Raw genomic sequence first — 114118 nt, forward strand, 5'->3', positions numbered from 1 at the left:
CACCCGGAACGGCCGGAGCGCCTGGACGCGGTGACGACCGCACTGCGCGAGGCGTTTCCCGCGCTGGAATGGCGCGAAGCGCCGCTGGCCAAGCTCGGCGACCTGGCCCGGGTGCATGAGCGCGACCTGATCGATCGCGTCCTGGCCGACCTCGACGGCCCGCAGATGCTCGACGTGGACACGGTGATCTCGCCCGGTTCGCGCGCCGCCGCACTGCGCGCCGCCGGTGCCGGCGTCGCCGCGGTGGACGCGGTGATGCACGGCGCCAGCGACACCGCGTTCTGCGCGGTGCGCCCGCCCGGCCACCACGCCACCGCCGACACCGCGATGGGCTTCTGCCTGTTCAACAACGTGGCCGTGGCCGCCGCCCACGCCCGCGACGCGCACGGCCTGGAGCGGATCGCCATCGTCGATTTCGACGTGCATCACGGCAACGGCACCCAGGCGATCTTCGAGCGCGAGCCGAAGGTGCAGTACCTCAGCACCCACCAGTCCGGGCTGTTCCCGCACACCGGCGGGGTCCACGACCGCGGCGTCGGCAACCTGCACAACGCACTGCTGCCGCCGGGCAGCGGCGGCTTCCGCTTCCGCAACACCTGGGCCGACCAGATGCTGCCGCTGCTGGACGCGTTCAAGCCGCAGCTGCTGCTGATCTCGGCCGGCTTCGACGCGCACATGCATGACCCGCTGGCCGATCTGATGCTGGAGACCGAAGACTTCGCCTGGCTCACAGCAGAATTGCGCGCAGTGGCACAGCGGCATGCCCGTGGCCGGATAGTGTCGCTCCTGGAAGGCGGCTACAATTTGGGCGCGCTTGCAGAATGCAGCGTGGCTCATGTCAGATCATTAATCTCTTAAACGTTGAAGGAAAAACGATGAGAACCATGAAATTTATTTTCGGAGCATTTGCAATTGCATCCGCTTTTGCAGCCAATGCTCAGTCAGCGAGCGTGCCGCTTATACGACCGATTTTCCCCGGCCAGCTTAATCAAGGGAAAGTAATGGTCCCAGAAGAGACAATCAATTCCCCATCCGGAACTTACTCGCTAAGATTCAATTCAGACGGCTCGCTAGGACTTTACCAGAATAGTAACAATTCAAGAGTCTGGATTGCCAAGGGAGACAGTGGCACATCATTCGGCGACACGGTTTCTTTTCTGCAAGACACCCCTCAATACGGCAAAAAATGGACTCAATGCTTCGGCATGGGTAAAAACGGCAGCTATGTCAACAAACTCTTCAAGAGCTGCCAAACTTCATCAGTCCGCGGACTAGCCGGTGGAGAGGCTTACCTCGCTGTACAGGATGATGGAAATTTAGTTGTTTATGCAATGAGTCAAGCATGGAAAGCTGACGGAAAATACATTAACGGCTATGAAGGCATAGCATTTCCTATGGGCACAACCTTTTCCAAAGGCAGCAGCTTCTCTACCTCCAATGGAGCAGCCAGACTCGATTTCAGCACAACTGGAAATTTAGAAGTCTATACCAATGGCGCACTGACTTGGCAATCCGGAACTGGTGGCTCCGGAGAATCTGCCGTCATGCAGGGTGACGGAAACTTCGTCATTTATAATGCTGCAGGAAATGCAATTTGGAATACGAACACAAGCGGACGAAAAGACGCTTATCTGGCCTTAGCATCAAATGGAGCTCTAAATGTCATTGCCAGAGTCGAAGGTAGCCAAGGAGTTCTTTGGCACCGATAGCTGTGACAAGCCGGCAAGGCAACCTCTAAGCCCTACATAGCATCTTGGCATTCGATGCTAAAAATGACTCCCAGTCCGCCACTCCTTCGACTCTGTTCAGGCATGGCGGGCTGGGCGCCATTCTTCACGAACAACTTATTGCTCCTATGGGCATGATGCTGCAAGCTACTTGCTGCTTCTAACAAGATACTGCGCGTGCATCGAGTTCTTCGCCTACTGCCGTTGCCATTCAGCATCGCCCTGTGCCTGCCGGCCGTGGCGGCTGAAAAGCCGCCGAACTGGGGCCTGTGCCCAACCCCGGACGTCCTGCCCAAGTTCGACGACGCGCAGCAGCCGGACCCCAAGCTCGCGCAGAACCGCGACCAGCAGCCGACCAATATCGAAGGCGACCAGCTGTCGGGCACCACCACCATCCCGAACTACACCGGTAACGTCGCGCTCAAGCGCGGCGACCAGTTCATGGGCACCGACAGCCTGCGGGTGGACACCGAGACCGGCAACTACATCGCCGAGGGCCACGTGCGCTACCAGGATTCGTCGATCCGCATGATCGCCGACCGCGCCGAGGGCAATCAGGACACCGATACCCACAAGATCACCAACATCCGTTACCAGCTGCTGGCCCGCCGCGGCAACGGCAAGGCCGACTCGGTCGACCTGCAGGGCGCGCTGGGACAGATGCACCGCTCCACCTACACCACCTGCGACCCCTCGCAGCGGGTGTGGGAGCTTCACGCGCCTGAGATCGACGTCGACAACGACGAAGGCTTCGGCACCGCGCGCAACGCGATCCTGAAGATCTACAACTTCCCGATCCTGTACGCGCCCTGGTTCAAGTTCCCGATCGACGATCGCCGCACCAGCGGCTTCCTGTTCCCGGCGATCGGCATGTCCAGCCGCAACGGCTTCGACTACCTGCAACCGTACTACCTGAATCTGGCGCCGAATTACGACGCCACCCTGTATCCGCGCTTCATGGCCCGGCGTGGCCTGATGCTGGGCAGCGAATTCCGCTATCTCTACGACGGCGGCAAGGGCGAACTGCAGGCTGCCTACCTGCCCGACGACAAGCTGCGCGACAAGGATCGCGGCCGTTTCGGCTACCAGGGCTACCACAACATCAATTCGCAGTGGCAGGCGCGCGCCTCGCTGGCCTGGGTCAGTGACGAGCGCTACACGGAGGACTTCTCCAACCGCCTGCTCGGCAATGCGGTATCCAACATCCAGAGCCAGATCGGCATCTACGGCACCGGCGACACCTGGACCGCAGGCCTGATGGCCGACCGCTGGCAACTGACCGACTACACCCTGACCGAGGACGCGCTGCCGTACAACCGCCAGCCGCGCGCCTTCTTCAATTGGGACCAATCGTTCGGCAACTATTTCGAAGCCGGCCTGTACAGCGAGGCAGTGCGCTTCGTGCACGACGACATCCATGAGAAGACCACGGACGGTACTTATGAACGTACCGGCAATGTCATCGAGAAGCCCGGCGGCTCCCGCCTGGACCTCAAGCCCTACATTTCGATGCCACTGGCCGGCGCCGCCTGGTTCCTCAAGCCGACCCTGGCCTGGCGCTACACCGCCTATCAGTTGGACAAGGACCTGGCGGCCACGCTCGGCGGCGACACCACGCCCTCGCGCAGCCTGCCGATCGCCACGGTCGATGCGGGCCTGTACTTCGACCGCGATACCAAGTGGGGCAACACCAATTATCTGCAGACCTTGGAACCGCGGCTGTTCTACCTGTACACGCCGTACCGCGACCAGAACGACCTGCCGATCTTCGACACCCGCGAGTTCACCTTCAGCTGGGGCCAGTTGTTCCGCGATTCGCGCTACACCGGCGCCGACCGCCAGAACGACGCCAACCAGCTGACCATGGCGCTGAGCTCGCGCCTGCTGCGCCAGGACGACGGCAAGGAGAAGCTCTCCGTCAGCCTCGGCCAGATCCTGTATTTCAGCGATTCGCGGGTCAGCCTGCCCAACAGCAACACCAGCATCGAGCAGGGCAAGTCGGCCTGGATCGCTGACGCCAACTACATGCTCAACGACCGCTGGACCATGGGCGCAACCTACCAGTGGGATCCCAAGTACCGCCGCAAGGACCTGGCCAGCTTCCGCACCCGCTACCTGCTGCCGGGCGACGGCATCGTCAACTTCAGCTACCGCTTCCGCCGCGACCTGCTGGAACAGGCCGATGTGTCGTTCCTGTACCCGATCAATCCGACCTGGAGCGTGGTGGGCCGGCATTACTACTCGCTGATGGACAAGAAGCCGCTGGAAAGCATCCTCGGCGTGCAGTGGGACAGCTGCTGTCTGGCGGTGCGAGCGCTGGCGCGGCGCTATGTGCGCAACCGCACCGGCGCGTTGGATACCGCGTTCCAGATCGAGTTCGTGCTCAAGGGCCTGTCGTCCCTGGGCCAGGACACGGACCGCGTTCTGCGCCGTGCTATCCTCGGCTACAACCGCGACGACCTGTACTTGGTCCCGCCCAGCAACACCACGACCGATCCGGACGCTTACGATCCGAACCAGATTCCATGACCAAGACCCTTTCTGCTTTCCTCGCCGCTCTGCTGGCGATCGCCGGCGTGTCCGCTCCGGCCGCCGCGCAACAAACCCAACCGCTGGACCGCATCGCCGCGGTGGTCGACGAGGATGTCGTCCTGCAGAGCGAGCTGGATCGTGCCGTGCGCAACGTCAAGGCGCAGTATGTCGGCCGCGAGGCGCAGCTGCCGCCGGATAACGTGCTGCAGCGGCAGGTGCTCGAGCGCCTGGTGCTGGTCAAGCTGCAGGTCGCGCGTGCCAACAGCACCGGCATCCGTGTCGGCGACGACGAGCTGAACCGTGCCATCGCCAGCATCGCCCAGCAGAACGGCACCGACGTGGACGGCCTGCGCAAGAAGCTGGCTGCCGACGGCATGTCGTACACCGACTTCCGCAACTCGGTGCGCGACGAAATCACCGTGCAGCGCCTGCGCCAGAGCTTCGCGCAGAGCCGCATCAACGTCAGCGAGAGCGAAGTGGACGCGGCGCTGGCGCAGCAGGCCACCACCGGCACCCAGTACCATCTGGCGCACATCCTGGTCGGCCTGCCGGAAGGCGCCACCGCCGAGCAGATCAAGACCGCCCAGGGCAAGATCGACGGGGTCAAGACCTTGATCGACAAGGGCGAGATCGACTTCAACGCCGCGGCGGTGCGCTACTCCGACAGCCCCAACGCGCTGGAAGGCGGCGACCTGGGCTGGCGCAGCCTGGACGAGATTCCCAACGCGTTCGCGCAGATGATCCGCGACATGAAGCCGGGACAGGTCGCCGGCCCGCTGCGCGGCCCCAGCGGCTTCCAGTTGCTGAAGCTGGTCGAAGTGCGCGACGCCTCGGCCAACCCGGAAAAGAAGACGGTCACCGAGTACCACGCCCGCCACATCCTGATCCGGGTCAACGATGCGCAGCCCGACGCGGCCGCCAAGGCCAAGATCGAGACCCTGCGTGCCCGCATCGCCGGCGGCGCCGACTTCCAGGCCGTGGCCAAGGAAGCGTCGGAAGACACCAACAGTCGCAGCCAGGGCGGCGATCTGGGCTGGTTCCCGGTCGACGCGTTCGGCCCGGACTTCGGCCACCAGGTCGCGAGCCTGCAGGACGGCCAGGTGTCGCAGCCGTTCCGCACCGAGGCCGGCTGGCACATCGTGCAGCGCGTCGGCGAGCGTCAGACCGACGTGACCAGCGACACCCAGCGCGCCCAGGTCCGCGAGACCATCGGCCGCCGCAAGCTGGAAGAGGAATACAACCGCTTCCTGCAGGAAATGCGCGGCGAAGCCTACGTCGACCTGCGCGTGGGCAACACCGACGCGGCCACTGCGCCGGCGACCACGCCCGCGCCGGCACCCGCCGCCAAGCCCTGACCCATGCGCCCCTCGCTCGCGCTGGTGCCGGGCGAGCCGGGCGGGATCGGCCCGGAGCTGTGCGTGCGGCTGGCGCAACAGCCGCGCCACGATTGCCAGCTCCTGGCCTTCGCCGATCCCGAGACCTTGCGCGCCGCCGCCGCGGCGCTGTCGCTGCCGCTGCAGCTGCTGCCCGAATCCAGCCCCGCCCTCGCCCCTGGCGACCTGCGCCTGCGCACGGTCGCCAATGCCGTGCCCAGCCGCTTCGGCGCGACCCAGCCGGCCAACGCCAGCGCAGTGATCGCCGCACTGACCCAGGCCGCCGACGCCTGCCTGAGCGGCGAGCTGGCCGGGATGGTGACCGGCCCGGTGCACAAGGCCGCGATCAATGCCGGCGGCATTGCCTACACCGGCACCACCGAACTGCTGGCCCAACACGCCGGCCGCGAGGTGGTGATGATGCTGGCCAACGCCATCGTGCGGGTGGCCCTGGTCACCACCCACCTGCCGCTGCGCGCGGTCGCCGATGCGCTCACCCCGACCCTGCTGGAACGCAGCCTGCGCATCACCGAGGCCGCGCTGCGTCATGAGTTCGGCATCGCCGCGCCGACCATCGCCGTACTGGGGCTGAACCCGCATGCCGGCGAGGACGGCCATCTGGGCGTTGAAGAGATCCAGGTGATGCAGCCGGTGCTGGACGTCCTGCGCGCGGAAGGCATGCGCCTGCTCGGCCCGTTGCCGGCCGATACCGCCTTTCTGCCGCAAAAGTTGGCGGCCGTGGACGCGGTGCTGGCGATGTACCACGACCAGGGCCTGCCGGTTCTCAAGTACAGCGGCTTCGAGCAGGCGGTGAACCTGACCCTGGGCCTGCCCTATCCGCGCGTGGCGGTCGACCACGGCACCGCACTGGAGCTCGCCGGCCGCGGCGTGGCCGATCCATCCAGCCTGTTCGCCGCCACCGCGCTGTGCGCGCAACTGGCTGCGCGCCGCACGCAGGCTTAGCTGCCGGTCCGAGCGGCGCTCGGCGCGCTGCCGCAACCAGGCTCACGATCATGCCGGTCGCGGCTGAAACCGCTCCTATGCCGCTGCAGCGCGCGCCGCCCCACGCATGCCGATAAAATGCCCGTCATGACTTCCTCTTCCGGCTTCGGCGCCCCGGCCAAGAAATCCCTCGGCCAACACTTCCTCAGCGACCGCCACTACATCGACAGCATCGTCCGCGCGGTCGACCCCAAGCCGGGCGACCGGCTGGTCGAGATCGGCCCCGGCCAGGGCGCGATCACCTTCCCGCTGCTGCGCCGGCACGGCCAGCTGACCGTGATCGAGTTCGACCGCGACCTGATCGCGCCGCTGACCGCGGCGGCGGCCGGCGTCGGCGAACTGACCATCCTCAACCGCGACGTGCTGTCGGTGGATTTCACCGCCCTGGCCGAGGGCGCGCGCATCCGCCTGGTCGGCAACCTGCCCTACAACATTTCCTCGCCGATCCTGTTCCATGCGCTGGACCACGCCGCGGCGGTCGCCGACATGCACTTCATGCTGCAGAAGGAAGTGGTCGACCGCATGGCCGCCGACCCCGGCAGCAAGGTCTACGGCCGGCTCAGCGTGATGTTGCAGGCGTACTGCGAGGTGACCTCGCTGTTCGTGGTGCCACCGGGCGCGTTCCGGCCGCCGCCGAAGGTGGATTCGGCGGTGGTGCGGCTGGTGCCGCGACCGCCGCAGACGGTGGGCATCGCCGATCCGAAACGCTTCGCCGACGTGGTCCGCGCCGCGTTCGGCCAGCGCCGCAAAACCCTGCGCAACGCCTTGAACGGCGTCTGCGATGCCGCGCAGTTCGAGGCCGCGGGCGTGCGCCCGGACGCGCGCGCCGAGCAGCTCGAGGTCGCCGACTTCGTGCGTCTGGCCAACCTGCCCCTGGCCTGACGCTCGTGGGTGCGCCCCGCGCGTGCTCGCGGGGCGCACCCACGAGCGTGATGGGATGGCACACATGCCGGCACCGGCCCGGCCAACGCAGGCCTCGACGTGGCGACGACACACGTCTGCCTGTCCCCCTTGGTGGCAAGACGCACGACGCAGACCCTGCACGTCACGATCCGCGTTCCCGCAGGCCGCCCGCCCGCGGCACGACGCCGGCCATCACGGCACGCCCGGGCCGCGAACAAGGCCGCCACGGCGCGCCACCCGCCTCGCAGCGCGAACCGCTCACGCATCTGCCTCAAACGGCAAAACACGCTCTAAACTGTGGGGATGAACGATGACGCCCCCTATCGGATCGAGGTCGAAGTGTCGCCCCGATTCCTCGACGACCAATCGGCGCCGGAGGACGGACGCTACACGTTCGCCTACACGATCCGCATCCACAACCGCGGCCGCGTCGCCGCGCGACTGATCGCCCGGCACTGGGAGATCACCGACGGCAACGGCCGCATCGAACGCGTGGACGGCGACGGCGTGGTCGGCGAACAGCCGCGGCTGCGCCCGGGCGAGGATTTCCGCTACACCTCCGGGCTGGTGCTGGAAACCGAGCACGGCACGATGCGCGGCCACTACGACATGGAGGCCGACGACGGCACCCACTTCATCGCCGCGATCGCGCCATTCGTGCTGTCCGTGCCGCGGACCCTGCACTGATGGCGGTCTGGGCCATTGGCGACCTGCAGGGTTGCTACGACATCACCCAGCAGTTGCTGGAGAAGATCCGTTTCGATCCGGCGGTGGACCGGCTGTGGTTCTGCGGCGACCTGGTCAACCGCGGCGGGCAGTCGCTGGAGACCCTGCGTTTGGTGCACTCGCTGCGCGAACACAGCGTGGTGGTGCTGGGCAACCACGACCTGTCGCTGCTGGCGATCGGCGAGCGCAGCCCGGACGAACAGCGCAAGGTCAATCCGGACCTGCAGCGCATCGTGCTGGCCGAGGACCGCGACGAACTGCTGACCTGGCTGCGCATGCAGAAGCTGCTGCACGCCGACCGCCAACTCGGCTGGATGATGATCCACGCCGGCCTGGCGCCGAAGTGGACCACCGCGCTGGCCGAGAAGCATGCGCGCGAGGTCGAGCAGCAACTGCACGGCAACGGCTACCGCAAGCTGTTCCGCAACATGTACGGCGATCGCCCGGCCTGGTCGCCGGGCCTGACCGGCTACGACCGCTCGCGCGCGATCATCAACCTGTTCACCCGCGCCCGTTACTGCACCCCGCGCGGACGCATCGCGATCGAGGAAAAGGGCACCCCCGGCACCCAGGCGCAGGGCCTGTACCCGTGGTTCGAAGTGCCGGGACGGGTCGAGCGCGACCTGAAGATCGTCTGCGGGCACTGGTCGACGCTGGGCCTGACCATCACCCAGGGCGTGCACGCGATCGACACCGGCGCGGTCTGGGGCGGCAAGCTCACCGCCCTGCGCCTGGACAGCGAGGACCTGCAGGTGGTGCAGGTCCCCGGCCGGCCGGTGCAGGGGCCGCCGCCAGCGGCGCGCAGCGGCCCCCCGCGACGGCGCAGCGCGCCGCACCGTGGACAACAGGCGCCCGCTGCCTCTGCGCCCGAGCAGGAGTGAGGTCTCAGGCGATACGTGTAATGTCGTAGGAGCGGCTTTAGCCGCGATGGGCTTTCCCGGTAACGCCCGTCGCGGCTAAAGCCGCTCCTACGACAGCACCGGCATCCGCCAGCGGATCCCTACGCCGCGCCAGGCCGGCGCCGGTAATCCACGAAATCGAAGGCCAGCGGGTGCCGCGCATCGGCCGGATGCGCCTGCCGCGCCACCACCTCCCACTGCGCCGGATCGAACGCGGGAAAATACGCATCGGCGCCGTCGACCACGGTGTCGACATGGGTCAGGTACAGCACCTCGGCCAACGGCAGGGCCAGGGCGAAGATGTCGCCGCCACCGATCACTGCCAGCTCCGTGGCGCCGGCCTCGCGCGCGGCGTCGATCGCCGCCTGCAGCGACACCACCGCCTGCATGTCCGCGAACGGCACCTGCCCCGAACGCGTCATCACCAGGTTCAGGCGCCCCGGCAGCGCGCGCCCCAGCGACTGCGCGGTCTTGCGCCCCATCAGCACCGGCTTGCCCAGGGTCAGCGCCTTGAACCGCTTCAGATCGTCCGGCAAGCGCCACGGCAAATCGTTGTCGCGACCGATCGCATTGGCCAGATCCAGCGCCGCGATGAGGCTCAGCTGCAGAGGATGGCGCGTAAGCGGCGCCGCATCCGTCCCCGTCGCGACGGCGGCGCTCGCCGATTCCCGATTCCCCACTCCCGATTCCCAACTACTGTTCACACCGCCACCGGCGCCTTGATCGCCGGATGCGGGTCGTAGCCCTCGATGGCGATATCGTCGTAGGTGAAGGCGAACAGATCGGTGACCGCCGGGTTCAGCCGCAACCGCGGCAGCGGCCGCGGCGCGCGCGCCAGTTGCTCGCGCGCCTGCGCGAAGTGATTGGAATACAGGTGCGCATCGCCGAGCGTGTGCACGAAATCGCCCACGCCCAGGCCGGTGGCCTGCGCCACCATGTGGGTCAGCAGCGCGTAGCTGGCGATGTTGAACGGCACGCCGAGGAAGATGTCGCCGCTGCGCTGGTACAGCTGGCAGCTGAGCTTGCCGTCGACCACGTAGAACTGGAACAGGCTGTGGCACGGCATCAGCGCCATCTGCGGCAATTCGGCCACGTTCCAGGCGCTGATCACCAGCCGCCGCGAATCCGGGTTGCGCTTGATCTCGTCCACCAGCCACTGCATCTGGTCGATCTCGCGGCCGTCGGCGCCGGTCCAGCGCCGCCACTGCTTGCCGTACACCGGGCCGAGTTCGCCCTGCCCATCGGCCCACTCGTCCCAGATGCTGACCTTGTTGTCCTTGAGGTAGGCGATGTTGGTCTCGCCCTTCAGGAACCACAGCAGCTCGTGCACGATCGAGCGCAGGTGCAGCTTCTTGGTGGTGACCAGGGGAAAGCCGTCGTTGAGGTCGAAGCGCATCTGCCAGCCGAACACGCTGCGCGTGCCGGTGCCGGTGCGGTCGGCTTTCTCCGCGCCGCGCTCCAGCACGTGCTGCAGCAATTCCAGGTACGGCTTCACTTGGTCACCTCCGGCGGCGGCACCGGCTGCAGTACCGGCGCGCTGCGCGAGCGCCACAGCAGGAACAGGCCGAGCAGGACCAGCGGAATGCTCAACTGCTGGCCGCGGGTCAGCCAATGGAATGCCAGGTAGCCGAGCTGCGCATCCGGTACCCGCACGAACTCCACCGCGAAGCGGAACACGCCGTACAGCAGCGCGAACAGGCCGGACACCGCATAGCGCGCGCGCGGCTTCATCGAGAACGTCCACAACACCACGAACATCACCAGCCCTTCCAGCGCCGCTTCGTACAACTGCGACGGATGGCGGGCGTAGCGGTCCAGCAGGCCCGCGGCGTATTGCTGCTGCAGTTGCGCGGCGCTCTTCAGGCTCTCCAGCGCCGGCGCGTTGGCCACCCCGTCCTGTATCGGCGCGTGGGGGAAGATCACGCCCCAGCCGGCGTGGGTCAACTTGCCCCACAACTCGCCGCCGACGAAATTGCCGATCCGGCCGAAGCCCAGGCCCAGCGGCACCAGCGGCGCGACGAAATCGACGGTGTCGAAGAAATGCAGGCGCGCCTTGCGCGTCCACCACAGGCAGGCGGCCAGCACGCCCAACAGGCCACCGTGGAAGCTCATGCCGCCGTCCCACACCTTGAAGATCAGCAGCGGGTCGGCCAGGAAATCGGACAGCGCGTAGAACAGCATGTAGCCGATGCGCCCACCCAGCACCACGCCGAGCATCGCGTAGAAAAGAAGGTCGGAGAAACCATCCTCGTTCACCCCGGGCAGGCGACCGGCGCGGATGCGACGACGGCCCAGCCACCAGGCCGAGAGGAAGCCGGCCAGATACATCAGCCCGTACCAATGCACCTTCACCGGCCCGAACGAGAAGGCGATGGGATCGATCTGGTGGAGATAGGTCATGCGCAAGCGTCGGCCGGGGGGCAAAGAGTGCCTATTCTGCCACTGACTCCGCTGCTTGCCGCGATTTGCGGACGGTACAGCGGGGTGGCGCTTCATCTGCTGGCAGGCGCACGCGTCTGCCACCGACTCCGCTGCTTGCCGCGATTTGCGGACGGTACAGCGGGGTGGCGCTCATCTGCTGGCAGGCGCACGAACCCGCCGCCGACCGACCTCAAGACACATGCGCAGCCCAGACGCCACGTGCCCCCTCCTTCCTTGCGCGAGCGGCCCATGTGGCCCCGAGCCATCGCCTCGACGAGCAGAGCCATCTTGGTTCACTTCGGCACTGTCGCGTCGGGACTGAAGTCCCTCCCACAACATCACCGGATCGCACTGATGTGGGAGCGGCTTCAGCCGCGACGGGCACAGCCGTCAGGCTCCAACCCGGCACCGACGCTGCATCTCATCTGCTGGCCGGGCAAGCCCACTGCCGCAGCACACTCAGTCCAGCACCCGCGGCAGATTCGGCAATTCGTTCTCGCCCTGCTGACCCGGCTGCGCCGGGAAGTGCGCGGCCAGCAGCGCGGACACCGCACCGACGCCGGCGAGCACCGCCTGTTCGGGCTGGCCCGCGCGCATGTCGCGCTCGATCAGCGCGCAGACCTGGCGCCACTGCGCCGCATCCACCCGCCCGCGCAGGCCGCGGTCGGCGACGATCTCGATGTGGTGATCGGCCAGCAGCAGGTAGATCAGCACGCCGTTGTTGGCGTCGGTATCCCAGGTGCGCAACTGCGCGAAGGCCTGCTCGGCGCGCAGCCTTGGGGTCATGCCGCGCAGCACCTGCGCCGGCGCCAGGCTCGACTCCACCGCGAACATCACCTGCCCGCGATGCAAGCGCTCGCCCTCGGCGATCGCCGCGCCGATGCGTTCCAGGCTGGCCGCCGGGAACAGACGCTGGGCGGACGGCGCGAACAGGTGCCGGAGCAGGCGCATCACCAGCTCCCCGAGGCGCCACCGCCTCCGGAACTGCCACCGCCACCACCCCAGCCGCCTCCGCCGCCGCCCCAACTTCCACCGCCACCGCCGCCGCCACCGCCGCCCCAGCCACCGCCGAAGCCGCCGCCTCCCCAACCTCCGTCGCCCCAGCCGCCCCAACCGCCGCCGCCAGCCGAGCGGCCCGGCGCGATCCCGACAAACAGGCCCAGCAGCAGGCCGATCCCGCCGGTCAGCGCACCGATGAACAGCGACAGGCTCAGCAACAGGCCGACGCCACCGCCGACCACGCCGCTCAGCACGCCACGCACGGGACGCGACAACCGCGCGAACAGCACCTGCGCGACCAGCGCCGCGAACAGGCCGGCGAAGAAACCGAATCCCAGGCCGCCCCCGCGCGAGGCCGAGGCATGCGCACTGACCGGCGCCGGCAACGCTTCGCCGTCGATCAGCTTGACCAGCATCGCGGTGGCCTCGGCGATGCCACCGCTGTAGTCGCCGGCGCGGAAGCGCGGCGCCAGGTACTCCTGGATGATGCGGTTGGCGGTGGCGTCGGGAATCGCGCCTTCCAGGCCGTAGCCGGGCTGGATGCGCACGCGCCGGTCGTTCTTGGCCACCACCAGCAGGACGCCGTCGTCCACGCCCTTGCGGCCGAGTTTCCACTGGTCGAACACGCGCTGGGTGTATTGCTCGATGGTCTCGGGCGCGGTGCTCGGCACTACCAGCACCTGCAATTGGCTGCCCTTGCGCTGCTGCAACTGCACCGCCTGCCGGTCCAGCTCCAGACGCTGGTTCGCCGTCAGCGTGCCGGTGGTGTCGACCACCGGCGCGTCCAGTGGCGGGATCGGCGCCTCGGCCTGCGCCCAGGCCAGCCAGGGCAGCAGCGCCAACAGCAGCACCAGCCAGACGCCGGCGTGCCGGCGAGATACACGGCGAGCCGCACTGCGCGACGCCGCCGATGCGGTAGCGCGCTCAGCCGTCACGGATGTGGAACGCACGCCCGGGCCCGCCCGCGGCGGCGCTTAGTGCGCCGGCGCCGGTTGCTGCTGCGGCTGCGGTTGCTGCGGCGGCGCGGACGCCGGCTGGCCGCCGAAGTTCACCGCCGGCGCCTCGGAGATCTGCGCCTCGTTCTCCACCGAGAAGTTGGGCTTTTCCTTGTAGCCGAACAGCTTGGCGGTGAGCACCTGCGGGAAGGACAGGATGTAGGTGTTGTAGTCCTGCACTGCCTGGATGTAGCGGCCGCGCGCCACGGTGATGCGGTTCTCGGTGCCTTCCAGCTGCGCCTGCAGGTCGCGGAAGGCCTGGTCGGATTTCAGGTTCGGATAGTTCTCGCTGACCACCAGCAGCCGCGACAGCGCGCTGGACAGCTGGCCCTGCGCCTGCTGGAACTGCTGCAGCGAGGCGGCGTCGTCGGCGTTGACCTGCACCTGGCCGACCCGGGCGCGGGCATTGGTCACGTCGGTCAGCACCTGCCGCTCCTGGTCGGCATAGCCCTTGACCGTGTTGACCAGGTTCGGCACCAGATCGGCGCGGCGCTTGTACTGGTTCAGCACTTCCGACCAGCCGGCCTTGACCGCCTGATCCTTCTGCTGGATCGCGTTGTAGCCGCAGCCGGACAGCAACACCGCCAGCGCGGCCAGGAACAGGGAGCGGGACAACAGGCGCATGCGAGGACTCCGGCGAATGACTGCGCGCAGCTTGCCACGCGCCCGGTGAAAACGCAGCCTGCGCCGCTCAGCCGCTCACCACTTGCCGGCGCCGGGCACCTGGTGCGCGGCGGCGCGCCGGCGCATCAGCAGATTCAGCCACTCCACCAGCACCGAGAACCCCATCGCCGCGTAGATGTAGGGCTTGGGCACGTGCACGTCCAGCCCGTCCAGGATCAGCACCACGCCGATCATCAGGATGAAGGCCAGCGCCAGCATCTTCACCGTCGGGTTGGCGTCGATGAAGCGGCCCAGCGGGTTGGCCGCCAGCAGCATCACCGCCACCGCCAGCAGCACCGCGGCGATCATCACCGGGATATGCTGGGCCATGCCCACCGCGGTGATCACCGAATCCAGCGAGAACACGATGTCGATCACCGCGATCTGCGCGATCACCATCCAGAACACGCCCGAGGCCTTGCTGGTGGTGGGGTCTTCGTCCTCGCCGCCGGTGATCAGTTCGCGGATCTCCATGGTGCCCTTCACCAGCAGGAACAGGCCGCCGACGATCAGCACCAGGTCGCGGATCGAGATGCCCATGCCGGCCACGCTGAACAGCTCGCCCTGCATGCGCGCCAGGAACGCCAGCGACACCAGCAGCGCGATGCGGGTCAGGCAGGCCACGGCGATGCCGAACTTGCGCGCGGCCGGGCGCTGCGCTTCCGGCAGCTTGCCCACCGCGATGGAAATGAACACCAGGTTGTCGATGCCCAGCACGATCTCCAACGCACTCAGCGTCAACAGCGTCAGCCAGGTGTTGGGGTCGGCGAGAAACTCGAGGGCCATGGCGTCGGATCCTTTAACAGAAGAAGAAACGGGCGGCGATCACAGCAGGCGCGGCAGCAGGATCAGGCCCCAGCACAGCACCACGTTGGCCAGCATCACGAAGACCGCGGCCGAGCCCATGTCCTTGGCGCGGCCGGCCAGCTCGTGATGCTCGGGGCCGTAGCGCTCGATCACCGCTTCGATCGCCGAATTGAGCAGTTCCACCGCCAGCACCAGCAGCAGCGAGCCGATCATCAGCACCTGCTGTACCGGCCCCTGCCCCAACCACAGCGCCAGCGGCGCCAGGATCAGGAACAGGCACACCTCCAGGCGGAACGAGGACTCGTGCAGCCAGGCCGCGCGCAGTCCCTGCCACGACCAGCGCGCCGCCATCAGCATGCGGCGCGGCCCGCGCGGCAGATGCCCGAACTGGTCGGCCATGGCTCAGCCCCGTCCCAGGCAACGGGGACGCGACGACGACGGCCGGAAGGAATCGGTCATGGGCAAGGGCGCAGCGGGATAGGCCGCAATTTTGCCACAAGCCCCGCGGCGGCGCCGGCATCGCCGCGGATTTGCCTGCATGCGGCGCCTGCGGCACCATCGCCGCTCCCTTGCTTCGAGGAGGCGTCATGCCCCGTTCGCCGCTGCGCGCACCGCTGCTCGCCCTGAGTCTGTTCAGCCTGTCCCTGCTGGGCGTGTCGCCGGCACGCGCACTCACCCCAGCCGCGGCGCCCAGCGTGCCCGACCAGGTCTCCAATGCGGCCTGGGAAGAGGACATGGCGCGCTTCGCCAAGGACGATGCCGCGCATCCGGTCAAACCCGGCGGCGTGCTGTTCGTCGGCAGTTCCTCGATCCGCTTCTGGACCTCGCTGGCCACGGATTTTCCGGGCGTGCAGACCCTCAACCGCGGCTTCGGCGGCTCGGAGATCCGCGACAGCACCTGGTACGCCGACCGCATCGTGGTACCATACAAGCCGCGCCTGATCGTGTTCTACGCCGGCGACAACGACCTCAACAGCGGCCGCAGCCCGCAGCAGGTGCGCGACGACTTCGTGGCGTTCGTGACCCGCGTGCACCGCGACCTGCCCAAGACCCGCATCGTCTACCTGTCGATCAAGCCCAGCCCCTCGCGTGCGGCGCTGATGCCGAAGATGGCCGAGGCCAACGCGCTGATCCGCAAGGCCGCCGCCGGCCTCAAGCAGGTCCAGTTCGTCGACGTGTACACGCCGATGCTCGGTGCCGACGGGCAGCCGCGCGCCGAGCTGTTCGGCCCGGACAAGTTGCATATGAACGCGGCCGGCTACGCGCTGTGGCGCGACACGCTGCGGCCGTATCTGAGCCCCTGACACGACGATGAGCGGCGTGGCGCGCATGCACGAAGGCCGGGGCCCCGCCGGTGCGGCCAGCACGCGCCGGCGATCGCGCTCTGCCGCCTCCGGCAGGGAGTAAGCCAGGATGCCCAGGGCACTGGTCATCGAAGACGACGAAGTGACCGCCCGCGACATCGTCGCGGAACTCGGCGCGCACGGCTTCAGCGCCGACTGGATCGCCGACGGACGCGACGGCCTGCAGCGCGCGCTGGCCGATGGTTACGACATCATCACCCTCGACCGCATGCTGCCCGGCATGGACGGCATCGACGTGGTCTCCGAGCTGCGCAAGCGCTCGGTGCAGACGCCGGTGCTGATGATCAGCGCACTGTCCGAGGTGGACGAGCGCGTGCGCGGCCTGCGCGCGGGCGGCGACGACTACCTGACCAAGCCGTTCTCGCCCGATGAGCTGGTCGCGCGTGCCGAAGTGCTGGTGCGCCGCCATCGCAGCACGACCGCGACCGAAACCCGCCTGCACGTGGCGGACCTGGAACTCGACCTGGTCCGCCACAACGCCTTGCGCAACGGCCAGCCGCTGACCCTGCTGCCCACCGAGTTCCGCCTGCTCGAATTCCTGATGCGCAACGCCGGCCAGGTGGTGACGCGACAGATGATCTTCGAGCATGTCTGGGGCTTCCATTTCGACCCGGGCACCAACGTGATCGACGTCCACATCGGCCGCCTTCGCCGCAAGATCGACGGCAACGGCCAGCCGCCGCTGATCCGCACGATGCGCGGCTCGGGATATGTCCTTGCCCCCGCTGAGTGACGCCTGGCGGTCGGCCACCTCGCGGCTGATCCTGATCTACGGGTCGCTGTTCGCGATCTGGTGCATCGTGCTGCTGGGCATCGTGCAGTGGGAGTCCACCCGCTATCTTTCGCACGTGATCGACCAGATGCTGGTCGCGCGCATCCATTACCTGGAACACACCGACCCCGCGCGCCTGGCCGAGACGGTAGGCCAGGCCAACGCCATCGACATCCAGGGCTTCATGTGGGTTGGCCTGTTCGACGCGCAGGGACGCCGCATCGCCGGCAACATCGCCGAGGCGCCCAAGGGCATGGCCGCCGATGGCACCGTCGGCGTGGTCAGCGCCCGGCTGATCGACAGCGGGCGCAGCGGCCAGACCCGGGCGCGCGGCATCGCCCGGCACCTCCCGGACGGCCGCCGCCTGGTCGTGGTCAAGGCCAGCACCGTCATCGACGGACTGACCGCGATCATCTACCGCGGACTGCTGTGGGGACTGTCGTTGACCCTGCTGCCGGGCCTGCTCGGCGGCCTGCTCATCGCGCGCGGCCCGGCCCGGCGCATCCGCGCCATTCAGCAGGCCATGCAACCCATCCACGGTGGGGATCTCAGCGTGCGCCTGCCGGTGTCCCGGCGCGGCGACGAGGTGGACCTGCTGGCGGCCACGGTGAACCGGACGCTGGGCGAGGTCGAACGCCTGCTCGGCGAGGTGAAGGGCGTCACCGACAACATCGCCCACGACCTGCGCACCCCGCTGACGCGCATGCGCACGCGCCTGCACCGGCTGCAGCAGCAGTTCGCCGGCCGCCCGGAGGGCGAGCAGCTGGACGCATGCGTGAGCGAGATCGACACCGTGCTGACCCGCTTCCGCGCGCTGCTGCGCGTGTCGGAACTGGAAGACCGCCAGCGCAGCGCCTGCTTCTCGACCATCGACCTCGCCCCGCTGCTGCATGAGGTCCACGCGTTCTACGCGCCCGTGGCCGAGGACCGCGGCCAGGCTTTCGACCTTGTACTGGAGCCGCTGCCGGCCGTGCACGGCGATCGGCAGCTGCTGTTCGAGGCGCTGGCCAACCTGGTCAGCAATGCCATCAAGTTCACGCCCGACGGCGGGACGATCCGCCTGTCGGCAGGCGCCGACCAGGGCGGCAACGCGCGCATCGAGATCGCCGATAGCGGCCCCGGCATCGCCCCCGACGAGCGCCAGACGATCTTCCGCCGCTTCTACCGCGTCGACCAGACGCGTGCCAAGCCCGGCTGCGGACTGGGCTTGGCGATCGTCAGCGCCATCGTCCGCCTGCACGGCTATACGCTGCAGGTGGGCGGCGACGCGCGCGGGGCGGTGTTCTCGGTCCTCTGCCCGCCCGCCGCGGCCGCGCCGTCCGCGGGCCGTGCACCCTGCCCTGCCTGACACGGCCCGCACCCGGTGCGCGGTCGCGCGCATTCGCCCACGTCTCGCCGCGCGTGGAGTGGCAGCGCCGGACAGGCGGCGTGCGGCTTACGGCCCGGTCAGTACACAAGTCGTTGAACCATCGAGCATTTGCGGCGCCGGGGCGGATGTCTAAATAAATCTTAATGAAGCCCGGGAACACCCCCCAGGCAAAATCCGCCGCGACGCAACATTCGCGCACGGAACCGCTCCTCCATGATTGGCCTCGTCCGGATCGCACTGACGCGACCGTATACCTTCGTCGTCCTGGCCCTGCTGATCCTGATCGTGGGTCCGCTCGCCGCATTGCGCACGCCCACCGACATCTTCCCGGACATCCGCATCCCGGTGATCGCCGTGGTCTGGCAGTACAACGGCCTGCCGCCCGAGCAGATGGCCGGCCGCGTCAGTTCGCCGTTCGAGCGCGTGCTCACCACCACCGTGAACGATGTCGAGCACACCGAGGCCACGTCGATCCAGGGCTTCGGCATCATCAAGATCTTCTTCCAGCCCAACGTCGACATCCGCACCGCCAACGCGCAGGTCACCGCCGTGGCGCAGACCATGCTGCGGCAGCTGCCGCAAGGCACCACGCCGCCGCTGATCCTCAACTACAACGCCTCCACGGTGCCGATCATCCAGTTGGCGCTGTCCGGCAAAGGGCTCACCGAGCAGAACCTGGCCGACCTCGGCCTCAACATCATCCGTCCGCAGCTCACCTCGGTGGCCGGCGCAGCGATCCCGTATCCGTTCGGCGGCAAGACCCGCCAGGTGCAGATCGACATCGATCCGCCGGCGCTGCAGGCGCGCGGCCTCTCGGCGCAGGACGTGGCCAACGCGCTGGCGGCGCAGAACCTCATCACCCCGGTGGGCACGCAGAAGATCGGCAAGTACGAATACACGCTGCAGCTCAACAACGCGCCATCGGACATCGAGGAGCTGGGCAACCTGCCGGTGAAGACGGTCGACGGCGCCACGGTGTTCATCCGCGACGTGGCGCATGTCCGCGACGGCGCGCCGCCGCAGACCAACATCGTGCACGTCAACGGCGACCGCTCGGTGCTGATGACGGTGATGAAGAACGGCTCGGCCTCGACGCTGGCGATCATCGCCGGCATCAAGGACCGGGTCGCGGCGATGAAGGAGGCACTGCCGCCGGACCTGCGGATCGTTCCCATCGGCGACCAGTCGCTGTTCGTGAGCGGCGCGATCGCCGGCGTGGCGCGCGAAGGCGTGATCGCCGCGGCGCTGACCAGCCTGATGATCCTGCTGTTCCTCGGCAGCTGGCGCTCGACGCTGATCATCGCCATCTCGATCCCGCTGGCGATCCTCGGCTCGATCGCCGCGCTGTCAGCGATCGGCGAGACGCTGAACATCATGACCCTGGGCGGCCTGGCGCTGGCCGTAGGCATCCTGGTGGACGACGCCACGGTGACCATCGAGAACATCAACTGGCACCTGGAGCAGGGCAAGTCCGTGGAGACGGCGATCCTGGACGGCGCCTCGCAGATCGTGACGCCCGCCTTCGTCTCGCTGCTGTGCATCTGCATCGTATTCGTGCCGATGTTCTTCCTGGAAGGCGTGGCACGCTTCCTGTTCGTACCGATGGCCGAAGCGGTGATGTTCGCGATGATCGCGTCCTTCCTGCTGTCGCGCACGTTGGTGCCGACCATGGCCAAGTACCTGTTGCATCCGCATGCGCCGCATACCGACATGCACGGCGACGGCCATGGCCAGCCGCCGTCGCGCAATCCGCTGGTGCGCTTCCAGCGCGGTTTCGAAAAGCGCTTCGAGCGGCTGCGCGCCGGCTACTACGCCCTGCTCGAGACCGCGCTGCTGCGCCGCAGGGCCTTCGTGCCCGGCTTCATGCTGTGCGTGGCGCTGTCGTTCCTGCTGCTGCCGATGCTCGGCCGCAACTTCTTCCCGTCGGTGGACTCGGGCCAGATCCTGATGCACGTGCGCGCACCGGTCGGCACCCGCGTCGAGGAAACCGCGCACCTGTTCGCCGACGTGACCGGCGCCGTGCGCAGGCTCATTCCGCCGCACGACCTGGCCGGCGTCGTCGACAACATCGGCCTGTCATCCTCGGGCATCAACAACGCCTACAACAACACCGGCACCATCGGCTCGCAGGACGGCGACATCCAGATCGCGCTGAGCGAAGGCCACGCGCCCACCGCCGACTACGTGCGCACGCTGCGCCAGACCTTGCCGCGGCAGTTCCCGTCGGTGGTGTTCTCGTTTCCGCCGGCCGACATCATCAGCCAGATCCTGAACTTCGGCGCGCCGGCGCCGGTGGACCTGCAGATCCGCGGCCCGAACCTCGCCGCCAACTTCGCCTATGCCAACCGCCTGCTGCGCGAGATCCGCCGCGTCCCGGGCGTGGCGGACGCGCGCATCCAGCAATCGCAGGCCAGCCCCGGCTTCGCGGTGAACGTGGACCGCAGCCTCGCCCAACAGGTGGGCATTACCGAGCGCGACGTCACCAGCAGCCTGGGCGTGAACCTGGCCGGCTCCAGCCAGATCGCGCCGACGTTCTGGCTGAACCCGCAGAACGGCGTGTCGTATCCGATCGTGATGCAGACGCCGCAGTACAGCCTCGACAGCCTGCCCGACCTGCAGAACGTGCCGATCAGCCCCAGCGCCGGCCAGGGCGGCGCGCAGAGCCTGGGCGGGCTGGCGACGCTGTCGCGGACCGCGACCAATGCCGTGGTCAGCCAGTACAACATCAATGCGACGGTGGACATCTTCGCCTCCCCGCAGGACCGCGACCTGGGCGCGGTCGCCGCCGACATCCAGAAGATCCTCGACGCCAACCAGAAATTCCTGCCCAAGGGATCCAGCACGGCGCTGCTCGGCCAGGTGCAGACGATGAACAAGGCGTTCGCCGGCCTGATCTTCGGCCTGCTCGGCGCGATCGTGCTGATCTACCTGTTGATCGTGGTCAACTTCCAGTCGTGGAGCGATCCGTTCGTGATCGTGACCGCTTTGCCCGCGGCGATCGCCGGCATCGTCTGGATGCTGTTCGCCACGCACACCACCCTGTCGGTCCCCGCGCTGACCGGCGCCATCATGTGCATGGGCGTGGCCACGGCCAACTCGATCCTGGTGGTGAGCTTCTGCCGCGAGCGCCTCGCCGAGCACGGCGACGCGGCGAAGGCGGCATTGGAGGGCGGCTTCGTGCGCTTCCGCCCGGTGCTCATGACCGCGCTGGCGATGATCATCGGCATGGCGCCGATGGCGCTGGGCCTGGGCGAAGGTGGCGAGCAGAACGCGCCGCTGGGCCGGGCCGTCATCGGCGGCCTGATCTTCGCCACCGTCAGCACGCTGTTCTTCGTGCCGATCGTCTTCAGCCTCATCCACCGCCGTGGTTCCCAGCCGTCCTCGCCGACGGCGCACGCCTCCGGAGCGTCCCCGCATGTCGCCTGATCTGTCGCCCCCCGTTTCGCCACGCCGTCTCCGCCTGGCCGGCGTCATCGCCTCGATCGTGGTCCTGGCCATCGTCGTCGCCGGCATCGCCACGCGCGCCGGCGACGCGCGCCGGCTGCGTGCATGGACCGACGACCAGGCGGTGCCGACGGTCACCGTGGTGGCCCCGGAGACCGACCAGGGCACCGGCGTGCTCAACCTGCCCGGTCGCCTGGAGGCGTATGCCCGCGCGCCGATCTTCGCCCGGACCAGCGGCTACCTGAAATGGTGGAAAGCCGACATCGGCGCCAGGGTGAAGGCCGGCGACGTGCTTGCCGAGATCGAAACGCCCGACCTGGACCAGCAGTTGCTTCAGGCCAAGGCCGACCTGGCCAACGCCCGGGTCAACGCCGCCCTGGCCCAGACCACCGCCAAGCGCTGGCAGACCATGGGCCAGACCGAGGTGGTGTCGAAGCAGGCGGTGGACGAGAAGACCGGCGACTACGACGCCAAGCGCGCCCTTGCCCAGTCCGCACAGGCCAACCTCGAGCGCCTGGAGGCGATGAAGGGCTTCGCCAGACTGGTGGCGCCGTTCGACGGCACGGTCACCGCGCGCGAGACCGATGTCGGCGCGCTGATCAACGCCGGCGGCGGCGGCCAGGAACTGTTCGTCGTGTCGGACACGCACAAGCTGCGCATGTACGTGAACGTGCCGCAGAGCGATGCGCCGTCGGTGCGCGCCGGCAGCAAGGTGACGCTGACCGTGCCGGAGTACCCGGGGCAGACTTTCAGCGGCGTCGTCGACAGCGCGTCGGGGGCGGTCAACGCGGCCTCGGGCACCACGCTGGTCCAGGTCGCCGTGGACAACCAGGACGGCAGACTGATGCCGGGCGGCTACGCCAGCGTGCGCTTCGATCTTCCGGCCGACGCCGCGCTGGTGCGGGTCCCGGCCAGCGCGCTGGTGTTCGACGACAAAGGGCTGCGCGTGGCGGTGGTCGACGCGCACGACACGGTCGCCTTCAAGCCGGTGACCATCGCGCGCGACTTCGGCAAGACCGTGCAGCTCGGCTCGGGCATCGCCGCCGGCGACCGCCTGATCGAAAGTCCGCCGGACGGCCTGACCGACGGCGACAAGGTGCGCATCAGCGCGCCGAAGGCGGATGGCGGACACGCCAAGGCGTGAACGCGGCTGGCCGACGGTCTTTTCGAAGCACGCCGGCCATTGCAGCGCGCGGAACCGATGCGGGCCAACGCGCGGGCACCGGCCTGCACGGATCCGGAACTGCCGGCGCTCACTTCGCCGGAACGAACCGCACGGTTGCCAGGATGCCGCCGCCCTCGGCGCTTTCCAGCGCGACCTGCCAGCCGAAGCGCTCGCACAGCCGGCGCACGATCGACAGGCCCAGCCCGGCGCCTTGCGGGCGCTCCGGCTCGGCGCGGAAGAACGGCTCGAAGGCGTGTCGCAAGGCCTCCTCGGACATGCCGATGCCGGTATCGCGGATGCGGATGCGGTCGGCCTCGACCTCGACCTCGACGCGCCCTGCATCGGTGTAGCTGCAGGCGTTGCGCAGCAGGTTGCTGACCACCACGTGCAGCACCCGCGGCGGCGCATGCAGCGTCGCCGAGCCCAGCACGCGCACGCTCAGCGTCACCGGCTTGTCGGCCAGCAGCTCGCGCGCGTTCTCGGCCTCGTACGCGACCACGTCGGCGACGTCGAAGAGTTCGCTCTGCGGCACCACGTCCGCCTCGCGCGCCAGGATCAGGAAGGCGTCGATCACTGCCTCCATGTCGCGGCCGGCGCGTTGGATCCGCTGCAGGCTGCGCTGCAGGCGCGGCGGCAGTTCCAGATCGGTCATCGCGATGTCGGTGGCGACCCGGATCACCGTCAGCGGCGTGCGCAGTTCGTGGCTGGCATCGCGGGTGAAGTTGCGTTCGCGGGCGACGTGGTCGGTGACGCGCTGGGCCAGCGTATGCAGGGCGGCGGCCAACTGCCGCGCCTCGCCCTGCACATCGGCCGGCAGGTTTTCCGGAGCCAGTTCGGCGGCGACCGGATGCCGCGGATCCCAGCGCGAGACCCGCCGCGCCAGCCAGTTCATCGGCGACAGCAAGCGCCGCGACACCCGCCAGGTCAGCCAGGCCACCACCAGCACCGCGATCAGGGTCAACAGGGTCGGCACCACGCCGAACCAGAACGCCAGCCGCTGCGCCGGCGCGCGCAGGAACACCAGGTACAGGCGGCCGGACGGGTTCTGGTCGACCAGCACGATCTCGCCGCCGGGGCGGTCCTCGTGCAGGCCGGGCGCCAGCGTGCGCAGGTCGATGGGCACCGCCGCATCGGAGTGTCCGGCCGGCACCAGATAACCGCGCAGGCTGTGAGTATTGGGGGGCGGCTGCTGCGGCTGTTGCGCATGCAGGCGCCAGTAGTAGCGCGCCTCCTGCTTCAGGATCGAGCCGACCAGCGAGTGCTGCACGATCGCCACCACCAGATAACTGGCAAGCGTGACCACACAGCCCGCAAACACGATGCGGGCGATCAGGGCGAGGCGAAGTTTGCGCGGCAACCCGTGCGGCATACAGCATCCGTGATCGTTGCCGCGATTATAGGAAGGCCGATCGTGAGCCTTTCGTGCAAGCGGCCCCGTTTGCGGGGACCGCTGCGGGTTTCACGATCGCGCGCCGCCTCAGCTCATCGGCTGGGCGATGTCGGCGATGCGGTAACCGGCGCTCTGCACGGTGTGCAGCAGCGGGCGGTCGAACGGCTTGTCGATGATCTTGCGCAGGTTGTACAGATGGCTGCGCAGGGTGTCCGAGTCCGGCAGGCCGTTGCCCCAGATCTCGCGCTCGATCTCCTGGCGGGTGACCACGCGCGGCGATTCGCGCATCAGGATGGTCAGCAGGCGCAGGCCGATCGGCGACAGCTGCAGCTCGGTGCCGGCGCGGGTGGCGCGCATGCTCACCGGGTCCAGCACCAGGTCGGCCACCTTCAGCACTTCCGAGCCGACCTGGCGGCGCTCGCGACGGATCAGCGCGCGCAGGCGTGCTTCCAGTTCCTGGATCGCGAACGGCTTGGTCAGGTAGTCGTCGGCGCCAAAGCCCAGGCCGGTGAGCTTGTCGTCGAGCGTGTCGCGCGCGGTCAGCATCAGCACCGGGGTCGACTTGCGCGCGTCGTTGCGCAGGCGGCGGCACACTTCGATGCCGTCCAGGCGCGGCAGCATCAGGTCCAGCACCACCACGTCGTAGCTGTTCTCCGCCGCCAGGCGGTAGCCGTCCAGGCCGTCGCAGGCGTAATCCACTTCGAACCCGCGGCCTTCCAGATACTCACCGATCATCTCGGAAATGTTGCGGTTGTCCTCCACGACCAGCACGAGCCCGGATGTTTCCTTGGTCTGACGCATGATGCTTCCTCAGTCTTCAGCTTTGTGAAACATGCCGGATGTGCAGTGGTGGCGGCGTGAAGACCGCTTCATGTGCCTGAGTCATGAAAAAATTACTGCGCGATCAATGGCTTGAGCTGCGGCCACACGTTGTCCAGCACCTTGGGCTGGGCCGCGGCGGTCGGATGCAGGCCATCGCCCTGCATCAGCGCCGGGTTCAGCGCCACGCCGTCCAGCAGGAACGGCAGCAGGCCGGTCTGGTACTGCTTCGCCAGGTCCGCGTAGACCGCGCGCAGACGCTGCCGGTAGCCCGGTCCGTAGTTCGGCGGCACGTCGATGCCCAGCAACAGCACCTTCGCGCCGGCGTCACGGCTGAGCACGATCATCTTCTCCAGGTTGCCGCGCAGTTCGGCCGGGCTGAGCCCGCGCAATGCATCGTTGCCACCCAGCTCGATGACCACTACCGACGGCTTGTGTTTCTGCAGCAGCGCCGGCAGACGGGTCAGCGCGCCGGAGGAAGTCTCGCCGCTGATGCTGGCATTGACCACCGCCGGTGGCGCCCGCATCTGTTGCTGCAGGCGCTTGTCCAGCAAGGCCACCCAGCCGGACTGCACCGGGATGTTGTGCGCCGCGCTGAGGCTGTCGCCGAGCACCAGCACCGGCCCCGTCGCACCTTTGGCACAGGCGATGGCGGGCAGCAGCACCCACCATGCCAGCAACAGCCAGGCGCGGCGCATCCAGGCCCGCTTGCTTCTCGTCTCGTCGCCACGCATCCGGAGATTCCTCATCGACAGTCAGGCCCCCACTCTTCGCGCCGGTATCGCCATCGACGTACGCGATGTCGGCAAATCCGTCAGCGGACCGGAGGGCACGGTCCACATTCTCGACAAGGTGGGATTGACCATCGGTGAAGGCGACAGCGTCGCCATCGTCGGCGCCTCCGGGTCCGGCAAGACCACCCTGCTCGGGTTGCTGGCAGGCCTCGACCTGCCCACGCGCGGCGAGATCGTGCTGGCCGGGCAATCGCTCAACACGCTGGACGAGGAAGCGCGCGCCGCGCTGCGCGCGCGCGAGGTCGGCTTCGTGTTCCAGAGCTTCCACCTGCTGCCGTCGCTGACCGCGGCGGAGAACGTCGCCCTTCCGCTGGAACTGGCCGGACGCGAGGATCCGGCGCGGGTGCGCGAGGTGCTGGAGGCGGTGGGGCTCAGCGCGCGTGCGCGGCACTATCCGCGGCAACTGTCCGGCGGCGAGCAGCAGCGCGTGGCGCTGGCACGCGCGTTCGTGGCGCGGCCGCGGATCCTGTTCGCCGACGAGCCCACCGGCAGCCTCGACCAGGCCACCGGGCAACAGATCAGCGACCTGCTGTTCGCGCTCAACGAAGGCAGCGACACCACCCTGGTGCTGGTCACCCACGACATGCGCCTGGCGCAGCGCTGCGAACACCGCTACCGGCTCGACGGCGGCCGCCTGCGCGCCGCCGACGCGGCGGACGCCGCATGAACGTGCTGCGCCACGCCGCGCGCGCGCTGCGCCGCGAGCTGTTCGCCGGCGATCTGCTGACCGTGTTCGCGGCACTGGTGCTGGGCGTGGCGGTGATGACCGCGGTCGGCACCCTGGTCGACCGGGTGACCCTGGCGCTGACCGGCAGCGCCGCCGAGGTGATCGGCGGCGACCTCGGCGTCAGCGGACGCCAGGACATCCCCGCCGCCTTCGCCGAGGAGGCGCAGCGGCGCGGCCTGCGCAGCACGCGCCTGGTCAGTTTCCCCAGCGTGCTGTTCCACGGCGACGCCAGCCAGATGGCCAACATCAAGGCGGTGGGCGCCGGTTATCCGCTGCGCGGCGAACTGCTGGTGGCGCGCGACACCGTCGGCGCCGGCAGCGAACGCGCCGGACCGCCGCCGCGCGGCGAGGCCTATGCCGATCCGCGCCTGCTCGAAGCGCTGGGGCTGAAGCTCGGCGATGCGCTGGAGTTCGGTGCCGGCACGCTGCGCGTGACCCGCGTGTTGCGTGCCGAACCGGATGCCTCCGGCGAACTGATGCAGTTGTCGCCGCCGCTGCTGGTCAACCGCGCCGACGTCGATGCCGCCGGCCTGCTCGGCCCTGGCAGCCGCGCCTCCTATCGGTTGATGTTCGCCGGCGCGCCCGGCGAGATCGCCGCCCTGCGCGAATGGCTGGCGCCGCGCGCCAAGGCGTACCGCCTGGTCGGCATCGAGGACACCCAGCGCGGCGTGCGTGGCGCCTTCGACCGCGCCGGGCGCTTCCTGGCGCTGGCCGCGTTGCTGGCGGTGCTGCTGGCCGGCGTCGCCACCGCGCTGGCCGCCAACCGTTTCGCCCTGCGCCGCATCGACCAGGTCGCGGTCTTGCGCTGCCTGGGCGCACGCCAGCGCGACATCCTCGGCGCGCTGGCGCTGCAGTTGCTGCTGCTGGCGATCCCCGCCTGCGCGCTCGGCGTGGGCCTGGGCATGCTGGCCCAGGTGGGCCTGGTCGAAGCGCTGGGCAGCCTGATCCCCAACCGCCTGCCCTTGCCGCAGGCGACCCCGGCGCTGGCCGGCGCCGGCATCGGCCTGTTGCTGCTGCTCGGCTTCGGCCTACCGCCGCTGCTGCGCTTGCGCAACGTCCCGCCGATGCGGGTGCTCAACCGCAGCTTCGCCGCGCTGCCGCCGACCTCGCTGCTGGTCTACGCCGCGGCGCTGGTCGCCACCGTGGTACTGGCGGTCTACGCCACCGGCGACGGCCTGCTGGCGGCCTGGGTGCTGGGCGGCCTGACCCTGCTGGCGGCGCTGGCTGCTGCCGTCGGCGGCGTGCTGCTGGCGGTGTTGCGGCGGCTGCAGGGACGGCTGCGCGGGCCATGGAAGCTGGGCCTGGCGGCGCTGACCCGGCGCCGCGCGCTGAGCGTGGTGCAGCTGGTGGGCCTGTCGCTGTCGCTGTGCGCCCTGCTGTTGCTGGCGGTGATCGGCCCCGGCCTGCTCGGGCAGTGGCGCGACCGGCTGCCGGCGGACACGCCGAACTACTTCCTGATGAACATCCAGCCCGACCAGGCCGACCAGGTGCTCGGCACCTTGCGCACGCTCGGCGTCGCCGACGCGGCGGTGGAGCCGTTCAGCACCGGCAAGCTGGTGGCGATCAACGGCAAGCCGCCGCAGCGCCGCGCGCAGGGTCCGGACGACGAGGGCGACGGTAGCGACCGGCCCATCAACTTCTCCTGGCGGCATGAGTTCCCCGCCGCCAACCGGTTGCTGTCCGGGCGCTTCTGGGCCGCCGACAGCACCGCCGCCGAGGCCTCGGTGGAGGAAGGCTGGGCGCAGCGCTACGGGCTCAAGCTCGGCGACCGCATCACCTTGCTGCTCGGCGACCAGCAGCGCAGCTTCACCGTCACCAATGTGCGCAAGGCCGACTGGGATTCGTTCCGGGTCAACTTCTTCCTGCTGCTCAACGCCGGCGCAGTGCAGGATGCGCCGTACAACCTGATCTCCGCCTTCCATCTGCCGCGCGCCTCGGCCGCGCAGTTGAGCGGGCTCAGCCGCGCCTATCCGAACGTGTCGCTGCTGGACATCGACGCGATCCTGCAGCGCGTGCGCGAGGTCATCGACCGCGTCGCCCAGGCGGTGCAACTGGTGATGGGCTTCAGCCTGCTGGCCGGCGCGCTGGTACTGCTGGCCGCCCTGCAGGCCACCGCCGGGGAGCGTCGCTACGACAGCGCGGTGCTGCGCACCCTGGGCGCGCGCCGCGGGCAACTACGCGGCGCGGTGCTGGTGGAGTTCGGCGCGCTCGGCCTGCTCGCGGCGATCCTCGCGGTCGGGGCCGCGGCGATCATCGGCGTGGTGGTGGCCAAGCAGGCCTTCGACCTCGCGCTGTCGCCACCGTGGCCGGCGCTGCTGCTCGGCGGCCTGGGCGGCGTGGCGCTGAGCCTGCTCGCCGGCTGGTCGGGCACCAGGCGCATCCTGCACACGCCGCCGGCGCTGGCCTTGCGCGAGCCTTGAGTGGAGCCGGGATTGGGGATTGGGGATTGGGGATTCGGGATTCGGGATTGGTAGAGCGCCGCAGGCTGCGCGGACGTGACGCCGTTGGCGCTCGGCGGCGGTCCTTGGCGACGAGGGGCACGATGCGTGCCGCACACGGGTAAGATCGCGGCGCATCGAAAGGAGAAACGCATGAAATGGATTGTCGCCTGTTGCCTGCTGGCCCTCTCCACTGCGGCTGGCGCCGTGGTGGTCAGGGCGGACGTGGAGGAAACGCGCTACCGGATGCCGGCGGCGGCATTCCCGGCCCTGGTCGACCTGCCCGGCGAAGGGCACGGCGTGCTGATCGCGCCACAGTGGGTGGTCACCGCCGCGCACGCGGCACCGATGCAGATGCCGGGCATGGACCAGGACGTGTCCATTGGCGGCGTGGCGTACAGGATCAAGCGCGTCGTTCTCCATCCCGGCTACCGCAAGCCGGCCGATGCGCTGGTGCAGGAGGCACTGACGACGCACGACTTCTCCAGGTTCTATGCGGCGCTCGGCGCCGCCGACGATATCGCGCTGATCGAGCTGGCTGCGCCGGTGCCGGGAGTGGCACCGGTCGCGCTGTACCGCGGCGACGGAGAAGTCGGGATGACCGCCGAATTGATCGGCAAGGGCGCCACCGGCGACGGCAAAGCCGGCCAGGATCCCCACGGCGCCCATCGCGGCGTGCTGCGCCACGCCTTCAACACGATCGTCGGCGCCGACCCGCGCTACCTCTCGTATCGCTTCGACGCGCCTCCCTCCGCCCTGCCGCTGGAAGGCATCACCGGCAGCGGCGACAGTGGCGGCCCCTTGCTGATTGGCGAGGGCGACGCGCGGCAACTGATCGGACTGGCGTCGTGGGGCAACTATCCGCCGGACCATCCGTTCTGGGCGACCTGGACCGCGGGTCGTCCATTCGTGCAGGGTCTTTACGGCCAGATCGTGCACGCCGTGCGCGTGTCGCGCTATCTGCCGTGGATGACGCAGGTGATGGCCACATCCCCAGATGACACGTCGTCGCCAACGACGACGCCCGCACACGCGCACGACGCGGCACGCTGATACGCCTCGCGGCGCCGCGCTGGCGCCGGCCTTGCGTCGGCTTGCCTCCCGTTAGCGCACACCTGCGGCGCTCAGAGCGTGAGCCGTGCTCTGCACGCCATCCAGCGCCGAACAGGTTCTGCGGCGGCGCGACACACGCAAGAAAAAGGGGAAGGCGCCATCCCGGCCGCCTTCCCCACCCTGGCTAGTTGACGCCGCCGTCTCAGCGCGCGGCCGGCGCCGGTGCCGTCCATTGCGCGAACACCGCATCGAGTTGCGCATCGCTGACCGGCTTGCCCTGTTGCACCGCCTCGGCCTGGCCGAACAGCGGCATGATGATCGCCATGCCATCGACCTTGGTCTTCAGGTGCACGCCCGGCGGCTTGCCGAGCAGGCCGTCCCAGCGCGCACGCACCCTGGCCCAGTAGCCCTGGGTCGCGGTCCAGTAGGCGCGAGCCGGGCTGAAATCGATGGTCGTGGTCCTGACATAGTCGTTGAAGCCGAACTCGCGGGCGATGGCCTGCTGGCTGCCATCGGGCTTGCGCAGCACCTTGGTGTTGAACTGCTCGTGGGTCCAGCCGGCCGGAGTCAGCGTGTGCCGGTTGATCACCGCCAGCGCGTTGTAGTCGCTGCGCTTGGTGTACTCGCGGCGCGGCAACGGGCGCCAGCTCAGGTCGCTGGTCCAGGTCGGATGGCCATCGGCGTAGCCCCAGCGCCCGGTGCCGCAGTAGCGCGGCGCGTCGCTGACCTCGTACACGCACTGGGTCCAGGCGCCGCGGGTGGCCGCCGCATCGAGCCGACGCACCTGCCAGGTCTGGTCGGCGCTGAACTCGAAGCGCTGCGGCGCCTCGTAGATCCAGTCCTGGCGCCAGTGCTTGGTCACGTGGCCGCTCTTGGGTTCCACCAGCAGATGCTGCAGCACCACCTTGCGCGGACTGTCCTCGACCACGATCACTACCTCGTCGCCACCGCTGCGCATTGGCGCGGCGCGCGTGTAGCCGGGTTGCAGCAGCACGGTCTCGTCGAAGGCGAATGCCACCGTGTACTCGCCCTGCATCGCCAGGATGCTGGCACGGTCGCGCGCCGGATCGGCGTTCTCGGCGTGGACGGGAAGACTGCCGGCAAGCAGCAAGGCGCAGAACGGGAGTTGGACTTTCATCATCGAGAGGTGTGTGGGTAGTGATAGGAAATGAGGAAACGCAAGCGGCCGCTCACAACCGCAGCAGCGGCCACGGCCGGTCGGGATCGGGGCGCGGCGCAGGGCGTCCGGCGCGGGCGCAGCAGCAGTCGTCGACCAGCACATCGCCCTCGGCCGCTTCCAGGCGTGCGATGCGGCGGGCGATGCTGGCGCCGAGCGGCGACACGCCGGCGACGCTGGCCGCCAGCACGCCATCGGCCGCGTGCAGGCGCAGCGCCCGCGCGTGCCAGCCATCGCCGCGCAAACGGCCGGCGACGCGCCGCCACAGCCGCTCGGCGACGCCGCCGTCGGCGGCATCCTGCGCTGCGGGCAGCGCCGACAGCAGCATGTCCCAGGCGACGAAATCGCTGTCGGGCAGCAGGTACAGGCGCCAGCAGCACTGCTGCTGGCGATCGTAGAAGCGCAGGCTCTCCAGCACGCCATCGCAGTCCACGTCCAGGTGCGCGGCCACGCTGCAGGCGTGTCGCCAGCCGATCAGTTCGGCGCCGGTGCGGGCGCGGTACAGACACAACACGGTGCCCAGTGCGACCAGCTGCGCCGGGCGCGGCAGCGGCGCAGCGGCGATCCGCTCCGGGCCGGTACGCGCTGGCGCGGCCGTGCGCATGCGCGGCTACCAGTCCAGCGCCAGGCTGACCGAGACGTTGCGCCCGGCGCCGGTGTAGCGATCGAGCACGCTGCTGCTGGCCAGGGTCGCGCCAGGCAGCATGTTCCAGTCGATGTAGCGGCGGTCGGCCAGGTTGAACACGCCCACGTCCAGCCGCGCGCCTTCGGTGAAGCGCCAGTGCGCGAGCAGGTCCAGCGTCGCGTAGCCGGCCGGCGTGTAGTAGCTCGGCAGTTCCGGCCGGCGCTTCTTCGCCACCGCGGTGGCGACCAGTTGCGTGCCCCAGGTGCTGCGGTCGTAGCCCAGGCCGAGCACGCCGCGCAGCGGGTCCACCGAGTTGAGCGGCGTGCCGTCGGTGCGGTTGTCGCCACGCGCATAGGCGGCGCTGGCCTGCAACGACCAGCCGCTCCAGCGCGCATCGAGTGCGCCGAAGTCGATGCCGGCCTTGGCCTCCACGCCGCGGATGGTCACCCGGTCGACGTTGCGCGATTGATACAGCATCAAGCCGTCGGCGTTGAAGCCGACGAAGCGATAGGACTCGATGAAATCGCGGTAGGCGTTGCGGTAGGCGCTCAGTCCGGCGTAGACGGCCGGACCGGCGTAGCGCACGCCCAGTTCGGCGCCGCGACTGGTCTCCGGCTTCAGGTCGGGATTGGCGATCGCGGTGTAGCCGATCAACAGATTGGTGAAGCCGATATTGACGTCGTTGTAGGGCGGCGCGCGGAAGCCGTGCGCATAGTTGGCGTACAGCGACCAGGCATCGTCCAGGCGCCAGATCGCGCCGAGCTTGGGCGAGACGTTGCGGTCGCTGATCTTCTTCGCCGCCACGCCGGGATTGTCGGTGGCGAAGATCGCATCGACCTGCGGCGACAGCCGATAGTAGTCGGCACGCAGCGCCGGGATCAGGCTGAAACGGCCGTCGGCCAGTGCGATCTCGTCCTGCAGGTAGGCGCCGGCCTTGACCGTCTCGGTGATCGGGAAGTCGCGGACCGGGAAGGTCTCCATGCCCACGGTCTTGCTGATCGCGCCGGTGCGCAGCGTCAGCGTGTGGCCGTCGCGCTTTTCGTGGGTGTCGGTGTGCGACAGATCGATGCCGTAGCTGATGTCGTGCACGGCGCTGCCCTGCTCCACCCGCTTGTGCAGATTGGCCTGCAGGCCGTACAGGCGCTGGTCGAAGTCGTGCTCCATGTGCCGCAGCGTGCCATTGCTGCGGCGTTCGTCGGTGCGCTGCAGGCTCTGGCTATCCTGACGGTACAACTGCCACTGCAGGTCATCGGCGAGCAGCATGCCGAGTTGGTCGATCTCGTGTCCCAGCGACACGCGGGCACGGGTCTGATGGTCGCGGCCGCGCTGCGACAGGATGCTGGCGGTGACATTGCTCAGCGCGTCGATGCGGGAGTAGTCCTCGTTGCCTTCGACGGTCAACTTCCAACGTTGGTTGGCGCTGGGCGCGTAGACCAGCTTGCTGAGCAGGCTGCGGCCGTCGCTGCTGAGCGGATTGGGCGCGGTGCGGGCGGCGCCGGTGCTGCGGTTGTCGCCCTGGGTCTCGCTTTCCTGGCCCTGGCGATGGCTGACCGCGGCCATGCCGCTCCAGCGGTCGCCGCCGAAGGCGACCAGCGCGCCGGCGAACAGCCCCTTCCACTCGCTCTCGTAGCCGAACTTCAGGCCGACGTAGCGGTCCTTGCCCGGCGCCAGGTAGTCGGCCGGATCCTTGGTGACATAGGCGACCACGCCACCGAGCGCATCCGAGCCGTACAGGGCGCTGGCCGGGCCGCGCACGATCTCCACGCGCTTGAGCGTGTCCATGTCGACGAAGTTGCGGTTGGCATTGAGGTAACTGCCGAAGCTGAAGGTATCCGAGACCGGGATGCCGTCGGTCTGGATCAGCACGCGGTTGCCGTCCAGGCCGCGGATGCGGATGCCGCCGATGCCGCTGAAGCGGCCGCTGTTGCCGGTAGCAGATACGCCAGGCGTGTAGCGCAGCAGATCCTTCAGGTCGTGGACCAACGTGCGGTCCATCTGTTCGCGATCGATCACATCGACACTGCCGGGCACGTCGACGATGGCGCGCTGGGTACGGGTGGCGGTGACCTGTAGGCGGTCGAAATCGCGGATGGCCGCCGCCGCACTGGCGTCGTCGTCTGCGGCGGAAGCGGGAGCGGCATGCGCGCCGGCGGCAAGAGCCAGCCACAGCGCGCCGGTCAGCGGAGCGGTACGGAACATGGAGAGCATCGGTGGTCGCGGAAGACCCTCGACCGGCACGGCGCGGGGTCCGCGCCTGGCCGAGGGGGAGAAAAGGATCGCGACTGCGAGGCGGCCGCGACCGACGCGCAAGGGCGTCGGCCAGGTGGCGGCAGGTCGAGCGGGAGGCCGGCCGCGCGCGGCGGCCGGAGGGCATTACTTGGTCAGGATCAGCTTGTCGTTGCTGGTGTGGCGCAGGCGATAGACGCGGTCGCCGTGCTGGATCAGCACTTCGCGGCGGCCCTTGAGCAGCGCCTGGCTGCTGATGGTTTCTTCGGCCGGCACCGCGCGCGGCACGGTGCGCTCGCGCAGGCTCAGGGTGTCGGGGTGACGCAACAGCACGGGTTGAGCGGTCATGGTCGAACTCCATCCACGGGGTGCATCGAGATGATAATGATTCTCAATACTTAATCAAGACCCATTCTCGCCCGATTCGATTCGCAGTACCGATCAAAATGCAGATCCCGAAAGATTTCAAAGATCGACACGAACCCTCTCGCTTGCGCCGCCACGACATCGTGACGGGGCAAGCAAGTGCCGTCCTCAGCGCACGGCGGCTTCGACCCGCTCCCACCACGCCGCGTCGTCGCGCTCGGCCAATTCCAGCGCGGCCAGGTTCTCCAGCAATTGCGCGACCCGGCTGGCGCCAAGGATCACCGTCGAGACGTGCGGGTTGCGCAGGCACCAGGCGATCGCCAGCGACGCCGGCGCCACGCCCTCGTCGGCGGCCAGCGCGGTGAAGGCGCGCGCGCGCTCGACCCGGCGCTGCGCCGGCGGCCCGATGACCTCCTGCTGCAGCCAGGCATTGCGCTCCTGGCCCAGCCGCGAGGCCGGATCGATGCCGTCGTTGTACTTGCCGGTCAGCAGGCCCGAGGCCAGCGGCGACCAGATGGTGGTGCCCAGGCCCAGCTCGGCGTACAGCGGCGCGTACTCCTGCTCCACGCGCTCGCGATGCAGCAGGTTGTATTGCGGCTGTTCCATCGACGGCCCGTGCAGGCCCAGCGCGCGCGCCACATGCGCCGCCTCGCGGATGCGCTCGGCCGGCCACTCGGAGGTGCCCCAGTACAGCACCTTGCCCTGGCAGATCAGCGCGTCCATCGCGCGCACGGTTTCCTCCACCGGCGTGTCCGGATCGGGACGATGGCAGTAATACAGATCCAGATACTCCACCCGCAAGCGCTTGAGCGCGGCATGGCAGGCGTCGGTGACGTGCTTGCGCGAGAGCCCGCGCTGGGTCGGGCGCGGCGATTCCACGGCGCCGAAGTAGACCTTGCTGGACACGCAGAAGCCGTCCCGCGGCAGCCGCAGGTCGGCGATCACGTCGCCCATCACCTGCTCGGCGCGGCCGTGCGCATAGACCTCGGCGTTGTCGAAGAAATTGATGCCGTGGTCCCAGGCGGCGGCGATCAGGTTGCGCGCTTCGTCGCGGCCGGTCTGCCCGCCGAAGTTGATCCAGGCGCCGAACGACAGCGCGGACAGGTGCAGCCCGGTGGCACCGAGGCGACGGTAATGCATGGCAACTCCTCCTGCTGAGCGAACCCGCGGCAAGGCCGGCGGGTGGCCGCACAGTGTAGCGGCGCCGCGGCAAGGCCCCGTCGGCGGCAGCGGGGGCGCCCCGCTCTTGCGAATCCCCAATCCCGACTCCCGAATCCCCCGACTGAACACGCCTCGCCTTGCCGGCCGTCACCCCCTGCACTAGGCTTCCCGTCTTTGGTCGGGGACCGGGGACGCAGATGGTCGAGGGATTGGGAAGGATCGGCTTCGGCCTGTTCGGTTTGGCGGTGTTGATCGGGATCACCTGGCTGTTCTCCAACAACCGCCGAGCGGTGGACTGGAAGCTGGTCGCGACCGGCCTGGTCCTGCAGATCGGTTTCGCCTCGCTGGTGCTGCTGGTCCCGGGCGGGCGCGAGGTGTTCGACTGGCTCGGCCAGGTGTTCGTCAAGGTGCTGAGCTTCGTCAACGAAGGCTCCAGCTTCATCTTCGGCAGCCTGCTCGACACCAAGACCTATGGCTTCATCTTCGCCTTCCAGGTGCTGCCGACCATCATCTTCTTCTCCGCGCTGATGGGCGTGCTGTACCACCTGGGGGTGATGCAGGCGGTGGTGCGGGTGATGGCGTGGGCGATCACCAAGGTGATGCGCGTGTCCGGCGCCGAGACCACCAGCGTGTGCGCGAGCGTGTTCATCGGCCAGACCGAGGCGCCGCTGACGGTGCGCCCGTACATCCCGCGCATGACCGAGTCCGAGTTGCTGACGATGATGATCGGCGGCATGGCGCACATCGCCGGCGGCGTGCTGGCGGCCTACGTGGGCATGCTCGGCGGCGGCGATCCGGCGCAGCAGGCGTTCTACGCCAAGCATCTGCTGGCGGCCAGCATCATGGCCGCGCCGGCGACGCTGGTGGTGGCCAAGCTGCTGATCCCGGAGACCGGCACGCCGCTGACCCGCGGCACGGTCAAGATGGAAGTGGAGAAGACCACCAGCAATGTGATCGACGCCGCCGCCGCCGGTGCCGGCGACGGCCTGCGCCTGGCGCTGAACATCGGCGCGATGCTGCTGGCGTTCATCGCCCTGATCGCGCTGGTCAACGCCCCGCTGACCTGGCTCGGCGACGTCACCGGCCTGGCCTCCGCCCTGGGCCGCCCGACCAACCTGTCCACCATCTTCGGCTACGTATTGGCGCCGGTGGCCTGGGTGATCGGCACGCCGTGGCCGGATGCGACCACGGTCGGTTCGCTGATCGGCCAAAAGGTGGTCATCAACGAGTTCGTCGCGTATACCGAGCTGTCGCGTATCGTCCAGGGTCAGGTGCCGGGCGTGAGCCTGAGCGCGGAAGGCCGGCTGGTCGCCACCTACGCGTTGTGCGGCTTCGCCAACTTCAGCTCGATCGCGATCCAGATCGGCGGCATCGGTGGCCTGGCCCCCGAGCGCCGGCACGACCTGGCCCGTTTCGGCCTGCGCGCGGTGCTGGGCGGCTCGATCGCCACCTTCATGACCGCGACCATCGCCGGGGTGCTGTCGCACTTCGCGTGATCCGGCCGCAGCATCCGCCGCACCGGTTTTCTTTTTTTCCAGTTCCTGTCGAGAAGCAGTACATGCCTATGAGTTCGGTCATCGTCGTCGGTTCGTTCAATGTCGACCATGTGTGGCGTTGCGAGAATCTGCCCGCACCGGGGGCGACCATCGCCGGCCGCTACAGCACCGGCCCCGGCGGCAAGGGCTTCAACCAGGCGGTGGCGGCGGCCCGCGCCGGCGCACGTACCAGCTTCGTCTGTGCGCTCGGCGACGATGCCGGCGGCACGATGGCGCGTGGCCTGGCGGCGCAGGACGGCATCGCCCTGGTCGCAGAGGCCAGCACCGAGCCGACCGGCACCGGCGGCATCTACGTCGACGGCCACGGCCGCAACACCATCGTCATCGGCGCCGGCGCCAACGCCGCGTTGAGCCTGGACTTCGTGCAGGCGCAGCGCGCGCTGTTGGGATCGGCGCGGGTGTTGCTGGCGCAGCTGGAGTCGCCGATCGAGACCATCGAGGCCACCCTGGCGCTGGCGCGGGAGGCCGGCCTGACCACGGTGCTCAACGCCGCCCCGGCCAACGCGCAGACCAGCATCGGCCTGCTCAAGCTGGCCGACGTGCTGACCCCCAACGAAACCGAGTTCGCCGCTCTGCTGGCGCGCCATGTCGGCGCGCGTGTGGACGCCGACGACGTCGCCGCCACCGATGGCGGCAGCCTGCACGCGCTATGCCGCAAGCTGCTGCCGGGCGGCACCGTGGTGGTGACGCTGGGCGCGGTCGGCGCGTTCATCTCGCATCCCGAGGAGCGCCTGCGCGGCGACACCCAGCCCTACTACCGGATCGGCGCCGAGACCGCGCACACGGTGGACACCACCGGCGCCGGCGATGCCTTCAACGGCGCCCTGGTGGCCTCGCTGGCGCAGTCGCCGAACGCCGCGTTCGCCACCCACGTGCGTTTCGCCAATCACTACGCGGCGCGCTCCACCGAAGCCGAGGGCGCGGCGGCATCGATGCCGCGGCTGACCCCGGACCCCGCCTGAGCCTGCGCGCGGCGATCCGCATCGCCGCGATTGCCGCGTTTCCCTGACCACAACACCGCCGGCCGCCGTGCCGGCCGCATCCGACAAGGAGTTCCCGATGCCCCGTCATTCCCTGCTGCCGTTCGGCGCGCTGTGCGCGCTGCTGCTCCCGCTGTGCGCTGCCGCTGCACCGCGCTGCGACTGGAACAGCCTGGCCGCCGATGCCGACCGCGCGGCGGTGACCGTGTCCGCCGAGCGCCTGCAACAGGTGATCGCACCACGTTACGACGATGCCGAGCAGGAAGCAGGCGCCACGCTGGCGCGCACCTTGCTGCAGCGCGCGCAGACGCCGCAGCAGCCCGGCAAGCTTGAAGGCCGCTGGAAGGTGCGCTCGATCCAGGTCGACCCGCACTTCGCCTATGCCTATCCGTACTTCAAGGCCGAGATCCGCAGCGATGCCTGCGGCTATCACCTGAGCAAGACCAGCGGCTCGCAGCGCCGCAGCGGCACCCTGTATCCGCTGGCCGCCGGCAGCCACGAACTGGCCTTCCTCGGCGCCAGCACGGTGAACGACGAGCCTGAAGCGACCTACGCCCCTGGCCATGTCTCCGACGGCACACACGGCAACAGCGTCGGCCGCCTGGTCGCGCTGGGACCCAACGAACTGCTGCTGATCCTGGACGGCAAGGACAACGGCTTCGAGCTGTACCAGCTGATCCGCTGACGCGCGCGGCGTCTGCGGCCGCGGAGGGCGGCGCGACTGCGGCGCGACGATACGCATGCCCGCTACACTAGCGGCATGCGCATCGGCCCCTACACGATCGAACCGAAGGTGATCCTGGCACCGATGGCCGGGGTCACCGACAAGCCGTTCCGGCTGCTGTGCAAGCGCCTGGGCGCCGGCCTGGCGGTGTCGGAGATGACCATCTCCGATCCGCGCTTCTGGCAGACCCGCAAGTCGCTGCAGCGCATGGACCACGCCGGCGAGCCGGACCCGGTCAGCGTGCAGATCGCCGGCACCGAACCGCAGCAGCTGGCCGAGGCCGCGCGCTACAACGCCGACCACGGCGCGCAACTGATCGACATCAACATGGGCTGCCCGGCGAAGAAGGTGTGCAACGCCTGGGCCGGCTCGGCGCTGATGCGCGACGAGGCGCTGGTGGCGCGCATCCTCACCGCGGTGGTGAAGGCCTCGCCGGTACCGGTGACGCTGAAGATCCGCACCGGCTGGGACTGCGACCACCGCAACGGCCCGATCATCGCGCGCATCGCCGAGGACTGCGGCATCGCCGCGCTGGCGGTGCACGGGCGCACCCGCGACCAGCATTACAGCGGCCACGCCGAGTACGCGACCATCGCGCAGATCAAGGCGATGCTGCGCATTCCGGTGATCGCCAACGGCGACATCGATTCGCCGCAGAAGGCGGCACAGGTGCTGGCCGCGACCGGCGCCGACGCGGTGATGGTCGGGCGCGCGGCGCAGGGCCGGCCGTGGATCTTCGGCGAGATCGCGCACTACCTGGCCACCGGCGAACTGCGCCCGGCGCCGTCGCTGACGTTCGTGCGCGACACCCTGCTCGGCCACCTGCAGGCCCTGCACGACTTCTACGGCGAGGTGCAGGGCGTGCGCATCGCGCGCAAGCACCTGGGCTGGTACGCCAAGGACCGGCCGGAGAACGCCGCGTTCCGCGCCGTGGTCAACCGCGCCGAGAGCGCACAGGCGCAACTGGCGCTGACCGCCGACTACTTCGACGCACTGATCGCCGGGGTGCCGCCCGCCTTGTCCGCTGCCGCCTGACGCCTTCTTCCTGGAGCACCGCCATGAGCGCATCTGCCGAGACTCCGACCTATCTGCACGGCTATTCCGAGACCGAACAGGCACGCCTGCTGAAACAGGCGCGGCTGCTCGAAGCCACCCTGTTCAATCAGATCGACTACACCGGCGCGCGGCGCCTGCTGGAGGTGGGCAGCGGCGTCGGCGCGCAGACCGAAGTCTTGCTGCGGCGCTTCCCGGAGCTACACGTCACCGGCATCGACCTGAGCGAGGCGCAGCTGCAAGCCGCGCGCGACAACCTGCAGCGCATGCCCTGGTGCCAGGACCGATACACGCTGCAGCAGGCCGACGCCGGCGACCTGCCGTTCCAGCCGCGCAGCTTCGATGCGGCGTTCCTGTGCTGGGTGCTGGAGCACGTGCCGTCGCCGGCGCGGGTACTCAGCGAAGTGCGGCGGGTGCTGGCGCCGGGGTCGCCGGTGTACGTGACCGAGGTGATGAACGCCTCGTTCCTTTTGCACCCCTACTCGCCGAACGTGTGGCGCTACTGGATGGCGTTCAACGACTTCCAGTACGACCACGGCGGCGACCCCTTCGTCGGCGCCAAGCTCGGCAACCTGCTGCTGGCCGGCGGGTATCGCGACGTCAGCACCGAGATCAAGACCCTGCACCTGGACAACCGCGAGCCGGCACGGCGCAAGACCATGATCGGATTCTGGGAAGAGCTGCTGCTGTCGGCGGCCGACAGGCTGCTGCAGGCCGGCGCGGTGGACGCGGAGACCGTGGCCGGCATGCGCCGGGAGATGGCGCAGGTGCAAAGCGACCCGGACGCGGTGTTCTTCTATTCGTTCGTGCAGGCGCACGCGACGGTGTACTGAGCGGCGCTCACGGCGCCGCTGGCGATGCCTGCGTGCCGACCGGCACGGGCGACGCCGGTTCGACCCAGATCCGTTGCCACATCCGCGCCAGCGCTGCGCGAATCTGCCCACGTGCCACCGGCGCCCGGTACGCAGCCTGCAGTTGCCGCGGTGGAATCGCCTCCCAGCCGTCGCCCTGCTGCCGCGCCACCGCGAAGTTGAAGTTGTAGTCCGGCTCCAGGCCCATGCGCAGGTCGCTGAGCACCAGTTCGCCATCCTTGACCTGCGCGCGCATGAAGCCGCGATTGAACCACGTCAGCCGCTGCACTGCCGGCAGGTCGCGCACCTGCGCCAGCGCCTGGGTATTGGAGGGATAGCCCTGGAAGCGCATCGGCCCATGATCGGCGACCAGCGAGCGCTCGCCGATCACATAGCCGCTCGGCGTCATCGCCACCACCCGCCATAACAGCGTGTTGAACGGCATCGGCACCGAGAAGCGCGGCGCCTGCGCCAGGCCCATCGCCGCCAGCGCGCGGTCGGCCTGCCGGTCGACCAGGTGCTTGGCCAGCAGCGACCAGCCCAGGTAGGCGCTGCTCAGGATCAGCCCGGCCAGCAGCGCCTGCTGCGCCACGCGCCGCGCGCGGGCGAACCAGGCAATCGCGCAGGCCAGCAGCAGCCACAACGTGTAGGCGGGATCGATGATGAACACGCTCGACCACATCGTCGGCGACGGCCCTAGCGGCCACCATAGCTGCGTGCCATAGACGGTGAACGCATCCAGCAACGGATGGGTGATCAGCGCCAGCTGGATCGCCCAGAACCAGCGGCATGGCGCCTCGGCCACCCGCCCGTGGCCGAAGCGGCGGAACAACCACCAGATCAGCCAGCCGAGCAACGGCAGCACGAACAGCGAATGGCTGACGCTGCGATGCACCGTCATCAGCGTGACCGGGTCGCGGGTCAGCGGCAGCAGGATCAGCGCATCGAGGTCGGGCACGGTGCCGAGCGCGGCACCCGCAAGCAGCGCCGCGCGCCGATGCGCAGCTGGCGCGATGGCCGCGGCAACGGCGCCGCCGAGCACGATCTGGGTGAGGGAATCCATCGGGGGATGCTAGCAGCGATGCAGTGCTCGATGCGCAGCGGTGAGATACCCGCATTCTCGATGTGCCCGACAGGGAGAGGCGCCCCGTCGGGGACGCCTTTCTTTATTTCATCTGCACTGCCTGAAGCAGGATCAGGGGGAAATTTCTCCGGATGCGTAGAGTGGGAAATATCCCTGTGAAACCAGGATGCCAAAGGCCAAATACGAGGTGCCAGATGCCATTTCGCTGTCACCAAAGAGAAAGTAGCCCATCGCATCACTCGCTGCGACGATCGCCCAGCCCGTGTGCGGGGGCGCAGCCTGTCTCGATGAGGCGTCGGCCGCAAATTTGGACCAGTAGCGCGTGGAGTGCCTGACCACGCTCAGCCCACCCAGGACCAGCGCGCCGCTCTTCGACCTGGGATCGAGCCGCGCGATGCCTTCTCGTTCCAGTTCCTCGAATTGCACCGCCGCCGCGTCCAGGTCCTGGGCGTTCTGCACGATCTGGTCCATTCGCACGATGAACGAGAATTCGTAGGCGCTTAACTGCTGGCGCAGTACAGCCAGGTTCTCGGTCATCGGCCGGGTCGGGTCGATCGCATCCACCATGGGCTGCCGCGTGGCGATGAAGCGCTCCAGCGGCATGCCAGGGTTGTAGCCGCACTTCTCGACCAGCGCAGCGAGGGCCCCGTCGGGCGGGGCGTTGGTGTCCATCAGGCAGCCCAGGTACATGTTGTGCTGGATGCCGGCCTGTTCCATCGGATTCTCGGCCGCCAGCGCGGGGGCCGCGCCGAAGGCACTGCCGATCAGCAGGGCGGCGGTCGCGACAAGGAGTTTTTTGTTCATGAACATTCTCGTGCAATGGATGGAGAGAGAGGTGGCCAGGTCTCGACGTTCCTGCGCAGGCCCCGCAAAGGGCGACCACCGACGCACCGGCACATGGCGCAATGCGATACAGGGGAAGGCGCCCATCGGGCCTTCCCCCCTCGGCGTGCCTGGCCCGATCGGGTCTCCCGAAAGGCTGGCGGCAGATTGATCGACTCAGGGTTGCGGATTGGGAGTCGGGCTCGCCGTGTCGAAGATCACGTCGTGGGCCTGGCTGGAGACCGTGGCCGCCGCCCCGACGTCGTGATTCGAGAGGAAATAGCCACCCACGTCGCTCACGACGACGGCCAGCCATTTCCAGAACCGCCCTTTCGAAGTGACGCCGCTCTCGGCCGCCTGCTTGGACCAGTAGCCATTGGAATGCCTGGCCACGCTCAGCCCGCCCAGGATCAGCGCGCCGTTCTCGGACTTGGGATCGAGCCGCGCGATGGCCTCGCGCTCCAGCGCCTCGAACTGGGCCGCCGCGGCATCCATGTCCGCGGCGTTCTCGACGATCTGATCCATGCGAACGAGGAATGAGTACTCGTAGGCATTGAACTGCTGGCGTAGTGCGGGCAGGTTTTCCGTCAGGGACCGCGTCGGATCGATCGAGTCGACGATCGGCTGCTGCGTGGCGATGTACCGCTCCAGCGGCACGCCGGGGGCATAGCCGCACTTCTTGACCAGCAGGGTCAGCGCGTCCTCGGCCGTGGCATTCAGGTCCATCAGGCAGCCCAGGTACATGTTGTGCTGGATGCCGGCATGGTCCAACGGGTTCTCGGCCGCCAGCGCAGGGGTGCCGACGACGCTGCCCGCCAGCAGAGCGGTTGCGACAAGGAACTTCTTCTTCATGAGCGTTCTCTCGCTATATGGAAGGGATTGGAGATGGCTGGGATGCGTGCACCGCCCCCGGAGGAAGGCCACCGCCGCATCGGCACACGGTGCGATCCGGCGATTCCAGGCTAGGCAGGGCGACGGCGCAGCACGAGGGCGAAGCCGGGTCACCCATGGAATGAACCGGGTCGGATTGACGAAGCCCGGATACGAGCACCACCGGTCGCGGGCGCGCAATCCTGTGGCGCGGCACAATGCCGCCATCGAAGAATCAATGCGTTAGCCGGATTTGTTCCCGGTCTATACCCGTGGATGCGCTGGCATCGGCCGTCGCGTCACTCGTAGGCTGCGGCTTCCCTTCTGCGCATTGCGAGATTCCGATGCCTGCCTCCCGCTCCGTCTTTCATGCCGCCGTCGTCGCGGTCCTGCTGAGCTTGCCGCTGATCGCCCACGGCCACGACACCCTGCCGCCGGATTGGTGCCTGGAGCAGGACCAGGAACCGGAGGTGGTGGTGAAGTTCGATTTCAACGGTGAGCAATTGCGGCAGACGATGGACAAATGCGGCGTGGTCGATAGCCACGAGCCGTACACGAATACGCTGAACACCATCACCGCCTATTGCGAGGTGGTGGCCCCGTCGCGATCGGCCAAGCCCATCGTGCTCGGCCCGACGACCTTCCTGGCCCGCGACCACCACAGCACCTATCGCATGGAACAAGGCTTGAAGGGCGCGTGCGTGGTCTGCCCGGCCAAGCGCGGGCGCTGACCCACCGTGCAGGCGCGCTCGCTCCTCAGGGCGGCCAACGGCCGCCAGCAGGGCGGCCAGGCACGCTCAGCCGAGCGCGTCCCGTCGGGTGTAGGCCAGCACCGTGTCGATCCGCGACTGCAGCGCGGCGCGCGCCTCTGCCGAGATTCCCTCGCAGTGCGCGAGCACGAAATAGGCCGAGCGCAGCACGTCCCGCCAGCGTGGGTTGCTGGGCAACTTGGAGACCGCCAGGTAGCGCTCCATCGCCCGCGCGCGCAGGCGGCCGTCGTCGATGTTCACGCGCCAGATCCGGCTGCGCTCGGCCAGCTCCAGGCGACCGGTCGCGGTGGCGCGCTCCCAGGTGTCGATGACCGCCAGCATCAGGTCGACCAGCGCGCGCCGGAAGGCATCACGCAACGCAGGCGCGGCGGCGGCCTCCTGCGGATCCTCGGCCTGCGCAGCGTTCGACACGGCGCCAGCGTCGCGCTCCTGTAGGGCGAGAACGACCAGGCCATCGCCGCCCTGCCAGGGCGCGAAGGTGGCGGCGAGCGGGGTGCCGTGGCGTGCCGCGACTTCGAGGCGCTGCGCGGGGCTGTCTTCCATCCGCTCCAGCGCCGCCTGCAACGCCGGGCGGTCGCCCTCGGCAACGCAAGCGAACACCGTCTGCCCCACCGGTTCGGCATCGTCCGTGCCGCCAAGCAGCAGGCGGCCGGCACGATTGGCGGCCAGGACCTGGCCTTCGGCATCGAGCAGGCACAGCGCATCCTCGCGGCTGTCGAGCAAGGTTTGCAGCAGGCCACGGTCCTCGGCCAGTGCATTCGCCTCGCGCCGATAGCGGGCGAGTTGCTCCTCGTGGCGCACCCGCTGGGCAGCCTGCAGCACGCGTTCGCGCTGCCGGCGACGCTGCAGCAACAGCCAGACCCCCAGCACGGCGGCAACGCCGGACACCAGCGCCAGCCACAGCAGCAGCGTGCGTTGGCGCAGCTGGACCTGACGCAGGCGGTTTTCGCTTTGCAGGGCGTCGATGGTGCGCTGCTTTTCGGCGGTGTCGAAGCGGATCCGCAACCAGTCCAGTTGGCGATCGTGCTGCGCGCGCACCAATGCGGCGGCTTCTGCGTTCGCGCGCCGCAGGGTGGCGATGGTGGCCACCGTGTCGCCACTGCTTTCCTGCAGCCGTGCCAGTTCCTCCAGCAGTGGCACCCGCACCGGATCGCCGCCGGCGGCCGCGGCCAGCGCCTCGCGCAGGCGTGCCGCGGCCGCAGCGGCATTGCCTTCGAGCCGGGCCGTCCGCGCCAGTTGCAGTTGCAGCGCCGATGGCAGCGGCAGCGCCCACGCCTCGGCGAGCGCCAGCGCACTGGAACTCCAGCGTTGCGCCTGCGCCACATCGCCAAGCGCCAGCGCCGCACGGATCAGGCCGTCGTGGACACGCAGTTCGTACACCCGGCGGCCCTGCGCGCGGTACACGGCCAGGGCCTCCTGCAACCAGGCCAGCGCTTGCGGCGTGTCGCCGCTGTCGAGCGCCAGCTCGGCCATGGTTTCCTGCACGTGCGCGGCCTCGATGGCATCGCCGTGCGCGCGGTTGGCGGCCAGCGCATCGCGGTAGTAGCGCATCGCGGTGTCGGACTCGCGCAGTTCGCGATAGACGTCGGCGATATTGGTGAGCACCGACGCCGCTACTGCGCCGTGCGCACGCTGCAGGTCCAGGCTCAGCGTCAGGTTGCGCAGGGCGCCGCGAAAATCGCCGAGCCGGCGCAGCGCCGCACCGACGTTGTTCAGATCGCGCGCCTGCCCCACGCGGTCGTGCAGCGAGCGGGACAGCGTGGCCGCGCACTCGAAGCGCGCCAGCGCCTGCGGCAGGCGTTCGCGACGGAAATCGAGAATGCCGCGGCGGCGCGTGAGCTCGTAGCGCAATCGCGCGTCGCCGGCATCGCCGATATTGGCCTCGGCGCAGTCCAGCGCCTGCTCGGCGGCGTCGAAGCGGCCGCCGTCGAGCTGTTCCTTGGCCCGTGCGAACAACGCGTCCATCCGCGTGCCACCGGTTGTGTGCAAGGTCGACAGGCCGGCCTGCTGCAGGCACAGCATCGCATCCGGGAGTTTGCGCGGTGCCTCGGCATCGGTGCAGCCGTAGACCGTGTTCTGCGCGATCGCTGTCCCGCACGCCGCGAGCAGGACGCCCAGGCACGCCACTCCGACGCGTGCCCGCTGCCACGCGCGTGCAGTGGTGGCCTGGGCCTGGAGGGTCGTGCTGCAAGACGCCGACCAGATCGGGCTCAACCACGTCCATGCGGATCGCAGCGACCGGCCGCACACTGCCTTCCCTGGTTTCACGTGCTCCACGGCTCCAGAACTGATCGGGATGCGGCGCAGGTGCGCCGCAGCGATATGGCCCGGAGCGACAACCGGGCGCGGCCATGTGCTCCCGCCCGGGCGTATCGCTCCATCGCAACGCAGTAGACCCGATGCGCTGGAGGCCGGGCAAGCGCACGCCGCGGCGCTATCCGCACCACGTCGATCATCATGGAATGGACGTCACGCCGAGTTCTACGCCGCCGTCCAGTGCCACTGTGGCATCGCTGCGTCCGGTCGACCCGCACCGTGGTTGCGGCATGCGCAGTCCACGACGTGCTCAGAAACTCCGCAGAGAGCGGCGCAGCGTAGCCGCGCGCGAACCGTCCGCCTCAGGCCGCGCGCGGCCAGGCGTTCTCCTGCACCAGCCGCAGGCGCGGCGGCAGTTCGCGCAGCACGTCGCCGCGATGCGAGAGCAGGCGCAGCGTGCCGTCGGCCTCCTCGGCGAGCGCGGTGAGGCTTTCCACCCAGTCGCCGTCGTTGGCGTAGACCAGGCCATCGCGTTCGAACAGGCCGGCGCGGTGCACATGGCCGCAGATCACCCCGTCCAGACCGCGACGGCGCGCGTCGTCCAGGCCGGCAGTGACGAAGCGCTCGATGTAGCGCTCGGCCGCGCTGCTCTGCCGCTTCAGGTAGTCGGCCAGCGACCAGTAGCGCATGCCCAGGCGGCGGCGCACGCGGTTGGTCAGCTGGTTGCCGGTGAGGATGCGGTAGTACAGCCAGTCGCCGAACTTCTCCTGCAGGCCGCCGAACTGGGTCACGCTGTCGTAGTCGTCGCCGTGCACCACCAGCAGGCGGCGTCCGTCGGCGGTGGCGTGCACCGCGCGCCGGCGCACCTGCATCGCCGGCAGCGCCAGCCCGCAGAAGCGGCGGATCGGCCGGTCGTGGTTGCCGGGAACGTAGATCAGTTCGGTGCCGCCACGGGCCAGCGCATGCAGTGCATCGATCACGCGCTGGTGCGCCGCGCTCCACACCGCGCGGCGCTGCGCCATCCACCAGAAGTCGACGATGTCGCCGACCAGGTACAACTGTTCGCAGCGTAGGCCGCCGAGGAAATCGGCCAGTTCGCGTGCATGGCAATGCGGCGCACCCAGGTGCACGTCGGAGACGAACACCGCGCGGCGCGGCGACAGGCTGCTGACCGAATTCATGCCACCACCTCTGCTTCGTTGCGGGGACGTTCGAGGTAGCGCGCACGCTTCTTGCTGCGGATGCGCTGCAGGTCCAGCTCGATCAGGCCGTCGACAGCGTCGTTGAACGCCGGATCCACGCCGAAGGCAAGGAAGCGCGCGCCGCCGGGTTCGCACAGATCGGTATACTGCTTGTAGAGCATCGGCACCGCCGCGCCCAGCGCGTCGAGGTTGCCCTTGAGCACCTTGAAGGCGGTGTCGGCGTCCAGTTCGTCGAACGCCGACGGCGCTTCCGGATACGGGAACGGCCGCGCCGAGGCGGCTTCGCCGCTGGCGTCGCCGTAGTAGCGCGCGTAGTAGGCCACGATCTGCTCGCGTGCCTGCTGCGGCAACGCAGCGCTGATCGACACCGCGCCGAACAGGTAGCGCACCTGCGGATGGTCTTGCAGATAGGCGCCGATGCCCTGCCACAGGTAGTCGATGCTGCGGCTGCCCCAGTAATCAGGCACAACGAAGCTGCGGCCCAGTTCCATGCCCGCGGCGATGCGCGGCAGCATGCCCTCGCCGTAGCGGAACAGTTCGGCGGTGTAGAAACCGGCCAGGCCGCGCTCGGCCAGCACCGGCGCGCCGCGGGCGACCCGGTAGGCGCCGACCACGCGGGTGGCGGCGCCGTCCCACAGCACGATGTGCTCGTACCAGGTGTCGTAGTCGTCCAGGTCCAGGCGCCGGCCGGTGCCCTCGCCCACCGCGCGGAAGGTCAGCTCGCGCAGGCGGCCGATCTCGCGCAGCAGCGCCGAGCCGGCACGCAGCCGGCCGACGCGGATCTGCTTGCCGTCCAGGGTGTGGCCGAGGCTGCGCAGGCTCGCTACTTCCTCGGCCAGCTGCGCCGGGTCCTCGGCGGCGACCAGCGCTTCCTCGCTCGGCGCGGCCTGCCCGCCGCTGCGGCCGAGCGCATACAGCTCGCTGCGCAGGCGCCGCATCAGCTCGGCTTCGGGCAGGTCCTGCGGCAGCGCGCGGGCGCGGCCCAGGCTGAGCGCGATGCGGCGCTCGCGACGGGCGAACATCTCCCGCGCCAGCAACGCAGTCCCGGCCGGCTTGAACAGCGCCGAGGCGCCATAGAACAGCGCCGAGTTGCGCGCATGGATGCGCACCGGCAACACCGGCGCGGCACTACGCAGGGCGAAGCGCAGGAAGCCGCGGCGCCAGCGGCCGTCGGCGACGCCGCCCCAGCCCAGCCGCGAGACTTCACCTGCCGGGAACACGATCACACATTGCTCCTGCGCCAGCGCCTGCTCGATCGCCCGCACGCTGGCCGGCGACGGCGCACCGCCGAGGATGCGTACCGGCAGCAGCAGGTCGCGCAGCCCTTCCAGCGCCCACAGGAAATCGTTGGCGACGATCTTCACGTCGCGCCGCACCTGGCCGACACAGTCCAGCAGCGCCAGCGCATCCAGCGCACCGGAGGGGTGGTTGGCGACGATCAGCAGGCGCCCGCGCGCCGGGATGCACTCGGCGGCGGTCGGCCCGACCACGTAGCGGGCCTGCAGGAAATCCAGTCCGGCCTGGACCAGGGCGAACCCGCGCAGGTCGCGGTTGGCCTCCAGGAACGCGTCCAGCGCGTCCAGTCCCGACCATTTCTGCAGGCCGCGCAGCAATGGCCGGACCAGCCGCGAGCGGCGTCCGGCAAACCAATGCGGGTAGCGGTCCTGAAGACGGCGTTCGAGTGCGAGCACGGCAAGCCCCCTTGCTGACTGCGCACAGCTTCGGCCGCGGCGGCGACACCGATCTTGCAATCTGGCTACGGCAAGGTGACGGGCGCACCGTGGCGCGCCAACCGGTTAACCTTGGGCAACGTCAGCCCCGGGCACCATGCACGCCGCCCGGCGCCCGTGTATCATTCGCCTCCATCTTTTCATCCGAATACAAGGATATAGCCGCGATGTCCAGCTATCTCTTCACCTCCGAGTCGGTCTCCGAAGGCCACCCGGACAAGATCGCCGATCAGATCTCCGATGCGGTGCTCGACGCGATCCTGACCCAGGACAAGCGCGCGCGCGTGGCCTGCGAAACGCTGGTCAAGACCGGCGTGGCGATCGTCGCCGGCGAAATCACCACCAGCGCCTGGATCGACCTGGAAGCGCTGACCCGCAAGGTGATCCTGGACATCGGCTACAACAGCTCCGACGTCGGCTTCGACGGCGAGACCTGCGGCGTGCTCAACCTGATCGGCAAGCAGTCGCCGGACATCAACCAGGGCGTGGACCGCAAGAAGCCGGAAGAACAGGGCGCCGGCGACCAGGGCCTGATGTTCGGCTACGCCACCCGCGAGACCGACAGCTTCATGCCGGCCGCCATCCACCTGTCGCACCGCCTGGTCGAACAGCAGGCCAAGGTGCGCAAGAAGAAGAACTCGCCGCTGGCGTGGCTGCGCCCGGACGCCAAGAGCCAGGTCACCCTGCGCTACGAAGACGGCGTGGCGACCGCCATCGACGCGGTGGTGCTGTCCACCCAGCACGACCCGGACATCAAGCAGAAGCACCTGGTCGAAGCCGTGCGCGAGGAAATCCTCAAGCCGGTGCTGCCGGCCAAGTGGCTGCACAAGGGCACCAAGTTCCACATCAACCCGACCGGCAAGTTCGTCATCGGCGGGCCGGTGGGCGACTGCGGCCTGACCGGGCGCAAGATCATCGTCGACACCTACGGCGGCTGGGCGCGCCACGGCGGCGGCGCGTTCTCCGGCAAGGATCCGTCCAAGGTCGACCGTTCGGCCGCCTATGCCGCGCGCTACGTCGCCAAGAACGTGGTCGCCGCCGGTCTGGCCGACCGTTGCGAAGTGCAGGTCTCCTACGCCATCGGCGTGGCCGAGCCGACCTCGATCTCGGTCACCACCTTCGGCACCGGCAAGATCGCCGACGACAAGATCGAGAAGCTGATCCGCAAGCATTTCGACCTGCGTCCGTTCGGCATCATCCAGATGCTCGACCTGATCCACCCGATGTACCAGCAGACCGCCTCGTACGGCCATTTCGGCCGTACCCCGAAGGCCTTCACCTACACCGACGGCACCGGCGCCCAGCACCAGGCCACCGCGTTCTCGTGGGAGAAGACCGACCGCGCCGAGGCACTGCGCGCGGACGCCAAGCTGAAGTAAGCCGGCCTGCCGCGCTTGCGACACGGAACGGGCCGCACTGCGGCCCGTTCTGCGTTTGGGGGATGGGTGGTGCTGAACCGTCGACACAGACGCTGTCGCGGATGCGTCGTCGTAGGCCACCGCATCCGTGACTGGGCGTCACGACGAACGCCTGTCGCGGCTGAAGCCGCTCCTACAGGATCAGCAGCGCATCGCGGTCGCCGCGAGCAAAGGACACGGCATCGCAATACCGGGCAACGCGTCACCCATTCACGCGTCAGCACGCCGTCCGTCGTAGGAGCGGCTTCAGCCGCGACGGGCATTCCTGGGAAGGCCTGTCGCGGCTGAAGCCGCTCCTACGACGAGCAGACGAGCAGAAGAACTTCGTGCCTGCTCAGCCGCGCCGCTGCAGCGCGGCCTGCAGCAACGACTGGAACTTCGGCAGCGGGCACAGCCCGGTCGCTGGGTCGCTGCAACCCGGAATCTGCAGGGTCTGCAGCAGCGGCGGATGGCGCAGGCTCAGCGGGGTCAGTGCGCGCAGCTGGTCCAGCGACTGCGCCTGGTAGCGCACGCGCACGTAGCGCTGGCCGTTGCGTGCGTCGCGCACCTGCTCCACCACCAACGCGCCGCCCGGGGGCGCGTCGTCGCGGCCGAAGCCGGGCAGATGGAAGTGCAGGTCGAGCAGGCCGCTGAGCGCGGCGATGTGGGTGTCGCTGGCGACCAGCACGCTCAGCCGCGGCGCATCGGCCGTGCCCAGCGTGTCCAGCAGGCGGTGCGCCAGCGGCGCGCCCGCGCGCGCGGCCATGTACTGCGGCCGCGCATAGATCTCGAACAGCAAGGCATGCAGGCGCGACACCGCAGCGATGCGCGCCGGGGTCGCGCGGCCCCAGCCGACCTGGTCCAGCGGCATGCCTTCCGCGTATTGCAGGATGAACACCTCGGCCGTGCCCGAGGTCAGGTCCAGCGGTCCGTGCAAGGCCAGGCTGCGCCCGTTCGCGCCCGGGGTCAGCGACGAGGGCATGTGCACGAAGTCGCAGGTGTCGGTACAGCCAAGGATCTCCTGCATGGTCCGCAGTTCGCGCGCATACGGCGCCAGCACCGCACCCGGGCCGCCGGTCTGGCGCTGGATCGAGGCCACCGCGGCGGCGGCATCGAACTCCACCGCGCCGGCTTCCACCGGACGGAACAGCGGGTCGTCGCTGCCTTCGGTCTGATGGCCGGCCTGCAGATGGCAGCCGGGTGCGAGGGTGTCGGCGAGCAACTCGGCACTGACGATGGTGCGCTGGTCGGTGTTGGCATAGATGCTGACCGCCCCGTCGGCGGGGCAGCCCTGGGCCGGCAGCACGCCATCGCGCAGCAACCATTGCCGGGTGTAGTCGCCGCTGCGCTCCACCGCGGTGCGGCCATGCGCGGTAAGCAGGCTCGGCGGCGTGTCCCATACCGGCCAGGGCTGCGGCGCCAGCGCGGCGGCCGCGGCCTCGCCCGGCAACGGCGCGCGCACGCCGTGGCGGAACAGCATCCAGACCTTCTCCACCTGCAGCGCGGGTGCGGCCTTGGGCGCCGGCCGCGCCTGCGCGCCCAAGGCCGCCGCCAGCAGCACGACCCACAGCATCCAACGCGTACCTGTTTTCATCATCGTCCCCAACATGGAAAGTCTCACGGTGCGGTCGTGCCGCACGCGGCCGTGACCCGGTCGCAGCGCAGGCCCGTGTCGATACCGAGCCAGTAGCCCAGCCGCTGCGGATCCGGCGCGCCGGCGTAGTAATCGGTACTGATCCACTGCGCGCCGGCATCCAGCACCGCCTGCGCACGGCGCCGGTCGTGCGCACGTGCTTCGCGGCCTTCGGCATCGGCACGCGTGCGCACCACGAAACCCTGCATAACCAGCGCGCGGATCCGCGCCGCCTCGGCCAGCGGATCCTCGATCGACAGCACCGCCGCCTCCGGCTGGTCCGGCGCATACCAACCGAACATCATGCGTCCGCGCAGCGATGGATGCTCCTTTCGATACAGCGCCTCGTGCCGCGGATTGCCATCGAGCACGAACAACATGCGGCCACGCGCCTGCGCCACGCGCGGCCAGGCATGCGCCAGCACCGCGTCGCGCAGGCTCGGCGCGGCGCCGCGCACATCGTCGGGCACGATCAGGCGTGCGCGCCCGACCACCTCGGCGATGTCGCGGTCCAGCGCGTCCAGATCGTTGGCATCGAAGGCGGCACGGTGCGGCCACAGGCCCGGCACCGGATCGAAATCCACCGCGTTGACCAGCACCACCAGCGGCGCATGCCGCGGGTGCGCACGCGACCAGGCGGCAAGGAGCGCCAGGCAGTCGCGGAAGCGCAGGCAATGGCTGGCGTAGTCCAGGCCCGGCTGGTGCAGGACCTTGGCGCCGGGTGCGCGCATTCTCGCGCGGGTCGCGGCATCTGCGCGCGCATACGGCGCTGCATACAGGCCGCCGTGCGGATCGGCGGCCACGTCGAGTTCGAGTTGCCGCAGCCCCAGCGCGAGCTGGGCCTGCAGCGAAGGATGGCCATAGGCCAGTGCCGGCCATTCGGCGGCGTCGTGCGCCTGCAGGCGCTGCCGCACCTGCGCGGTCGGCACCGGCCGATAGCTGTTGTGCGAGCCGAGCAGTTGCACCTGGTCCAGGCGCAAGCCGTCGATCGGCACTGTCGCCGGTGCCTCTGCCGCGCTGGCCGCTCCCGGCAGGCCAATCAGCGCCAGCCAGACGAGCAGTAGCGCGCTGCACACAACGCCCCACTCGCCGCGCGGCACAGGGCCGTGCGGCGGGTGGGGACGTCCAGCGTGCGCAAGCGCCCGGTTCAGAACGTGTACTTCACGTTCAACAACGCAGTGCGGCCGGCATCGACGATGTCGGAGATCGCGGTGCTGTTGCGACCCACGTGCGCCCAGTAGCTCAGGCGATTGGTGAGGTTGGCCACCGACAGGTCGGCGCGCAGGTGCTCGTTGAAGGTGTAGCCGACGTGCAGGTCCACGCGGGTGATCGGCTTGACCCACAGGTCGTCCCAGGTCGCGCCGCGGTTGTAGTAGTCGTACACCGAGACGTATTCGCCGGAGTAGTGGTAGGCCAGGTTCACCGACAGCGGACCCTTCTCGTAGAACAGTTCGGCGTTGGCCATCAGGTCCGGCGCGTTCTGGATGCGCTCGTCGTGGAAGCCGTCCATGCCCAGGTCCACGCGGGTGGTCTGGCGGGTGAGGTTGGCACCGATGCCGAAGCCGTCCAGCGGAGCCGGCATGCCCTGCAGGGTCTGCCGCACCGCGGCTTCGAAACCGAGCACCTTGCCGTCGCCGCCGTTCTGCGGACGCACGTAGCGCACGTTGCCGGCGCCGGCGCTGCTGCCGGCGTTGGCCGGATCCGAGCCGCTTTCGTAGATGTAGTCGGTCAGGCGCTTGTAGTAGCCGGCCAGCATGGCGTGGCCGCCATGGCCGTTGTCCCACTCGCCGGACAGGTCCACGTTGAGCGACTTGATCGGCTTCAGGTCCGGGTTGCCCTCGGTGATGACCGTGGTGCCGTCGCTGGAGACGTCGTAGTTGGCGCCGCCGCCGAGCTGCACCAGCGCCGGCCGGGTGTAGCTGGTCCACACCGAGGCGCGGTACACCGCATTGCCGGCGCCCGGGCGGTAGTTCAGGAACACGCTCGGCAGCGGCACGTCGTAGCTGGTGCGGTTGCTGCTGAAGAAGCCGGGCAGTTCGTTGCCGTTGGCGTCCTCGGGCATGGTCCAGAAGGTGTTGCGGATGCTGGTGTGCTCGAAGCGCACGCCCGGGATCACTTCCAGGTCGCCGCTGCGGAAGGTGGCCATTGCATACGCAGAGGTGACCGCCTCGTCGCCGCGCATGGTCGCGCAGTTCTGGTTGTTGATCGCCAGGCTGCCGCAGGTGTCGAAGCTGGCCGCGGTCAGGTGCTGGGCGATCATCGCCTTCAACCCGCCGTTGCTGAGCTTGACCGTCGGCCACGCGTACTTGCCCGGGTACACCGAATCGTACTGGCCGACCACCAGGCCCGTGTCGCGCAGCAGCGTGCCGTCGGTGAACTTGCTGTTGGTCCAGTCGCGCGAGGTGAAGTCGCGGGAGCTGTCGACGTACTTCACGCCGAACTGGATGTTGCTCAGCGCGCCCTGGTCGAAGTCGTAGCGCACGTCGAACTTGGCGCCGCCCTTGGTCTGGCCGCTGTAGGACTTGGTCAACTGGCCGTAGCGGCGCGCATACAGGCCGCCGATGTCGCTGGCCTGGGCCTGGATCGCCGGGGTCAGCAGCGGCTTGGGGAAGCCTTCGCTGTCGTAGCCGGAGAAGGTGTTGGCGCCGCCGTACGGGAACTGGGTCGAAGCGTACTGGTCCACGCGCGCGGAAATTTCCACGTGGTCCGGACGATCGTTGTCGCCGTAGCTGTAGAACAGGTTCGGCGACAGCGTCCAGTTGCCCAGTTGCTTGTCGGCGCCGAACTGGAAGGTGGCCAGGTCCGCCACTTCCGGGTTGGTCTCGTACCAGTAGCGCACCGCCACGCGGTTGATCTGCGGCTGGTACACGCCGGTGGTGCCGATCTGCACCAGGCTCACGTTGGCCGGCACCAGCTGCGTATAACCGGTGTTCTGCTCGGTCTTGGCGTAGGCGTAGGTGGCGCGTGCGTACAGTTGCAGGCTCGGGTCGACGTGCCAGTCGAAGGACACGTTGCCGCCGTAGCGCTTGGTGTCGCCGGCGGAGTAGCCGATGTTGGCGCCGGTGGCCATCAGCAGGTCCTGCGGATCGTAGCCGGGCGCCGGCTGGCCGCTGGCGGTGGTACGCGAGAAGTACTTGCCCGACCAGTCGCCGCGCGAGGCGGCGGCGTTGGCCACTTCGCTGTTCACGTAGTGGCGCTCGTCGTAGTACGCGCTGGTGTAGATGCCGAACTGGTTGTCGGCGCCGAACTTGGCGTGGAACTCGCCGGACGCGCCCTCGCCCAGGCCGCTGTCGCCGTAGTCGCGCGCACGGCTTTCCATGCGGCCGCTGGCGGTGACGCTGCCGCCCATCGCCTCGCTGTAGTCGAAGCCGCTGGGGGTGCGGTAGTCGATGGTGCCGCCGATCGCGTCGCCGTCCATCGCCGCGGTGGAGGTCTTGTTCAACACGATGGTCTGCAGGCCCGACGGCGGCAGCAGGCTCAGCTGCACGCTGCGGCTGTAGGGCAGGCCCTGGGCGACGTTGACGCCGTTGATCAGGTTGACGTTGTACTCGGCGTTGAGGCCGCGCACCGAGGCGAACATGCCCTCGCCGCGCGCGGCGCCGTCGACGCCGCCGAAGTACGACTGCCCGGTGTTGACCACATTGACGCCCGGCAGCAGGCCCAGCGCCTCGGCGATGTTGTGCACGGCGGTGTACTTCAGGTCTTCGGCCGACAGCACGTTGGCCGTGTTGGTGGCCGCCATCTGCATGTCCGCGGCGTTGTAGCGGGTGACGGCGACGGTGATCTTGTCCAGGGTCTTGCCGCTGGCGTCGGACGCGGGGTTCTGCGTCTCCTGCGCATCCTGCGCCTGGGCCAAGGCCATCGGCGCGACACCGAGCAACGCTGCGGCGATCGCCCATGACAGGCGTTTGGGAAGATGGATCGAGTGCGACATGAAGAATCCGAGCGTAGGCGCGACCAACGGAATGTTCCGCAGGCCGGGCATGGTGGGGAGAGAGGCCGTGATCGTGTTCACGGCGGCGCGCATTGTTGGCGGGCGCGGCTGCAATTTGATGACAACGATGTCACCCGCCGCCATCGGCCATCGATCCGACGCATTTCCCGCGGAATTCGGCACAACCCCGACGATGCACGGCGCGGCGCTACGGGGCGTGGCGCCAAGGCGAGCGCGCCGCGTTGGGCGCGTCTATCCGAGTTGCGTGGAGATGGGGCTGCAGGGATGCGTCGCCCGCCTCTCGGTGGGTGCGGTGCGCGACGCAATGCCGCCGCTGCGCTTCGAGACGCTGGCGCGGCCGAGCGCCGCGGTGTCCTCAGCGCGGCGTTGCGGCGGCGTCGACCTGCAGCTGCGCGTGCAGGATGCGGCGGATCTCCAGGATCGCCTGCGGCGTCTCCTGCACGCTGTGGCCCGAGGTGATCACCAGTTCGGAGACCGCGCCAGGCAGATGTGCGCTGCGGTACGGCACCAGCCCATCGTCGGAATCGGCCAGCGGCACCGCCGGATCGCGGCGGGCGATGATGGTGTGGTAGCGCACCGCCGGCGCGATCGGCAACTCAGCCGCCGCGCGCACGAACGGATCGGTGTCGCGCAGGTTGTCGATGCTGTTGGGCACGCGCACCGGCGCGCCATCGGGCCCGTCGATTCCCTGCAGCAGAGTATTCAAGCGATCAAGCAGCGTCACCGGCAGGCGTACCAGGCGCCCGGCCAGGCGCCCGAGGCGGCCTTCGGCGAAGGTGGTGCCGCGTTGCGGCGCGGCGATGAAGATGGCGCGGTCCACCTCCGGCAACGGCGCGAAGCGCAGCAGCGGCTGCAACTGCGCCAGCGCCTGCGGATCCAGCGGGCGGCGGTCGCCGCGTGCGCCGATCAGCTCGTTCCACAGCGTGTCGCCGGAGTCGCTGACCAACAGGCGCCCGATCACCCCGCCCATGCTGTGGCCGATCAGCACCATGTGCTGCGAGGCCGGCGCCTGCCCCTGCGGATCGAAATGGCGCAAGGTCTGCTGCAGTAGCGCGTCGATCTGCGCACGGTTCCAGGCGATCGGCATGTTGGTCGGATAGTAGACCTGCCAGATCTGGTAGTGGCGGCGCAGCTGCTCGTCGCCCATCAACTCGTTGGCGACGTTGACCCAGGCTTCCGGACTGCTGGCCAGGCCGTGTAGCATCAGGATGATGCGCCGGTCCGGATCGTACGGCTGCATCAGGTACAGATGCGGCTGCTCGATGCCATCCTCGCGGCCGAGCATCGAGCGCAGCGACTGCCGCGCGAAGCCGGCACGGGCCAGCCACAGGCCGTAGGCGGCGGTGAAGTTGGCCGCCAGCGGCAGGCGTTGGCCGTGCACCTCGACCTCGCCGTCGCGGTACGGATCGTAGGGCGCGACCACCACGCTGCGGGTGTCCAGCACCTGCGCCAGGCTGTCGCCGTCGAAGCGCAGCAGCACCGTGGTCGGCGCATACGGCATCTCGCTGAAGGCCGGCGCGTGCGGGTCCGGCGCGGTCTTGGCCGCGGTTGCCGCGGTCGGGTCGCCGACCTTGGACGGTGCGATCTCCGCGACCAGCTCGGCGCCGAAGCCGTCGCGCCGGTAGGTGCTGCGCAGGCCATCGAAGCGCAGCGTCGACGCCGGCAGCATCGCGTCCGGCCGCGCCACCCCGCCGGGCAGGCGGAAACTGCCCATGTCCGCGCGCACCTGCCAGCCGGCCGTGCGCAGCATGTCGTCGTCGTGCAGTTCGCCGCTGGCGCTGCCGGCACGCCAGCGCAGGAACAGCTCGCCGACCACCTGCTGCACCGCGTAGTTGTAGTAGTCGCGCACCTGGGTCTGCCGGTCCTCGAACGCGCGCGCGCTGGCCGGACGCTGGGTATAGAACAGATAGGCGTAGGCGTAGCGCGCGGCCTCCAGCCAGGCCTGCAGCGTCGCATCGTCCAGCGCCCTCGCCTGCCGCGGCGTGCGCACGTTGGCCGCATGCACCCACAGCTCCGACAGGGTCGCCAGCCGCCGCTCCTGGTCCAGCCCCTGCAATGCGCGCAGCTGCGTGGCGCAGGCCGCAACGTCCGCCTCGCAGGTCTTGGGATCGAGCGCGAGCACGCGCAGCGTCTCCAGGCTGGCGTCGCTAAGCTTGCCGGTGCTGAGGACGTCGCCACGCTGGGTGGCGATGTAGTCGGCGGCGCTGCGCGACTGCACGCTGACCATCGCGCAGCCGGTGCCGAGCAGCAGCGCGGCAGCCAACAGCCCGGTGCCGGCGCACCGGGCAAGACGTGCGCGCAGGGTCATGGCGTGGCCGCCGGATCGTCGCCGGGAATGCCGGCGCGAATGCGCGTGGAGAAGTCGGCGTCAGCGCCCGCAACCCGCGCGCGTTCGCCGATACGGCCGCGCGCGCGCAGCGTGGCCAGGCTGTAGCCGGGCATGAAGCCGTGCTGCGCGTAGACGTAGGAAGGCAGGTAGCCGGACAGCAGCAGGCGGACGTCGAGCGGCAGCGCGGGATCGAGCTTGCGCGCCAGTTCGAACACGATGGTGGTGCAGTTGCTGGTGGCGGTGTTGTAGAACCGCGGCGTGCGCTGCAATTGCTGCGCCCGCGCCACGTAGCCCAGGAACAGCTGGCGCAGTTGCGCGCGCGAGAGGTTGAGCCGATACAGGTACACGTCCTCGCCGCGCACGTTGCTGCGCACCGCCAGAATGTCGCGTTCGTCGGCAGCCACCATCACCTGCTCGAAATTGCGGAAGAATCCGGCCAGCGCCGAGAACGCCTCGCCGCGCTCCTTGCGGATCTCCAGCGAGAACACCACGCGACGGCCGTCGTCGAAGCCGAACGAGACCAGGGTGTGGGCGATCGCCGGCCCCATCCAGTACGACAGCGCCAGGTCCGCCGAGGCCAGTCGGTCCAGATCGTAGCGGCGGGTCTCCCAGTGCGGGGTGTAGTCGTGGTCGCTGCGCCAGGCGAAGTTGCGCACGTTGTGCAGGGTCACCACGTGCCCGTCCACCTGCGGCTGCAGCAGTTGCGCGACATCGTCGGCCCAGTCGCGGTTCTGCTGCGGCTGCAGCGCCGACCAGCCCACCGCCATGCCCGCGCAACCGACCGCGAACAACAGCGGCAGTACGCGGTACTCGCGCGGATGCCGCAGGCCCCACAGCGCAGCGGCGCCGAGCGCGGCCCACAGCAGCGCCGAGCCGTAGCGCACCACGGCGCCGGTATGCGGCAGGTAGCTCAGGAACAGCGCGCCCCACAGGCTGGCGGCAAGGATCGCCAGCATCGCCAGCGCGCGTGCCAGCCGCCGCGGCCAGCGCCGTCTGGGCGCGCCCGTGTCCGCCGCGGCGCGCTGCCGCGCAGCGCCGGCAGCGCGGCTCACAAGTCCGCCGCCGCTGCGGGCGTGGCCAGGGCGTGGCGCAGCAGGCGGCACCCCCGCTGCGCCAGCGCCTTGCGCTCGGCTTCGTCGCTGCCACGCTGGCAGGCGCCGAGCATGTCCATCGCCAACCCCAGATCCTGGTCGTCCAGGTCGGCACGGCACAGGCCGGCGGCGATCGCACGCTGCAGGTACGGCAGCAGGATCGCCATCGCCCGCGCATGCGCCGCGGCGATCGTCGGATGCTCGCGCGGCATCGACCGCCAATAGTCGGCCAGCGGCGCCGACATCGCGATGTGCTCGGCGACGTCGTACAGCAGCAGGAACAGCCCGTCCGGCCGCGTGCCGATCTCGCGCGCGCAGCCCTCCAGGCCGTCCAGGCCGCGTTCCAGCAGGGCCGCCATCAGTTCGGTGCGGTCGGCGAAATGGCGGTAAAGGGTGGCGCGGCCGAGCCCGGCGCGCTCCACCACCAGTTCCAACGGCGCCAACACGCCATGCTCGCAGAACACCTCGTCGGCGGCGTCCAGCAACAGGCGGCGGCGGTGGGCGGTATCGGCTCGCATTTCCATGCGCGGCATTATCGGACAATTTTGTCCGCTTGCAAGCGGATCGCGGTCGGCAGCCGCCGGCATCGACCGGCGGCACCTTGAAACACTGGCCTCAGCCGGTGTTCTGCACGCCCTGGGCGACGCCGTTGACGCAGGCCACCAGCGCCCGCAGCAGGTCTTCGTCCTCGCCCTCGGTGGCGCGCCAGCGCTGCAGCAGGTCCACCTGCAGCACGCTGATCGGGTCGATGTAGGGGTTGCGCAGGCGGATCGACAAGGCCAGCCGCGGATCGTGCTGCAGCAGCGAGGTTTGCCCGGTCAGCGTCTTCACCCAGCCCTTGGTCAGCGCCAGCTCGTCGCGGATGCGCGGGAAGAAGCGCTCGTGCAGCGGCCCGGACAGGCGCGAGAACATCTCGGCGATGTTGAGGTCGCCCTTGGACAGGACCATGGCGATGTCGTCGAGGAAGGTGCGGAAGAACGGCCAGTCGGCGGCCATCGCGCGCAGCGCGTCCTCGTGGCCGGCGTCCACCGCCGCCTGCAGGCCGCTGCCCACGCCGTACCAGCCCGGAATCACCGCGCGCGCCTGGCTCCAGGCGAACACCCAGGGAATCGCGCGCAGGTTGGACAGCGCCGCATCCTGGCCGAGCCGCCGCGACGGCCGCGAGCCCAGGGTCATGCGTTCGATCACGTCGATCGGCGTGGCCAGGCGGAAATAACGCATGAACTCGGCATCGCCGACGAAGCCGCGGTACGCCTGGCTGCTGTGCTCGGCGACCAGGTCCATCACCGGCCGCCAGCCGGCCTCGCGCGCGTCGGCCGCACGCGGACGCAGGCTCGACAGCAGCACCGCGCCGGTCATCTGTTCCAGCGAGCGCAGCGCCAGTGCGCGGATGCCGTACTTGCGGTGGATCACCTCGCCCTGCTCGGTGACCCGCAGGCGTCCGTCGACGCTGCCGCGCGGCGCCGCCTCCAGCGCGCGCGTGGTCTTGCCGCCGCCACGCACGATCGAGCCGCCGCGGCCGTGGAAGAAGGTCAGGCGGATGCCCAGTTCGGCCGCCGCCTCCAGCAGTTCCACTTGCGCGCGCTGCAGGCCCCAGCGCGAGGCGGCGATACCGCCGTCCTTGCCGCTGTCGGAATAGCCGAGCATCACCATCTGCACGTCGTCGCGCGCAGCCAGGTGGCGGCGGTAGACCGGATCAGCCAACAGGTCACGCAAGGTCGCGGTGCCGCCGCGCAGATCGTCCACGGTCTCGAACAGCGGCACGATGTCCAGCGGCACCGCGCCGTCGTCATCGACCAGGCCGCCGCGGCGCGCCAGCGCCAGCACGGTCAGCACGTCGGCGCGGTCGTGCGCCATCGAGATGATGTAGCTGCCCAGCGCGTCGGCGCCGTGCCGCGCGCGCGCATCGGCGAGCGCGGCGAACACCGCGTCCAGCCGCGCATTGCCTTCGTCGTCGGCGGCCGGCAGTTTCTGCTCGCCGCCGGCATAAGGACCGAGCAGGCGCGCGCGCTCCTCCACCGCCCGCGCGTCCCAGTCCTGCGTGTCCAACGCGGCGGCGACCGCGCGCGCGTGCACGCTGGACTCCTGGCGCACGTCCAGCCGCGCCAGGTGGAAACCGAAGCTGCGCACCCGCCACAGCAGGCGCCGCACCGCGAACCAGCCGGCGTGCAGGCCCTTGTTGGCCTGCAGGCTGTCCAGGATCAACTGCAGGTCGCTTTCCAGTTCGGCCGGGGCGGCATAGGCACCCGGCGCGTCGTCCAGGGTCGCCTGCAGGCGCGCGCGCATCAGGTCGTTGAGCAACCGGTAGGGCATGTCGCCGTGGCGCGGCCGCGAGCGCGCGGCGGCCTCCGGCAGCAGTTGCCGGTAACGCTCCAGTTGCTCCAGCAGCGGTGCGCTGACCGCGACCAGGGTGGTCGACTGGCTGAGCAGGCTGGCCAGTTGCCACAGTTCCTTCAGATAACGCTCCAGCACCGCGCGCCGCTGCGCGTCGAGGGTGGCGGTGATGGTGGCGGCATCCACATTGGGGTTGCCGTCCATGTCGCCGCCGACCCAGGTGCCGAAGCGCAGCAGCCGCGGCAGGGTCAGCGCCTGCCCGTAGGTCTCCTCGATGGCGTGCTCCAGGGTCTCGTACATCACCGGGATCACCCGGTACAGCACCTGGGTCAGGTAGAAGCCGACGTGCTCGCGCTCGTCCTCCACGGTGGGGCGCACCGGCGAGGAGTCGGCGGTCTGCCACGAGGCGGTCAGCGCCATGCGGAAACGCGCCGCGTCGGTGGCGCGCTCGCCCGGGGTGCGCAGGCCGTCGAGGTTGTCGACCAGGCTGGCCACCATCAACTGTTCCTTCTCCAGCAGCGCGCGCCGCACCGCCTCGGTCGGGTGCGCGGTGAACACCGGCTCGACGTCGATGCGCGGCAGCCAGTCGCGCAGCTCGTCGATGCCGACGCCCTGCGCCTTGAGCCGGCGCAAGGCGTCGTGCAGGCCGTCCGGCTGCGGTGTGTCGGCGCTGCTGCGCTGGTAGTCACGGCGGCGGCGGATGCGGTGCACGCGCTCGGCGATGTTGACCACCTGGAAGTAGGTACTGAAGGCGCGCACCAGCGCCTCGGCGTCGCGCGGCGCGCGGCCGGCGAGCTGCTCGCTCAGCGAGGACAGCGGTGCGGCGCGCTCGCGGCGTGCGATCGCGGTGGTGCGGATGCGTTCGATCTCGTCCAGGAACTGCGCCGAGACCTGTTCGGCGAGCAGGTCGCCCACCAGGGCGCCGAGGCGGCGCACGTCGTCGCGCAAGGGAAGGTCGGGCGTGGCGAAAACGATACTGCTGCGGGACTCGTTCATCGGGAAACGCATGGCTCGGCAGTGGGGGCGCCGCAAGCCTAACCGAAAAGGGATCGCGTCCCGTCGGCCGCGGCGACGGTTTCAAAGCGAACCATTTGCGCCGCACGGCAGTGCCCTGTGCCACGGCTGCACGAAAACGTGCGGCCGTGGCACAGGCACGACTCAGCGCGACACAGCGCCTGCCGCAGTCGGCGTGGGCGCCGGCCCCAGATAGGTGCGCAGCCAGCGCTCGCTCTCGGCCAGCATCTGCATCACCGATTCGCGCGCACGGTAGGCATGCGCCTCGTTGGGCAGCATCACCAGCCGCGCAGTGCCGCCGTTGCCCTTGATCGCCGCGTACATGCGCTCGCTCTGGATCGGGAAGGTGCCGGAGTTGTTGTCCTCGGCACCGTGGATCAGCAGCAGCGGATCCTTGATCCGGTCGGCGTAGTTGAACGGCGACATGGCCTGGTACACCGGCTGCGCCTGCCAATAGGTGCGCTCCTCGGACTGGAAGCCGAACGGGGTCAGCGAGCGGTTGTAGGCGCCACTGCGGGCGATGCCGGCCTTGAACAGGCGGGTATGCGCGAGCAGGTTGGCGGTCATGAAGGCGCCGTAGGAATGCCCGCCGATGGCGATGCGATCGCGATCGGCGACGCCGCGCCGCACCACCTCGTCCACCGCCGCCTGCGCATCGGCGACCAGTTGCTCGACATAGGTGTCGTTGGGTTCGCGCGCACCCTCGCCGACGATCGGCATCGACGGGTCGTTGAGCACCGCATAGCCCAGCGCCAGGAACGCCTGCGGCCCCCAGTAGCCGATCGCATTGAACCGATACGGCGAATCGGTGACCTGGCTGGCGGCGTCGGCAGATTTGAACTCGCCCGGATAGGCCCACATCAGCATCGGCAGCGGGCCGTCGCGCTTGACGTCGTAGCCCGGCGGCAGCAGCAGGGTCGCGGTCAGTTCCACGCCGTCCTTGCGCCGGTAGCGGATCTGCTCCTTGTGCACGTCGCGCAACTGCGGCGTGGGATGGGTGAAGCGGGTCAGCGCCACCGGCTCGGCGTTCGCGCTGTCGAGCCGATAGAAATTGCGCGGCTCCTGCGGCGTCTCGCGGGTGATCAGCAGGCGCTGACCGCTGTCGTCGAGCAGAGCCTGCGGCACCGCGTAGTACGGCGCCTGCGACTGGAACAGGCGGGTGCTTTTCCGCGTGTCCAGATCGTAGCGGTCCAGGAACGGCCGATCGCCCTGCGGCGAGGCGCCTTCGCCGCGCAGGAACAGGCTGTGGCCATCGGCGGCGATCAACAGGCGCGGGTTGCCGGCGGCATCGCGCTCCGTCACCGGCGTGCCGGGATCTGCGTAGCGGTCCTCCTGCGAACGCTGCGCCAGTAGCTGCGGCGCCTGCGCGGGATGGTCCGGGGCCACGCGCCACTGCTTGGTCTGCCGCGTCTTCCACCAGAACTCGTCGATCAGGGCCAGATCGCCGCGGCCCCAGGCAATGCCGGCAAAGCGCGACTGCAGGCGCGCCAGCGTCACCGGCGGCGCCTTGAACGGCGCCGCCTGCATCATCACCGCGTCGCGCACGGCCGCTTCGCGCGCCGGGTCGCCGCCGTCCTGGGCTTCCGCCCAGACCAGGGTGGCCGGCGCGTCGCTGCGCCAGTCGATGTCGCGCACGCCGGTGCGCACCGCGTCGTTGCCGGTCGGCAGGCCTTCCACCAGCGGCAGCTGCGCCACCGTGTGCACCGGCTTGCCGGCGCGGTCGAGCACCTCGATGGTGCGCGGGAAGCCACTGGCCGGCACCAGGTAGGAGAACGGCCGCTGCAGGCGCTGCGCCAGCAGATAGCGGCCGTCCGGCGACGGCGCCAGCGACAGGTACAGGTCCGGGTTGGCGATGCGCTGCACCTGCCCGTCGACATCGACCAGCGCCGGCTGCGCGCGCAGTTGATCGTCGAACTGGCGCGCGTCGGCCTCGTTCTTCAGCAGGTCCTGATAGGTGCGCAAGGCGGTGGCGCCACCGCCCGCGGTCTGCTGCACCGCCGGCCCGGTCGGCACTGCATCGGCGGGCGGCGCCGCGCCCTGCTCTTGCGGCTGCAGCAGCACCAGCAACTGGTGGCTGTCGGGCATCCACGCGTAACCGTCGCCGGACACCGTGTTCAGCCGCTCGGCGACCCGCCGCGCTCGCTGCGCGGCGATGTCCACCACCCACAGCTCGTTGGCACCGTTGCGTGCGTCGATCCGGTTGAAGGCCAGATGACGCTGGTCCGGCGCCCAGGCCATGCCGGCGATCGACAGCGGCGACGGCAGGCCGTCGATGCGCAGCTCGCTGCCGTCGGCGATGCGCAGCAACCACAGTTTTTCGCCGAAGACGAACCGGCTCTGCGAGCGGGTGCGCGGATGGATGCGCAGCCCGGCGAGCTTGAGTTCCGGCTGCGCGACCTGGGCGATGCCGGGCAGCGCGGGGAGCTGCAGCATCGCCGCCAGATCGCGCCGGGGACTCAGCGACAACTGCGGCGGCCGCGGCGCATCGACGATGGCCTGCAGCGGCGCCGACGGCAGTTGATAGCCGCTGTTGGCCGGATCGGCGGTGGCCGCCGCCGCAGGTGCCGAGGCCGCGTTGGCGGCGGCGCTGCCGGCGGCGGCCAGGGCCGCGCACAGCAGGCCGCAGACCGGCCTGGCGACGCGGCGGCGCCCGCGCACTGTGATCTGGTTCATCTCTCCCCTCTCCTTCCCATCGAACGAACCGACGAAGGTTGCAGGGCCGGCGTCGAGCGCCCCCTGTCGATGGTTGGGCCTGGGCGTGTCATCCATGTTCTGACCGCGTGTTCAAGCGCCACACGCGGCAGCCGCTATAATCGGTTACCCCTTGCGCCGAGGGGCGCTGCGACCGGATCGAGACCGCGTTCCCCGTCTCCAGATCCGGCCAGGCTCGGCGCGAGGCTTGAGCGACAACGGCGCCCGGACTTCGCGAGTTTCTCGCCATTGACCGGAGCTTTATCGATGAACGCTGCACTCAAGCGCTTTTCCACCGAGGGCGACTACAAGGTCGCCGACATTTCCCTGGCCGATTGGGGCCGCAAGGAACTGGACATCGCCGAGCACGAGATGCCGGGCCTGATGTCGATCCGCCGCCAGTACGCCACCGCCAAGCCGCTGGCCGGCGTGCGCGTCACCGGCTCGCTGCACATGACCATCCAGACCGCGGTGCTGATCGAGACGCTGAAGGACATCGGCGCCGACGTGCGCTGGGCCTCGTGCAACATCTTCTCCACCCAGGATCACGCCGCCGCGGCGATCGCCGCCACCGGCACCCCCGTGTTCGCCTGGAAGGGCGAGACCCTGGAGGAATACTGGGACTGCACTCTCGACGCGCTGACCTTCACCCTGCCCGACGGCACCCAGACCGGGCCGGAGCTGGTGGTGGACGACGGCGGTGACGTGACCCTGCTGATCCACAAGGGCTACGAGCTGGAGAACGGCTCCAAGTGGGTCGACGAACCGGCGTCCTCGCACGAGGAGCAGGTGATCAAGAACCTGCTCAAGCGCGTGGCGGTGGAGCGCCCGGGCTACTGGACCCGCGTGGTCAAGGACTGGAAGGGTGTCTCCGAAGAGACCACCACCGGCGTGCACCGCCTGTACCAGCTGGCCGAAGCCGGCACCCTGCTGATCCCGGCGATCAACGTCAACGACTCGGTGACCAAGAGCAAGTTCGACAACCTGTACGGCTGCCGCGAATCGCTGGCCGACGGCCTCAAGCGCGCGATGGACGTGATGCTGGCCGGCAAGGTCGCGGTGGTATGCGGCTACGGCGACGTCGGCAAGGGTTCGGCGCACAGCCTGCGCGCCTACGGCGCCCGCGTCATCGTCACCGAGATCGACCCGATCTGCGCGCTGCAGGCGGCGATGGAAGGCTTCGAGGTCAACACCGTCGAGGACACCCTCGGCCAGGCCGACATCTACGTCACCACCACCGGCAACAAGGACATCATCCGCATCGAGCACCTGACGCAGATGAAGGACCAGGCCATCGTCTGCAACATCGGCCACTTCGACAACGAGATCCAGGTCGAGGCGCTGTACAAGCTGCCGGGCGTGCAGAAGATCAACATCAAGCCGCAGGTGGACAAGTTCGTGCTGCCCAACGGCAATGCGATCTTCCTGCTGGCCGAAGGCCGCCTGGTCAACCTGGGCTGCGCCACCGGCCACCCCAGCTTCGTGATGTCCAACAGCTTCGCCAACCAGACCCTGGCGCAGATCGACCTGTGGCAGAACAAGGACAGCTACGAGAAGCAGGTATACCGCCTGCCGAAGAAGCTGGACGAGGAAGTGGCGCGCCTGCACCTGGAGAAGATCGGCGTGAAGCTGACCAAGCTCACCGACGCGCAGGCCGCCTACCTGGGCGTGCCGGTCGACGGCCCGTTCAAGCCGGAGCACTACCGCTACTGAGCCGTTGGCAAGACATCGCCATGCAGACAAGAACGGGCGCCGCGAGGCGCCCGTTTTTTGTGCGGTCGGTGCTGCGAGCGCATGGTCGGGAGGCTAGGAACATGCTCGGGAGGCTAGGAATTCGTATCGAGCGAAAACTGCCGGCATCGCTGAGCCAATCCCTGCTCCAAACGGACTTTCCGCCAAGCTGACCGAAGGCGGCTGTCCGGCCAGGCCGCCTGTACCACACCTGTGCTACATTGATTCCACACCAATCGCCTGGAGCTCCCCATGAGCACCACCACCATCCGCCTGCCGGACGCGCTCAAGGCCCGCATCGCCAAGGCTGCGGAAGCGGCCGGCACCACGTCGCACAACTTCATCCTGGAAGCCATTGCCGAGAAGGCCGAGCTGGCCGAGCGGCGCGTCGACTTCCATGCAGAGGCCGAGCGCCGTTGGGGCCAATTCCTCGAGACCGGCGAGAGCATTCCCTGGGACGAGATGCGTCGTTATCTGATGGAACGCATTGAGGGCAAGGACACTCCCCCTCCCGTCCCCCGCAAGTTCGCGAAATAGCATGGCGCACGTCGAGTTCCTGCCATCTGTCAACGAGGACCTACGGCGCATCATCGGCCATCTGGAACAACACGAAGCCGAACATATCCAAGAGCGTCTGAGCGAGATCGTCAGCGCATCGAACGTGCTGACGGACAATCCGCTGATCGGCCGGCTGACGCGCCATGATGTGCGTGAACTGGTCATTGGCCAAGGCGCTCACGGATATATTGCCCTCTACCGATACGTGGTTGCGCTGGATACCGTCTTTGTCCTGGCGATCCGCGCGCAACGCGAGGCAGGCTATGCACGCAATGCCTAACATCAAGGCCGGCGCGCCAACCTGATCGATGCGATGCTGACAGGGACATGGGCGCGCGAAGCCCCACCCCGACTGATTTGCTACAACTGCGCCCCCTCGCGCCTGCTAGCGCGGCACTTCGCTGCCGGAAGATGAAATGCTGAGTGACTCCCGCAGCAAACTGGCGATCGCGAAGCCAATCGCACCGTGCTTGGTCGTGGCACGAGCGTCGACCAGACCAAGCACGATGCGGCGCGGCTGCAGGCGCGGTTCGCCCATGACACCAACGGTATCGACCGGTATCGCATCGGCATGGACACGCAGGCGCCAAAGGTGACATGGCCCCACTGCAGATTCCGCAACGCACACACCGGACATCGCCATCTAGTGCCTGAGACGGCGCAAGTCTTTCAGATCCTGCGCTCGCCAGCCGCCACGTACACCGAAATCTGGATGCGGCTGCGCGCGTGATACGGCGCACGTGCCCAGTCGCTCCAGCGCGCCTCAAGACGCAGGCCGGCGATCTGCGCCATCAGGTCCAATTCGGACGGCCACACGTAGCGGCGGCGCTCGCTGAAGATGCGCGTGCCGGACTCACCCAGCACCACCACGCGCTGGTCGATGCGTTGCTGCAGCGGATCGGGCTGCGAGCAGACCAGCATCACCGCCGCGCCGTCGCCGTCGGTATCCGGTACGTCCAGCACTTGGCTGACCTTGCCGCCGCCGTCGAACACCTCTGCGCCCGGCACCGCGGTCTGGATCAACAGACGCCCGTCCGGCGCCAGACAGCGCGCCGCGTTGACCATGCAACGCAACTGCTCGGCCTGAGTCAGCAGATAACCGAATGCCGCCACCGCATAGATCAGGCCGAACGGCCCGAACACGGGCATGTCGGCGAAGTCGGCGCAGACCAGTTGCAGGCGTTCGCTGCCGGGTTTGGCGCGCAACGCCTCGAGCATCGCCGGCGCGTTGTCGATGCCGGTGACCGGCACATCGCGATGCGCGAGCGGCAAACCGAGGCGGCCGGTGCCGATGCCCAGTTCCAGTGCCGCACGGCCCGCGGCCAGCTCGGCTAGGACACCGACGCACTGCTGCGTGACGACGTCGGGCCAGCGATCGTAGAACCGGTCGTAGATCGCGGCCAGGCGGTCGTAGTCGTGGGTCACGGGCATCCGTAGCCACTCGTTGCCGAAGTGGCGCGACGATAGCACGCACTGATGCGACGGGATGGCGCGTCGCACAGGGCAACGCCGTGCATACCAGGCGCTGCAATGAACGGCGGTTGCGTGCAATACACGGCACGGCGCCGCAGATGACATGGGCATTGCAGTTGGCCGCGCTTCAGTCTTTCGCTTGCGTCGCCACACCCAAGCAGGGATGCTTTTCCCGCGTCTGTCACGGTGACAGACGCGACAACCGCAACAGATCCCCCGTTCAATCAGGAGTATCGCCATGAAACGCCTTTTTGATTCGCTGTCGCGCTGGGTGCAGGGCCTCGGCGGCCGCAAGCTCGGCTACATCTACACCTACTGACCTTCCCGCCACCGTCGTGTGGCGTGCCTGTGCGAGAGGGGGCAATCGCCCCCCTCTCGCGGCGCTTTTCTTCGCGCGGCCACGCGCTTCGTTCGCGATGCGACACATGCAAGCTTCCGTCTCGCGGCGCGTCACCATGCGGATCTTCGCGTGACAGAAGCGCAGCGACTGCCACCAGGGCCGCGCGGGCACTGGGCGTTCGGCAATCGGCAGGCCTTCGCCGCCGACCCCCTGGAATTCCTGCAACGCAGCGCACGCGAGCATGGCGACGTAGTGCAGATCGCCGAGCGCACCTATCTGATCGCGGCACCGGCTGCCATTGCCACGGTGCTCGGCGACGACGGCAGCCTCTATGCCAAATCGGATCCGGATCCGCGTGCGCGCCGCACCGCATTCCCGGGATCGGTGATGAACAGCGAGGGCGAGGCCTGGCGGCACAAGCGCCAGGCACTGCAGCCCGCGTTCCGCGCCAGCCTGGTGCGCGACTACGCCGGGCAGGCGCTCGCTGCCACGCAAGCGTTGTTGCAAGCGAGCAATGACAGCGCCCACGCCCAGGATCTGCGCCTGACGATGACGGCGCTTTGTGCGCAACTGGGCGCCGGTTTCCTGCTCGGCGACACGGCGCACGCGCCGGCACTGCTGCGAATGCTGCCGATGGTCGATGCGATCCTGCAGCAGACGCGCACGCCGTCGGCGGCACCGGCCTGGTGGCCGAGTGCCGGCAAGCGGCGACTGCGTACCGCACGCGGCGAACTGGACAGCGCGCTGACGCAGATCCTGGTGTCGCCGCGTTCAGCAGGCACAGGCGCTTCGGTACTGGAGCTGCTGCAGCGCGACGATCCGCAGGGCCAGGGCGACTGGTGCCGCGACGAAGCGGCGGCGATGCTGATGTCGGCGCTGGAGCCGATGGCGGCCGGCCTGACCTGGACGCTGCTGCTGCTGGCCCAGCATCCCTCGATCGCGCAGGCGGTGGCGGAGGAAGCCGATGCCCTGCCCGGCCTCGACAGCGCGTCCGCCACGGCCTGGGACGACGCGCTGGTCGAACGCCTGCCGCTGGCCCGCGCCTGCGTGAAGGAAGCCATGCGCCTGTATCCGCCGGCGTGGATGACCGCGCGCATCGCGCAACGCGACACCACGCTGGAGGGCTTCGCGGTGCCGCGCGGCACCCAACTGGTCGTCAGCCAATGGGTGGTGCAGCGCGATCCGCGCCACTTCGCCGCGCCGGATCGCTTCATGCCGGCACGCTGGCTGGACCCCGCACATGCGCCGGCGCGCTACACCTACTTCCCTTTCGGCGGCGGCCCGCGCAGTTGCATCGGCAGCCAACTGGCGCTGGTGCAGATGACCGTGGTCGTGGCCGGCCTGCTGCGCGAGCGCATGCTGCAGCTGGCTGCGGATGCGCAGCCGCGGCCGTATCCGGCGCTGGTGCTGCGTCCACTCGATGTCCGCATCGCCCTGCGCCCGCGCACGGCAGCCCCGCCCCGCCAGTCGCCTATCGCGACGGCGCCCCTCGCTCCCACACCGGAAGCCCCGCATGGCTGATCCCGCCGCCTTCGCCAAGACCCGGGAATATCCCAACCGCTTTTTCGATTCGGCTGCCTGGAACGCGCTGGCCTTCCGCGACGGCGACATCGTCATTGCCAGCTACGCAAAGGCTGGCACCACCTGGCTGCAGCAGATCGTCGCGCAGTTGTTGTTCGAGGGCGCGGCGGACGTCGACGTATCGGCGATCTCGCCATGGTTGGACGGCGTGTACCCGGACCGCGCCAGCAAGCTCGCGCTGCTGCAGGCGCAGGCCCACCGGCGCTTCATCAAGACCCATTTGCCGGCCGATGCATTGGCGGTCAGCGATCGCGCCAAGTATCTGTACATCGGCCGCGATGGCCGCGACATCGCGCTCAGTCTGTACGACCACCAATGCGCGGTCAGCCAGGATGCGCAGGCGCGGCTGGACGCCGGCGCGGCCGAACCCGGCAAGCTGCGCGTGGTGCCGCCACCGAGCCTGCCCGTGGACGCCTATGTGGCGCATTGGCTGGCCCACGACGGCGCGCCGTTCTGGCCGTTCTGGGAAGGCGTGCGCAGCTGGTGGCAGCAGCGCGCGCAGCCCAATGTGCTGCTGGTGCACTACGCCGACCTGCTGGAGGATCTGCCCGCACAGGTGCGGCGCATCGCCACGTTCCTGGAGATCCCGGTACGCGAGGCGACCTGGGAGACGATCCTGGCGCACTGCCAGTTCGGCTACATGCGCCAACACGCCGCACGCTACGTGCCGCAGGGCGCCGGGCTGTGGCGCGAGGGCGGCAAGGCCTTCTTCAACCAGGGCCGCAGCGGCCGCTGGCGCACGCTGTTGCCGGCAGCCGTCGCCGCCGACTATGAGGCGCGCGCGCAGGCAGAGCTGGGCCGCGAGGCCGCGCAGTGGCTGGCGCAGGGCGCAGGGGCGTCCGCATGAGCCTGCGCATCATCGGCGCCGGCCTCGGCCGCACCGGTACCCTGTCGCTGAAAGTGGCGCTGGAGCATCTGGGCCTGGGCCGCTGCTATCACGCCATGGAACTGGCCGCGAACCTGCGCCAGGCCTTGCCGCTGTGGGACGCGGCGATCGACGGGCAGGCGGATTGGGAAGCGCTGTTCGCCGGCTACACCGCCACCGTCGATTATCCCGGCTGCTGCTTCTGGCCCGAGCTGGTCGCACGCTATCCGCAGGCCCAGGTGATCCTGACCGTGCGCGATGCCGATGCGTGGTTCGATTCTGTGCGCAGCACCATCTTCGCCAGCGACGGCAGCGTGCCGGCCTTGTTCGGCCCCGATGGCCAACGTCTGAGCCAGTTCCTGCGCCGCGGATTCGCCACGCGCATCGACGATCGCGGCTTCATGACCGACTACTTCCACCGCTGGAACCAGGCCGTCATGGCCAACTTCCCGGCACATCGCCTGCTGGTACTCGACACCGACGCGCAGAGCGGCTGGGAACCGCTGTGCGCCTTCCTCGGCGTGCCGGTGCCGGCACAGCCGTATCCGCGCGTGCATGCGCGCGGCAGCAGCGGCACGCAGGCGCGCCCGCTACCGAGCGACCCGGCACAACGCGAACAACGCCTGCGCGACTACCTGGACCGGCTCGCCGTGGAGGCGTTCGCGCCGTCCGTCGACGGCTGATCGCCACCCGGCTACAGCGAGAAATTGCGCTTGATGGTGAACGACCAGGCGCCGTCGATCGGATTGGTGACATGCACCCGGCCGTCGCCATCCCGTACGCCAGTGGTGTAGCGGCGGTAGACCCCGGCGCTGTTCCAGGCCCGCGAATAGGCCAGCCCGAACTCGGTGCCGCGCCAGGTGCGGCTCAGGCCTACGCGCGCGTCGGTCCAGCCGTAGTCGGCGAAGTTGCGCACGTGCTGATGGCCCGCATGCATGCTCGCCTGCCAGTCCGACGCCAGCGGTAGCGTGGCGTCCAGCGCCAGATAGCTGGAGCCGCGCGAGTGCTGGCCCTGGCCGACGCCCAGCGTGGCACTGTTGTAGCCGAAGTAGTCGCGCGTCCAGGTGCTGGCATAGGACAGCTCCACCGTCCGCCAGTGCCCGGCGACGATGGCTTCGCCGTAGTCGTAGCGGGTGCCGCTGGCGCTCATGCGCGCGCCGGGATACGCGTAGTGGTAGACGCCGGCGCGCCAGCCCCAGTCGCCGTGGCTGGCCGCATAGCCGGCATACACGTCCCACTCCACGTGCCCGCCTTCGATGAAGTACGAACTCACGCCCGACGCCCAGGTGCCGGCATACCAGCCGCTGTCGGCGGCCACGTCCAGCCCGCCCTGCAGCACCGGCCGGCCCCAGCTCTGTTCGAAGCCGCGCGAAACGTAGTTCGAGGTCGCCGCCAGATTCGCGCTGGCGGTCCCGGCCCAGGCCGGTGCAGCGGTGCCCAACGCCAGCAGCAGCACACCCGTGCGCACAGCCCTCACGACACCAGCTCCAGCCGCGTCCGGCCCGACGTCCCCAGGCCGCCCGGCGATGGTGCCGCGAGCTTGAACAACGCCACCGCGCGCTGCAGTTCCTCGGCCTGCTCCTCCATCGCCCGCGCCGCCGCGGTGGCCTCCTCGACCAGCGCGGCGTTCTGCTGGGTCACCTCGTCCATCTGCACGATGGTCTTGCCGACCTGTTCGATGCCGGCGCTCTGTTCCTGCGAGGCGGCGGCGATCTCGCTCATGATGTCGGTGACCCGGCGCACGCTGGCCACCACCTCGCGCATGGTGTCGCCGGCGCCGTTCACCAACGCGGTGCCGTCGTCGATCTTGCCGACCGAGGTGTCGATCAGGCCCTTGATCTCGTGTGCCGCGGTCGCCGACCGCTGCGCCAGCGCACGCACCTCGCTCGCCACCACCGCGAAGCCGCGACCCTGCTCGCCGGCGCGCGCGGCTTCCACCGCGGCGTTGAGCGCCAGGATGTTGGTCTGGAAGGCGATGCCGTCGATCACACCGATGATCTCGGCCATCTTCTTCGACGCGGCGGCGATGCCGGTCATGGTCTCCACCACCTGCTCGACCACCGCGCCACCGCGCGACGCCACACCGGCGGTGTCCTGCGCCAGGCGATTGGCCTGGTGCGCATGCTCGGCGTTCTGCTTCACCGTGGAGGTCAGCTCCTCCATCGAGGCCGCGGTCTCTTCCAGATTCGCCGCCTGCTGCTCGGTACGCCGCGACAGGTCGTCATTGCCGGCCGCGATCTCGCCGGCGGCGGTGTTGATCGCGGTGGTGGCCTGCTGGATGCGACCGACGATGCCGGTCAGCTGCTCCACGGTGGCATTGGCGTCGTCGCGCATCTGCGCGAACACGCCATGGAATTCGCCGTGCATGCGCGCGGTGAGGTCGCCCTGCGCCACGGCGCGCAACAGCGCCGACAAGGCCGAGAGATTGCCTTCGGTCAGCTCCATCAGCCGGTTCAGCCCGACCACCATGCCGCGGAAGTCGTACTGGAAGCGTTCGGCATCGCCGCGCCGGGAAAAGTCGCCGGAGGCCGCGGCCTGCGCCAGTTCGGTGATGGCCTGGTTGATCGCCTGCAGGCTGTGCTTGGTGGTGCGCATTGCCTCGGTGATCGCCGCCTTCTCGCCCGGCAGCGGTTCCATGTCCACCTGCATGTTGCCGATCGCGTACTGCGACATCACCTCGACCAGGCGCCGCTGCACGTCCACGTGCGCGGCGACCAGCGCGTTGGTGCCGTGGACCATGCGCCCGTATTCGCCGGGGAAGCGCTCGGCGTCCATCCGGTAACTCATCTCGCCGGCGTCGTGGCGCTGCGCCATCTCCGCCTGGGCCTGCATCACCGCCTGCAACTGCGTCTGCATGCTGCCCATCGCATCCAGCAGCTGGCCCAGTTCGTCGTCGCGACGGTGGCGGACCTGGCTGTCCAGGCGCCCGGCGGCGACCGCCGAGGACACGCGCACCGCCTCGGCCAGCGGATCGAGCACCTGCCGGCGCAGCAACAGGTACAGCGCACCGCTCAGCAACAACGCCGAGAGCAGGCCGACCGCGGCGATGGTCCACAACAGCGCACGCGCCTTGGCCATGACCAGCGCATACGGCACCGAGATACCCAGCGCGAACGCCTGCGGCGCATCGCCGATCTTCAGCGGCACGAACACGTTCAATGCATCCTCGCCGTCGGCGCGGCGATGGTCGAATACCACCTCGCCCTTGGCCACGCGCGCGAGCATGTCCTTGGACCAGGCGTCGTTGCGGGTCTTGCCGACCTGCTGCGGATCGCGGCTGGCCATCACCATGCCCAACGGCGACAACAGGCTGGCGTAGCCCTCGCCCATCGGCCGCAGCGCGGCGATGCGCTGCTGCAGCGTATCCAGGGTGAAGTCGACGGTAACCACACCCAGGAAGCGGCCGTTCTCCAGGATCGGCGTGGCCAGCGTGGTCATCAACGTGTCCTTGCCGGCCACCGGGTAGTAGTACGGCTCGATCACCACCGGCTTGTGCGTATTGCGCGCCAGCAGGTACCAGTCGCCGTCGCCGGGCTTTTCGTAGTCGCGCAGCGCCTCGCGCACCAGCTTGCCGTTCTGCCGCGACCACCAGGTCATGTAGCGGCCGGTGGCATCGTGGCCCTCGGCACCGACGAAGGCCTTGTCGTTGCCGTCGAACGCGTCCGGCTCCCACATCGTGCTGATGCCCAGCCATTGCGGATGCGCGTCGAGCTGGCTGCGCAACACCGCAGTGGCGGTGGCACGCGACAAACCAACGGCGTGCTGCACGCGGAAGCTGTTGGCCAGCGCGTCGCTGGCGTCGAAGGCAACGCCGATCTCGCGCGACACGCGCTGCGCTTCCAGTTGCGCCAGGTTCTCGATGCTGGTGCGCGAGGTCGACAGCAATGCATCGCTGCTGCGCCAGTAGATGATCATCGCGGTCAGGCCGAAACAGGCGAGCGCGAGCAGGCCGGTACCCAGCATCAGGCGTTTGGCGACGCTGCCGCGACGGCGATGCGGCGACGGAGTGGACATGAGGGCTTCCTTGGCGGGGAGAGGGAATACGGTCGCGGGGAACGCGCCACGCGGCAGCTCACCGCAGCGCGCGGCGCGAGCGCGCCGTGTCCGTTGCCGATGATCTGCCCGGGACGCCTTCCCCACCGGGCCACGACGCGCGGCCGGGCATCACGTCCCGGCGCGGCTGCATGGCGGCCCACCCCATCGCTATCGTCCCGTCGCCCGCAAACTTGATGGCCATCCCGCGCCAGGCCGATGAACGGACGGGTGTTCGCGTTCAAAGCGGCCGATCGCGCGTGGTTTTCTCCTGTATGCATGCGCCAGTGAACAGCTGCGTGCACTGGTGCAGCACTGCGTGTCGGCATACACAAGCGCGACGGCATGAGGGACGAGCCATGCGGATACCGGCGAGGTACGCGCGGTATGCGAGCAAGCCGCACGCGAACGGACGGCGCCCCCGGTGCGGCCACGGCAGCCCGGTGTTGCTGCCGGCACGACGGTGCATCGACAATGGCCCGTACAAGGAGAGAGGCCATGCACCCTGCCCGCGACAGCTGGACGTCCATCTGCGACACGGTTGCGCCCGAAGACCACGACCTGGGCGACGACGTTGCGCTCGCCGTGGAGGCGCCGGCGCGCTATCTGCAGCGGTTCGAAGAATCGCTGTTCGAGCGCGGCATCGAAGAGCCCCATCAGGTCACTCCGTGGCTAGCCCTGGTCGACGGGTTGATCGCCCGGCGCTTGTGCACCGAGGTGGATTGGAAAGTGGACGCCGCCGACCTCGCCCACGCGCTGGGCGAACTGCGGCCCCTGGCGGGCATGCGGAACGTGCTGTCGCCACTGGCCGCATCGCAGACACGCAACGAAGAGGCGCTGACGCTCGCGGCGCGCTGCCTGCACGCGCAGGGCATGGCACTGATCCATCTCGACATCGACAGCGACAGCTATCCGTTGCTGGTCGTCCCTGTGGACCGGGGCGAGGCGACGCGGCGGATGGCCGAAGCGTTGGGCGAACGCGCCGCCGCCCTGTAAGCCGCGACGCGCGTATCGCCGTCGCACGCATCTTCCGGCGTGCTGGGCATCGACACGTGCGAGCCGGGCTTACGGCCGCCAGTTGGCGTTGTATTCCCAGAACGCCACGCTGCGTCGATAGGCGTCGCGATCCAACGGAACGCCGGAGCCACCCTCCTCCACGCCCAGCGCATTGCGCAGCATGGTGATCGGCGCCATCGGGATCTCCTGCGGCTCGGCGGTGTACAGGCAACCGACCACGCCCCAGTCCGCCTCGATCGGCGCGCCCTCGTGGGCGAGTTGTTCGCGGCTGTAGAGGATGGGCAGCAGGTACTCCGCCACCGGCGGCTCGACCCCTTCGAACCAGCGCACCAGTACCGGCAGTTCCTCGCGACTGCGCGCCTCGTAGCCGGAACGCAGCAGGCGCCGGTTGGCGTCGGTGATCGGCACGGTCAGGCAGCGCGTCGAGGTCCAGTTGCGGTGCACGTGCAACTTGCAGAATGGCGCGTAGCCGTCGAGCACCTGCAGCGGCGCGTGCGCGTTGAGATGCTGCTCGAACTGTTCCGGCGTGCAGTCCTGGATCGCATTGCGGCGGCCATCGCGCGGGAACAGGCGCGTGCGGGCGAACGGCGTGAGGACGATGGACATGGCGGACTTGGCGAACGAGGGCGGACAAGCGTAGCGCGCGGCACGGCCGGTGCCCACCGTGCCGCCAGATCCCGATGCGTATCTGGCGCATCAGCCTCAGCATGGGAAACCAGGATAGGAGCGGCTTCAGCCGCGACGGGCGTTACCGGCAATGCCGTCGCGGCTGAAGCCGCTCCTACGGATGCTACGCACCACGCTTCCGGTTAGGGATGCGCCAAGGCGTAATCGATCGCCGCGCGCACCGCCGCCGCCTGCGCGGCATTGCACTGCTCCGGCGTCGCGCTGGCGCTGTCCGGGTATACCTCGGTGGTGGTGGTGTAGCGCGCGTCGGTGATGCCCGCGCACAGGCCCAGCCGCTTCACCGGATAGTTGATGACCCCCGGCGCGGCCAGCGGCGTGCCGATCAGTTCGCCGGCGGCATCGGCCGGTGCGATATGGGTGACCTGCGCCACCGCGGCCAGCACCGCCTGCTGGAACGCCGGCTGCGGATTCTCGCTGTCGCCGACCAGGTAGAACCCGTCGGGAATGCCGCCCGGCTCGTAGGCGATGCCATCGCGCGCGGCCAGCGCCGGACGGAACTCGGACTCGTCGCTGTCGGTGGTCTCGTGCAGGTCGATGTGCATGCGCACCCGATCGCGCAGCGGCGCCACCAGGCGCAGCAGCGCGGCCGACTCCTGCGCCGGGCTGTCGGCGCGGAACGAACGGTTGGGATCCAGCGCATCGGCGTTCCAGCGGTGAATGCGTTCGTACGCCCACGGGCTCACGCACGGCGCCACCAGCACGTTGGCGCGGCCGGCATACGCGTCGGCATGCTGCTGCGCGAACTGCAGCGCGCCATGCACGCCGCTGGTCTCGTAGCCATGCACGCCGCCGGTAACCAGCATGCACGGCAAGGCGTCGTCCCAGTTGCGGCTGCGCAAGGCCAGCAGCGGATAACGCTCCTGCGCATACGCCAGTTCCCCGTACGCGACCACCTCCCACTGCCCGCGCAGGCCTTCGATGGCGGCGACCACCTCGTCCTGGTAGCTGCGCCGGCGCGGCTGTGTAGCCAGCCAAGCCGCCTTCTCGGCGGGGCCCCAGGGCACGCCGGGGGTTCCGATCGGATAGAAGGCTGCGCTGGTCATGGTGCGGCTCCGCGTCGACAGGTGAGGGCGGCGACTGTAGCAAAGCGCACCCGCTGCGTTGCTGCACACGCCGGAACCCGGTATCGGCGGCGTGTCGGTGCGGAAACGGATGCCGATCCCGCTTTCGCGCGCTGTCGCCATGAATACGTATGTAGCGCGCGCATGTTGCGCCGCGATGCGCGCTTAGCATCCTCCCGCCGCATGCCAGCCCCGCGGCGACGTCACGCCCCTGTCCTGCAGGCGTTCCTGCCTGCGCCCACGCAACGAGGAGATCGAACGATGCGCGTCCCATCCGCCGCTGCAAATCGTCTGCTGCGCCTGCATCGCTGGCGCAGCCTGCTGCTCGGCCTGCTGCTGCTCCTGGCCACCGCCAGCGCCCAGGCCGACGTCATCCTGCATGCCTTCAACTGGCCGTACGCCACCGTGGAAGCGCGCGCCGCGCAGATCGCCGCCGCCGGCTACCGCAAGGTGCTGGTGGCACCGGCCTACCGCTCGCAGGGCGACGCCTGGTGGGCGCGCTACCAGCCGCAGGACATGCGCCTGATCGACAACCCGCTCGGCGACACCGACGCCTTCGCCAGCATGGTGCAGGCACTGAAGGCGGTGGGCGTGGAGACCTATGCCGACGTGGTGCTCAACCACATGGCCAACGAAGCGGCCACGCGCTCGGACCTGAACTACCCGGGCAGCGCGGTGCTCGGCCAGTACGCCGCCAATCCGCAGCGCTATGCGTCGCTGCGGTTGTTCGGTGACCTCTCGCAGAACTTCCTCAGCGCCAGCGATTTCGGCCCGGCGCAATGCATCACCAACTACAACGATCCCTACCAGGTGCGCACCTACCGCATCTGCGGCGGCGGCAACGATCCCGGCCTTCCGGACCTGGTCGGCAACGACTGGGTGGTGCAGCAGCAGCGCAACTACCTGCTGGCGCTGAAGGCACTGGGCGTGACCGGCTTCCGCATCGATGCGGCCAAGCACATGACCTTCGACCATTTGAACAAGGTGCTCGATGCGCAGGTGCGCTCCGGCGTGCTGGTGTTCGGCGAAGTCATCACCGGCGGCGGCAGCGGCAATTCCGACTACGACCAGTTCCTGGCGCCGTACCTGCAGGCCACCCCGCACGCGGCCTACGACTTCCCGTTGTTCAACTCGGTGCGCAACGCCTTCGCCTATGGCGGCAGCATGGACCAGCTGGTGGACCCGGGTGCCTACGGCCAGGCGCTGCCCGGCGCACGTGCGGTGACCTTCGCCATCACCCACGACATCCCCAACAACGCCGGCTTCCGCTACGCGATCATGGACCCGGTCGACGAGACCCTGGCCTACGCCTACCTGCTCGGCCGCGACGGCGGCGTGCCGATGGTGTACTCGGACAACAACGAGAGCGGCGACAACCGCTGGGTCAACGCCTACCAGCGCGACGACCTCAAGCGCATGGTCGGCTTCCACAACGCCGCGCAGGGCCGCGACATGCAGGTGCTGGCGCACGGCGCCTGCTACCTGCTGTTCCGCCGCGGCGACCTGGGCATCGTCGGCATCAACAAGTGCGGCACTACCGTCACCGCTGCCGTACCGATGAACGGCAGCGTGCTGCGCTGGAACGTCGACTACACCGATGCGCTGGGCTCCGGCAGCGTGGTGCGCATTTCCAGCGGCAGCTACACCTTCAGCCTGCCGCCGCGGCAGGCGCGGATGTGGAAGCGCTGAGCCTGCGAGCGGACGCGGCGCGCCCACCGGCGCGCCGCAAGGGGGCTGCGTCGCCGATCCGGGCGGCGCGGTGGCGGCTGACCAAGGTGCGGCCGCCACCGCCTATTGCATATCCATCCGGATGAAGAGATATACTGGCAACACCGCCCGCTGCGTTGCGCCCATGACCGCCATCAGCTTCGAGTTCTATCCGCCCAAGACCGACGAGCAGCGCGCGCAGCTCGACCGCACCGCCGCGCGGCTGAAGGCCTACGCCCCGGAGTACGTGTCCTGCACCTTCGGCGCCGGCGGCTCGACCCTGAGCTACACCTCCGAGACCGTGCGCCACCTCAAGCAGCACCACCGCTTCGAGGCTGCGCCGCACCTGTCCTGCGTGGGCGGCAGCCGCGAGGAGATCCGCGAGCTGCTCAAGCTGTACCGCGCCATCGGCTGCCGGCGCCTGGTCGCGCTGCGCGGCGACCTGCCGTCCGGCATGGGCCACCCCGGCGACCTGCGCTACGCCGCCGACCTGATCGCCTTCATCCGCGCCGAGCACGGCGACGCCTTCCACCTGGAAGTGGGCGCGTATCCGGAGACGCATCCGCAGGCCAACGATGCGCTCAGCGACCTGCGCCACTTCAAGGCCAAGGTCGACGCCGGCGCCGATGCCGCCATCACCCAGTACTTCTACAACGCCGACGCCTACTTTCACTTCGTCGACGCGGTGCGCAAGCTCGGCGTGCAGATCCCGATCGTGCCCGGCATCATGCCGATCTCCAACTTCAGCCAGCTGCGGCGTTTCTCCGAGCAGTGCGGCGCCGAAATCCCGCGCTGGATCGGCAAGCGCATGCAGGCCTACGGCGACGATGCCGAGGCCATCCGCGACTTCGGCGCCGACGTGGTCGCCACGCTGTGCCAACGCCTGATCGACGGCGGCGCGCCCGGGCTGCATTTCTACACGCTCAACCTGGCCAAGCCGACCACCAGCGTGCTGGCGCGCCTGCGCGGCGCCATCGCCGCCGGCTGAGTGTCGCCGCTCGGGATTGGGGATTGGGGATTCGGGATTGGCAACAGCGGCGCGCGCGGCCTCGCTTTGGCGAATCCCCAATCCCGGCCTTCGTAGGCATTCGCTCCGCGGTCACGCCGGCTGCCGCTACCCTGCGCCGATGCGCGCTCTTCCGCCGATCCTGCTGGTTCTGTGCCTGTGCCTGTACGTGTTCGCCACTCCCGCCGCGGCGCAGCGGGTGAACCGCTGCAGCGGCCCCGACGGCACCACCGTGTTCAGCGATCGCCGTTGCGAGGACGTCGGCGCGATCGACCGCCTGCCGCCACCGGCCGCGCCCGGCAATGTCGGCAGCAAGACCGCCGCCCTGGCGCCACCGCAGTGCGTGCGCCGGCTCAGCGTGCTGGTCCAGCAGATCCGCACCGCAGTCGAGACCCGCGACGTCAACCGGCTGTCGGCGCTGTATTGGTGGAACGGCGCTTCCGACGACGGCGCGCAACGCATCTTCGACCGGCTGGAGGCGATCGTGCGCCGCCCCCTGGTCGCGATCGTGCCGGTGGTGCCGGACACCAGCGGGACCAACGCTCCTGCAGCCGGCACGTCGTCGACAGTCGCGTCCGCGACAACGGCCACGTCGGCCGCGGCGGATGCCGGCAGCGGCGAGGCGCCATCGCGTCCGCATCCGACCGGCCTGCGTCTGCAGCAGACCCTCGCCGGCAGCATCACCCCCACCTCCACCGTGCTGGACCTGCGCCGGCAGTACGACTGCTTCTGGATCAGTTTCTGAGGAGCCGCGATTGGGGATTGGGGATTGGGAAATCGCAACAGCGGCGTCCCGTACGCTCCTCCCCCTCGCGCAGGAGCGGCTTCAGCCGCGACCTGTCGGAGATCCGCTGTTGCGGCTGAAGCCGCTACCACAGGTACGGCGCCAGCTTCGTCGGAGGATCACTGTGGGAGGGACTTCAGTCCCGACGCATTGCGCCATCGGAAGGCGCACCACTTCGCGCGCCGCGGCTGCATGACAGTTGACTCCTGCGGGAAGCGGTTGCCACCGCCCCGCTCACGCCACATCGGCCGCCAGCGGCCATAGTCCGCGGATCGCGGCGATGCCCTGGCCGCCGTGACGGCGTGCCTCGGCCACCTGGGTCGGTGCCAGGCCGCCGATCGGATAGATCGGTAGGGCGACCTGCTCGCGCAGGCGCTCGAACGCCTCCCAGCCCAACGGCGCGGCGCCGGGGTGGCTGGCGGTGGCCGCCAGCGGCCCGACCACCGCGAAATCGCAGCCGATGCGCTGCGCCGCCTGCAATTCTTCGAGACTGTGGCAGGACGCCGCGACGGGCTGGCCGGCCGGCAACGGACGCGCCTGCCAGTGCGGCAACTGCTCCGCGCCCAGGTGCACGCCCACGCCCAGTTCCTGCGCCAGCGCCACGTCGCGGTTGAGCAGCACCTGCGCGCCACGTGCCGCGCACAGCGCCGCCGCGGAACGCGCCAGCGGCGACCACTGCTCGGCCGGCAGGCCGCGCGCGCGCAACTGCACGCGGCGCACACCGCCATCCAGCGCGCGCTCCAGCGCCGCCAACCAGGGGCCCGGTTCGGCCGGCTCCGGCGTGACCAGGTAGCACGCGGGCTGGCGCAGCATCGCCACCACCGGCTGGTCGGCCGGCGGCATCGCGTAGCGGCCCAGCTTGTCGGCGCTCACCCAGGTCAGCGCCTGGCCCTCGCGGCCGCGTGGCGTGCCCTTCCACGCCGACACCTGGCGCACTTCCAGGCGCAGGCGCTTGTCCGGGTAGCGCTGCGGCACTTCCATCAGCCACTCGCCGACCACCGCGTCGATGCCCAGTTCCTCCTGCAGTTCGCGCACCAGCGCCTGCTCCGAGGTCTCGCCGGGCTCGCGCTTGCCGCCGGGGAATTCCCACAGACCGGCCAGGTCGCGGCCCTCGGTACGGCGGGTCAGCAGGATACGGCCGCGCGCATCGGTGATGACGCCGGCGACGACGTGGATGGATCTGAGCGGTTCGGACATGGCGCAAGCTTGCCGTTTCCGGCAGCGCCAACGCAATCAACCAGGGTCACATCGGCGCCGATCGGCCGCGGAGGCGGCATCCCGCGCGACCGGGCAATCCCCGGGGCGGGACCATGACCTGCACCCAGCGCGGCTTGAAGGCGCGGGCCTGTCGCGCCGACACCAAGCATCGCGCGCTGGTCCACATGCGACGCTGCGTGGCGTGCGCCGCTCATCGCGCTGCTGCGGTACGCATCGTGGTGGTTGGGCGCACTTCCGCAGCCCCGGTTGCGTTCCAGCCGGGACGGGCCTTCACGGAAAACCGCCACGGCTGAAGCCGCTCCCACGGAGACGGCTGCATTCCAGATCGCGGTGCCGATCATCCCCACTCCCACTCCCGACTCCCGCTCAGGCAACCAGGTCGTGGCCGATCCGCCACAGCACCCCGCCGGGATCGTGCAGGGTGAAGTCGCGCATGCCCCAGGGCCGGTCCTCGGGTTCGCCCAGGCGCGCGCCGTAGCGGGCGACCAGGTCAGCCGCGTGCAGCCGCCGCCACCAGGCATCGGCGTCCTCCACCCACAGGTGCAGCATCAGGTTGTGCGCTAGGGCTTGGTGGTAGCCATCCTGCAACAGGAACGCGCAGCGGTCGCCGTGGCGGAAGCAGGTCAGGCCGTCGCCGAGCGGCTCGGGCACGAATCCGACCTCCGCATAGAACCGCGCCGACACCCCGAAATCCTGCGCCGGCACGAAGACTTTCAGTTCCAGGCTATGCAAGGCTTCCATGGCACTTCCTCCAAAGCATGCGTGCGATTCGTGACCCAGCATGCCACGCTGCGACGGTACACGCGCGTCAGCACGAGCACGCGCAAGCCTCCCTCTCCCCGCCCTGGCCGCGGCATGGCCGCTGGAGCACGCCCCGGCCTTGCGTAAGGGCTTGGCAAACGCGCCCCGCACTCACAGCGGCTGGGTCAGATACCGCTGCAGCGTCTCTCCCAACACCCGCACCGCCAGCGGCCGGGTCAGACCCCTGGCCGGAAACTCCAGCACATAACGCACCAGGGCGAAGCCCAGCATCTGCGAGGCGATCAGAGTCGCGCGCGTCTCCGCCGCCGCGCCCGGCCCCAGGTGGCGCCGCACCGCTGTGCGCAACTGCGTCTCGAAGATCTCGGTGATCCGCGCCTTCGCATCGGCATGGCTCACCGCCGCGCGCAGCAAGGCCACCAGTTGATGCCCCGAGGGCGCGTCCTCCCAGACCGCGAAGAAATGCGCCGCCAGGCGTTCGCCTATTTCCTCGGCTGGTGTGTCGCGCAGATCCGGAAGGTGCAGGTCGAACTCCACCGCCGCCAGGAACAACTGCTCCTTGCTGCCGTAGTAGCGGATCACCAGCGCGACATTGGCCTGCGCCTGCGCCGCGATCTGGCGCACGGTGGCGCCGTCGTAGCCGTGCAGGGCGAACAGCGCCCGCGCCGATTCGAGAATGCGGTCTTTGGTGGCCTGCGAGCGTGTCACTGGGGTGTCCGTGGGAGGAACAGACGTAGCGCCTGTAAACGGAAGTTTACTCCACGCCGGAAACGGCGCAGGATGTAAACACACGCTTACTCAGGGAAGTGCGATGAACACGCATGGCGACATGCTATCGACGGACGTACTGATCGTGGGTGCCGGGCCCAGCGGGCTCGCGCTGCGCCTGGCCCTGGATCGCCTCGGGATCACCTCGCTCCTGATCGACCGGCATCCGGCAGGGCTGAACACCTCGCGCGCCGCGGTGATCCATGCCCGCACCCTGGAAGTGCTCGAACCGCTCGGGGTCGTGCCGCGCCTGCTCGCGGCAGGCGTGAAGACCACCCGGTTCCGCGTGCGCGACAGCGACCGGGTCCTGCTGCAGATCGGCTTCGACGACCTGCCCTCGACGCACCGATACGCGCTGATGTGCCCGCAGAGCGCGACCGAGGCGATTCTCGGCGACGGGATCGGGCCCGATTCCGCCACGGTGTGGCGGCCGGCACGCCTGCTGTCGTTCGCGCAGGCAGCCGATGGCATCAGCGCCGACCTGGAACTGCCGCAACAGCGCAGGCAGTTGGTGCGTGCGCAATGGATCGTCGGCTGCGACGGCGCGCACAGCACGGTGCGGCAAGGCGCAGGAATCGCATTCGAGGGCGGGGACTACACGGAAACCTTCGTGCTCGCCGACGTGCGCATGGCATGGCCGCTGCCGCGCGAGGAAGTCAGCCTGTTCTTCTCGCCGCAGGGCCTGATGGTGGTGGCGCCGTTGCCGGAGCCCGACGGTGCAGCCGGCGATCGCCACCGGATCGTGGCGACGGTGACGGATACAGCCGGGCCTCCGACCCTGTCGCAGATGCAGGCCTTGCTCGACGCGCGCGGACCGCGCAGTGCGCGCGGCCGCATCGACACGCTGCTCTGGAGTTCGGACTTTCATCTGCAGCATCGCGTGGCCGCGCAGATGCGACACGGACGCGTCCTGCTGTGCGGCGATGCGGCGCATGTGCACAGCCCCGCCGGAGGCCAGGGCATGAATACCGGCATCCAGGACGCGATCGCCCTGGCACCTGCGCTGCAGCGGGCACTCCACCAGCAGGATGACCACGACCTGGATGCGTGGGCCAGCCGCCGCCATCGCATCGCCCGCGGCGTGGTGCGCATGACCGATGCGATGACGCGTGCGGCCACCGCTACCGCGCCGGTGACACGTACTGTTCGCAATGGCCTGCTCGGCCTGATCGATCGTGCGCCCCCGATCCAGCGCAGGCTGGCGGCGCGATTGGCCGAGCTGGGCAACTGAGCGTCGGACGGTCGCTGCCCCGCAAGCGTGCGGGAGCAGCGTCCCCGGGACGCCGGAGACTAGGAAAGGGCCGGCGCCCACAGCGGCTGCGCACGTGCGCAGCGCTGCGGCGGGACCAGGCTCAGCTCAGCTGGCCGTGGCAGTGCTTGTACTTCTTGCCGCTGCCGCAGGGGCAGGGATCGTTGCGGCCGACCTTCGGCGCTTCGCGGGTCACCTGCGCCACGGTCGGCGCTCCCGCCTCGCCGCGCTGCACCTGCTCGGCTTCCTCGTCGGCGCCGTAACCGCCGGCGTCCTGGTGCTGGAACTGCGCCTGGCGCAGCTGCGCCTCCACCTGCTGGCGCTCCTGCGCCTCCAGCGCGGCCACTTCCTCCTCGCTGCGGATGCGCACCCGCGCCAGCAGGGTGACCACTTCGCGCTTGGCGTGTTCCAGCATCTCCGAGAACAGCTCGAAGGCTTCCTTCTTGTATTCCTGCTTGGGCTGCTTCTGCGCGTAGCCGCGCAGGTGGATGCCCTGGCGCAGGTAGTCCATGCGCGCCAGGTGCTCCTTCCAGCTCTGGTCGAGCACGGTGAGCATCACATGCTTCTCCAGCGCGCGCATGGTCTCGCCGCCGATCGCCGATTCCTTCTCGCGGAAATGGCGGTCCACTTCCTCGCGCACCTTCTCGACGATGCCATCCGCGTCCAGTTCCTCGTGGCGCTTGACCAGATCGGTGATCGACAGCGACAGGCCCAGTTCGCTGGCCAGCGTGGCTTCCAGGCCCGGCAGGTCCCACTGGTCGTCCACCGAGTTCGGCGGCACGAAGCGCGACACGATGTCGTAGATCACGTCGTCGCGGATGCCGTCGACGTTCTCCTTCACCGACTCGGCGTCCAGCAACTCGTCGCGCTGGGCGTAGATCACCTTGCGTTGGTCGTTGTTGACGTCGTCGAAATCGAGCAGGTTCTTGCGGATGTCGAAGTTGTGCGCCTCGACCTTGCGCTGCGCCTTCTCGATCTGCCGGCTGACCAGCTTGTCCTCGATGACGTCGTCTTCCTTCATGCCCATCATGCGCATCGCCTTCTGCACCCAGTCCGAGGCGAAGATGCGCATCAGGTTGTCTTCCAGCGACAGGTAGAACCGCGAGGAACCCGGGTCGCCCTGGCGACCGGAACGGCCGCGCAGCTGGTTGTCGATACGCCTCGATTCGTGGCGCTCGGTGCCGATGATGTGCAGGCCGCCGGCGGCCTTGACCGCGTCGTGGCGCTCCTGCCAGGCCGCCTTCAGGCGCGCGCGCGTCGCCTCGTCCGGCTCCTCGCCCAGCGCGTGCAGTTCGGCCTCCAGCGAGCCGCCGAGCACGATGTCGGTACCGCGGCCGGCCATGTTGGTAGCAATGGTCACCGCGCCCGGCTGGCCGGCGTTGGCGACGATCTGCGCTTCGCGCTCGTGCTGCTTGGCGTTGAGCACCTCGTGCTTCACGCCGGCCTTGCGCAGGTGCTCGGACAGCATCTCCGAGGTCTCGATCGAGGTGGTACCGACCAGCACCGGCTGGCCGCGCTTGGCGCAGTCCTCGATGTCGGCCAGCACCGCGTTGAACTTGCCCTGGCGGTTGAGGAACACCTGGTCCGGCCAGTCCTTGCGGATGGTCGGGCGGTTGGTCGGGATCACCACCACTTCCAGGCCGTAGATGCTCTGGAACTCGTAGGCTTCGGTATCGGCCGTACCGGTCATGCCGGACAGCTTCTTGTACATGCGGAACAGGTTCTGGAAGGTGATGCTGGCCAGCGTCTGGTTCTCGCGCTGCACCGGCACGCCTTCCTTCGCCTCCACCGCCTGGTGCAGGCCGTCGGACCAGCGCCGGCCCGGCAGGGTGCGGCCGGTGAACTCGTCGACGATCACCACCTCGCCGTCGCGCACGATGTAGTCGACGTCGCGCTGGTAGATCGCGTGCGCGCGCAGCGCCGCGTTGAGGTGGTGCACCACGCTCAGATTCTGCGCGCCGTACAGGCGGTCTTCCTCGTCGGTGAGGATGCCGGCGGCGCGCAGCAGCTCTTCGGCGTGCTCCATGCCCGCTTCGGACAGGTGCACCTGCTTGCCCTTCTCGTCGACCCAGAAGTCGCCCTCGCCCTCTTCCGATTCCTGCTTGACCAGCTGCGGCACGATGCGGTTGACGCGGATGTACAGCTCCGGCGACTCGTCGGCCGGGCCGGAGATGATCAGCGGGGTGCGCGCTTCGTCGATCAGGATCGAGTCGACTTCGTCGACGATGGCGTAGTTGAGCCCGCGCTGGAAGCGGTCGGCCTTGGACAGCGCCATGTTGTCGCGCAGGTAGTCGAAGCCGAATTCGTTGTTGGTGCCGTAGGTGATGTCGGCGGCGTAGGCGGCGTGCTTGTCGCTGTGCGGCATGCCCGGGTACACCACGCCCACGCTCAGGCCCAGCCAGTTGTACAGCTTGCCCATCTGCGCAGCGTCGCGGCGCGCCAGGTAGTCGTTGACGGTGACCACGTGCACGCCCTTGTCTTCCAGCGCGTTGAGGTACACCGGCAGCGTCGCGACCAGGGTCTTGCCCTCGCCGGTGCGCATTTCCGCGATCTTGCCCAGGTGCAGGACCATGCCGCCGATCAACTGCACGTCGTAGTGGCGCATGCCCAGCACGCGTCGGCTGGCCTCGCGGCACACCGCGAACGCTTCCGGCAGCACCTTGTCCAGGGTCTCGCCGCCGGCGATGCGTCCGCGCAGTTCCGGGGTCTTGGCCTGCAGCTGCTCATCGGAGAGCTGCTCCATCTCCGGCTCCAGCGCATTGATCTTGGCGACGATACGGTGGAGCTGGCGCAGTTGGCGCTCGTTGCGGCTACCGAAAACGCGAGTAAGCAGACTGTTGATCATTGAAGGAACCGGTTGGAAAGGAACGCCCGCGCGGCCCGATCCCCAGGGAATCGACGGGCCGCAAACGAAACAGGGCGCGAGGCGCCCTGTCGATGGCAAAGCACATTGTAGCTTGGGGCGGGGCCCGGCGATTCAAGCGCCGGCACGCCGCCCCCTGCCGGACTCAGCCGCGGCCGCGGCGACCCACCGGAATGGCGCCATCGCCGAGGAACTTGGCCGGGTTCACCACCACCCCGTCCTTCCACACCTCGAAATGCACGTGGGCGCCGGTGGACCGGCCGGTGGAGCCGGCCTTGGCCACTTCCTGGCCGACCCGCACCAGGTCGCCGACCTTCACCGACAGCCGCGAATTGTGCGCATAGCGGGTGACATAGCCGTTGCCGTGGTCGACCTCGACCACGTTGCCGTAGCCGCCGCGCACGCCGGAATAGCTGACCACGCCGTCGGCCACCGCCAGCACCGGGTCGCCGACATTGGCGTGGAAGTCGATGCCCTTGTGGTTGCCGGTGCCGCGGCCGAACGGATCGGCGCGGCCGCCGAAGGCCGAGGTGATGTAGCTGTTGCGGATCGGCATCCGCGAAGGCACCGCGTTCTGGTCCAGTTGATGGTCGAACAGCAGCGATTCGAGCACCGACAGCTGCTGGCCGGAGGTGGCGAACTGCTGCTGCAGCCCGTCCAGCTCCTTGCCGAGCTGCTGCGCGGGCATGTCGTGGCTGGGCTCGTCGTCGCCGCCACCGACGCCGACCGGCTGGTCGAAGTCGAACTCGCCGTCCTGCAGCTTGCCCATGCGGGTCAGGCGCTCGCCGAGCGCGTTGAGCCGGGTCGCCTGCGCCTGCAGCTCGCCCAGACGCGCGGCCAGGGCGTTGACCTGGGTCTGCGCGTCGCGGCGCACCTGCGCCAACTCCTGGTCCTGCCGCTCGAGCTTGGCGCGCAGTTGCGCCGAACCACCCCATCCGGCCGCGGCGCTGACACCGATGCCGAGTACCATGCCGAGACCGAGGACCGCGCCGAGCGCGGCCAGGGGGCGGCGATCGGCGAAATCGCGCAATCGCCACGGCAACGTCTTGACCCCCTTTTCACTGGAACGGATTACGATCTTCTTGAACGTCATATGAGTTTTCATGTCTAAGCGAAAGTCCGGCGAAGGCCATACCGCCACGCCGCAGCCGGCGTTGGACGCCGCACTGGCGGACAAGGCGGGCGACCCGTTGCGACGCGCCCTGTGGCTCGACGCGCTGGACCGGCAGTTACGCCCCCATCTGCCGCCGAACCTGGCCTCCCGTTGCCGGTTGGCCAATGTGAACGGCGAGCAGCTCGTTTTTCTCGTTGAGTCTCCGGTCTGGCACGCCCGGGTCAGGCTGGCCGAGGCCGACATCCTTGCTGCGGCCCGTTCCCTCGGGCTGAAAGCCACCAAAGTGACCGTCAAGACTGCGACTGCACCCGCGCATTCCCCAATGCAGCAGGCAAGAAGCAAGCCAGCTCCGGTTTCTGCGGCCACGCACAAGGGGCTGCGCGAGGCTCTGGCTTCCCTGCAGGACGTCGGCTCCGCGACGCCTGATGCGACCGCGGGCTCCGACCCCGGCCGTCGACGTACGTAGACACGCACGCCGCGACCCGACGCATCCTAGCGGGCGTCGGGCGTGAGGTCGTTACCGATTCGTTAAATCAATGTTAAGGGGGGAAGAAGAACCGGCCGATTGCCGATTCCGTGATCCCCACCCGGCCGTTGGCCGGGCTGAACGGATTCAGGCGTAAGCCACGGCCCCGTAGGCCACCGGCGCCTGCTGCGCGGCGGATTCGAAGCTGACCCACTCCCACGCCGCCTGTTCGGCGAGCAGCGCGCGGACCAGCTTGTTGTTCAGCGCATGGCCGGACTTGTAGCCCTCGTAGGCGCCGAGGATGGCGCCACCGGCCAGGTACAGGTCGCCGATCGCATCGAGGATCTTGTGGCGCACGAACTCGTCGGCGTAGCGCAGGCCGTCGTCGTTGAGCACGCGGAACTCGTCGAGCACGATGGCGTTGTCCATCGAACCGCCCAGGCCGAGATTGCGCTCGCGCATGTACTCCAGGTCGCGCATGAAGCCGAAGGTGCGCGCGCGGGAGATTTCCTTGATGTAGGCCATCGTCGAGAACTCGATCTCCTGGCGCGACTGCTTGGCCGGGATCATCGGGTGGTCGAACTGGATGGTGAAACCGAGCTTGTAGCCGCCGTCGTAGGGCACGAAACGGGCGATCTTGTCGCCGTCGCGCACTTCCACTTCGCGCTTGATGCGGATGAAGCGCTTGGCCTTGTCCTGCTCGACGATGCCCGCCGACTGCAGCAGGAACACGAACGGACCGGCCGAGCCGTCCATGATCGGCAGTTCGGCCGAGGACAGTTCGACGATGGCGTTGTCCACGCCGAGGCCGGCCATCGCCGACATCAGGTGCTCCACGGTCTGGATCTTGGCCTGGCCGCGGCTCAAACCGGTGCACAGCGTGGTCTCGGTGACCAGTTCGGCATCGGCAGGCACGTCCACCGCCGGATCCAAATCCACGCGTCGGAACACGATGCCGTGGTCGGCCGGTGCGGGGCGCAGGGTCATGTAGACCTTGTCGCCGCTGTGCAGGCCCACGCCGGTGGCGCGGATCGTGTTCTTGAGAGTGCGTTGCTGGGTCATGGCAGACAGTCTGGAAACGTCTGTTCGCACGGGAACTGAACAGACAACGAGAATATCACGCGTTTAGCCAAATTTTAACAAAGCGGTCACAGCATCCCATGGGTGCAACGCTGGCCCGCGCGGGCGTCGCGGTCGCAAAAACCTGCCGGGTCGCGAGGACCCGGCAGCAAGGGACACGGCGCGCCGACCAGGGAGGCGCTCCTGGACGGCGGTGTTGCGGGCCGGCGCGAACGCCGGCCGATGACGCATCGACCTCAGTCGGCCTAGCGGCGCAGGGCGGGCCGCTTGCTTGCGAAGCACTGCTTCGCGAGCGGCCCCGCGCCCGGCCATGGATGGCCGGGCAGGCTCATCCGCAAGCCGGACGGCTGCGCCAGGGACGGCATCAGTCGGCCTGGCGGCGCAGGAACGCCGGGATATCCAGGTAGTCGCTCGGCAGGTCCGCCGCTGCGGGGGTCGGCGCGGCCGCCGCCGGGCTCATCGACTCGCCGCTCGGACGACGCAGGCCCAGGCCCATCGCACCGCCGACCGCCTTGGACACGGCATCGCCGCCGTGCTCGAAGTCGCCGAACTCCGGCTGGCCGGTGGTGGCGTTGCGCACCAGCTTGATCGGCGCACGCTGCTCCGGACGCTGCGACTGGCGCGACACCGCGCGGTTCAGGCCGGTGGCGACCACGGTCACGCGCACTTCGTCCTGCATGTCCGGATCCAGCACGGTGCCGACCACCACGGTGGCGTCCTCGGAGGAGAAGCCCTCGATGGTGCGGCCGATCTCGTCGAACTCGGCCATGGTGAAGTCCGGGCCGGCGGTGATGTTGACCAGGATGCCGTTGGCGCCGGCCAGGTTGACGTCGTCCAGCAGCGGGTTCTGGATGGCGGCTTCGGCAGCGGCCTGCGCGCGGTCGTCGCCGCGGGCCGAGCCTGTGCCCATCATCGCCAGGCCCATTTCCGACATCACCGTGCGCACGTCGGCGAAGTCGACGTTGATCAGGCCCGGACGCACGATCAGGTCGGCGATGCCCTGCACCGCGCCCTGCAGCACGTCGTTGGCGGCGCGGAACGCCTGGATCATGGTGGCGTTGCGGCCGAGCACGGTGATCAGCTTCTCGTTGGGGATGGTGATCAGCGAGTCGCAGTGCTGGCTCAGTTCTTCGATGCCCTTCAGCGCCACCTGCATGCGGCGGCGGCCTTCGAACGGGAACGGCTTGGTGACCACGGCCACGGTCAGGATGCCCATTTCCTTGGCCAGCTGCGCCACCACCGGCGCGGCGCCGGTGCCGGTGCCGCCGCCCATGCCGGCGGTGATGAACACCATGTCCGCGCCCTGCAGCGCGTCCATGATGCGCTCGCGGTCTTCCAGCGCGGCCTGGCGGCCGACTTCCGGGTTCGCGCCCGCGCCCAGGCCCTTGGTGACGTTGGTGCCGAGCTGCAGCTGCAGCTTGGCGCCGCAGTTCTTGATCGCCTGCGAGTCGGTGTTGGCGGTGATGAATTCCACGCCGTCCACGCTGCTGCTGACCATGTGCGCGACCGCGTTGCCGCCGCCGCCGCCCACGCCAACGACCTTGATCACTGCATTGGGTGCCATCTTTTCAATCAGTTCGAAATGCGCCATGTCCGTGTCCTCTTGAGCCGGGATTGGGGAGTGGGGATTGGGGATTCGGAGAACTCCGATCCTTTTTTCCTGCCTCTCCGTCCGGCGAGTGTTGTTGTTTGGGTGCCGGGATTCGGGATTCGGGAGTGGGGATTCGCAAGAGCGACTACCCAGTTCCGTGACCCTTTCCGCGGCGGAATCACTGCAAAAAACCTATCGCCTGCCTACCTACCGCTCTCCACTCTCTCTACCTACCGCTGTTGCTCCACCAATCCCGAATCCCGAATCCCGGCTCCATCAAAATTCGCCGCGATACCAGTTCTTCAATTTCTTGAACAAGCTGCCGGCGCGGCCGGTCGGCAGCGACGGGCGGCGTGGGTGTTCGATCTGGCTGCCCATCAGCAGCAGGCCCACGCCGGTGGCGTGGACCGGATTGCCCACGACTTCGCCCAGGCCGGTGACGTGCTGGGGAATGCCCACGCGTACCGGCATCTGCACCATTTCCTCGGCCAGTTCGACCACGCCTTCCATCTTCGAGGCGCCGCCGGTCAGCACCATGCCGGCACGCACTAGTTCCTCGAAGCCGGAGCGGCGCAGTTCCGCCTGCACCATCTCGAAGATCTCCTCGTAGCGTCCCTGCACCGCCTGCGCCAGCGAATGGCGCGGCATGCGCCGCGGCGGGCGGTCGCCGACGCTGGGCACCTGGATGCTTTCTTCCGCGGTGGCCAGCTGCGCCAGCGCGCAGGCGTAGCGCACCTTGATCTGCTCGGCTTCCGGGGTGGGCGTGCGCAGCATGTGCGCGATGTCGTTGGTGACGTGGTCGCCGGCGATCGGCAGCGAGGCGGTGTGGCAGATCGCGCCCTGCACGAACACCGCCAGATCGGTGGTGCCGGCGCCCATGTCCACCAGCACCACGCCCAGCTCGCGCTCGTCGGCGGTCAGCACCGCCACCGAGGACGCCAGCGAGGACAGGATCAGGTCGTCCACCTGCAGACCGCAGCGCTGCACGCACTTGCTGATGTTGGCCGCCGCCGACTGCGCGCACACCACCAGGTGCGCGTGCACCTCCAGGCGCACGCCGGTCATGCCGACCGGGTTGCGGATGCCTTCCTGCGAATCGTCCAGCACGTACTCGCGCGGGATCGCGTGGAGGATGCGCTGGTCGGCCGGGATCGCCACCGCCTTGGCCGCTTCCAGCACGCGGTCCAGATCGTTCCAGGTCACCTCGCCGTCGCGGATCGGCACGATGCCCGGCGAGTTCTTGCACTGCACGTGGTTGCCGGAGATCGACGCGTACACCGAGCGGATCTCGCAGCCGGCCATCAGTTCGGCTTCCTCGATCGCACGCTGGATCGACTGCACGGTGGATTCGATGTCCACGACCACGCCGCGCTTGAGACCGCGCGATTCGTGCGAACCGATGCCGATCACCTCGATCGGGTTGCCGGGCGAGTATTCGCCGACCAGCGCGACGACCTTGGAGGTGCCGATGTCCAGTCCAACGATGAGGGATTTGTCGCCTTTGCGGTTCATGTCTTGGAGCCGGGAATAGAGAATGGGGAATGGGGAATGGAGAAGAGCGGGCTCTCGCGATGGGATGGAGGGTCGGCCAGTGCCGCGTGGCGCGTGGGCTGGGCCGGCGCCGCGGGTTTCTTCTCCTTGCCCGGCTCCTTACTCGGCTCTTTGCTCTCGGGTACCCATGCCACCGTGAATCCGTTGGTGTAGCGAAGATCGGCGCGCGCCAGCGGCGGCTGGCCCGGCTGCAGCAGTTGCGGCAGCACCCGGGCGAAGCGCTCCAGGCGCGCGCGCGCGTCGTCGCGCCCGACCACCACCTGCACGCCGTTGCCCAGCGCCAGCGACCAGCTGCCGCGCGCGTCCAGGGCCACGCCCTGCACCGGCAAGCCGACCGGAGCGAACAGCGCGCGCGAGGCGTTGTACAGCGCGACCACGTCGGCGGCCTTGGCGTCGGGACCGTCCAGGTGCGGCAGCGCCACGTCGCGCAGTTCGTTGGGCAGGGCGAAGATGCGCCCCTGCTCGGACAGCATGCGGTCCGCGCCCCAGCGCGCGAACGGACGATGTTCGGTGACGCGCACTTCCAGCACGTCCGGCCAGCGCTTGCGCACGCGCGCGCTCTCCACCCACGGCAGGCGCTCGATCGCGTTCTGCGCATCCTGCAGGCGCACCGCGAAGAAGCCGCGCCGCGCATACGGCAGCACCACCTGGCGCAACTGCTCGGCGGACACGCGCTTGAAGTCGCCGCTGACCTGCAGCCGGCTCAGCGGCCAGCGCTCGGCGCCGACCCAGCCGTTGAGCACGGCCACGATCGGCAGCGCGACCAGGGCCAGTGCCAGCAACCAGGCGAGGATGCGCAGGGAGGCGTTCATGGGCGCGCTCCGCGTGCGGGATTGGGGATTGGGCATTCGGGATTGGCGCAATGCGCGCAGCAGACCGCGCCGGCGGCGCGAAGCGCCGACGGTGCGAATCCCCAATCCCGAATCCCCAATCCCGGCTTCACAGCGTCTGCTCCAGGATGCGCCAGCACAGGCCGGCGAAATCCACGCCCAGCTGCGCCGCGGCCTTGGGCACCAGCGAATGGCTGGTCATGCCCGGGGCGGTGTTGACCTCGATCAGCTGCAGGCCGCGCACGCGGTCGCGCATCACGTCGACGCGGCCCCAGCCGCTGCAGCCGGCCGCGGCGAAGGCCTGCAGCGCGAGCTGGCGGATCCGGGTCTCGTCCTCGCCTTCCATGCCTGGGCACAGGTATTGGGTGTCCTCGGCGATGTACTTGGCGTGGTAGTCGTACCAGTCGCCCGCGGGCACGATGCGGATCGACGGCAGCGCGACGTCGCCGAGGATGCCGACGGTGTATTCCTCGCCCTGCACCATCTGCTCCATCAGCAGTTCGCCGCGGTAGTCGGCAGCGAAGGCGCGCACCGGCGCCAGGTCGGCCTCGGACAGCACGCGGAACACGCCGACGCTGGACCCCTCGCAGGCCGGCTTGACGAACAGCGGATAGCCCAGCGCGGCGGCCGCCGCGGCCAGGTCGGCCTGGGCGTCGATGCGGGCGAAGCCCGGAGTCGGCAGGCCGGCGGCGATCCACACCTGCTTGGTGCGGATCTTGTCCAGGGTCAGCGCGCTGCCGAGCACGTCGGGGCCAGTGAACGGCACCTGCAACGCGCGCAGCAGACCCTGCAGCACGCCGTTCTCGCCGTCGCCGCCGTGCAGGATGTTGAATACGCGGTCGACCTCGCCGGCGCGGATGCGCTCCAGCAAGGCGGGAATGCCGTCCACCGGCTGCGCGTCGACGCTGCGGCTGCGCAGCGCCTCGAGCACGTTGGCGCCGGAGTTCAGCGACACTTCGCGCTCGCTGGAGCTGCCGCCGAGCAGCACGGCGACGCGGCCGAACACGGCCGGGTCGGTGACGCGCGGCGGCGGCAGGGTCTGCGCGCTCATGCGTCCACTCCGCCGGCGAAGCCGTGCTGGGCGATGTGCTGGGCGACGTAGCCGATGTCGCCCGCGCCCATCATCAGCAGCAGGTCGCCGTCCTGCAGCACGTCCGGCAGCACGCTGTCGAGTTCGCCGACCTGGCCGACCACCACCGGTTCGCTGCGGCCACGTGCGCGGATCGCACGGGCGAGCGAGCGCGCGTCTGCGCCCGGGATCGGTGCCTCGCCGGCCGGGTAGACCTCGCTGAGCACCAGCGCGTCCACTTCCGACAGCACCGCGGCGAAGGCATCGAACTGGTCGCGGGTGCGGCTGTAGCGATGCGGCTGGAACGCGACCACCAGGCGCTTGTCCGGCCAGCCGCCACGCGCGGCAGCGAACACCGCGGCCAGCTCGCGCGGATGGTGGCCGTAGTCGTCGACCAGGCGCACGCGCGCGCCGCCGGCGGTGGTCACTTCGCCCAGGTCGTTGAAGCGGCGGCCGATGCCGGCGAAGCTCTGCAGCGCGCTGGCGATCGCCTCCGGCGCCACGCCCAGCTGCCAGCCGATGGCGGCGGCGGCGAGCGCGTTGAGCACGTTGTGGCGGCCCGGCAGCGCCAGGGTCACCGGGATGCTGCTGCCTTCCGGCAGGCGCAGGGTGAAGCGCATGCGCGGGCCGTCCTGGACCACGTCCTCGGCGCGCACGTCGGCGTTCTCGCTGAGGCCGTAGCTCATCACGTGACGCGGGGTCTTCGCTGCCAGCGCGGCCACTTCCGGATCGTCGATGCACAGCACCGCCAGGCCGTAGAACGGCAGGCGCTGCAGGAACTCGGCGAACGCGGCCTGGACCCGGGCGAAGTCGTTGCCGTAGTTCTCCAGGTGGTCGGCATCGATGTTGGTGATGACCGAGATCAGCGGGTTCAGGCGCAGGAAGCTGCCGTCGCTCTCGTCGGCCTCGGCCACCAGCCACTGGCCGCCGCCGAGCTTGGCGTTGGCGCCGGCGGCGAGCAGTTGCCCGCCGATCACGAAGGTCGGGTCCAGCCCGCCTTCGCTGAGCACCGCCGCGGCTAGGCTGGTGGTGGTGGTCTTGCCGTGGGTGCCGGCCACCGCGATGCCGCGGCGGAAGCGCATCAACTCGGCCAGCATCGCCGCACGCGGCATGATCGGGATGCGCTGGCTGCGCGCTTCCATCAGTTCCGGGTTGTCTTCGCGGATCGCGCTGGACACCACCACGCAGTCGGTGCCGAGCACGTTGGCGGCCGAGTGACCGCGCATCACCCGCGCGCCGAGCTTGACCAGGCGCCGGGTGGCCGCGTTGTCGGCGTTGTCCGAGCCGGAGACCTCATAGCCCAGGGTCAGCATGACCTCGGCGATGCCGCTCATGCCGGTGCCGCCGATGCCGACGAAGTGCACGCGCGGGAACGCGCGGACCAGATCGCCGGTGTCGTGGAGACGGCGGATCATTGGGCACCTCCGGTGGAGGTGCCGGGATTCGGCATTGGGGATTGGAGATTCGCGTCGCCGGCGGCCGATGGCCGCAGCGCCGCACGTTGTACGGGTGTCTGCATGGTGTCCTGCTTGTGCTCCTGCTTTTTACCAATCCCCAATCCCGAATCCCGACTCCCGGCCTCTTCCAACACGATGTCCGCGATGCGTTCGGCCGCATCCGGCTTGGCCAGCTGGCGTGCGGCCTCGGCCATGGCCAGGCGCTGTGCGGGCTGTGCCAGCAGGTCGCGCAGCACGCGCTGCAGGTGGTCGGCCAGGGCATCGTCCTGCTTCAGCAGCACGGCGGCGCCGCGCTCGACCAGGTATTCGGCGTTGCGGGTCTGGTGGTCGTCGACGGCGGCGGCGAACGGCACCAGCACGCTGCCGATGCCGACCGCGCACAGTTCGGCCAGGGTCGAGGCGCCGGCGCGGCACACCACCAGGTCGGCCCAGGCGTAGGCGTCGGCCATGTCGCCGATGAAGGCTTCGACGCTGGCGGCCACGCCGGCATCGGCATAGGCGCGCGCGGCTTCCTCGCGCAGTGCTTCGCCGCACTGGTGGCGCACCTCAACGGCCACGCCGAGCGCGGCCAACGCCTGCGGCAGCGCCTGGTTGAGCACGCGTGCGCCCTGGCTGCCGCCCAGCACCAGCAGCCGCGGCGCGCCGTGGCGACCGGCCAGGCGCTGCGCCGGCGGCGCCAGCGCGGCGATCTCGGCGCGCACCGGGTTGCCTACCGCTTCCTCGCGGGTGGCGAAGCTGCCGGGGAAGCCGGTCAGCACGCGCCGTGCGACCCGCGCCAGCACCTTGTTGGTCAGGCCCGGCGCGCGGTTCTGTTCGTGCACCAGCAGCGGCAGCTTGAGCAGCCGCGCGGCCAGGCCGCCGGGACCGGCAGCGAAACCGCCGAAACTGATCACCGCGCGCGGCGCACGCCGGCGCAGCACGAAGCCGGCGGCGCGCACGGCGCGCATCACCCGCACCGGCGCGCCGAACAGGGCCAGCGCGCCCTTGCCACGGAGGCCGCCGATCTCGATGGTGTCCAGCTCGATGCCATGCTCCGGTACCAGCCGCGTTTCCATGCGACCGGCCGCGCCCAACCACACCACCGGCACGCCGCGCGCGCGCAGCACCTTGGCCACGGCCAGCGCGGGGAAGATGTGTCCGCCGGTGCCGCCGGCGAGGATCATCACCGGACGATCGCCCTGCACCGCGCTCATCCCAGCCTCCCGAACGTCGGTTCGACGCGCGGCTGCATGCGGCTGGTGCCGCGCCCCGGGGCGCCGCCCTGGATCGCCGCGGCGACCGCGCTGGCGCTGGCCTCGCGCGCGGCGTGCAGGTCCTCGGCGTTGTCGACGGTCTGCTTGACCGGCATCGCTGCGTCGCTGCGCACCAGCGCCACCTGGCGCTCGGCGCGGTTGAGTTCGTAGGACACGCGCAGCAGCAGGCCCATCGCCACGCAGGTCATCAGCACGCTGGAACCGCCGGCCGAGATCAGCGGCAGGGTCAGGCCCTTGGTCGGCAGGATGCCCAGGTTCACGCCGACCGAGACGAAGCTCTGCAGGCTGATCCACAGGCCGATGCCGAAGGCGATGTAGCCGGAGAAGTGGCGCTTCATCTCCACGCAGCGCATGCCCAGCCAGAACGCGCGGCCGACCAGCAGCGCGTACAGCGAGATGATCAGGCACACACCGACGAAGCCCAGTTCCTCGGCGATCACCGAGAAGATGAAGTCGGTGTGCGCTTCCGGCAGGTAGTTGAGCTTCTGCACCGAGCCGCCCAGGCCGACCCCGAACAGTTCGCCGCGGCCCACCGCCATCAGTGCGTTGGACAGCTGGTAGCCGGAGCCGAGCTGATCGGCCCAGGGATCGAGGAAGGAGGTGATGCGGCGCAGGCGGTACGGCTCGAGGATCGCGATGAAGGCGAACACCGGCAGGCCGATCACGATCGGCATCGACATGCGCGGCAGGTTCACCCCGCCCAGCACCAGCATGCCGGCGGTGATCGCCAGCAGCAGCGTGGACGAGCCGAAGTCCGGCTGCAGCAGCAGCAGGCCGACCAGCGCCACCGCCACGCCCAGCGGCTTGAGCATCGCCGGCCAGGTCGCGTTGACCTCGTCGCGGAAGCGCACCAGGTAGCTGGACAGCCACACGATGTACAACACCTTCACCGCTTCCACGGTCTGGAAGCGCGAGATGCCCAGGTTGATCCAGCGCCGCGCGCCATTGACGGTGCTGCCCAGGCCGGGCACGAACACCACCAGCAGCAGGCCGAAGCAGGCCAGCAGCAGCAACTGGTTGTACTGCTCGATGTTCTTCAGCTCGGTGCGCATCGCCCAGATCGCCAGGCCGACGCCGCCGGCCAGGAACAGCAGGTGGCGGCTCAGGTAATAGAACGGGCTGGTGGTCAGCTCGATCGAGCTGGAGCCGACCATGACCACGCCCAGCGACGCCAGCGCCACCGCGGCGCCGAGCAGCCACGGGTCGTAGCGGCCACCGATGGCCTCCAGGCGGGTCGCTTGGCGGGCGGTGTCGTTCATCAGCGCACCTTCAACGTGGCCAGGCCGACCAGCACCAGCACCACCGAAATGATCCAGAAGCGCACGATCACCCGCGGCTCCGGCCAGCCCTTCAGTTCGAAGTGGTGGTGAATCGGGGCCATGCGGAACACGCGCTTGCCGGTGAGCTTGAACGAGGCGACCTGGATCATCACCGACAGGGTCTCGATGACGAACACGCCGCCCATGATCACCAGCACCAGTTCCTGGCGCACGATCACCGCGATGGTGCCCAGCACCGCGCCCAGCGCCAGCGCGCCGATGTCGCCCATGAACACCATCGCCGGGTAGGTGTTGAACCACAAGAAGCCCAGGCCCGCACCGGCGATCGCCGCGCAAATGATGATCAGTTCGCCGGCACCGGGAATGGTCGGGATCTTCAGGTAGGCCGAGAACACCGCGTTGCCCGAGGCGTAGGCGAACACGCCCAGCGCGCAGGCCACCAGCACCGTCGGCATGATCGCCAGGCCATCCAGGCCGTCGGTCAGGTTGACCGCGTTGGAGAAGCCGACGATCCAGAAGTAGGCGATGGCGACGAAGCTGATCCCGGCCAGCGGCAGCGCGATCGACTTAAACATCGGGATGTAGAAGGTGATCGCCGCCGGCACGTCGGCGGTGTAGTACAGGAACAGGCCCGCGGCCAGGCCGAAGATCGACTGCAGCAGATACTTCCAGCGCGACTTCAGGCCGTTCGGGTCGCGGCGCACGATCTTGATCCAGTCGTCGTACCAGCCGATCACGCCGAACGCCAGCATCACCGCCAGCACCAGCCACACGTAGCGGTTGCGCAGGTCGCCCCACAGCAGCACCGACAGCAGCACGGTGAGCAGGATCAGCGAGCCGCCCATGGTCGGGGTACCGGCCTTGGAGAAGTGGGTCTGCGGGCCGTCCTGGCGGATCGGCTGGCCGCCCTTGAACTGCGCCAGCTTGCGGATCACCGCCGGGCCCAGCCACAGCGACAGGAACAGCGAGGTCAGCGCCGCGAGGATGCCACGGAAGGTCAGATAGCCGAACAGCCCGAACATGCTTTCGAGCTGCTGCAGCCAGCGGGCGAGTTCAAGCAGCATGCGGCGCCTCCTGTGCCTGGTTCAGCAGCGCGCGCACGACGGTATCCATGGCGCTGCCGCGCGAGCCCTTGACGAGGAGCGTGGCCGGGACCCGGGACCCGGGTCCCGGGTCCCGCGAAGGCGCGCCAACGGACGGCGCGCCGGTGTTCTCATGCATGTGCTTCACTTCCTGCTCTTGATCCTGCTGTTCCCGGGTCCCGGCCACGGCCGCCAGATCGCGCTGCAGCGCTTCGATCAGCGCCGCATGGCTGTCGAACACCCGGCCGTTCTCGCCGAACGCCTGTGCGGCATGGGCGCTGAGCGGGCCGAGCGCGTACAGCCGGGTCAGCCCGGCATCGCGCGCGCGGCGGCCGCCGCTGGCATGCAGCGCCTCGGCGCCGGCGCCAAGTTCGCGCATGTCGCCCAGCACCAGCCAACGCTCGCCGCCGGCCGCGGCCAGGGCGTCGATCGCCGCGGCCAGCGAGCCGGGGTTGGCGTTGTAGCTGTCGTCGATCAGCACCGCGCCATTGGGCAGCGTGTGGGTGATCTGCCGACCCGGCACCGGCTGCACCTGCGCCAGGCCGGCGGCGATGCGCGCTGGCGCCACGTCCAGCGCCAGCGCCAGCGCGGCGGCGGCCAGGGCGTTCTGCAGGTTATGCCGGCCCGGCAGCGGCAGCGTCGCCTCGACGTCGCCGCGCGGCGTGGTCAGCACGAACTGGGTGCGGTCGGCGGCCATGCGGATCTGCGCGGCACCGACCTCGGCGCCCGGCTGCAGGCCGAAGCGCAGCACCTGCGGCCGCGCCTCGCCCATCGGCAGGCGCTGCTCGAACCACAGGCCGAACGCGTCGTCGGCATTGATCACCGCGGTGCCCTCGGCCGGCAGCGCGGTGTAGATCGCGCCCTTGGTCTGCGCCACACCGAGCAGGCTGCCCATGCGCTCGAGGTGCGCGGCGGCGATGTTGTTGACCAGCGACACCTGCGGCGGCGCAATGTCGGTGAGATAGGCGATGTCGCCCGGCTTGCCGGCGCCCATCTCGTAAATCGCGTAGTCGGCGTCATCCGGCGCCTCGATCACCGCCAGCGGCAGGCCGATCTCGTTGTTGCGGTTGCCGGGGTTGGCATAGACGCTGCCGCCGTCGATGCGGCAGGCGTGCTGCAGGATCGCCAGCAGCAGCGCCTTAACGCTGGTCTTGCCATTGCTGCCGGTGATCGCGGCCACCCGAGTGGCGCGGCCGCGCTGCATGCCGGCAGCGATCCGTGCCAGCGCCAGTTGGGTGTCGGCGGCGACGATCTGCGGCAGCTCGATCTGCGGCTGCACACGTTCCACCAGCAAGGCGCTGGCGCCGCGCGCGGCGGCATCGGCAACGAAGGCGTGACCGTCGAAACGCTCGCCGCGCAGCGCCACGTACAGGCTGCCGGCGGCCAGGCTGCGGGTGTCGTGGCTGATCGCGTCGATCGCCACGTCGTCGCCATGCAGTTCGGCGCCGGCCCAGTGCGCGATCATCGACAACGGCAGGCGCTTCATCGGGCCACCTCCGCCGCATGCGCGCGCAGGGCCTGCGCGGCGACCTCGGTGTCGTCGAACGGATGCCGCACGCCGGCGATCTCCTGGTAGGGCTCGTGGCCCTTGCCGGCGATCAGCACGATGTCCTCGGCGCCGGCGTCGGCCACCGCCGTGGCGATCGCCTGCGCACGGTCGCGCTGCACCTGCACCGCCTGCATGCCGTCGAAGCCGGCCAGGATGTCGGCGACGATGCGGTCGCCGTCCTCGCCACGCGGGTTGTCGTCGGTCACCACCACGCGCTCGGCCAAGCGCTGCGCGATCGCCGCCATCTGCGGGCGCTTGCCGGTATCGCGCTCGCCGCCGCAACCGAACACGCAGGTGATGCGGCCCTGCACGTGCGCGCGCAGGCTCTGCAACGCCTGTTCCAGCGCGTCGGGGGTGTGCGCGTAGTCGACCACCACCAGCGGCTGCGCGCCATCGCCGCCCAGCCGGTTCATGCGCCCGCGGATCGGCTGCAGCTGTGCCAGGGTGGCGGCAATGCGCACCGGCGCCACGTCCAGCGCGTGCAGCGCGCCGGCCACGGCCAGCAGGTTGTCGACGTTGAAATGGCCCAGCAACGGCGACTGCAGCGGATGCCGCTCTTCGCCGATCGCCAGGGTGAAGCCGATGCCGCGCGCGTCCAGGCGCAGCGCCTCTGCGCGCACCTCGGCACCGTCCTGGCCGCGCGAGCTGACCGCGATGCGGGGCAGCGCCGGATCCAGTCTTTCCAGCAACGCGCGGCCGAACGCATCGTCCAGGTTGATCACCGCCGACTTCAGCCCCGGCGTGGCGAACAGGCGCGCCTTAGCCGCGCCGTAGCCCGCCATGTCGCCGTGGTAGTCGAGATGGTCGCGGGTGAGATTGGTGAACACCGCCACGTCGAAATGCACCGCGTCCACGCGGCCCTGGTCGAGCGCGTGCGAGCTGACTTCCATCGCCACCGCCTGCGCGCCGGCGTCGCGCAGCTGCGCCAGCAGCGCGTGCAGCGGCAGCACCAGCGGCGTGGTGAAACCGGTCGGCTGCACCTGCCCGTACAGGCCGGCACCGAGCGTGCCGATGCTGCCGCTGCGGGTGCCCAGCAGATGCCAGGCCTGCGCCAGCAGTTGCACGGTGGAGGTCTTGCCGTTGGTGCCGGTGACGCCGACCATGGCCATGGTCTGCGACGGATGGCCATGGAACTGATCGGCCATCGCGCCCATGCGCGCGCGCAGGCCCGGCACCGCGATCGCGTCGGCCGGCGCCGGCAGCTCGGCCGGGGCCGGCGGGTCGTACAGCACCGCGACGGCGCCGTTGGCGCGCGCCTGTTCGACGAAGCCCAGGCCGTGCGCGCCGAACCCGGCGATCGCCACGAAGGCATCGCCCGGGCGCACCGCACGGCTGTCCATCACCAGCCCTGACACCTGCACGTCGTGCGGCAAAGCCACACCCGGCAACAGTTGCGACAGCGACATCGCGCGGGTCACTGGCGGGTCTCCTGCAGCGGCGCCGGCAACGCGGCCGGCGCCGGCGGCGCCACCGCGCGCGCGCTGGGCAGCGCGGCATCGACCTCGGCGGCGGCGTCGGGCACGGTCGCCGGATCCGGTTCCACCGGCGCCGGCGGCGGCGCGTGGCCGCTCTTGCCGGCGGCCTGCGCGGCCAGCCACGACTGGATGTCGTCCGGCGGCACGTCCATCAGCCGCAGCGCGCCTTCCATCACGTTGTGGAACACCGGCGCCGAGACCAGGCCGCCGTAGTACTTGGCGCCCTGCGGGTCGTTGATCACGATGACCGTGGCGAAACGCGGGTTGCTCGCCGGCACCAGGCCCGCGAACAGCGCGTTGTAGTGGCCGCGCTCGTAGCCGCCGGGGCCGGCCTTGCGCGCGGTGCCGGTCTTGCCGGCGACGTGGTAGCCCAGGATCGCCGCGCCCTTGGCGCCGCCCTGGGTGACCACGGTCTCCATCATCGCCACCACTTCCTTGGCGATCGCCGGATCCAGCACCTGCTTGCTGTCCTCGTGCTGGCCCTTGACGAAGGTCGGGGTCACCAGGCGCCCCCCGTTGCCCAGCGCGCAATAGGCGCGGGCGATCTGCAGCGGCGTCACCGACAGGCCGTAGCCGTAGGACATGGTGGTCTTGGACGAGCCGCTCCAACGCGCCGGCGACGGGAACACGCCGGCCGATTCGCCGGGAAAGCCGCTGTGCGGAGAGCTGCCGTAGCCGTAGCTGTGGACCTGATCGTAGAAGGTCTGGTCCGGCAGCTTGGCCGCGATCTTGGCCGCGCCGATGTTGGAGCTGCGGGTGATCACCCCGGTCACGGTCAGCACGCCGTTGTTGCGCGGCACGTCCTTGATGGTGAAACGGCCCACGGCCATGTAGCCGGGGTTGGTGTCGATCAGCGTGTCCTTGGTCACCACCCCGGCCTTGAGCGCGGTGGAGATGGTCAGCGGCTTCATCGTCGAGCCCGGCTCGACCAGGTCGGTGACCGCGCGATTGCGGCGCACGTCCGGATTGACCCCGTTGACCGCATTGGGGTTGTAGGTCGGCAGGTTGACCATGGCCAGGATCTCGCCGGTGGCCACGTCCATGATCACGATCGAGCCGCCGGCGGCCTTGTTCTCGACCAGCGCGTTGCGCAGTTCCTTGTAGGCCAGGAACTGGATGCGGCGGTCGATGCTCAGGGTCAGGTCCTTGCCCGGCTGCGCCGGCTTGACCAGGTCGATGCTCTCGACGATCGCGCCCTTGCGGTCGCGGATCACCCGCTTGGCGCCCGGCTTGCCGCGCAGCCAGGAATCGAACGCCAGCTCCAGCCCTTCCTGGCCGCGGTCGTCGATGTTGGTGAAGCCCAGCACGTGCGCCATCGCTTCGCCCTGCGGGTAGAAGCGGCGGAATTCGCGCTGCGAGAACACGCCGGGGATGCCCAGCGCGACCACCGCATGCGCCTTGTCCGGGTTGATCCGGCGCTTGAGGTACATGAACTCCTTGTCCGCCTTCTGCGACAGCTTGGCGGTCAGCTCGTCGACCGGCAGCTCCAGCGCCTGCGCCAGTTGCGGGATGCGGTCCGGGCTGCGCAGCAGTTCCTGCGGATTGACCCAGATCGACTCCACCGGCGTGGACACCGCCAGCGGCTCGCCATTGCGGTCGGTGATCATGCCGCGCGAGGTGGCGATCGGCAGTTCGCGCAGATAGCGCGCCTCGCCCTGCCGTTGGTAGAAGTCGCTGTTGATCAGCTGCACGTAGGCCGCACGGCCGATCAGGGTCACCGAGCACAGGCCCAGCGCCGCGCCGACCAGCACCAGGCGGCCACGCAGGTTGAAGTTGCTGCGGGTGCGGTTGCGTCCGCTCTTGCTCACGGGCGCACCACCACGATGTCGCCGGTCTCGGGGAACTTCATTCCAAGCCGCTCGCGCGCGACCTGGTCGACGCGATTGCTCTCGGCCCAGGTCGCCTGCTCCAGCTGCAGCCGCCCGAACTCGATGTTCAGCTCGTCGCGGTTGTGCTCCAGCCGCGACAGCTCCACGAACAACTGGCGATGGCGATGGCGCATGTACACCACCCCGATCGCCGAGGCGATGGTGCAGGCGAGCAGGACGATCAGCAGCAACCGGCTCATTGGGCGTCTCCGTGCGGAGACGCCGGGATTGGGGAGTGGGGATTGGAGATTGGGGAGGAGCGCTCGTCGAATCCCGAATCCCGAATCCCCAATCCCAGCTTCTCCGCCACCCGCAGCACCGCGCTGCGCGCGCGCGGGTTCACCGCCAGTTCGTCGGCGTCGGCCTTGATCGCGCCGCCATGCAGGCGCAGGGTCGGCACGAACGTGCTGGCCTCGGGCAGGCGGCGGTTGCTCGGCGGGGCCTTGGCATGGCGCTGCATGAACTGCTTGACGATGCGGTCTTCCAGCGAGTGGAAGCTGATCACCGCCAGGCGGCCGCCGGGCTTGAGCCGGGCCAGCGCCGCGTCCAGGCCGGTCTCCAGATCGGCCAGCTCGCGGTTGATATGGATGCGGATGGCCTGGAAGCTGCGGGTGGCCGGGTGGGTCTTGCTGTCGCCGCGCGGCATCACGCTGGCGATCAGCTCGGCCAGCTCGGCGGTGCGGGTCAGCGCCTGCTTCTCGCGGCGGGCGACGATGGCGCGGGCGATGCGCCGGCTCTGCCGCTCTTCGCCGTAGGTCCACAGCACGTCGGCGATCTCGCGCTCGTCGGCGCGCGCCAGCCACTGCGCCGCGCTCTCGCCGGCCTCCGGGTCCATGCGCATGTCCAGCGGGCCGTCCTTGCCGAAGGAGAAGCCGCGTTCGGCCACGTCCAGCTGCGGCGAGGACACGCCCAGGTCGAACAGCACCCCGTCCAGGGCGGTGGCGGCGTCCCACTGGCCCAGCTCGGCAAAGCTGCCGCGATAGATGGACACGCGCGCGTCGCCGCCGAACGCATGTTCGGCTTCGGCGATCGCCTCGGGATCCTTGTCCATCACCAGCAGCCGGCCTCCTGGGCCGAGTTTGTGCAGCACCCCGCGCGCGTGTCCGCCACGCCCGAACGTGCCATCCAGATAGATTCCGTTTTCGATCACCTGCAGCCCGTCCAGGACCTGCGCGAACAACACCGGCACATGCGCCGCCGATGGTTGCGACACCGGGAGGTGACCGGCCTGCGCCTGTCCGCGCATCCGGACACCCCGACTCACAACTTCAGATCGAGCAATCCATCGCCCAGATCCTCGTCAGACAACGTCTGCTGGATCAGTGCGCGATGAGCCTGCTCGCTCCACAGTTCGAACTTGTCGCCCATGCCCAACAGCACGGCGCGCTTTTCAATGCCCACCGCAGCCCGATGGCTCGGCGGAATGGTGATGCGGGCGTTGGCGTCCAGCTCCAGCGCGGCCGACGAACCCACCAGCTTCTGCTGCAGGACCCGCACCACGCGCTGGGTATTGGGCTTGGCCATGACGTCGTCACGGACCCGCTCCCACTCCTTCTCCGCATACAGCCACAGGCAGCCGGCCTCGAACGGGTTGTAGGTCAGCACCAGCCGATTGCCGCTCACGCGCGCGACGAGGTCGCGGTACGCGGTGGGAACCGCCATACGCCCCTTGTCGTCCACAGTGATTGCGGTCTCGCCCTGAAACACGACGCCTGCACCTTTCCGAATCCGCCTGGGCGGTCATTGAACCACGAAAAACCACAAAAAACCCGGTTTCCCCTCAAGTGCCCACCTTAGCAGCGCGCAACAGGTTGTCAACAACTTTGCGAGCGGCAAATCGCTAGCGGGATCAATGGTTTGCAGCAATCTTTAGAGACTTGTTCAAGGCTTATCCACAAGTTACTGTTTCGTCTCAAATTTTGAGATTGAACGGAAATTCAGGCCTGTGTACAGGGCGTTAAGGCCATCGTCACCGGCCGTCGACACGGCACATGGACTCGCACCCGGTTGCGCAAGCGCGCACACTGCGGCGCATGTGTCTGGTCGTTCTCGCGCACGCTGCGCACCCGCGATGGCGCTTGCTGCTGGTCGGCAACCGCGACGAATTCCACGCCCGCCCGACCGCGCCACTGCAGCGCTGGCCGGCCCCGGCGCAACGCCTGCTGGCCGGGCGCGACCTGCGTTCCGGAGGTACCTGGGTGGGGCTGGACGAGGCCGGCCGCTGCGCCGTGGTCACCAATGTGCGCGACCCGCTGGCGGCGATGTCCGGCGCTTCGCGCGGCGCCCTGATCGCCGACTACCTGACTGGCGCGCAGCCGGCCGCCGCCTTCGCCGAGGCACTGGCGGCGCGCGCCGACGCCTATCCGCCGTTCAACCTGCTGCTGGCCGATACCGCCGGCGCCGCCTACGTCGGCAACCACCCGCCCGGCCGCAGCGCCCTGGCGCCCGGCGTGCACGGCATGTCCAACGGCGCGCTGGACGCGCCCTGGCCGAAGACCCTGCGCCTGCGCACTGCCGTGACCGCCTGGATCGCGGCCGGCGACGACGACCTGGCGCCGCTGTGGCGGGCGCTGGCCGACGAGACCCTGGCCGACCCGGCCGACCTGCCCGACACCGGGGTCGGCCCGGAACTGGAGCGACGGCTGTCGCCGGCCTTCATCCGCGGCCACGACTACGGCACCCGCGCCAGCACCATCGTCGCGGTGGACGCCGCCGGCCACGGCTGGATCCACGAGCGCCGGTTCGGCCCCGACGGGGTGTATCTGGGGGAGACGCGGCTGGAGAACCGGGACTCGTGACCCGGGATTCGGGATTCGGGATTCGGGATTCGGGAAGCATGGGATGAGGCGCGAAATCGCTGTCAGCGACCTGATACAAAAAGCGGCGATTTTCGTGGGAGGGACTTCAGTCCCTCCCACAATGCAATCGCAACCGCCCTGCACTCGCGGAAAAATCCCGAATCCCGAATCCCGAATCCCGAATCCCGGGCTCCGGCTTAACATGCGACAATGCGCGCGGCGGAGTCGGCCAGACAGTCGCGTCATCCCCTCGCACTTCGGTGCGGCGGGATGCCGAGGAAAGTCCGGGCTCCATAGGGCAAGGTGCCAGGTAACGCCTGGGCGGCGCAAGCCGACGGAAAGTGCAACAGAAAGATACCGCCTACGTCTGCGCAAGCAGGCCGGTAAGGGTGAAATGGTGCGGTAAGAGCGCACCGCGAGTCCGGTAACGGACCGGCACGGCAAACCCCACCTGGAGCAAGACCAAATAGGGACCTCATGGCGCGGCCCGCGTCGGGTCCGGGTAGGTTGCTCGAGCGTACCGGTGACGGTGCGCCTAGAAGAATGACTGTCCACGACAGAACCCGGCTTATCGGCCGGCTCCGCCGCTTTTTTCTACGCCCCCTGCCCACCGCTGGCCGGGGACAGCCGCCCGGCCTGTCCAGACGGGCCACTATTGCGCTGCGCCAGTCACCATGGCGACGAATTCGGGGCCGGTCATGTTCCTGGTGGGTTCGGCGAACGAGTAGCTGGCCGGCTTTTCGTCGATGAAGATTTGCGACGTCAACGCGAAGCCGGAAGGATCCTCGAAGAGGTGAACGGACAGCGCGTGGTGCGTCCCGTCCTTGGACCGCCACATCAGCGTACTGCCGCAGACCTTGCAGAAGCACCGCTCCCCCCATTCGGACGAGGCATACACGCCCACGTTCTCTGCGTTCTCGACCTCGACGTCGCGGCATTCCACCGCGAGGAATACGCCGCCGGACCAGCGACGGCACATCGAACAGTGACACGCCCCCATTTCGCGGGCGGAAAACGTCGCCTGCAGCCGAACGGCGCCGCAGAGACACGCGCCCTGCTCCTTCGCAACTGCTGTGCTCATGGTGTGCCCTTTCATCAAAGAAGCAGAAATGGAACGCCGCTACAGCCTGGCACGGGTGGTGCCGAACGCCCGGCCTACTGCCACGTCAGCCGCCGTACAAGGCCTTTCGCGAAGCACCGGTCAGTTCGGCGGCCAGCTTGGCGGCGGTGGACGGCGGCAGGTGCTCGCTGAGCTTGGCGTAGACGCGGCGGCCCTCGGCCAGTTGCGCGTCGGCGTCGTCGCCGGCGCCCTGCACCATCAGCACGAACTCGCCCTTGCGCTGGTTGTCGTCGGCCTCGACCCGGGCGTGCAGGTCGGCCAGGGTCCCGTCGAGCACGGTCTCGAACAGCTTGGTCAGTTCGCGCGCCAGCACCGCCGGGCGGGCATCCCCGAAAGCAGCGCGACAGTCGGCCAGGGACTCGGCGATGCGGTGCGAGGCTTCGTAGAACACCAGGGTGCGCGGCTCGCCGGCCAGACGCAGCAGGCGCTCGCGGCGCGCCGAGGCCTTGGCCGGCAGGAAGCCCTCGAAGGCGAAGCGGTCGCTGGGCAGGCCGGCCACGCTGAGCGCGGCGATCACCGCACAGGCGCCGGGCACCGGACTGACCCGCACCCCGGCCGCGCGCGCCGCGCGCACCAGGCGGTAGCCGGGGTCGCTGACCAGCGGGGTGCCGGCGTCGCTGACCAGGGCCAGCGACTGGCCCTCCAGCAGGCGCGCGACGATGCGCTGGGACAACGCCTCCTCGTTGTGTTCGTGCAGCGCCAGCAGCGGCCGCTCGATGCCGAAGTGGGCCAGCAACTGGCCGCTGCGGCGGGTGTCCTCGGCACAGATCGCCGCCACCGAGCGCAGCGTCTCCTGGGCGCGCGGCGTCAGGTCGGCGAGGTTGCCGATCGGCGTGGCGACGACATGCAGGGTTCCGGGCTGGGCGCTCATCTACGGCTTTCCATGGTCAAGGGTAGAATCGTAGCGGTTTTCCCCGGCGCGCCCGGCGTGCCCAGCCGAATGGACCAGAAATGAACAAGCGATTCGCAAGGATTTCCGCCCTGTCGCTGCTGGCGTTGCTCATCGCCGGCTGCGCCACCTCCAGCGTGACGCCGAGCGCCTCGCCGGCCCAATCGGCGGCGCTGGCGCTGCTGGACCAGGGCAAGCCGCGGGATGCGGCGCAGCAGCTCGAGGCGCAGGCCGCCGGCGCCACCGGCAGCGAGCGCAACCAGTTGCTGGGCGACGCCGCCTTCGCCTGGTACGAGGCCGGCGACGCCGCGCGCGCGCGCAGCCTGCTGGCACAGGTGCAGGTGCGGCAGTTGCCTCCGCTGAGCAAGGTGCGGGTGGCGCTGGTGGAAGCCGAACTGGCCCTGGCCGACCGCCAGCCGGCCAAGGCGTTGCAGGCGCTGGGCAGCGATCCGCAGGCGGTGCCGCAGAACCTGCGCGCGCGCTGGCACCTGGCCCGCGCGCAGGCGCTGGAAGGCACCGGCGACGCCACCGCGGCACTGGACGAGCGTGCCCGCGCCGACAACGGCCTCAGCGGCCAGGCGCGCAGCGACAACCAGCGCGCCATCGTGCGCCAGCTGGCCACGCTCAACGACGCCACCCTGCAGGCGCGCGCCACCGCGCTGCCGGCCGGCGACCCGCTGTACAACTTCGTCGGCCGCGCGCTGCTGAGCCGCGGCCTGGCGCTGCCGCGTCCGTTCGACCGCGGCGAGCAGTGGGGCTTCGACACCAGCAAGCGGCCGCCGGCCGAGCGTGACGGCTACCGCCCGCCGGCCAAGCTGGCAGTGCTACTGCCGTTGAGCGGCAACCTGGCCACCGCGGCCGCGCCGGTGCGCGACGGCCTGCTCGCCGGCTACTACGGCGAGACCCGGCGGCGTCCTGCGATCGACTTCATCGACACCACCGGCACCCCGGCCGGGGCGCTGGCCGCCTATCAGAAGGCGGTCGACGGCGGCGCCGATTTCGTGGTCGGCCCGCTCGGCCGCGACGAGGTCACCGCGCTGTTCGGGCGCGACGCGCTGCCGGTGCCGGTGCTGGCGCTGAACCGCGGCACTCACGCGCCGCCGGGCGGCAGCGCCGGTTTCTCGCTGGCGCCGGAAGACGACGGCATCGCCGCCGCCGAGTACCTGCTGGCGCACGAGCGCCACAACACGCTGGTGATCGGCAGCAACGACGACAACGGTCGCCGCGCGGTGGCCGCGTTCCGCGACCGCTTCAGCGAGCGCGGCGGCAAGGTCGCCGGCAGCGTCAGCGTGGCCGACACCCCGGGCGACATCGGCGCGCAGCTGCGCAACGCCGGCGCGGCGGACTCGGTGCTGCTGGCGGTCAAGGGCAACACCGCCCGCGCGCTGGCGCCGCAGCTGGCGCTGGCCGGTTTCGCCGGCAAGACCCGGGTGGCGACCTCGCAGCTGGTGCTGGGCACCGGCAAGCCGGAGGACGACCTGGTGCTGGACGGCATCGTCTACCCGAGCGAACTGTGGAACGTGCGCGGCGTCGGCGGCCTGCCGGCGGCGACCAGCGTGGCCGACATGCTGCCGACCGCACGCGGCCCGGCCGCGCGCCTGTTCGCCTTCGGCTACGACGCCTGGCAGATCACCGCGTACCTGGAGAAGCTGGCGACCGGCAAGGACA

General features: G+C 69.3%; 94 protein-coding genes, 1 other RNA gene, 1 pseudogene and 1 riboswitch (2 of these 97 running past the window's edge). Of the genes and pseudogenes, 38 read left to right on the plus strand and 58 right to left on the minus strand.

Annotation, left to right across the window (positions count from 1 at the left end):
- The 8 genes from GGR66_RS11570 to GGR66_RS11605 all read left to right on the plus strand — a co-directional run.
- Positions 1-858 carry the 3' portion of a histone deacetylase family protein gene (locus GGR66_RS11570; protein ID WP_184448323.1) on the plus strand. 51 nt of this gene lie to the left of the window's left edge, so the window shows 858 of its 909 coding nt (coding positions 52-909); its start codon lies beyond the left edge, outside the window; it ends in the stop codon at positions 856-858.
- 26 nt (positions 859-884) lie between these two features.
- Positions 885-1709 carry a hypothetical protein gene (locus GGR66_RS11575; RefSeq protein WP_255421666.1) on the plus strand — a complete coding sequence of 275 codons (825 nt, stop codon included), beginning with the start codon at positions 885-887 and terminating at the stop codon, positions 1707-1709.
- A gap of 195 nt (positions 1710-1904) precedes the next feature.
- Complete coding sequence (gene lptD / locus GGR66_RS11580; RefSeq protein WP_184448324.1) at positions 1905-4256, plus strand: LPS-assembly protein LptD; 2352 nt, start codon at positions 1905-1907, stop codon at positions 4254-4256.
- Entirely contained in the window at positions 4253-5614 is a 1362-nt protein-coding gene (locus GGR66_RS11585; protein ID WP_184448325.1) for a peptidylprolyl isomerase, read from the plus strand. Before lptD ends, GGR66_RS11585 begins: the two co-directional genes overlap by 4 nt.
- Before the next feature lie 3 nt (positions 5615-5617).
- The gene (gene pdxA / locus GGR66_RS11590; protein WP_184448326.1) at positions 5618-6595 is read left to right on the plus strand and encodes a 4-hydroxythreonine-4-phosphate dehydrogenase PdxA; all 978 of its coding nucleotides are present in this window, start codon (positions 5618-5620) and stop codon (positions 6593-6595) included.
- Between the two features lie 126 nt (positions 6596-6721).
- Positions 6722-7516, plus strand: coding sequence for a 16S rRNA (adenine(1518)-N(6)/adenine(1519)-N(6))-dimethyltransferase RsmA (gene rsmA, locus GGR66_RS11595; protein WP_184448327.1), 795 nt, complete (start codon positions 6722-6724; stop codon positions 7514-7516).
- A gap of 324 nt (positions 7517-7840) precedes the next feature.
- Positions 7841-8224 (plus strand): Co2+/Mg2+ efflux protein ApaG, encoded by a 384-nt coding sequence (apaG, locus tag GGR66_RS11600; RefSeq protein ID WP_010340000.1) that lies wholly within the window; start codon positions 7841-7843, stop codon positions 8222-8224.
- Entirely contained in the window at positions 8224-9144 is a 921-nt protein-coding gene (locus GGR66_RS11605) for a symmetrical bis(5'-nucleosyl)-tetraphosphatase (protein ID WP_160970571.1), read from the plus strand. Before apaG ends, GGR66_RS11605 begins: the two co-directional genes overlap by 1 nt.
- A 119-nt stretch (positions 9145-9263) precedes the next feature.
- Here the strand turns inward: GGR66_RS11605 and GGR66_RS11610 are convergent, their stop codons facing one another.
- The 8 genes from GGR66_RS11610 to GGR66_RS11645 all read right to left on the minus strand — a co-directional run bounded on the left by GGR66_RS11610 (position 9264) and on the right by GGR66_RS11645 (position 15446).
- Positions 9264-9770 carry a dihydrofolate reductase gene (locus GGR66_RS11610; RefSeq protein ID WP_184448485.1) on the minus strand — a complete coding sequence of 169 codons (507 nt, stop codon included), beginning with the start codon at positions 9768-9770 and terminating at the stop codon, positions 9264-9266.
- 92 nt (positions 9771-9862) lie between these two features.
- Entirely contained in the window at positions 9863-10657 is a 795-nt protein-coding gene (locus GGR66_RS11615) for a thymidylate synthase (protein ID WP_184448328.1), read from the minus strand.
- Complete coding sequence (gene lgt, locus GGR66_RS11620) at positions 10654-11562, minus strand: prolipoprotein diacylglyceryl transferase (RefSeq protein ID WP_184448329.1); 909 nt, start codon at positions 11560-11562, stop codon at positions 10654-10656. The genes GGR66_RS11615 and lgt overlap by 4 nt, the downstream gene beginning before the upstream one ends.
- Positions 11563-12042: 480 nt before the next feature.
- Complete coding sequence (locus GGR66_RS11625; protein ID WP_184448330.1) at positions 12043-12534, minus strand: TPM domain-containing protein; 492 nt, start codon at positions 12532-12534, stop codon at positions 12043-12045.
- Positions 12534-13436, minus strand: a complete 903-nt coding sequence (locus GGR66_RS11630; RefSeq protein WP_221236432.1) for a TPM domain-containing protein — start codon at positions 13434-13436, stop codon at positions 12534-12536. Before GGR66_RS11630 ends, GGR66_RS11625 begins: the two co-directional genes overlap by 1 nt.
- 120 nt (positions 13437-13556) lie before the next feature.
- Positions 13557-14201 carry a LemA family protein gene (locus GGR66_RS11635; protein ID WP_160966717.1) on the minus strand — a complete coding sequence of 215 codons (645 nt, stop codon included), beginning with the start codon at positions 14199-14201 and terminating at the stop codon, positions 13557-13559.
- Between the two features lie 75 nt (positions 14202-14276).
- Positions 14277-15026 carry a TerC family protein gene (locus GGR66_RS11640; RefSeq protein ID WP_010342213.1) on the minus strand — a complete coding sequence of 250 codons (750 nt, stop codon included), beginning with the start codon at positions 15024-15026 and terminating at the stop codon, positions 14277-14279.
- 39 nt (positions 15027-15065) lie between these two features.
- Positions 15066-15446, minus strand: coding sequence for a diacylglycerol kinase (locus GGR66_RS11645; RefSeq protein ID WP_010342212.1), 381 nt, complete (start codon positions 15444-15446; stop codon positions 15066-15068).
- Between the two features lie 188 nt (positions 15447-15634).
- Here GGR66_RS11645 and GGR66_RS11650 point away from each other — a divergent pair, with 188 nt between their 5' ends.
- The 5 genes from GGR66_RS11650 to GGR66_RS11670 all read left to right on the plus strand — a co-directional run bounded on the left by GGR66_RS11650 (position 15635) and on the right by GGR66_RS11670 (position 23140).
- Entirely contained in the window at positions 15635-16351 is a 717-nt protein-coding gene (locus GGR66_RS11650; protein WP_160966714.1) for an SGNH/GDSL hydrolase family protein, read from the plus strand.
- 109 nt (positions 16352-16460) lie between these two features.
- Positions 16461-17144: a response regulator transcription factor gene (locus tag GGR66_RS11655; protein ID WP_160966712.1), complete on the plus strand. Its 684-nt coding sequence runs from the start codon at positions 16461-16463 to the stop codon at positions 17142-17144.
- On the plus strand, positions 17122-18531 hold the full coding sequence (locus GGR66_RS11660) for a HAMP domain-containing sensor histidine kinase (protein ID WP_184448331.1): 1410 nt from the start codon (positions 17122-17124) through the stop codon (positions 18529-18531). The genes GGR66_RS11655 and GGR66_RS11660 overlap by 23 nt, the downstream gene beginning before the upstream one ends.
- Positions 18532-18765: 234 nt before the next feature.
- Positions 18766-21978, plus strand: a complete 3213-nt coding sequence (locus tag GGR66_RS11665) for an efflux RND transporter permease subunit (protein WP_184448332.1) — start codon at positions 18766-18768, stop codon at positions 21976-21978.
- Positions 21968-23140, plus strand: a complete 1173-nt coding sequence (locus GGR66_RS11670; RefSeq protein ID WP_184448333.1) for an efflux RND transporter periplasmic adaptor subunit — start codon at positions 21968-21970, stop codon at positions 23138-23140. The genes GGR66_RS11665 and GGR66_RS11670 overlap by 11 nt, the downstream gene beginning before the upstream one ends.
- A gap of 109 nt (positions 23141-23249) precedes the next feature.
- Here the strand turns inward: GGR66_RS11670 and GGR66_RS11675 are convergent, their stop codons facing one another.
- The 3 genes from GGR66_RS11675 to GGR66_RS11685 all read right to left on the minus strand — a co-directional run bounded on the left by GGR66_RS11675 (position 23250) and on the right by GGR66_RS11685 (position 26119).
- On the minus strand, positions 23250-24530 hold the full coding sequence (locus tag GGR66_RS11675; protein ID WP_184448334.1) for a HAMP domain-containing sensor histidine kinase: 1281 nt from the start codon (positions 24528-24530) through the stop codon (positions 23250-23252).
- A 108-nt stretch (positions 24531-24638) separates the two neighbouring features.
- The gene (locus tag GGR66_RS11680) at positions 24639-25352 is read right to left on the minus strand and encodes a response regulator transcription factor (RefSeq protein ID WP_003481607.1); all 714 of its coding nucleotides are present in this window, start codon (positions 25350-25352) and stop codon (positions 24639-24641) included.
- 92 nt (positions 25353-25444) lie between these two features.
- Complete coding sequence (locus tag GGR66_RS11685) at positions 25445-26119, minus strand: arylesterase (RefSeq protein ID WP_184448335.1); 675 nt, start codon at positions 26117-26119, stop codon at positions 25445-25447.
- 109 nt (positions 26120-26228) lie between these two features.
- Here GGR66_RS11685 and GGR66_RS11690 point away from each other — a divergent pair, with 109 nt between their 5' ends.
- The 3 genes from GGR66_RS11690 to GGR66_RS11700 all read left to right on the plus strand — a co-directional run bounded on the left by GGR66_RS11690 (position 26229) and on the right by GGR66_RS11700 (position 30382).
- Positions 26229-26831 (plus strand): ATP-binding cassette domain-containing protein, encoded by a 603-nt coding sequence (locus GGR66_RS11690; protein ID WP_184448336.1) that lies wholly within the window; start codon positions 26229-26231, stop codon positions 26829-26831.
- Positions 26828-29311, plus strand: coding sequence for an FtsX-like permease family protein (locus GGR66_RS11695; RefSeq protein WP_184448337.1), 2484 nt, complete (start codon positions 26828-26830; stop codon positions 29309-29311). The genes GGR66_RS11690 and GGR66_RS11695 overlap by 4 nt, the downstream gene beginning before the upstream one ends.
- Before the next feature lie 171 nt (positions 29312-29482).
- Positions 29483-30382, plus strand: a complete 900-nt coding sequence (locus GGR66_RS11700; RefSeq protein ID WP_184448487.1) for a trypsin-like serine protease — start codon at positions 29483-29485, stop codon at positions 30380-30382.
- Positions 30383-30584: 202 nt separating this feature from the next.
- Here the strand turns inward: GGR66_RS11700 and GGR66_RS11705 are convergent, their stop codons facing one another.
- From GGR66_RS11705 to GGR66_RS11725, 5 genes are all read right to left on the minus strand, one after another.
- Positions 30585-31523 (minus strand): DUF6607 family protein, encoded by a 939-nt coding sequence (locus GGR66_RS11705; protein ID WP_184448338.1) that lies wholly within the window; start codon positions 31521-31523, stop codon positions 30585-30587.
- A 49-nt stretch (positions 31524-31572) separates the two neighbouring features.
- Positions 31573-32163, minus strand: coding sequence for a Hemin transport protein (locus tag GGR66_RS11710; protein ID WP_184448339.1), 591 nt, complete (start codon positions 32161-32163; stop codon positions 31573-31575).
- 6 nt (positions 32164-32169) lie between these two features.
- Complete coding sequence (locus GGR66_RS11715; RefSeq protein WP_184448340.1) at positions 32170-34383, minus strand: TonB-dependent hemoglobin/transferrin/lactoferrin family receptor; 2214 nt, start codon at positions 34381-34383, stop codon at positions 32170-32172.
- A gap of 174 nt (positions 34384-34557) precedes the next feature.
- Complete coding sequence (locus tag GGR66_RS11720; RefSeq protein WP_160966701.1) at positions 34558-34758, minus strand: hemin uptake protein HemP; 201 nt, start codon at positions 34756-34758, stop codon at positions 34558-34560.
- Between the two features lie 186 nt (positions 34759-34944).
- Positions 34945-35916, minus strand: coding sequence for an aldo/keto reductase (locus GGR66_RS11725; RefSeq protein WP_184448341.1), 972 nt, complete (start codon positions 35914-35916; stop codon positions 34945-34947).
- A 218-nt stretch (positions 35917-36134) separates the two neighbouring features.
- On the opposite strand from GGR66_RS11725, the gene GGR66_RS11730 reads away from it, so the two are divergent.
- The 5 genes from GGR66_RS11730 (at position 36135) to GGR66_RS11750 (ending at position 41083) form a co-directional block, all read left to right on the plus strand.
- Entirely contained in the window at positions 36135-37433 is a 1299-nt protein-coding gene (locus GGR66_RS11730) for a nucleoside transporter C-terminal domain-containing protein (protein ID WP_160948067.1), read from the plus strand.
- Between the two features lie 68 nt (positions 37434-37501).
- Positions 37502-38455: a ribokinase gene (locus GGR66_RS11735; protein ID WP_160966699.1), complete on the plus strand. Its 954-nt coding sequence runs from the start codon at positions 37502-37504 to the stop codon at positions 38453-38455.
- A gap of 97 nt (positions 38456-38552) precedes the next feature.
- Complete coding sequence (locus GGR66_RS11740; protein WP_184448342.1) at positions 38553-39158, plus strand: DUF4893 domain-containing protein; 606 nt, start codon at positions 38553-38555, stop codon at positions 39156-39158.
- 75 nt (positions 39159-39233) lie between these two features.
- The gene (gene dusB / locus GGR66_RS11745; RefSeq protein ID WP_184448343.1) at positions 39234-40232 is read left to right on the plus strand and encodes a tRNA dihydrouridine synthase DusB; all 999 of its coding nucleotides are present in this window, start codon (positions 39234-39236) and stop codon (positions 40230-40232) included.
- 23 nt (positions 40233-40255) lie between these two features.
- Positions 40256-41083, plus strand: a complete 828-nt coding sequence (locus GGR66_RS11750; protein ID WP_184448344.1) for a class I SAM-dependent methyltransferase — start codon at positions 40256-40258, stop codon at positions 41081-41083.
- A 7-nt stretch (positions 41084-41090) separates the two neighbouring features.
- Here the strand turns inward: GGR66_RS11750 and GGR66_RS11755 are convergent, their stop codons facing one another.
- The 3 genes from GGR66_RS11755 to GGR66_RS11765 all read right to left on the minus strand — a co-directional run bounded on the left by GGR66_RS11755 (position 41091) and on the right by GGR66_RS11765 (position 43859).
- The gene (locus GGR66_RS11755) at positions 41091-42164 is read right to left on the minus strand and encodes a metal-dependent hydrolase (protein ID WP_184448345.1); all 1074 of its coding nucleotides are present in this window, start codon (positions 42162-42164) and stop codon (positions 41091-41093) included.
- A 132-nt stretch (positions 42165-42296) separates the two neighbouring features.
- Complete coding sequence (locus tag GGR66_RS11760; RefSeq protein WP_255421667.1) at positions 42297-42989, minus strand: hypothetical protein; 693 nt, start codon at positions 42987-42989, stop codon at positions 42297-42299.
- Positions 42990-43184: 195 nt separating this feature from the next.
- Positions 43185-43859: a hypothetical protein gene (locus GGR66_RS11765; RefSeq protein ID WP_160966689.1), complete on the minus strand. Its 675-nt coding sequence runs from the start codon at positions 43857-43859 to the stop codon at positions 43185-43187.
- A gap of 362 nt (positions 43860-44221) precedes the next feature.
- On the opposite strand from GGR66_RS11765, the gene GGR66_RS11770 reads away from it, so the two are divergent.
- Entirely contained in the window at positions 44222-44608 is a 387-nt protein-coding gene (locus GGR66_RS11770; RefSeq protein WP_184448346.1) for a hypothetical protein, read from the plus strand.
- Between the two features lie 66 nt (positions 44609-44674).
- Here the strand turns inward: GGR66_RS11770 and GGR66_RS11775 are convergent, their stop codons facing one another.
- From GGR66_RS11775 to GGR66_RS11785, 3 genes are all read right to left on the minus strand, one after another.
- Positions 44675-46612 (minus strand): tetratricopeptide repeat protein, encoded by a 1938-nt coding sequence (locus GGR66_RS11775; protein WP_184448347.1) that lies wholly within the window; start codon positions 46610-46612, stop codon positions 44675-44677.
- A 653-nt stretch (positions 46613-47265) separates the two neighbouring features.
- The gene (locus tag GGR66_RS11780) at positions 47266-48084 is read right to left on the minus strand and encodes a UDP-2,3-diacylglucosamine diphosphatase (protein WP_184448348.1); all 819 of its coding nucleotides are present in this window, start codon (positions 48082-48084) and stop codon (positions 47266-47268) included.
- A complete protein-coding gene (locus GGR66_RS11785; RefSeq protein WP_184448349.1) occupies positions 48081-49796 on the minus strand; it encodes a lysophospholipid acyltransferase family protein in 1716 nt (571 codons plus the stop codon). The genes GGR66_RS11780 and GGR66_RS11785 overlap by 4 nt, the downstream gene beginning before the upstream one ends.
- Positions 49797-50002: 206 nt before the next feature.
- Between GGR66_RS11785 and metK the strand changes: the two genes are divergently transcribed.
- Positions 50003-51214 (plus strand): methionine adenosyltransferase, encoded by a 1212-nt coding sequence (gene metK / locus GGR66_RS11790; protein ID WP_010342184.1) that lies wholly within the window; start codon positions 50003-50005, stop codon positions 51212-51214.
- Between the two features lie 373 nt (positions 51215-51587).
- Here the strand turns inward: metK and GGR66_RS11795 are convergent, their stop codons facing one another.
- From GGR66_RS11795 to GGR66_RS11830, 8 genes are all read right to left on the minus strand, one after another.
- The gene (locus GGR66_RS11795; protein WP_326521002.1) at positions 51588-52841 is read right to left on the minus strand and encodes a histidine-type phosphatase; all 1254 of its coding nucleotides are present in this window, start codon (positions 52839-52841) and stop codon (positions 51588-51590) included.
- Between the two features lie 8 nt (positions 52842-52849).
- Positions 52850-53941: a Ca2+-dependent phosphoinositide-specific phospholipase C gene (locus tag GGR66_RS11800; RefSeq protein ID WP_326520994.1), complete on the minus strand. Its 1092-nt coding sequence runs from the start codon at positions 53939-53941 to the stop codon at positions 52850-52852.
- A gap of 71 nt (positions 53942-54012) precedes the next feature.
- Positions 54013-56799 (minus strand): TonB-dependent receptor, encoded by a 2787-nt coding sequence (locus tag GGR66_RS11805; protein WP_184448352.1) that lies wholly within the window; start codon positions 56797-56799, stop codon positions 54013-54015.
- Positions 56800-57175: 376 nt separating this feature from the next.
- Positions 57176-59128, minus strand: a complete 1953-nt coding sequence (locus GGR66_RS11810; RefSeq protein ID WP_160966681.1) for an alpha/beta fold hydrolase — start codon at positions 59126-59128, stop codon at positions 57176-57178.
- A complete protein-coding gene (locus GGR66_RS11815) occupies positions 59125-60105 on the minus strand; it encodes a DUF4105 domain-containing protein (protein ID WP_160966679.1) in 981 nt (326 codons plus the stop codon). Before GGR66_RS11815 ends, GGR66_RS11810 begins: the two co-directional genes overlap by 4 nt.
- A 92-nt stretch (positions 60106-60197) precedes the next feature.
- On the minus strand, positions 60198-60773 hold the full coding sequence (locus GGR66_RS11820; RefSeq protein WP_160966677.1) for a TetR/AcrR family transcriptional regulator: 576 nt from the start codon (positions 60771-60773) through the stop codon (positions 60198-60200).
- Between the two features lie 82 nt (positions 60774-60855).
- Positions 60856-63570, minus strand: a complete 2715-nt coding sequence (gene ppc / locus GGR66_RS11825) for a phosphoenolpyruvate carboxylase (protein ID WP_184448353.1) — start codon at positions 63568-63570, stop codon at positions 60856-60858.
- Positions 63571-63732: 162 nt separating this feature from the next.
- A complete protein-coding gene (locus GGR66_RS11830) occupies positions 63733-66261 on the minus strand; it encodes a prolyl oligopeptidase family serine peptidase (RefSeq protein WP_255421668.1) in 2529 nt (842 codons plus the stop codon).
- Positions 66262-66413: 152 nt separating this feature from the next.
- Positions 66414-66513: riboswitch (S-adenosyl-L-homocysteine riboswitch) on the plus strand.
- Between the two features lie 33 nt (positions 66514-66546).
- Here GGR66_RS11830 and ahcY point away from each other — a divergent pair.
- The 3 genes from ahcY to GGR66_RS11845 all read left to right on the plus strand — a co-directional run bounded on the left by ahcY (position 66547) and on the right by GGR66_RS11845 (position 68848).
- Positions 66547-67992: an adenosylhomocysteinase gene (ahcY, locus tag GGR66_RS11835; RefSeq protein ID WP_160957428.1), complete on the plus strand. Its 1446-nt coding sequence runs from the start codon at positions 66547-66549 to the stop codon at positions 67990-67992.
- Between the two features lie 270 nt (positions 67993-68262).
- A complete protein-coding gene (locus GGR66_RS11840; protein WP_160966673.1) occupies positions 68263-68547 on the plus strand; it encodes a DUF1778 domain-containing protein in 285 nt (94 codons plus the stop codon).
- 1 nt (position 68548) lies between these two features.
- Complete coding sequence (locus GGR66_RS11845; protein ID WP_184448354.1) at positions 68549-68848, plus strand: type II toxin-antitoxin system RelE/ParE family toxin; 300 nt, start codon at positions 68549-68551, stop codon at positions 68846-68848.
- A 105-nt stretch (positions 68849-68953) separates the two neighbouring features.
- On the opposite strand, the gene GGR66_RS11850 is transcribed toward GGR66_RS11845, so the two are convergent.
- Both GGR66_RS11850 and GGR66_RS11855 read right to left on the minus strand, forming a co-directional pair.
- Positions 68954-69211 (minus strand): hypothetical protein, encoded by a 258-nt coding sequence (locus tag GGR66_RS11850; protein WP_184448355.1) that lies wholly within the window; start codon positions 69209-69211, stop codon positions 68954-68956.
- A 26-nt stretch (positions 69212-69237) separates the two neighbouring features.
- On the minus strand, positions 69238-69999 hold the full coding sequence (locus GGR66_RS11855; protein ID WP_255421669.1) for a class I SAM-dependent methyltransferase: 762 nt from the start codon (positions 69997-69999) through the stop codon (positions 69238-69240).
- A gap of 511 nt (positions 70000-70510) precedes the next feature.
- On the opposite strand from GGR66_RS11855, the gene GGR66_RS11860 reads away from it, so the two are divergent.
- From GGR66_RS11860 to GGR66_RS11870, 3 genes are read left to right on the plus strand one after another with little or no spacing between them, the layout of a single operon-like run.
- On the plus strand, positions 70511-71902 hold the full coding sequence (locus GGR66_RS11860) for a cytochrome P450 (RefSeq protein ID WP_184448356.1): 1392 nt from the start codon (positions 70511-70513) through the stop codon (positions 71900-71902).
- Positions 71895-72809 carry a sulfotransferase domain-containing protein gene (locus GGR66_RS11865; RefSeq protein ID WP_184448357.1) on the plus strand — a complete coding sequence of 305 codons (915 nt, stop codon included), beginning with the start codon at positions 71895-71897 and terminating at the stop codon, positions 72807-72809. The genes GGR66_RS11860 and GGR66_RS11865 overlap by 8 nt, the downstream gene beginning before the upstream one ends.
- Positions 72806-73510 (plus strand): sulfotransferase family protein, encoded by a 705-nt coding sequence (locus GGR66_RS11870; RefSeq protein WP_184448358.1) that lies wholly within the window; start codon positions 72806-72808, stop codon positions 73508-73510. The genes GGR66_RS11865 and GGR66_RS11870 overlap by 4 nt, the downstream gene beginning before the upstream one ends.
- An 11-nt stretch (positions 73511-73521) precedes the next feature.
- Here GGR66_RS11870 and GGR66_RS11875 read toward each other — a convergent pair whose 3' ends face one another.
- Together GGR66_RS11875 and GGR66_RS21345 are read right to left on the minus strand one after the other, a co-directional pair.
- Positions 73522-74304, minus strand: a complete 783-nt coding sequence (locus GGR66_RS11875; protein ID WP_184448359.1) for a TorF family putative porin — start codon at positions 74302-74304, stop codon at positions 73522-73524.
- Entirely contained in the window at positions 74301-76841 is a 2541-nt protein-coding gene (locus GGR66_RS21345) for a methyl-accepting chemotaxis protein (RefSeq protein WP_184448360.1), read from the minus strand. Before GGR66_RS21345 ends, GGR66_RS11875 begins: the two co-directional genes overlap by 4 nt.
- Before the next feature lie 516 nt (positions 76842-77357).
- On the opposite strand from GGR66_RS21345, the gene GGR66_RS11885 reads away from it, so the two are divergent.
- Entirely contained in the window at positions 77358-77855 is a 498-nt protein-coding gene (locus GGR66_RS11885; RefSeq protein ID WP_160966659.1) for a DUF6630 family protein, read from the plus strand.
- 69 nt (positions 77856-77924) lie between these two features.
- Here GGR66_RS11885 and GGR66_RS11890 read toward each other — a convergent pair whose 3' ends face one another.
- Complete coding sequence (locus tag GGR66_RS11890; protein ID WP_160966657.1) at positions 77925-78482, minus strand: DUF3228 family protein; 558 nt, start codon at positions 78480-78482, stop codon at positions 77925-77927.
- A gap of 203 nt (positions 78483-78685) precedes the next feature.
- Positions 78686-79606 (minus strand): M14 family metallocarboxypeptidase, encoded by a 921-nt coding sequence (locus tag GGR66_RS11895; protein ID WP_184448361.1) that lies wholly within the window; start codon positions 79604-79606, stop codon positions 78686-78688.
- A gap of 336 nt (positions 79607-79942) precedes the next feature.
- Between GGR66_RS11895 and GGR66_RS11900 the strand changes: the two genes are divergently transcribed.
- From GGR66_RS11900 to GGR66_RS11910, 3 genes are all read left to right on the plus strand, one after another.
- Entirely contained in the window at positions 79943-81313 is a 1371-nt protein-coding gene (locus GGR66_RS11900) for an alpha-amylase family protein (RefSeq protein WP_184448490.1), read from the plus strand.
- A gap of 163 nt (positions 81314-81476) precedes the next feature.
- Complete coding sequence (gene metF / locus GGR66_RS11905; RefSeq protein WP_184448362.1) at positions 81477-82319, plus strand: methylenetetrahydrofolate reductase [NAD(P)H]; 843 nt, start codon at positions 81477-81479, stop codon at positions 82317-82319.
- A 139-nt stretch (positions 82320-82458) separates the two neighbouring features.
- The gene (locus GGR66_RS11910) at positions 82459-83082 is read left to right on the plus strand and encodes a DUF4124 domain-containing protein (RefSeq protein ID WP_184448363.1); all 624 of its coding nucleotides are present in this window, start codon (positions 82459-82461) and stop codon (positions 83080-83082) included.
- Positions 83083-83355: 273 nt separating this feature from the next.
- On the opposite strand, the gene GGR66_RS11915 is transcribed toward GGR66_RS11910, so the two are convergent.
- The 3 genes from GGR66_RS11915 to GGR66_RS11925 all read right to left on the minus strand — a co-directional run bounded on the left by GGR66_RS11915 (position 83356) and on the right by GGR66_RS11925 (position 85806).
- Positions 83356-84318, minus strand: a complete 963-nt coding sequence (locus GGR66_RS11915; RefSeq protein WP_184448364.1) for a Nudix family hydrolase — start codon at positions 84316-84318, stop codon at positions 83356-83358.
- Between the two features lie 387 nt (positions 84319-84705).
- Positions 84706-85080, minus strand: a complete 375-nt coding sequence (locus GGR66_RS11920) for a VOC family protein (RefSeq protein ID WP_184448365.1) — start codon at positions 85078-85080, stop codon at positions 84706-84708.
- Between the two features lie 171 nt (positions 85081-85251).
- Positions 85252-85806: a TetR family transcriptional regulator gene (locus tag GGR66_RS11925; RefSeq protein WP_184448366.1), complete on the minus strand. Its 555-nt coding sequence runs from the start codon at positions 85804-85806 to the stop codon at positions 85252-85254.
- On the opposite strand from GGR66_RS11925, the gene GGR66_RS11930 reads away from it, so the two are divergent.
- Positions 85775-87097, plus strand: coding sequence for an FAD-dependent monooxygenase (locus GGR66_RS11930; protein ID WP_255421670.1), 1323 nt, complete (start codon positions 85775-85777; stop codon positions 87095-87097). The two genes, GGR66_RS11925 and GGR66_RS11930, sit on opposite strands and share 32 nt — an antisense overlap.
- 121 nt (positions 87098-87218) lie before the next feature.
- Here the strand turns inward: GGR66_RS11930 and secA are convergent, their stop codons facing one another.
- Positions 87219-89960, minus strand: a complete 2742-nt coding sequence (gene secA / locus GGR66_RS11935) for a preprotein translocase subunit SecA (RefSeq protein WP_184448367.1) — start codon at positions 89958-89960, stop codon at positions 87219-87221.
- A gap of 163 nt (positions 89961-90123) precedes the next feature.
- Positions 90124-91071, minus strand: a complete 948-nt coding sequence (locus GGR66_RS11940; RefSeq protein ID WP_184448368.1) for a M23 family metallopeptidase — start codon at positions 91069-91071, stop codon at positions 90124-90126.
- A gap of 10 nt (positions 91072-91081) precedes the next feature.
- On the opposite strand from GGR66_RS11940, the gene GGR66_RS11945 reads away from it, so the two are divergent.
- On the plus strand, positions 91082-91558 hold the full coding sequence (locus GGR66_RS11945) for a DUF721 domain-containing protein (RefSeq protein ID WP_184448369.1): 477 nt from the start codon (positions 91082-91084) through the stop codon (positions 91556-91558).
- A 147-nt stretch (positions 91559-91705) separates the two neighbouring features.
- On the opposite strand, the gene lpxC is transcribed toward GGR66_RS11945, so the two are convergent.
- From lpxC to GGR66_RS12020, 15 genes and pseudogenes are all read right to left on the minus strand, one after another.
- Positions 91706-92620: a UDP-3-O-acyl-N-acetylglucosamine deacetylase gene (gene lpxC / locus GGR66_RS11950; RefSeq protein WP_160966633.1), complete on the minus strand. Its 915-nt coding sequence runs from the start codon at positions 92618-92620 to the stop codon at positions 91706-91708.
- 382 nt (positions 92621-93002) lie between these two features.
- The gene (ftsZ, locus tag GGR66_RS11955) at positions 93003-94229 is read right to left on the minus strand and encodes a cell division protein FtsZ (RefSeq protein WP_160966631.1); all 1227 of its coding nucleotides are present in this window, start codon (positions 94227-94229) and stop codon (positions 93003-93005) included.
- Between the two features lie 276 nt (positions 94230-94505).
- A complete protein-coding gene (ftsA, locus tag GGR66_RS11960; protein ID WP_010340121.1) occupies positions 94506-95741 on the minus strand; it encodes a cell division protein FtsA in 1236 nt (411 codons plus the stop codon).
- Between the two features lie 173 nt (positions 95742-95914).
- Positions 95915-96592, minus strand: a pseudogene (locus tag GGR66_RS11965) (cell division protein FtsQ/DivIB); the annotation flags it as partial.
- Positions 96593-96719: 127 nt separating this feature from the next.
- The gene (locus GGR66_RS11970; RefSeq protein ID WP_184448371.1) at positions 96720-97661 is read right to left on the minus strand and encodes a D-alanine--D-alanine ligase; all 942 of its coding nucleotides are present in this window, start codon (positions 97659-97661) and stop codon (positions 96720-96722) included.
- Positions 97658-99094, minus strand: a complete 1437-nt coding sequence (gene murC, locus GGR66_RS11975; protein WP_184448372.1) for a UDP-N-acetylmuramate--L-alanine ligase — start codon at positions 99092-99094, stop codon at positions 97658-97660. The genes GGR66_RS11970 and murC overlap by 4 nt, the downstream gene beginning before the upstream one ends.
- Positions 99091-100329 carry an undecaprenyldiphospho-muramoylpentapeptide beta-N-acetylglucosaminyltransferase gene (murG, locus tag GGR66_RS11980; protein WP_184448373.1) on the minus strand — a complete coding sequence of 413 codons (1239 nt, stop codon included), beginning with the start codon at positions 100327-100329 and terminating at the stop codon, positions 99091-99093. Before murG ends, murC begins: the two co-directional genes overlap by 4 nt.
- The gene (gene ftsW, locus GGR66_RS11985; protein ID WP_167087284.1) at positions 100326-101648 is read right to left on the minus strand and encodes a putative lipid II flippase FtsW; all 1323 of its coding nucleotides are present in this window, start codon (positions 101646-101648) and stop codon (positions 100326-100328) included. Before ftsW ends, murG begins: the two co-directional genes overlap by 4 nt.
- Positions 101648-102733 carry a phospho-N-acetylmuramoyl-pentapeptide-transferase gene (mraY, locus tag GGR66_RS11990; protein ID WP_010344435.1) on the minus strand — a complete coding sequence of 362 codons (1086 nt, stop codon included), beginning with the start codon at positions 102731-102733 and terminating at the stop codon, positions 101648-101650. Before mraY ends, ftsW begins: the two co-directional genes overlap by 1 nt.
- The gene (gene murF, locus GGR66_RS11995; RefSeq protein WP_184448374.1) at positions 102723-104237 is read right to left on the minus strand and encodes a UDP-N-acetylmuramoyl-tripeptide--D-alanyl-D-alanine ligase; all 1515 of its coding nucleotides are present in this window, start codon (positions 104235-104237) and stop codon (positions 102723-102725) included. Before murF ends, mraY begins: the two co-directional genes overlap by 11 nt.
- Positions 104234-105718 carry a UDP-N-acetylmuramoyl-L-alanyl-D-glutamate--2,6-diaminopimelate ligase gene (locus GGR66_RS12000; RefSeq protein ID WP_184448375.1) on the minus strand — a complete coding sequence of 495 codons (1485 nt, stop codon included), beginning with the start codon at positions 105716-105718 and terminating at the stop codon, positions 104234-104236. The genes murF and GGR66_RS12000 overlap by 4 nt, the downstream gene beginning before the upstream one ends.
- The gene (locus GGR66_RS12005; RefSeq protein WP_184448376.1) at positions 105715-107583 is read right to left on the minus strand and encodes a penicillin-binding transpeptidase domain-containing protein; all 1869 of its coding nucleotides are present in this window, start codon (positions 107581-107583) and stop codon (positions 105715-105717) included. The genes GGR66_RS12000 and GGR66_RS12005 overlap by 4 nt, the downstream gene beginning before the upstream one ends.
- Positions 107580-107843, minus strand: a complete 264-nt coding sequence (ftsL, locus tag GGR66_RS12010) for a cell division protein FtsL (RefSeq protein WP_009576670.1) — start codon at positions 107841-107843, stop codon at positions 107580-107582. The genes GGR66_RS12005 and ftsL overlap by 4 nt, the downstream gene beginning before the upstream one ends.
- Positions 107840-108889, minus strand: a complete 1050-nt coding sequence (gene rsmH, locus GGR66_RS12015) for a 16S rRNA (cytosine(1402)-N(4))-methyltransferase RsmH (protein WP_184448492.1) — start codon at positions 108887-108889, stop codon at positions 107840-107842. The genes ftsL and rsmH overlap by 4 nt, the downstream gene beginning before the upstream one ends.
- A 14-nt stretch (positions 108890-108903) precedes the next feature.
- Positions 108904-109305 carry a division/cell wall cluster transcriptional repressor MraZ gene (locus tag GGR66_RS12020; RefSeq protein WP_010344444.1) on the minus strand — a complete coding sequence of 134 codons (402 nt, stop codon included), beginning with the start codon at positions 109303-109305 and terminating at the stop codon, positions 108904-108906.
- 371 nt (positions 109306-109676) lie between these two features.
- On the opposite strand from GGR66_RS12020, the gene GGR66_RS12025 reads away from it, so the two are divergent.
- Complete coding sequence (locus GGR66_RS12025) at positions 109677-110441, plus strand: NRDE family protein (RefSeq protein ID WP_184448377.1); 765 nt, start codon at positions 109677-109679, stop codon at positions 110439-110441.
- Between the two features lie 221 nt (positions 110442-110662).
- Positions 110663-111028: RNase P RNA component class A (gene rnpB / locus GGR66_RS12030), an RNA gene on the plus strand.
- Positions 111029-111093: 65 nt separating this feature from the next.
- Here the strand turns inward: rnpB and GGR66_RS12035 are convergent.
- Together GGR66_RS12035 and rsmI are read right to left on the minus strand one after the other, a co-directional pair.
- On the minus strand, positions 111094-111522 hold the full coding sequence (locus GGR66_RS12035) for a GFA family protein (protein ID WP_160966609.1): 429 nt from the start codon (positions 111520-111522) through the stop codon (positions 111094-111096).
- 85 nt (positions 111523-111607) lie between these two features.
- Positions 111608-112432 carry a 16S rRNA (cytidine(1402)-2'-O)-methyltransferase gene (gene rsmI / locus GGR66_RS12040; protein ID WP_160966607.1) on the minus strand — a complete coding sequence of 275 codons (825 nt, stop codon included), beginning with the start codon at positions 112430-112432 and terminating at the stop codon, positions 111608-111610.
- 80 nt (positions 112433-112512) lie between these two features.
- Between rsmI and GGR66_RS12045 the strand changes: the two genes are divergently transcribed.
- Positions 112513-114118 carry the 5' portion of a penicillin-binding protein activator gene (locus tag GGR66_RS12045; RefSeq protein ID WP_184448378.1) on the plus strand. Its footprint extends 119 nt past the window's final position, so only the first 1606 of its 1725 coding nucleotides appear in the window; it begins with the start codon at positions 112513-112515; the stop codon falls past the right edge of the window.

It is taken from the genome of Xanthomonas sp. 3498 (assembly GCF_014199795.1).
In the GTDB taxonomy this organism is placed as follows: Bacteria; Pseudomonadota; Gammaproteobacteria; order Xanthomonadales; family Xanthomonadaceae; genus Xanthomonas_A; species Xanthomonas_A rydalmerensis.

Excerpts from the sequence above, each read along its gene's own strand:
- GGR66_RS11575 (WP_255421666.1), top strand. The coding sequence starts at position 885 with ATGAAATTTATTTTCGGAGCATTTGCAATTGCATCCGCTTTTGCAGCC.
- GGR66_RS11585 (WP_184448325.1), top strand. The coding sequence starts at position 4,253 with ATGACCAAGACCCTTTCTGCTTTCCTCGCCGCTCTGCTGGCGATCGCC.
- pdxA (WP_184448326.1), top strand. The coding sequence starts at position 5,618 with ATGCGCCCCTCGCTCGCGCTGGTGCCGGGCGAGCCGGGCGGGATCGGC.
- rsmA (WP_184448327.1), top strand. The coding sequence starts at position 6,722 with ATGACTTCCTCTTCCGGCTTCGGCGCCCCGGCCAAGAAATCCCTCGGC.
- apaG (WP_010340000.1), top strand. The coding sequence starts at position 7,841 with ATGAACGATGACGCCCCCTATCGGATCGAGGTCGAAGTGTCGCCCCGA.
- GGR66_RS11605 (WP_160970571.1), top strand. The coding sequence starts at position 8,224 with ATGGCGGTCTGGGCCATTGGCGACCTGCAGGGTTGCTACGACATCACC.
- lgt (WP_184448329.1), bottom strand. The coding sequence starts at position 11,562 with ATGACCTATCTCCACCAGATCGATCCCATCGCCTTCTCGTTCGGGCCG.
- GGR66_RS11625 (WP_184448330.1), bottom strand. The coding sequence starts at position 12,534 with ATGCGCCTGCTCCGGCACCTGTTCGCGCCGTCCGCCCAGCGTCTGTTC.
- GGR66_RS11635 (WP_160966717.1), bottom strand. The coding sequence starts at position 14,201 with ATGCGCCTGTTGTCCCGCTCCCTGTTCCTGGCCGCGCTGGCGGTGTTG.
- GGR66_RS11640 (WP_010342213.1), bottom strand. The coding sequence starts at position 15,026 with ATGGCCCTCGAGTTTCTCGCCGACCCCAACACCTGGCTGACGCTGTTG.
- GGR66_RS11645 (WP_010342212.1), bottom strand. The coding sequence starts at position 15,446 with ATGGCCGACCAGTTCGGGCATCTGCCGCGCGGGCCGCGCCGCATGCTG.
- GGR66_RS11650 (WP_160966714.1), top strand. The coding sequence starts at position 15,635 with ATGCCCCGTTCGCCGCTGCGCGCACCGCTGCTCGCCCTGAGTCTGTTC.
- GGR66_RS11655 (WP_160966712.1), top strand. The coding sequence starts at position 16,461 with ATGCCCAGGGCACTGGTCATCGAAGACGACGAAGTGACCGCCCGCGAC.
- GGR66_RS11660 (WP_184448331.1), top strand. The coding sequence starts at position 17,122 with ATGTCCTTGCCCCCGCTGAGTGACGCCTGGCGGTCGGCCACCTCGCGG.
- GGR66_RS11665 (WP_184448332.1), top strand. The coding sequence starts at position 18,766 with ATGATTGGCCTCGTCCGGATCGCACTGACGCGACCGTATACCTTCGTC.
- GGR66_RS11670 (WP_184448333.1), top strand. The coding sequence starts at position 21,968 with ATGTCGCCTGATCTGTCGCCCCCCGTTTCGCCACGCCGTCTCCGCCTG.
- GGR66_RS11675 (WP_184448334.1), bottom strand. The coding sequence starts at position 24,530 with ATGCCGCACGGGTTGCCGCGCAAACTTCGCCTCGCCCTGATCGCCCGC.
- GGR66_RS11680 (WP_003481607.1), bottom strand. The coding sequence starts at position 25,352 with ATGCGTCAGACCAAGGAAACATCCGGGCTCGTGCTGGTCGTGGAGGAC.
- GGR66_RS11685 (WP_184448335.1), bottom strand. The coding sequence starts at position 26,119 with ATGAGGAATCTCCGGATGCGTGGCGACGAGACGAGAAGCAAGCGGGCC.
- GGR66_RS11695 (WP_184448337.1), top strand. The coding sequence starts at position 26,828 with ATGAACGTGCTGCGCCACGCCGCGCGCGCGCTGCGCCGCGAGCTGTTC.
- GGR66_RS11700 (WP_184448487.1), top strand. The coding sequence starts at position 29,483 with ATGAAATGGATTGTCGCCTGTTGCCTGCTGGCCCTCTCCACTGCGGCT.
- GGR66_RS11705 (WP_184448338.1), bottom strand. The coding sequence starts at position 31,523 with ATGATGAAAGTCCAACTCCCGTTCTGCGCCTTGCTGCTTGCCGGCAGT.
- GGR66_RS11710 (WP_184448339.1), bottom strand. The coding sequence starts at position 32,163 with ATGCGCACGGCCGCGCCAGCGCGTACCGGCCCGGAGCGGATCGCCGCT.
- GGR66_RS11715 (WP_184448340.1), bottom strand. The coding sequence starts at position 34,383 with ATGTTCCGTACCGCTCCGCTGACCGGCGCGCTGTGGCTGGCTCTTGCC.
- GGR66_RS11720 (WP_160966701.1), bottom strand. The coding sequence starts at position 34,758 with ATGACCGCTCAACCCGTGCTGTTGCGTCACCCCGACACCCTGAGCCTG.
- GGR66_RS11725 (WP_184448341.1), bottom strand. The coding sequence starts at position 35,916 with ATGCATTACCGTCGCCTCGGTGCCACCGGGCTGCACCTGTCCGCGCTG.
- GGR66_RS11730 (WP_160948067.1), top strand. The coding sequence starts at position 36,135 with ATGGTCGAGGGATTGGGAAGGATCGGCTTCGGCCTGTTCGGTTTGGCG.
- GGR66_RS11735 (WP_160966699.1), top strand. The coding sequence starts at position 37,502 with ATGAGTTCGGTCATCGTCGTCGGTTCGTTCAATGTCGACCATGTGTGG.
- GGR66_RS11740 (WP_184448342.1), top strand. The coding sequence starts at position 38,553 with ATGCCCCGTCATTCCCTGCTGCCGTTCGGCGCGCTGTGCGCGCTGCTG.
- dusB (WP_184448343.1), top strand. The coding sequence starts at position 39,234 with ATGCGCATCGGCCCCTACACGATCGAACCGAAGGTGATCCTGGCACCG.
- GGR66_RS11750 (WP_184448344.1), top strand. The coding sequence starts at position 40,256 with ATGAGCGCATCTGCCGAGACTCCGACCTATCTGCACGGCTATTCCGAG.
- GGR66_RS11755 (WP_184448345.1), bottom strand. The coding sequence starts at position 42,164 with ATGGATTCCCTCACCCAGATCGTGCTCGGCGGCGCCGTTGCCGCGGCC.
- GGR66_RS11760 (WP_255421667.1), bottom strand. The coding sequence starts at position 42,989 with ATGAACAAAAAACTCCTTGTCGCGACCGCCGCCCTGCTGATCGGCAGT.
- GGR66_RS11765 (WP_160966689.1), bottom strand. The coding sequence starts at position 43,859 with ATGAAGAAGAAGTTCCTTGTCGCAACCGCTCTGCTGGCGGGCAGCGTC.
- GGR66_RS11770 (WP_184448346.1), top strand. The coding sequence starts at position 44,222 with ATGCCTGCCTCCCGCTCCGTCTTTCATGCCGCCGTCGTCGCGGTCCTG.
- GGR66_RS11775 (WP_184448347.1), bottom strand. The coding sequence starts at position 46,612 with ATGGACGCGTTGTTCGCACGGGCCAAGGAACAGCTCGACGGCGGCCGC.
- GGR66_RS11780 (WP_184448348.1), bottom strand. The coding sequence starts at position 48,084 with ATGAATTCGGTCAGCAGCCTGTCGCCGCGCCGCGCGGTGTTCGTCTCC.
- metK (WP_010342184.1), top strand. The coding sequence starts at position 50,003 with ATGTCCAGCTATCTCTTCACCTCCGAGTCGGTCTCCGAAGGCCACCCG.
- GGR66_RS11795 (WP_326521002.1), bottom strand. The coding sequence starts at position 52,841 with ATGTTGGGGACGATGATGAAAACAGGTACGCGTTGGATGCTGTGGGTC.
- GGR66_RS11805 (WP_184448352.1), bottom strand. The coding sequence starts at position 56,799 with ATGTCGCACTCGATCCATCTTCCCAAACGCCTGTCATGGGCGATCGCC.
- GGR66_RS11810 (WP_160966681.1), bottom strand. The coding sequence starts at position 59,128 with ATGACCCTGCGCGCACGTCTTGCCCGGTGCGCCGGCACCGGGCTGTTG.
- GGR66_RS11815 (WP_160966679.1), bottom strand. The coding sequence starts at position 60,105 with ATGCTGGCGATCCTTGCCGCCAGCCTGTGGGGCGCGCTGTTCCTGAGC.
- GGR66_RS11820 (WP_160966677.1), bottom strand. The coding sequence starts at position 60,773 with ATGCCGCGCATGGAAATGCGAGCCGATACCGCCCACCGCCGCCGCCTG.
- ppc (WP_184448353.1), bottom strand. The coding sequence starts at position 63,570 with ATGAACGAGTCCCGCAGCAGTATCGTTTTCGCCACGCCCGACCTTCCC.
- GGR66_RS11830 (WP_255421668.1), bottom strand. The coding sequence starts at position 66,261 with ATGAACCAGATCACAGTGCGCGGGCGCCGCCGCGTCGCCAGGCCGGTC.
- ahcY (WP_160957428.1), top strand. The coding sequence starts at position 66,547 with ATGAACGCTGCACTCAAGCGCTTTTCCACCGAGGGCGACTACAAGGTC.
- GGR66_RS11840 (WP_160966673.1), top strand. The coding sequence starts at position 68,263 with ATGAGCACCACCACCATCCGCCTGCCGGACGCGCTCAAGGCCCGCATC.
- GGR66_RS11845 (WP_184448354.1), top strand. The coding sequence starts at position 68,549 with ATGGCGCACGTCGAGTTCCTGCCATCTGTCAACGAGGACCTACGGCGC.
- GGR66_RS11850 (WP_184448355.1), bottom strand. The coding sequence starts at position 69,211 with ATGGCGATGTCCGGTGTGTGCGTTGCGGAATCTGCAGTGGGGCCATGT.
- GGR66_RS11855 (WP_255421669.1), bottom strand. The coding sequence starts at position 69,999 with ATGCCCGTGACCCACGACTACGACCGCCTGGCCGCGATCTACGACCGG.
- GGR66_RS11865 (WP_184448357.1), top strand. The coding sequence starts at position 71,895 with ATGGCTGATCCCGCCGCCTTCGCCAAGACCCGGGAATATCCCAACCGC.
- GGR66_RS11870 (WP_184448358.1), top strand. The coding sequence starts at position 72,806 with ATGAGCCTGCGCATCATCGGCGCCGGCCTCGGCCGCACCGGTACCCTG.
- GGR66_RS21345 (WP_184448360.1), bottom strand. The coding sequence starts at position 76,841 with ATGTCCACTCCGTCGCCGCATCGCCGTCGCGGCAGCGTCGCCAAACGC.
- GGR66_RS11885 (WP_160966659.1), top strand. The coding sequence starts at position 77,358 with ATGCACCCTGCCCGCGACAGCTGGACGTCCATCTGCGACACGGTTGCG.
- GGR66_RS11890 (WP_160966657.1), bottom strand. The coding sequence starts at position 78,482 with ATGTCCATCGTCCTCACGCCGTTCGCCCGCACGCGCCTGTTCCCGCGC.
- GGR66_RS11895 (WP_184448361.1), bottom strand. The coding sequence starts at position 79,606 with ATGACCAGCGCAGCCTTCTATCCGATCGGAACCCCCGGCGTGCCCTGG.
- metF (WP_184448362.1), top strand. The coding sequence starts at position 81,477 with ATGACCGCCATCAGCTTCGAGTTCTATCCGCCCAAGACCGACGAGCAG.
- GGR66_RS11910 (WP_184448363.1), top strand. The coding sequence starts at position 82,459 with ATGCGCGCTCTTCCGCCGATCCTGCTGGTTCTGTGCCTGTGCCTGTAC.
- GGR66_RS11915 (WP_184448364.1), bottom strand. The coding sequence starts at position 84,318 with ATGTCCGAACCGCTCAGATCCATCCACGTCGTCGCCGGCGTCATCACC.
- GGR66_RS11920 (WP_184448365.1), bottom strand. The coding sequence starts at position 85,080 with ATGGAAGCCTTGCATAGCCTGGAACTGAAAGTCTTCGTGCCGGCGCAG.
- GGR66_RS11930 (WP_255421670.1), top strand. The coding sequence starts at position 85,775 with ATGCGGTCTTTGGTGGCCTGCGAGCGTGTCACTGGGGTGTCCGTGGGA.
- secA (WP_184448367.1), bottom strand. The coding sequence starts at position 89,960 with ATGATCAACAGTCTGCTTACTCGCGTTTTCGGTAGCCGCAACGAGCGC.
- GGR66_RS11940 (WP_184448368.1), bottom strand. The coding sequence starts at position 91,071 with ATGACGTTCAAGAAGATCGTAATCCGTTCCAGTGAAAAGGGGGTCAAG.
- GGR66_RS11945 (WP_184448369.1), top strand. The coding sequence starts at position 91,082 with ATGTCTAAGCGAAAGTCCGGCGAAGGCCATACCGCCACGCCGCAGCCG.
- lpxC (WP_160966633.1), bottom strand. The coding sequence starts at position 92,620 with ATGACCCAGCAACGCACTCTCAAGAACACGATCCGCGCCACCGGCGTG.
- ftsZ (WP_160966631.1), bottom strand. The coding sequence starts at position 94,229 with ATGGCGCATTTCGAACTGATTGAAAAGATGGCACCCAATGCAGTGATC.
- ftsA (WP_010340121.1), bottom strand. The coding sequence starts at position 95,741 with ATGAACCGCAAAGGCGACAAATCCCTCATCGTTGGACTGGACATCGGC.
- GGR66_RS11970 (WP_184448371.1), bottom strand. The coding sequence starts at position 97,661 with ATGAGCGCGCAGACCCTGCCGCCGCCGCGCGTCACCGACCCGGCCGTG.
- murC (WP_184448372.1), bottom strand. The coding sequence starts at position 99,094 with ATGATCCGCCGTCTCCACGACACCGGCGATCTGGTCCGCGCGTTCCCG.
- murG (WP_184448373.1), bottom strand. The coding sequence starts at position 100,329 with ATGAGCGCGGTGCAGGGCGATCGTCCGGTGATGATCCTCGCCGGCGGC.
- ftsW (WP_167087284.1), bottom strand. The coding sequence starts at position 101,648 with ATGAACGACACCGCCCGCCAAGCGACCCGCCTGGAGGCCATCGGTGGC.
- mraY (WP_010344435.1), bottom strand. The coding sequence starts at position 102,733 with ATGCTGCTTGAACTCGCCCGCTGGCTGCAGCAGCTCGAAAGCATGTTC.
- murF (WP_184448374.1), bottom strand. The coding sequence starts at position 104,237 with ATGAAGCGCCTGCCGTTGTCGATGATCGCGCACTGGGCCGGCGCCGAA.
- ftsL (WP_009576670.1), bottom strand. The coding sequence starts at position 107,843 with ATGAGCCGGTTGCTGCTGATCGTCCTGCTCGCCTGCACCATCGCCTCG.
- rsmH (WP_184448492.1), bottom strand. The coding sequence starts at position 108,889 with ATGCGCGGACAGGCGCAGGCCGGTCACCTCCCGGTGTCGCAACCATCG.
- GGR66_RS12020 (WP_010344444.1), bottom strand. The coding sequence starts at position 109,305 with ATGGCGGTTCCCACCGCGTACCGCGACCTCGTCGCGCGCGTGAGCGGC.
- GGR66_RS12025 (WP_184448377.1), top strand. The coding sequence starts at position 109,677 with ATGTGTCTGGTCGTTCTCGCGCACGCTGCGCACCCGCGATGGCGCTTG.
- GGR66_RS12035 (WP_160966609.1), bottom strand. The coding sequence starts at position 111,522 with ATGAGCACAGCAGTTGCGAAGGAGCAGGGCGCGTGTCTCTGCGGCGCC.
- rsmI (WP_160966607.1), bottom strand. The coding sequence starts at position 112,432 with ATGAGCGCCCAGCCCGGAACCCTGCATGTCGTCGCCACGCCGATCGGC.